The organism is Pseudomonas sp. AC252, from assembly GCF_979258105.1.
In genome coordinates this window covers 3,258,704-3,372,447 of the sequence record NZ_OZ409837.1, presented here as the reverse complement: position 1 = coordinate 3,372,447, position 113,744 = coordinate 3,258,704, and the positions used below count along the sequence as shown (strand labels likewise).

Sequence of the window (113,744 nt, the reverse complement as noted above, 5' to 3'; positions counted from 1 at the left end):
AGGTTGACCATTTCTTCGCGCAGCTCGACGCCGGTGACTTCGCCCTCGGCCTTCAGCGTGTTGCGCAGGTAGTCGTGAATGGCGAACGTCAGGTAGCCCTTGCCCGAACCGAAATCGGCGACCCGCACCGGTTTGTCCAGCGCCAGCGGCGACGAGGTCAGGGCATGGCTGAACACTTCGATGAACTTGTTGATCTGCTTCCACTTGCGCGACATCGCCGGGATCAGCTCGTGTTGCGCATTGGTCACGCCCAAGTCCTTGAGGAACGGGCGGCTCAGTTCGAGAAAGCGGTTTTTCTCGCGGTTGTGCTCGGCGGACGGCGCTTCGCGCAATTGCTGAGGTTTGCTCTTGAACAGCGAACTCTTGCCCTTTTTGCTGTATTCCAGCTGTGCTTCGTCGGTCAGCGCCAGTAAATGCGCATTTTTGAACGAGGTCGGTAGCAGAGCGGCAATCAGCGCCACGCCCTCGTCAAGCGGCAGGTTCTTGGTGATGTCGCGGGTCTTGTAGCGATAAACGAAGGACAGACACGGCTGCGCCTTGACCGTTACCGGTTTGATGATGACCCGCTGCAGATCTGCCTCTTCACCGACGTACTTGGCGAGCACCAGTTTGATGAAACCGTTGTCGCCGAGGCTGGTTTGCAGCAGCTCGATGAACTGGGCGTGGTGATCGGCGGCCGGTTTGGCGGACGGCGCGGAAGAAGCGGAAACGGACATGGACAAGCGGCCTCGGACGGGCGGAATCGGGAATGGCGGGTATTTTAGGGGGGATGGGGGTTGGGGACATCCTCTTATTTACCCAACGGCAAAATCCATGACACCGACCTTTGTGGCGAGGGGATTTATCCCCGATGGGGCGCGAAGCGGCCCGCTGTGTTCGGCCCGTCAAACCACGCGCGCAGGTGTTGCGACTGCTACGCAGCCGATCGGGGATAAATCCCCTCGCCACACAGGCCAAATATGCGCGACTGCTTCAGCCTAACACCACCAACCGATTCGGCAACTCGTTCCTCACCTGCGTCACCGGCACGTGCACCTTCAACAACTCGCCACACGCCTCCACACACGTGACAAACCCTTCAAGCGTGCGCCCCTTCCTGACCTGTTCGGTAAACGCCGCGACAATCGCGTCCCAATTGCTGTTGTCCAGCCGTTTGGAAATTCCCTCGTCCACCAGAATCTCCACATAGCGCTCAGCCTCGCAGACAAAAATCAGCACGCCGGTGCTGCCCACGGTGTGGTGCAGGTTCTGTTCGAGAAACTGCCGCCGCGCCAGGTTGGAGGCGCGCCAGTGGCGTACGCGGCGCGGGACCAGATGGGTGGTGATCTTCGGCAGGCGGAACAACAGGCACAGGACGATGAACATGCCCCATTGCACCAGCAGCAGGCTGCGCAGGGTCAGCCAGCCCGTGAGGTAGTGGACGATGCCCGGCAACACCAGCGCCAGCAGGCTGGCCCAGAGCAGCGGGATGTACGCGTAATCGTCGGCGCGGGCAGCGAGCACCGTGACCAGTTCGGCGTCGGTGTCGCGTTCGACCCGGGCGATGGCCTCGGCGACTTTGCGTTGTTCGTGTTCAGTCAGTAATGCCATGTCGAAAAGTGCCTGCTCATTATTCTTTTGATCTCACCAGCCGCCGGACGAACCGCCGCCGCCGAAACTGCCCCCGCCACCGCTGAAGCCGCCACCGCCACCGCCGCCGAATCCGCCGCCACCGCCGAAACCGCCCCCTCCTCCGGAGCCGCCCCGGCCGGCAGGCAGGATACCGAGCATCTGGCAGACAAACACCGTCAGGATGAACAACATCACCAGAAACATGAACAGCGCCGGATGCCGCGAGATGAAATCATCCGCCGGGTCGCCGCTGGATTCGTACGCGGTCGACGGCTCATCGAGCGGATTGCCACCAAGCACCACCAGCATCGCCGCAACGCCATCGCTGATGCCTTTGCTGAAGTTGCCGGCCTTGAACGCCGGGGTGATGACCTGATGAATGATCACCGACGACTGCGCATCGGTCAGGCGATCTTCCAGGCCATAGCCGACTTCGATGCGCAGTTTGCGCTCGTCACGGGCGACGATCAGCAAGGCGCCGTTGTTCTTGTCCTTCTGGCCGATGCCCCAGTGCCGACCGAGCTGAACGCCGAAATCCTCAATGGTGGTGCCCTGCAGATCCGGCAGCGTGACCACCACCAACTGCTCACCAGTGGCCTGCTCGTGCGCCTGCAATTGCTGGCTCAGTTGCGCGCGAATCGATGGCTCGAGCATCTGCGCCTGATCGACCACGCGCCCGCTCAGCGGCGGAAACGTCAGTTCGGCCCGGGCGCTGACGGCGAACAGCCACAGCATCAGCACCAGGCCCAGTTTCAACACACGCATGGGCGACCTCGAGTCAGAATTTCACTTGCGGGGCTTTTTCCGCGCCGGGCGTGGTGGCTTCGAAGGTCTCGCGCACCGGCAGATCGCTGTACATCACGCTGTGCCACAGGCGACCGGGGAAGGTGCGGATCTCGGTGTTGTACTTCTGCACCGCCAGAATGAAATCACGACGCGCCACGGCAATGCGGTTTTCCGTGCCTTCGAGTTGCGATTGCAGGGCGAGGAAGTTCTGATTGGCCTTCAGATCCGGATAGCGCTCGGAGACCACCATCAAACGGCTCAATGCGCCGGTCAGTTGATCCTGCGCCTGCTGGAACTGCTTGAGCTTCTCGGGGTTGTCGAGGGTGCTGGCATCGACCTGAATCGAGGTGGCCTTGGCTCGCGCCTCAATCACAGCAGTCAGGGTTTCCTGTTCGTGGGCCGCGTAGCCCTTCACCGTTTCCACCAGATTGGGAATCAGGTCGGCGCGGCGCTGGTACTGGTTCTGCACCTGGCCCCAGGCGGCTTTCGCCTGTTCATCAAGGGTCGGGATATTGTTGATACCGCACGCGGTCAACAGCGTGGCGCACACCAGCAACGTGGCGACTTGTAGCCGTGAACGGTAGGTTGGGCTGATATTCATTGCAGTGATGCTCCATGACACATTGGATTTAAAAACCGAGCGCTGGGCATTCCCGGCCAGCGGTTGGGGCATAATCGGCGCCGCCACTGGCATGCGACGGGTTAATCGGCTAAAAAGTGCCCTTCGCGTTCACGTTGCCGCTGTCGGCTGCGGTTTTCCGGCTCAGAATTTTGCGCCGGCACCCGAACAACAATAGTCGCTCCCTATATTTTGGCTGGCCGGTGTTGCATCACCGTTTGGGCCCTTGAGAAAAAATTCATGAAGAAGCTGTGTTTGCTGGGTCTGTTCGTCAGCCTGGCCAGTCATCAGGTACTGGCCGCCACGACCCCGGTACCTTTGGAAAACAAGGACGCTTTCATCAGCAACCTGATGAAACAAATGACCCTCGACGAGAAGATCGGCCAGTTGCGCCTGATCAGCATCGGCCCGGAAATGCCCCGCGAGCTGATCCGCAAGGAAATCGCCGCCGGCAACATCGGCGGCACGTTCAACTCGATCACCCGCCCGGAAAACCGTCCGATGCAGGACGCGGCCATGCGCAGTCGCCTGAAGATTCCGATGTTTTTCGCGTACGACGTGATCCATGGTCACCGTACGATTTTCCCGATTCCACTGGCCCTCGCATCGAGCTGGGACATGGATGCCATCGGCCAGTCCGGTCGCGTTGCGGCTAAAGAGGCCGCCGCCGACAGCCTCGACATCACCTTCGCGCCGATGGTCGACATCTCCCGTGACCCGCGCTGGGGCCGCAGCTCCGAAGGTTTTGGCGAAGACACCTACCTGACCTCGCGCATCGCCAAAGTCATGGTCAAGGCCTATCAGGGCGAGACCCCGAGCGCTGCCGACAGCATCATGGCCAGCGTCAAGCACTTCGCCCTGTACGGCGCGGTCGAGGGCGGTCGCGACTACAACACCGTCGACATGAGCCCGGTGAAGATGTACCAGGATTACCTGCCGCCGTACCGCGCCGCGATTGATGCCGGAGCCGGTGGTGTGATGGTGGCGTTGAACTCGATCAACGGTATCCCGGCCACGGCCAACACCTGGTTGATGAACGACCTGCTGCGCAAGGACTGGGGCTTCAAAGGCCTGGCAGTCAGCGATCACGGCGCGATTTTCGAACTGATCAAGCACGGCGTCGCCCGCGACGGTCGCGAAGCGGCGAAGCTGGCGATCAAGGCCGGCATCGACATGAGCATGAACGACACCCTCTACGGCAAAGAACTGCCGGGGTTGCTCAAGTCCGGCGAGATCGAACAGAAAGACATCGATAACGCCGTGCGCGAAGTCCTCGCGGCCAAGTACGACATGGGCCTGTTCAAGGACCCGTACCTGCGCATCGGCAAGGCCGAGGATGACCCGGCCGATACCTACGCCGAGAGTCGCCTGCACCGCGCCGAGGCCCGCGAAGTGGCACGTCGCAGTCTGGTGCTGCTGAAGAACCAGAACGAAACCCTGCCGCTGAAGAAAGATGCGAAAATCGCGCTGGTCGGTCCATTGGCAAAAGCGCCGATCGACATGATGGGCAGTTGGGCCGCCGCCGGACGTCCGGCGCAATCGGTCACTTTGTTCGATGGCATGCGTTCGGTGATCGGCGACAAGGCCAACCTGATCTATGCCCGTGGCGCCAACATCACGGGCGACAAGAAGGTCCTCGACTACCTGAACTTCCTCAACTTCGATGCCCCGGAAGTGGTCGATGACCCGCGCCCGGCGAACGTGCTGATCGACGAAGCGGTGAAAGCGGCGAAGGATGCTGACGTGATCGTCGCGGCTGTCGGCGAGTCCCGTGGCATGTCCCACGAATCCTCTAGCCGCACTGACCTGAACATCCCGGAAACCCAGCGCGAGCTGATTCGCGCCCTGAAAGCCACCGGCAAACCTCTGGTGCTGGTGTTGATGAACGGCCGTCCGCTGACGATTCTCGAAGAGAACCAGTCCGCCGATGCGATTCTGGAAACCTGGTTCAGCGGCACCGAGGGTGGCAACGCCATCGCCGACGTGCTGTTCGGCGACTACAACCCGTCGGGCAAACTGCCGGTGACCTTCCCGCGTTCCGTGGGCCAGATCCCGACCTACTACAACCACCTGAGCATTGGCCGGCCGTTCACGCCGGGCAAACCGGGCAACTACACCTCGCAGTATTTTGATGACACCACCGGCCCGCTGTTTCCGTTCGGTTATGGTCTGAGCTACACCACTTTTGCCCTGAGCGATATGGCGCTGTCATCGACCACCCTCAACGCCAGCGGCAAGCTCGACGCCAGCGTCATGGTCAAGAACACCGGCAAGCGTGACGGCGAAACCGTGGTGCAGTTGTACATCCAGGACGTCACCGGTTCGATGATCCGCCCGGTGAAAGAACTGAAGAACTTCCAGAAGATCATGCTCAAGGCCGGCGAACAGAAAGTCGTGCACTTCACCATCACCGAGGAAGACCTGAAGTTCTACAACGCCCAGCTCAAATACGCCGCCGAGCCTGGCAAGTTCAACGTACAGATCGGCCTGGATTCGCAGGCGGTGACGCAGCAGAGCTTTGAACTGCTGTAATTTTTTCAGGTAACACATGAACCTGTGGGAGGGGCTTGCTCCCGAAAGCGGTGTGTCAGGCATTCATCTGCTCAATGACACTCCGCCTTGGAGAGCAAGCCCCCTCCCACATCGGACTTTCGGTGTCTTTGAATCAACGGCTACCCGCGACGGTCGAGAATATTCACCACCAACCGATCCACCCAGCCCCACACCCGCTGCTTGACCCGCCGCCACAACGGTCGGCGCTGCCATTCCTCCAGACTCACCAGCTGACTCAAGCCGAAATCCTTCACAAAGCTCGCCTCCACCGCCGCCGTCAGCGCCGGGTCCAGCGCTTCCAGATTCGCCTCCAGATTGAAACGCAGATTCCAGTGATCGAAGTTGCACGAACCGATGCTCACCCATTCGTCGACCAGAACCATTTTCAGGTGCAGGAAGCACGGCTGGTATTCAAAGATCTGCACGCCAGCCTTGAGCAGGCGCGGATAGTAGCGATGCCCGGCGTAGCGCACTGACGGGTGATCGGTGCGCGGCCCGGTCAGCAGCAGCCGTACATCGACACCGCGTGCGGCGGCTTTGCGCAGCGAGCGGCGGATTTGCCAGGTTGGCAGAAAGTACGGCGTGGCCATCCAGATGCGCTGCTGGCCGCTGTTCAAGGCGCGGAACAGTGACTGCAGAATGTCGCGGTGCTGTCGGGCGTCGGCGTAAGCCACGCGGCCCATGCCCTCGCCCTTGTCCGGCACACGCGGCAGGCGCGGCAGACCGAAATGCGCGGCCGGGCGCCAGGCGCGGCGGTAACGGTTGGCGATCCACTGCCGATCGAAGAGCAATTGCCAATCGATCACCAATGGGCCGCTGATCTCGACCATGACTTCGTGCCACTCGCTGACATCATGACCGGGCGTCCAGAATTCATCGGTCACACCCGTGCCGCCTACCACTGCCAGGCATTGATCGACCAGCAGCAACTTGCGGTGATCACGATAGAAATTGCCGACCCAGCGCCGCCAGCTCAGGCGATTGTAGAAACGCAGCTCGACCCCGGCCTGCGTCAGGCGCTGGCGCAGATGCAGCGTGAACGCGAGGCTGCCGTAATCATCGAACAGGCAACGCACGCGCACGCCGCGCTCGGCCGCCGCGACCAGTGCCTGGACGATGGCTTCGGCGCAGGCACCGGCCTCGACCAGATACAGCTCCAGTTCGATTTGCTCTTTTGCCCCGGCAATGTGCTCGAGCATGCGCGGAAAGAACTGCGGGCCGTCGATCAACAGTTCGAAACGGTTGCCGTCACGCCAGGGGAACACCGCACCGCGCATGTCAGCGCGCCGTGAAAATCAGCACCGCACCCACCGGCACCGACAGACTGATCGCCGACAGATCGGCGAGTTTGCGCAGGCTTTCCAGACCCGGCGCCAGATCGAAATCCTCGGCATTGATCACCAGCGGCTCCAGCGTGACCACTTGAAAGCGCCGATCATCCAGACGCGTGGCGAGCAACTCGGCCGGGTATTCGTGCTGCTTGCCGTGCAGGCTGACGGTCAGCGGCAGGCGCAATTCCAGCTGCGCGCCGGGGGCCAGATCGTTGATCGGGCGCAAGTCGATCTGCGTAGTGATGGTCGCTGCGGGAAACTGCTCGATCTGGAACAGCTCCTTGCGCATGCGCTCATCGCGCAGCGGAATGCCGCTGTTGATCGATTCGAGCTCGACTTCGACTTCGGCACGACCGTTGGGATCGACCTTGCCGTGCAGCACCAGAAAGCGCTGCACTTCCGACACGCTGGAATTTTTGGTGCTGACGAACGACAGCCGCGACGACTCGCCGTCCAGATACCAATTGGCCTGGGCCGGCAGTGCCGCGGCGGTCAACAGCAGACTGGCGAAGGTTGTATAGAGGGAGCGGTTGAACATTGAACACTCGTGGGGGCGATAAACCTGCACGAACCATAACCGCCCGCCAAGTTATTGCAAACTGAAGATCACCACAGATGCATGCAATGATGAGACCCATATGGGAGCTGGCTTGCCAGCGATAGCGTCGTCACAGGCAAGATTTTCGCTGGCTGACCCACTGCAATCGCTGGCAAGCCAGCTCCCACATGATCTCCACTCACAACGGAATCGAGTGTAGTCAGGGATTCAGGCGACAGCCCTGGCGTTCGCTCAGCCACTTTGCGCTGTTGCTGCGGCCCATGCCGCTGACAGTGATGGTTTTGCTCGACGGGTCATCGGTAAAACCGCTGGTTGGCAGCCATTGCTTCACATAGCCACGGCAATACCCGGCGTCGTTGTTCATCACATAACGACACGAGCAATATTCCTTGGCGGTGTAGGCGCTGATGATGTCCGGGAAAGCCCTAAGATTTTCCCGTTCATACCAACCCCAGCCGAGCAGCACGATCAGCAGCAACAATAGAAAGCGCTTCATGGCCGCACCGCCTGCAAGACGCGTTTGAGCAATTCGTTGTGCTTATAGCTGCCATCACGATCATCGCCGTAACGCACGATCACCAGTTTCTCGCTGGGCATCACGTACAACGCCTGGCCCCAGTGGCCGAGGGCGGCGAAGGTGTCGGGTGGGGCGTCGGGCCATGGTGATGGTGCGCCATCGACTGGCCGATTGAGCCACCAATGGCCGCCGGGCACGGCTTCGTCCTGCTGCGCCTGGTAGCCGGCAAAAGGTTTCAGGTTGAACGCAAGCCAGTCCTCGGGCAGCAACTGCCGATCGTTCCAGCGCCCGCCGCGCGCCATCAGCAGGCCGACCCGCGCCAGATCCCGCGCAGTGAGATAGGCATAGGACGAGGCGACAAATGTACCGCTGGCATCGCTTTCCCACACGGCGTGGCGAATGCCCAACGGCTCGAACAATGCTGTCCACGGATAATCGGCATAACGCTCTGCACCGACCATGGTTTTCAGGGCGGCGGCGAGCAGATTGCTGTCACCGCTGGAATAGCGGAATGCCTGACCCGCTGCGGCGTAGGCGTCGTGGTCCGCAGTGAACGCGGCCATGTCGCGATGGCCGCGGGTGTAGAGCATCGCCACCACCGAAGATTTCAGCGGCGCGTATTCGTAGTCCTCTTGCCAATCGAGACCGGAGGCCCAGTTCAGCAGATGGCCGAGGGTGATCGCCGGGTGTTTGTCCAGCGCCGGGTAGAACTTCAGCGCCGGATCGTCGAGCTTGAACAGGCCTTCGCCGTAGGCCACGCCGAGGAGCGTGGCCAGCAGGCTTTGCTGATTGACCAGGTCAGGTGCGGAGTCTGTGCAGTGGTCGGAGCGGCGTAGCGTTCGTAGATGATCTGGCCGTCATGGATGATCAGCAAGGCGTCGGTGCGGATGCCTTCGCGGGTGGCGTCGTTGCGGGGCGCGAAGGCGTAGGCTTCCAGCGCATCGACGGCCGGGCCGGTGATCTGCGGGGCGGTCGGCCATTGCTCGCCGGGCCATTGTTCGGCGTGGGCGGTGAGGCTGATCAGCAGCAGGAACAGGGACAGGCCTTTGAACATGGTGGGGGCTCTGGGAATGAACCTGCTGAGCCTAGTCGGGGTTTATGACAAATTTTAGATGTTGGTCGTCCATGAAATTGCCATCGCTGGCAAGCCAGCTCCCACAGGGGTCCCAAGTGAACGCACATTTCATGAACACCTTTGAAACCTGTGGGAGCGGGCTTGCCCGCGATGAGGCCAGTCAGGCCAACGCGAGAGCCTTGGCCAAGCGCTTGGCCCGGGCCCCTGCCGCCAACTGCATCACGCCTTGATCACGCTGCCACATCGCCGCACACGCAGGATCACCCTGCAACAACGCCTGATCTACCTCGGTCTTGAGGGATTCAAACTGCGCAAACAACCCACCCAACAGCACATGACCGGCCGGATTGTTCGGCGCTTGCCGGCTGGCCTCGGCGCACCCGGCCAACAGCGCCAGCAAACGCAGTTGCAGGGCCTGCGGCCAATTGCTGTCCTGGCCGATGCCGTACAGCCACGCGGTCATGGCGCTGAGCACGTAGACATCCTCAAGACTGCGAAACGGTTTGACGTAGGCGTCCCAGCCGTCGCCGGCGAGCAGTTCGCACAGGGCGCCGTCGAGGTGCAGGCGGCCGTGGCTGATGTCCGGCATCAGCGGCAACGCCGGTAGTTTTTCCACCTTCACGCCGGGCTCGCCGGGATACACCACCGCCAGACTCAGGCGCGGTGTTTCGCCCGGCTCCTCACTACGTGCCGCCACCAGCAGCCAGTCGGCGGCGTCGCCGGCGTCGCCGGCGGTGACGAAATCCTTGCGTCCGCTCAAGCGCAAATCGCGCAGCCGCGTTTGCATGTCGGCCGGGCGCAGGCTGCGTTGTTCGGTCGCGCACAAGGCGCCAAGGCTCAGCGGCGCGCTCGGCCACAACATGCGCAGCGCCGCCTGATAACCGACCAGAAACGCCAGCCCCGGCGTCGCCATCCGCCGCCCACCGGCCACCGCCAATTCGAACGGCGTGACGTTGCCCAGCGTCTGCAACAGCGTCGCAAAGCCCTCGGCCAGATCGGCAACGGCGGGCAAGCGTTCACGGCGGTGCAGCAGATCTGTCCAAGGCATGGGCGCCTCCTTGTGGGCTGTCATATAAGCATCACCGAACGTTCATGGCGATGACACCGGGGCTACATAGCCTGACTTTGCACAACACGGCTGCATAAAGAAAGTCGATCGGCTGCAACCCACGACGGGTTAAAGGCCCGTACGGAGATTCACATGACGCAAATCGCCCGCATCAGCGACACCGGCAATGAACGCCGCCTGCAAGCCGAACGCCTGATCGGCGCACAAGCCTTGCAGCAAGCCCAGGCCCTGCGCTTCGCCGTCTTCAGTGGCGAATTCAACGCCAAACTGAAAGGCGCCGAACTGGGTCTGGACATGGATGATTATGATGTTCACTGCAGCCACATCGGCGTGCGTGATCTGAACACCGGGCGCTTGGTGGCGACCACGCGTCTGCTCGATCACACCGCCGCCAGCAGCCTCGGCAAGTTCTACAGTGAAGAAGAATTCAGCCTGCATGGCCTGGCGCATCTGCAAGGCCCGATCCTGGAAATCGGCCGCACCTGCGTCGATCCGGCGTACCGCAACGGCGGCACCATCGCCGTGCTCTGGGGCGAATTGGCCGAAGTGCTCAACCAGGGCGGCTACAGCTACCTGATGGGTTGCGCGAGCATCCCGATGCAGGACGGCGGCATTCAGGCCCACGCGATCATGCAACGTCTGCGCGAACGTTATCTGTGCACCGAACATCTGCGCGCCGAGCCGAAAAATCCGCTGCCGACGCTGGATATCCCGTCCAACGTCATCGCCGAAATGCCGCCGCTGCTCAAGGCCTACATGCGCCTCGGTGCGAAGATCTGCGGCGAGCCGTGCTGGGACGAAGACTTCCAGGTCGCCGACGTGTTCATCCTGCTCAAGCGCGACGAACTCTGCCCGCGCTACGCCAGGCACTTCAAGGCGGCGGTGTGATGAGCCGGTTGCGGGTGTACGCGCGAATCGCGCGAGTGCTGCTGGTGGTGACGCTGGGGCTGACCATGGCCAGCGTCTTCGGCGTGTTCGAACGCCTCGGTCTGGCTCATTCGATGGAGCGGCGTCAGCGCTGGTCGCGCTTCTTCATGGCGCGGCTGAGCAATGCCCTGCCGTTTCGCGTGAGCGTCCATGGCGAGCTGCCAAAACAGCCGATGCTGTGGGTCAGCAATCACGTCTCGTGGACCGACATTCCGCTGCTGGGCATGCTCACGCCGCTGTCGTTTCTGTCCAAGGCCGAGGTGCGCACCTGGCCGGTGGCCGGCTGGCTCGCGGCCAAGGCCGGCAGCCTGTTCATCCGCCGTGGGTCGGGCGACAGCCAGTTGATCCGCAAGCAGATGACCCGCCATCTGCAAACCGAACATGCACTGCTGATGTTCCCCGAAGGCACCACCACCGATGGCCGTTCGCTGCGCACTTTTCATGGCCGACTGCTGTCGGCGGCGATCGATTCGGAGGTGATGCTGCAACCGGTGGCGATCCGTTATCTGCGTGACGGCGAAATCGACACGCTCGCACCGTTCATTGGCGACGATGATTTGCTCTCGCACCTGATGCGCCTGTTCAGCCATGACTGCGGCGACGTCGAAGTGCATCTGCTCAAGCCGATTGAATGCCAGGGCCGCGAACGTGCGGCGCTGGCGTTCGAAGCGCAGCAGGCGGTGCAGAAGGTGTTATTTGGATCGATTCCGGAAACCCGACAATCGCCCATGCGCCCGGCAATCGCTGCCTGAAACACAAATGCCAAAATCACCTTGGCCCCCTGTGGGAGCGGGCTTGCCCGCAAAAGCGGTCGATCAATCAACATCAAAGTTGAATGTGCCGAAGCTATCGCTGGCAAGCCAGCTCCCACAGGAATTCAGGTTGTATGTGATTGCACTGCAAAATCCTGCAGTTGCGGGTAAAACAGGCTGAAATCTTCACTCAACGGTTCATACAAGCGTCGCAACTCCGCCATCGCCCCGGCCAATTCCTCGGGCCTGGTCAGGCGCCGCGAGATCCCGCGCAGCACCTGCTCCAGCACTTCAAATTCGCGATACGAGCCCAGCCAGTCGTTGGCGACCATGTGCGGGGCGATCTTTGCCAGCCGTTCCGGCAACTGTCCTTCGCGGGACAGCACCTGATAGACGTCTGCGGTGAACTGCTCCAGCGGTCGGTCGGCATACAGCGGCCAGTCTCGCGCCAGGCAGTGATCGAAAAACACATCGAGGACGATTCCGGCGTAACGCCGCCGCGTTTCGGTAAAGCGGCCCAAAGCGATGTCGACCAAGGGATGCCGATCAGTGAACACATCGATGCGCCGATGCAGCGCGATCGCCGCCTCCACTTCCGGGTCGAATTGGCCTTGCAGCCGACCTTTGACGAAGTCGCCATACAGGCTGCCGAGTAACTGACCGGGGCGCTGGCCGCCGAGATGCAAGTGCGCGAGATAGTTCATGGGCGCAGCTTAGCACCGCGACCGGTCATCCGACACGCCCATATCGTTATAACCCGATATAGCGATTTATTGGCTCGTCAGACCATTTTCATATTGGTATATCGCGATCCAACGATTTAAAGTTCGCTCCATCGCGATATATCGCCACTGCCACCACGAGCCCAAGCCATGAACCTCGACCTCGACGAAATAATAAAAGCCCTGGCGCACCCAGTACGGCGAGACATCCTCAACTGGCTGAAAGACCCGAAAGGCGAATTCCCCGAGCAGTTGCACAACCATGAATACGGTATTTGCGCCGGGCAGATCGATCAGCGTTGCGGCCTGTCGCAATCGACCGTGTCGGCGCACCTGGCGACCCTGCAACGCGCCGGGCTGATCAGCAGCCAGAAGGCCGGGCAGTGGCATTTTTTCAAACGTAACGAGGACGTCATCCAGGCGTTTCTCAGCACCCTCAGTAAAGAGCTCTGACCCTTAACGTCAGCCAGCCGACAAGGAAACCTGCATGCCCCTTTCGCTCCTCATTCTCGCCCTGAGCGCCTTCGCCATCGGCACCACCGAGTTCGTCATCATGGGCCTGCTGCCCGACGTGGCGGCGGACCTCGGTGTGTCGATTCCCGGCGCTGGCTGGCTGGTCACCGGTTACGCCCTGGGCGTGGCCATCGGTGCACCGTTCATGGCACTGGCTACCGCGAAGCTGCCGCGCAAGGCCGCGCTGGTGGCGTTGATGGGCATCTTTATTGTCGGCAACCTGCTCTGCGCCATCGCCAGCGACTACAACGTGCTGATGTTTGCCCGGGTCGTCACCGCACTGTGTCACGGTGCGTTCTTTGGCATCGGCTCGGTAGTAGCGGCCAATCTGGTCGCGCCAAACAAACGTGCCTCGGCGGTCGCGTTGATGTTCACCGGTCTGACCCTGGCCAACGTACTTGGCGTGCCACTGGGCACGGCGCTGGGTCAGGAAGCCGGCTGGCGTTCGACCTTCTGGGCAGTGACCGTCATCGGTGTGATCGCGCTGATCGGCCTGATCCGGTTCCTGCCGGCCAAGCGTGACGAAGAAAAACTCGACATGCGCGCCGAACTCGCCGCCCTCAAAGGCGCCGGCATCTGGCTGTCGCTGAGCATGACCGCGCTGTTCGCCGCCTCGGTGTTCACCCTGTTCACCTATGTCGCGCCGCTGCTTGGCGAAGTCACCGGCGTATCGCCGCGTGGCGTGACCTGGACGCTGATGCTCATCGGTCTGGGCCTGACGGTCGGCAACATCATCGGCGGCAAACTCGCCGACAAAGGCATGGCCGCCACGCTGATTGGCGTGTTCATCGCAATGGCCGTGGTTTCCACCGTGCTGAGCTGGACCAGCGTCGCGCTGATCCCGACCGAAATCACCCTGTTCCTTTGGGCCACCGCGTGTTTCGCCGCTGTGCCGGCGCTGCAGGTCAATGTGGTGACCTTCGGCAAGGCTGCGCCGAACCTGGTTTCGACCCTGAACATCGGCGCCTTCAACGTTGGCAACGCCCTCGGTGCCTGGGTCGGCGGCAGCGTCATTGCCCACGGCTACGGCCTGACCAGCGTGCCACTGGCTGCCGCCGCGCTGGCTGTACTGGCCCTGCTGGTGACCCTGCTTACCTTCCGCCAGAACGGCAATGCCGAGCTGGCGCCTGCTTCCAACTGATCAACTTCCTTCATTAAAGAGAGGCTTCTAGACATGGCGACTATTTTCGACCCGATCAAACTCGGCGACATCGAGCTGAACAACCGCATCATCATGGCCCCGCTGACCCGCTGCCGCGCCGACGAAGGCCGTGTGCCGAACGCGCTGATGGCCGAATACTACGTACAACGCGCCTCGGCCGGCCTGATCCTCAGCGAAGCCACGTCGGTAACGCCGATGGGCGTCGGCTACCCGGACACCCCGGGCATCTGGTCCAACGATCAAGTGCGTGGCTGGGCCAACGTGACCAAGGCGATTCACGGCGCTGGCGGCAAGATCTTCCTGCAACTGTGGCACGTTGGCCGCATCTCTCACCCTTCGTACCTGAACGGTGAAGCACCGGTCGCGCCAAGCGCCATCCAGCCAAAGGGCCACGTCAGCCTGGTGCGTCCACTGGCCGACTATCCAACCCCACGCGCCCTGGAAACCGCTGAAATCGCCGACATCGTCGACGCCTACCGCACTGGCGCCGAGAATGCCAAAGCCGCCGGTTTCGACGGTGTGGAAATCCATGGCGCTAACGGCTACCTGCTCGACCAGTTCCTGCAAAGCAGCACCAACCAGCGCACCGACCAATACGGCGGCTCGCTGGAAAACCGTGCGCGCCTGCTGCTGGAAGTGACCGACGCCGCGATCGAAGTCTGGGGCGCTGGTCGCGTTGGTGTGCACTTGGCACCGCGTGCCGATTCCCACGACATGGGCGATGACAACCTCGCCGAAACCTTCACCTACGTCGCCCGTGAACTGGGCAAGCGTGGCATCGCGTTCATCTGCTCGCGCGAAAAAGAAGGCGCGGACAGCCTCGGCCCGCAACTGAAAGAAGCGTTCGGTGGCCCATACATTGCCAACGAGAAGTTCACCAAGGAAAGCGCCAACGAGTGGCTGGCCAGCGGTAAGGCAGACGCGGTCGCGTTCGGCGTGCCGTTCATTGCCAACCCGGATCTGCCGGCACGTTTGCAGGCCGATGCGCCGTTGAACGAGCCACATCCGGAGACTTTCTACGGCAAGGGTCCGGTCGGCTATATCGACTATCCGACCTTGTAATCACGCTGTAGCGCAGAAACGAGAAAGCCCCGGACTTTTGAAAGTCCGGGGCTTTTTGCTGTTGGCGCAGGGTAAGAGCCAGCGAACAACGTTTCACAACAGCGACACAATTTCCCTACAAAATCCACGGCTGGCTACGTTTAAACTCCCCGCCGCAATAATCGGCCATGGCGGCTGATTGACATCCTGCCGGGCAATTGCGCATTTTGTTTCATTTGCGCAGGCTTGGGCTCAGGCGCAGCATGTCCAGCCCGGTGTCGACCCAGCGTTCAGCCTCGGCGTGCAGTTCGAAGCTGTCCGGGGCCAGCAGCCAGCCGTACAGCAGGCCGTCGATGTAGGCATGAATGCTGATCGCCGCGCGGGCAGTGTCGAGATCTTCCGGCAACTGGCCGCGATTCACCGCATTACGCAGGGTCAGGCCGATGCGCACGTTGCAATCGAGACTGGCCGTCCGGCGCTGCTGGCGCAGATCGCACATTTCATCGGTGAACTCGCACTTATGAAACAGAATTTCGTTGATGCGCCGGGTTTTCGGGTCCAGTGCAACTTGATGAAACAAATGAATCAGCAACTGGCGCATGCAGCCCAGCGGGTCCGGTTCGTCCTCGCTTTCGCTGGCCTTGGCCAGTTCATCCAGCGGTTCGTGCAGGCTGTCGAGCATGGCCTGGACCAGGTCGGCCTTGTTGCTGAAATGCCAGTAGATGGCGCCACGCGTCACGCCGGCGAGGGTCGCGATGTCCGCCAGGGTGGTGCGGGCAACCCCTTTCATAGAAGGCTTTCTCGGCCGCTTCCAGAATCTGGCTGCGGGTTTCCTGAGCTTCCTCTTTGGTACGACGGACCATGGCAGTAAAACCTCAAACAGGATGTTTCAGGGATGGCTGAATATCCGCTGAATAAAGAGGGGGCGATCTCTCGTGAATCGACTCCCCGGCCTACAATTTCAAACCTTGCGACGACTTTTGTATCAGGGTGGGTACGCGGCGCAGGTGTTTACAAACAACCATGAACGTAAGTATATTACTTAGCAAGCTACTTATCCACCCGGTGCCCGATTTTTACTCTTTCACACTTCTTGTGCGCTTCTTGCGCGCCTGACCCGAGGATCTTCATGCAATTCAAGCCAGCTGTTACCGCTCTGGTCACTGCCGTCGCCCTGGCATCGCTGCTCAGCGGATGTAAAAAGGAAGAAGCGGCCCCTGCCGCTCCGCCTCCTCAGGTCGGCGTCGTCACCCTGCAACCACAAGCCTTTACCCTCACTTCCGAGCTGCCGGGCCGCACCAGTGCGTTCCGCATCGCTGAAGTTCGCCCGCAGGTCAACGGCATCATCCTCAAGCGTCTGTTCAAGGAAGGCGCCGACGTCAAAGCCGGCCAGCAGCTGTATCAGATCGATCCGTCGGTCTACGAAGCGACCTTGAAAAGCGCCGAAGCCAACCTGCGTTCGACCAAGTCGATCTCCGACCGCTACAAGCAGCTGGTCGATGAGCAAGCGGTGAGCCGTCAGGAATACGACACCGCGCTGGCCAACCGCCTGCAATCGGAAGCGTCGCTGCAGACTGCGCAGATCAACGTGCGTTACACCAAGGTCTACGCGCCGATCTCTGGCCGTATCGGCCGCTCTTCGGTCACCGAAGGCGCACTGGTCAGCAATGGCCAGGCCGATGCAATGGCAGTGATTCAGCAGCTCGACCCGATCTACGTCGACGTGACCCAGTCGTCGGTGGAACTGCTGGAACTGCGCCGCGAACTGGAAAGCGGCCGTCTGCAGAAGGCTGGCGACAACGCCGCTGCGGTCAAGCTGACCCTGGAAGACGGCAGCCAGTACAAGCTCGACGGCAAGCTGGAATTCTCCGAAGTCTCGGTTGACCAGACCACCGGCTCGGTGACCCTGCGCGCGGTGTTCCCGAACCCCGATCACACCCTCTTGCCAGGCATGTTCGTTCACGCCCAGCTGCAAGCCGGCGTCAACAGCGCAGCGATCCTCGCGCCGCAGCAAGGCGTCACCCGCGACCTCAAAGGCACCCCGACCGCATTGGTCGTCGGCGCCGACAACAAGGTCGAGCTGCGTCAGCTCAAGGCCAGCCGCACCGTCGGCAGCCAGTGGCTGATCGAAGACGGCCTGAAAGCCGGCGATCGTCTGATCACCGAAGGGCTGCAGTACGTCAAACCGGGCGTCGAGGTCAAAGCGACCGAAGCGACTAACGTCGGCACCAAGAACCCGGCCCCCGCACAGGCAGCTGACAAAGCCGCCGGCGGCAAAGGGGAGTAACCCATGTCAAAATTCTTCATCGACCGTCCGATTTTCGCCTGGGTAATCGCCCTGGTGATCATGCTGGTCGGGGCACTTTCGATCCTGAAATTGCCGATCAACCAATACCCGAGCATTGCGCCACCGGCCATTGCGATCCAGGTGACCTACCCAGGCGCGTCCGCACAAACCGTGCAGGACACCGTGGTACAGGTCATCGAACAACAGCTCAACGGTATCGACAACCTGCGTTATGTGTCTTCGGAAAGTAACTCCGACGGCAGCATGACCATCACCGCAACCTTCGAGCAAGGCACCAACTCCGACACCGCGCAGGTCCAGGTCCAGAACAAGCTGAACCTGGCCACCCCGCTGCTGCCGCAGGAAGTGCAGCAACAGGGTATCCGCGTGACCAAGGCAGTGAAGAACTTCCTGCTGGTAATCGGCGTGGTGTCGCGTGACGGCAGCATGACCAAGGACGACCTGTCCAACTACATCGTGTCGAACATGCAGGACCCGATCTCGCGGACCGCCGGTGTCGGTGACTTCCAGGTCTTCGGTGCGCAGTACGCGATGCGCATCTGGCTCGACCCGGCCAAGTTGAACAACTTCAACCTGACCCCGGTCGACGTGAAAAACGCCATTGCTGCGCAGAACGTCCAGGTGTCGTCCGGTCAGCTCGGTGGCTTGCCTGCCGTGCAGGGCCAGCAACTGAACGCGACGATCATCGGCAAGACCCGTCTGCAGACCGCCGAGCAGTTCAAGGAAATTCTGCTCAAGGTCAACAAGGACGGCTCGCAGGTTCGCCTCAAAGACGTGGCTGAAGTCGGCCTCGGCGGTGAGAACTACGCGATCAGCGCCCAGTTCAACGGCAGCCCGGCGTCCGGTCTGGCGGTGAAACTGGCCAACGGCGCCAACGCCCTCGATACGGCCAAAGCGCTGCGCAACACCATCGACAGCCTCAAGCCGTTCTTCCCGCAAGGCATGGAAGTGGTGTTCCCGTATGACACCACCCCGGTGGTGACCGAGTCGATCAAAGGCGTGGTGCACACCCTGGTCGAAGCGATCGCGCTGGTGTTCCTGGTGATGTTCCTGTTCCTGCAGAACTTCCGCGCCACCGTCATCACCACGATGACCGTGCCGGTGGTACTGCTCGGTACATTCGGCATCCTCGCCGCCGCCGGTTTCAGCATCAACACCCTGACCATGTTCGGCATGGTGCTGGCCATCGGTCTGCTGGTGGACGACGCCATCGTCGTGGTGGAAAACGTCGAGCGGGTGATGAGCGAAGAAGGCTTGTCACCGAAAGAAGCGACGAAGAAATCCATGGGCCAGATCCAGGGTGCACTGGTCGGTATCGCCCTCGTGCTCTCCGCGGTACTGCTGCCGATGGCGTTCTTCAGCGGCTCCACCGGTGTGATCTACAAGCAGTTCTCGATCACCATCGTGTCGGCCATGGCCCTGTCGGTACTGGTTGCCCTGATCTTCACCCCGGCGCTGTGCGCAACCATGCTCAAGCCGATTCCGAAAGGCGAGCACGGCACCCCGAAGAAAGGTTTCTTCGGCTGGTTCAACCGCAACTTCGACCGTGGCGTACGCAGCTATGAGCGTGGCGTCGGCAACATGCTGACCCGCAAGGCGCCGTACCTGCTGGCGTATCTGCTGATCGTCGTGGGCATGATCTGGCTGTTCACCCGCATCCCGACCGCGTTCCTCCCGGAAGAAGACCAGGGCGTTCTGTTCGCTCAGGTGCAGACCCCGGCCGGTTCCAGTGCCCAGCGCACTCAGGTGGTGGTGGATGAAATGCGTGAGTACCTGCTGCGTCCGAACAAGGACGGCGGTGAGGCGGACGCGGTGGCTTCGGTGTTCACCGTGACCGGCTTCAACTTCGCCGGCCGTGGCCAGAGCTCGGGTATGGCGTTCATCATGCTCAAGCCGTGGGGCGAACGTAACGCCGACAACAGCGTGTTCAACCTCGCTGCGCGTGCCCAGCAACACTTCTTCAGCTTCCGCGACGCGATGGTGTTTGCCTTCGCCCCGCCAGCGGTTCTGGAATTGGGTAACGCCACCGGTTTCGACGTGTTCCTGCAGGACCGTGCCGGTATCGGCCACGAAAAACTGATGGAAGCGCGCAACCAGTTCCTCGGCATGGCGGCGCAAAGCAAGGTGCTGACCCAGGTGCGTCCGAACGGCCTGAACGATGAGCCGCAGTTCCAACTGGAAATCGACGACGAGAAGGCCAGTGCCCTCGGCATCACCATCAGCGACATCAACAACACCCTGTCGATCGCGCTGGGCAGTAGCTACGTCAACGACTTCATCGACCGTGGTCGGGTGAAGAAAGTCTACGTGCAGGGCCAGCCGGACTCGCGCATGAGCCCGGAAGACCTGAAGAAGTGGTACGTGCGTAACGCCGAAGGCACCATGGTTCCATTCTCGGCATTTGCCAAGGGCGAGTGGGTCTACGGTTCGCCGAAACTGGCGCGCTACAACGGTGTGGAAGCGGTCGAGGTCCTCGGGGCTCCGGCGCCGGGTTACTCCACCGGTGAGGCGATGGCTGAAGTCGAAGCGATTGCCAAGAAGCTGCCGTCCGGTGTCGGTATCTCCTGGACCGGTCTGTCCTACGAGGAACGTCTGTCCGGCTCGCAAGCGCCAGCGCTGTACGCCCTGTCGCTGCTGATGGTGTTCCTGTGTCTGGCGGCGCTGTATGAGAGCTGGTCGATTCCGATCGCTGTCATGCTCGTGGTACCGCTGGGGATCATCGGTGCACTGATGGCCACCAGCCTGCGCGGTCTGTCCAACGACGTGTACTTCCAGGTGGGCTTGTTGACGACCATCGGTCTGGCGGCTAAAAACGCCATTCTGATTGTCGAATTCGCCAAGGAACTGCATGAACAGGGACGCACCCTGCGTGAAGCGGCAATCGAAGCCTGCCGCATGCGTCTGCGCCCGATCATCATGACCTCGCTGGCCTTCGTCCTCGGTGTGGTACCGCTGGCGATCTCCACCGGCGCCGGTTCAGGCAGTCAACATGCGATCGGTACCGGCGTGATTGGCGGTATGCTCACGGCCACGATCCTGGCGATCTTCTGGGTCCCACTGTTCTTCGTTACTGTGTCGTCCATCGGTCAGCGCAAAAAGACCGACGCGGATGAGACTACTGAAACTCCTAAAGAGGCTGGCCAATGAGCAAGTCGCTACTCTCCATCGCAGTCGCTGCCTTCGTGCTGAGCGGTTGCTCGCTGATACCTGACTATCAGCAGCCTGAGGCTCCGGTCGCAGGCCAGTACCCGCAGGGGCCGGCGTATTCGCCGGCCCAGGCTCCGGCGCAAGCCGCTGCCGAACAGGGCTGGAAGCAGTTTTTCCATGACCCGGCCCTGCAACAGCTGATCCAGGTCGCCCTGGAAAACAACCGCGACCTGCGTGTCGCGGCGCTGAACATCGACGCTTACGCGGCGCAGTACCGCATCCAGCGCGCCGATCTGTTCCCGGCGGTGTCGGCCAACGCCGCCGGCAGCCGTCAGCGGGTTCCGGCCCGTGCCTCGCAGACTGGCGAGTCGGGGATCACCAGCTCCTACTCGGCGACCGTCGGCGTCAGCGCCTACGAACTCGATCTGTTCGGTCGGGTGCGCAGCCTGAGCGAGCAAGCGCTGCAACAGTACTTCGCTACCGAAGAAGCACGCCGCAGTACGCAGATCAGTCTGGTCGCCAACGTCGCCAATGCCTACCTGACCTGGCAGGCGGACAAGGAACTGCTCAAGCTGACGCAGGACACCCTGGGTGCCTTCGAAGAAAGCTACAAGCTGACCAGCCGCAGCAACGAAGTCGGCGTGGCTTCGGCGCTGGACCTGGCGCAGTCGCGCACTTCCGTGGAAAACGCCCGGGCACAACTGGCGCGTTATACCCGCCAGGTCGCGCAGGACGAAAACAGCCTGACCCTGCTGCTCGGCACCGGTATCCCGGCCAACCTGCAAGCGGCCAAACCGCTGTCCGATGACCTGCTCAGCGACGTGCCGGCCGGTCTGCCTTCGGATCTGCTGCAACGCCGCCCGGACATTCTGCAAGCCGAGTACAACCTGAAAGCGGCCAACGCCAACATCGGCGCGGCGCGTGCAGCGTTCTTCCCGAGCATCAGCCTGACCGCCAACGCGGGCAGCCTGAGCCCGGATCTGTCCGGCCTGTTCAAGGGTGGTTCGGGGACGTGGCTGTTCCAGCCGCAGATCAACCTGCCGATCTTCAACGCCGGCAGCCTGCGCGCCAGCCTCGACTACGCCAAGATCCAGAAGGACATTGGCGTGGCGAACTACGAGAAGTCGATCCAGACCGCCTTCCAGGAAGTCGCCGACGGCCTCGCCGCACGCCAGACCTATACCGAGCAGCTGCAGGCGCAACGTGACTTCGTTCAGGCCAACCAGGATTACTACCGCCTGGCCGAACGTCGCTATCGCATCGGCGTCGACAGCAACCTGACCTTCCTCGATGCCCAGCGTCAGCTGTTCAGCGCGCAACAAGCGCTGATCACCGACCGCCTCGCGCAGCTGAACAGCGCGGTCAACCTGTACAAGGCATTGGGCGGTGGCTGGAATGCGCAAACTGCGCAGAACGAACCGCTGAAAGAAGAAGCGCCGAAGATGAAGCTGTTCTGATCATCATCGAGTGAAACAAAAAGCCCACCGACTGGTGGGCTTTTTGTTGCCTGCCATAAAACTACGTTGTCTTGTCTGGCCTCATCGCTGGCAAGCCAGCTCCCACAATGTTCTGTGGTGTACCCAAATTTGTGAGCGATGCAAAAATCTGTGGGAGCTGGCTTGCCAGCGATGAGGCCCTCACATTCACCCAAAAACCGGCTGAATCTTGCGTTCGATAACCGCCCAAAACCCGCTTTCAGCAATTGAACCCGAACACACAGGCCCTTCACCATTCGAACCAGAAAACCAATAACAACAAGGTTCGACACCATGCTCCAGCGCCCTGCCCCGCCCGGCTGACCGCCACCGTTTCATCTCAGACCTGCATCACGTTGCCTGCGCCGCACCCGCCGCGGCAGCGCAGCCGTTCGCCCTAAAAAAACAAGAGAGACCCAAGTCCATGACAGTTTTCCCTGTGCCCTACGCATTGCCCGCTGTGATCGCCCTGACCATCGCCGGTCTGGCCCTGCCAGCCAGCGCCGAAGAAAGCGGTTTCGTCGAGGGCGCCAAGGTCAACCTGAACCTGCGCAACTTCTATATCAACCGCAACTTCACCAACCCGACCAAGACCCAAGGCAAAGCTGAAGAGTGGACGCAGAGTTTCATCCTCGACGCCAAATCCGGTTTCACCCAAGGCACGGTCGGCTTCGGCATGGACGTGCTCGGGCTGTATTCGGTCAAGCTCGATGGCGGTAAAGGCACGGGCGGCACGCAGCTGTTGCCGCTGGACCATGACGGTCGCCCGGCGGACAACTTTGGCCGCACCAACGTCGCCTTCAAGGCCAGGCTTTCGCAGACCGAAGTCAAGGTCGGTGAGTGGATGCCGGTGCTGCCGATTCTGCGTTCGGACGACGGTCGCTCGCTGCCGCAGACCTTCCGTGGCGGCCAGATCACCTCGAAGGAAATCGCCGGCCTGACCCTCTATGGCGGCCAGTTCCGCGCCAACAGCCCGCGCGACGACAGCAGCATGAGCGACATGTCGATGACCGGCAAAGCCGCGTTCACCTCAGATCGTTTCAACTTCCAGGGCGGCGAATATCTGTTCAACGACAAGCGCACGCAGATCGGCCTGTGGAACGCGCAGCTCAAGGACATCTACAGCCAGCAATACCTCAACGTGCTGCACAGCCAGCCGCTCGGCGACTGGACGCTGGGCGCCAACCTCGGCTTTTTCTACGGCAAGGAAGATGGCAGCGCTCGCGCCGGCGATCTGGACAACAAGACCTGGTACGGGATGTTTTCGGCCAAGTATGGCGGCAACACGTTCTACCTCGGCCTGCAGAAACTCACCGGCGACAGCGCCTGGATGCGCGTCAACGGCACCAGTGGCGGGACGCTGGCCAACGACAGCTACAACGCCAGTTATGACAACGCTCAGGAACGCTCCTGGCAGTTGCGCCACGACTACAACTTCGCCGCCATGGGCATCCCCGGCCTGACCCTGATGAACCGCTACATCAGCGGCGACAACGTGCACACCGGGACGATCACCGACGGCAAGGAATGGGGTCGCGAGTCGGAACTGGGTTACACGGTGCAGAGCGGCACGTTGAAGGATTTGAACGTCAGATGGCGCAACTCGACCATGCGCCGCGACTTCAGCAACAACGAGTTCGACGAGAACCGGTTGATCGTCAGCTATCCGATCAGCCTTCTCTAACCACACATGCCCCACTGTGGGAGCGAGCCTGCTCGTGAAAGCAGCTTCAGTCGACATCTCTCTCGAATATGAAATGGTCTTCGCGAGCAAGCTCGCTCCCACATTTGTTTTGTGATCGACACAACTCCAATGTGGGAGCGAGCTTGCTCGCGAAGGCGTAATTTCGGGCGCCATCAATCCCGGGATTCGACTCCTAGCTCATCCCACACCGATTCCGCCAGATGAAACGTCGCATTCGCCGCCGGGATGCCGCAGTAGATTGCGCTCTGCATGATCACTTCCTTGATCTCGCCACGGCTCACGCCGTTGTTGGCCGCTGCGCGCAGGTGCAGTTTCAGTTCGCCCTCGCGGTTCATACCGATCAGCATGGCGATGGTGATCAGGCTGCGGGTGTGCCGGGGCAGGCCCGGGCGGGTCCAGATGTCACCCCAGGCGTGGCGGGTGATCATCTCCTGGAATTCCGAGTTGAACTCGGTCAGCGTGGTCAGGCTGCGATCGACATGGGCATCGCCCAGCACCGCGCGGCGTACTTGCATGCCTTCGTCGTAACGTTGTTTCTCGTCCACAAAATCTTCCTCACTGAGCCTGCAGAAACGCCAGCACCCGATCACTGAAATCGGCGCCAGCCTGCACGTTGGACAAATGCGCCGCCTGGAACTCGGCGTACTCGGCACCGCGCACGTGGTCGCGAATGAAGTGCCCGCCGGACGGCGGCGTCACCGCATCTTCGCTGCCCGCAATCACCAGCAACGGCACGTTGATCGAAGCCAGTTGGTCACGGAAATCGGCATCGCGCACGGCCGCGCAGTTGGCCGCATAGCCTTGTGGATTGGTTGCGGCAAGCATGTCGGTAATTTTCTTCGCCGCGTCCGGGTGCGCCGCCGAAAAATCCGGGGTGAACCAGCGCGCAATCGAGGCATCACGTAGCGCGACCATCGCCGCCGGGCCATCGCGCAACACGGTTTCGATGCGCGGATTCCACACCGACGGATCACCGATCTTCGCTGCGGTGTTGCACACGATCAGTTTGTGCAGACGATGCCCGGCATTGATCCCCAGCCACTGACCGATCAGCCCGCCCATCGACAGTCCGCAGAAATGCGCGCGCTCGATATGCAGCGCATCGAGCAGACCGAGCACGTCGCGACCGAGTTGTTCGATGCTGTACGGCCCCTCGGTAACCAGCGATTGACCGTGGCCGCGCGTGTCGAAACGCAGCACGCGGAAATGCTCGGTGAATGCCGGCATCTGCGCGTCCCACATGTGCAGGTCGGTGCCCAGCGAGTTGGACAGCACCAGCACCGGCGCCTCCGCCCGGCCCTCAATTTGATAGTGCAGTTCGCCATCGGCGAGTTGAACGAAAGCCACAGCCCTCTCCTTCAGACAGTCAAAGCGTTGTGTTCGGCCACCGCGCGCTCGACCCAGACTTGCGCCTGGCCGAGGTAATGCGCGGGGTTCAGAAGATCATCGAGTTCTGCGCCACTGAGTTCGGCGGTGACTTGCGGCTCGTCAGCGAGCACCGCACGCAAATGGCGTTGCTCGGCCACGGCGCGTTTGCAGCATTGTTCGAGCAGATGATGCGCGGTGTCGCGGCCGACGCGTTGGGCGAGGACGATGCTCACCGCTTCGGCCAGCACCAGGCCTTGGGTCAATTCGAGGTTGAGGGCCATGCGCGCCGCGTCGACTTCCAGACCGTCGGCCAGCAAGCGCGCCTGTTGCAGCGAACCGGACACCAGGCAGCAGATCTCCGGCAGGGTTTCCCATTCGGCGTGCCACAAACCGAGGCTGCGTTCGTGCTCCTGCGGCATCGCGCTGAACAGCGTCGACACCAGCCCCGGCACCCGCGTGGCCGCGCCGATCAGCACCGCCGCGCCAACCGGGTTGCGTTTGTGCGGCATGGTCGACGACCCGCCCTTGCCCGGTGCCGCAGGCTCAAAAACCTCCGCTGCTTCGGTCTGCATCAACAGGCTGATGTCGCGGCCGAATTTGCCGAGGCTGCCGGCGATCAGGCCAAGCACCGCGCCGAACTCGACGATGCGATCACGCTGGGTATGCCACGGTTGCTCGGGCAGCGTCAGTTGCAGCTCTTCGGCCAATGCTTTGGCGATCGGCAACGCCTGTTCACCCAGCGCCGCGAGCGTGCCGGAAGCGCCACCGAATTGCAGCACCAGCAGACGCGGTTTCAGCTCTTGTAGACGCTGACGGCTGCGCGTGACGGCGCCGAGCCATCCAGCGATTTTCATACCGAGGGTCACCGGCGTGGCGTGTTGCAGCCAGGTGCGCCCGGCCAGTGGCGTGGTGGCGAAGCGTTGTGCCTGAGTGGCGAGCGAGTCGGCCAGTTGTGCCAATTGGTTTTCGATCAGCGCCAGCGCCTGGCGCAATTGCACGACCAGCCCGGAATCCATCACATCCTGACTGGTCGCACCCAGATGCACATAGCGCTCGGCTTCGGCATCGGTCGAGGCGATCTGCTTGCCCAAGGCCTTGACCAGTGGAATCGCCGAATTGCCGGCCGTGGCGATCGCCTCACCCAGCACCGCAAAGTCGTACAGGCCCGCCTCGCACGCTGCGGCAATCGGTGCCACCGCCGATGAAGGAATCAGCCCGACCCGCGCTTCGGCCCGGGCCAGCGCCGCTTCGAAATCGAGCATCGCCTGTACGCGGCCCTGATCGCAGAACACTTCGCGCATATCGCGGGCGGTGAAGTAGGCATCGAACAATTGATTGCCCGGTCGCTGAGTCATAAACAGTCCTTGCCGGCGCGGGCCTCGCAGCCCGCGCACATGGGTTTACAGATCGTGGTGCAGATACTTCGCCTGCTTGGGCAAACGCAGGCTGAACAGGAAGGCCACCGCCATCATCGCCGTGACGTACCAGTAGAAGGCGTTTTCCATGCCGCCGGCCTTGAGGCTCAGGGCAACAAACTCTGCCGAGCCACCGAAGATCGCATTCGCCACTGCGTAGGCCAGGCCGACACCCAGCGCGCGGACTTCAGGCGGGAACATCTCGGCTTTCACCAGACCACTGATCGAGGTGTAGAAACTGACGATCGCCAGCGCCAGAGTGATCAGTACAAAGGCGAGGAACGGACTGCTGATGCTTTTCAGGCTGAGCAGGATCGGCACGGTGAACAGCGTGCCGAGGGCGCCGAACCAGAGCATCGAGTTACGTCGGCCGATCTTGTCGGCGAGCATGCCGAACAACGGCTGCATGCACATATACAGGAACAGCGCGCCGGTCATGATGTAGCTGGCGGTCTTGGCGTGCATGCCGGCGGTGTTCACCAGGTATTTCTGCATGTAGGTGGTGAAGGTGTAGAAAATCAGCGAGCCGCCGGCGGTGTAGCCGAGCACAGTGATGAACGCCGCTTTGTGATCGCGGAACAGCGCGGTGATGCTGCCGGCGTCCTTGTGCGCGCGGGTTTCCTCGTTGGTGGTTTCCTTCAGCGAACGACGCAGGAACAGCGAAATCAGCGCCGCCACCGCACCGACCACAAACGGAATCCGCCAGCCGTAGGCACGCAAGTCTTCCTCAGTGAGGAACTGTTGCAACACGACGACCAGCGACACCGCCAGCAGTTGCCCGCCAATCAACGTGACGTACTGGAACGAGGCGAAGAAACCGCGCTGGCCCTTGAGCGCAACTTCGCTCATGTAAGTCGCGGTGGTGCCGTATTCACCGCCCACCGACAGACCTTGCAGCAAACGCGCGAACAGTAACAGCAGTGGCGCCCAGACGCCGATGTCCTTGTAGGTCGGCAAACAGGCAATCAACAGCGAGCCGAAGCACATCATCAGAATCGAGATGAGCATCGAGTTCTTGCGCCCGTGCTTGTCAGCGACGCGGCCGAAAATCCAGCCACCAATCGGACGCATCAGGAACCCGGCAGCGAACACGCCAGCGGTGTTGACCAGTTGCACCGTCGGGTTATCGGAGGGGAAGAACGCGGGGGCGAAATAGATCGCGCAGAAGGCGTAAACGTAGAAGTCGAACCATTCGACGAGGTTGCCGGACGAAGCGCCGACGATGGCGAAGATGCGCTTGCTGCGCTCTTCACCGGTGTAATGGGAGGTGGGCGTTGTCATTGTTTTTTCACTCGATAGGGACAGTCACAGTCTAGACATACTTTGCAACAGTCCCGTTCCACATCGGATCATCACCCACGTCTGGATCAGTCTTTGTGGCGGGGGATTTATCCCCGCTCGAGTGCGAAGCACTCGCAAATCAGATACACGCGGTTCATCTGAATACCGCGCCGACTGGTTTTTGGGGCTGCTTCGCAGCCCAGCGGGGATAAATCCCCTCACCACAGGGAATCTGTCCTGCAGGGGATTTGGGGTGTTCTCTCAATAATCGAAGAACACCGTCTCGGCATCGGTGCCCTGCAGAACTACATTCCACTGGTAAACACCGGATGCATCCGCCTTGGCCAGCAACGTCTGGCGACGCTCCGCCGGCACACACTCGAGCAACGGGTCAGCCACGTTCGCCGGGTCACCCTCGAAATAAATCCGCGTCAGCAAGTGCTTCACCAACCCTCGGGCAAACACCAGCACCACCAGATGCGGCGCCTGAGTCGAGCCTTTCAACCCTGGCACGGTGCCGGGTTTGATCGTGGTGAAACGGAAGCGCCCTTCGGCGTCCACTGGCACCCGGCCGAAGCCTTCAAAGTTCGGGTCGAGTGGTTTGTCCTGGTGATCTTCCGGGTGGTCGTACTTGCCGGCGGCGTTGGCCTGCCAGACTTCGAGCATGGCGTCGTTGACGACATCGCCATTGCCGTCCACCACCTGGCCGGTGATCGCCACGCGCTCGCCGAGGGTCAGTTCGTTGGCCAGGGTTTCGCGGTTCAGCCAGGTCAGGCCGATGTGGTAATACGGCCCGACGGTGTGGGACGTGGTCGCATAGAGCGTCATCTTATTTCTCCATCGGCGTGGCTTCACGGCCGCGCAGCACGATGTCCCAGCGGTAACCGAGGGCGTAGGACGGAATGGTTTTTTCCAGATCGAAACTGGCGATCAAGCGTTCCTTGGCCGAAGTGTCCGGCACGCAGTTGTAGATCGGGTCGTACGCCAGCAGCGGATCACCGGGGAAGTACATTTGCGTGACCAGACGCGTAAGGATGCTCGGCCCGAACAGGGAAAAATGGATATGCGCCGGGCGCCAGGCGTTGTGGTGGTTGCCCCACGGATAGGCGCCGGGCTTGATGGTCTGGAACTGGTACCAGCCATCGGCATCGGTGACGGTGCGGCCGGTGCCGGTAAAGTTCGGGTCCAGCGGCGCGTCGTGCAGGTCGCGGGTGTGGTTATAGCGGCCGGCGGCGTTGGCCTGCCAGATCTCCACCAGAATCCCCGGTACCGGCAGACCGTCCTCGTCGAGCACGCGGCCGTGAATGATGATGCGCTCGCCCAACGGCTCGCCGTCGTGCTGTGCGGTGAGGTCATTGTCCTTTTCGGCAACATGCTCGGCACCGATGGTCGGCCCGGTGATTTCCGAAAGTGAATGGGGCAGGTACACCAAAGGCTTGGACGGCGAGCGCAGGTTGGTGGATTGATACGTCGGGTGCAGATAGTCAGGCTGAGTGCCTGCCTGTGGGCGACGGTAACCAGGCTTGTCAGTCATTTCGCTTTCCTCAGTTCTTGTAAGTGCCGCAGCGCGTCAGACACGTTCGATGGCCAGGGCCAGACCCTGGCCAACACCGACGCACATGGTCGCCAGACCTTTCTTGCCGCCAGTCTTTTCCAGATGATGCAGGGCAGTCAGCACCAGCCGCGCACCGCTCATGCCCAATGGGTGACCGAGGGCAATCGCGCCGCCATTCGGGTTGACCTGCGGCGCGTCATCCGCCAGCCCCAGTTCGCGCAGCACCGCCAGACCCTGGCTGGCAAACGCTTCGTTGAGTTCGATCACGTCGAAATCGCTGACCGCCACGCCGAGGCGCTCGGTCAGTTTGCGCACCGCTGGCACCGGGCCGATGCCCATCACCCGTGGCGCGACACCGGCGCTGGCCATGCCGAGCACTTTTGCGCGGGCGGTCAGGCCGTGTTTTTTCACCGCTTCGGCTGACGCCAGAATCAGCGCAGCAGCACCATCGTTGACCCCGGAGGCATTGCCGGCAGTAACGGTTTTGTCCGCGCCGTTGACCGGTTTCAGTTTGGCCAGCGCTTCAATCGTAGTGTCGGCGCGCGGATGTTCGTCCTCGCAGACCACGGTTTCGCCCTTTTTGTGGGCGATGCGCACTTCGACGATTTCTTCAGCGAAGTATCCGGCGGCTTGAGCGGCGGCGGTACGTTGCTGACTGCGCAAGGCAAAGGCGTCCTGATCTGCGCGCGAGACTTTATAGTCGTCGGCGACGTTATCAGCGGTCTGCGGCATGGCATCGACGCCGTACTGCGCCTTCATCAGCGGGTTGATGAAACGCCAGCCGATGGTGGTGTCTTCCAGTTTCATGTTGCGCGAGAACGCCGCGTCGGCCTTGCCCATCACGAATGGCGCGCGGGACATCGACTCGACGCCGCCGGCGATCGCCAGCTCCATCTCGCCGCTGGCAATCGCACGGAATGCGGTGCCGATCGCGTCCATGCCCGAAGCGCAGAGGCGGTTGAGCGTAACGCCGGGCACGCTGTCCGGCAGGCCGGCGAGCAGCAATGCCATGCGCGCAACGTTGCGGTTGTCTTCGCCGGCCTGATTGGCGCAGCCGAGGAACACCTCATCGACGGCGTTCCAGTCCACCGATGGATTGCGCTCCATCAAGGCTTTGATCGGCACGGCGGCAAGGTCATCGGCGCGCACGGCGGACAGTGCGCCGCCGAAACGGCCAATGGGGGTGCGAATCGCATCGCAGATATACACGTCACGCATCATGCTTCTCCCGGCGCCTGACCGTGGGCGGCAGCGGTGCGCGCTTCCAGATCACGCAGCGCGGTCAGCTCGACTTCGGTCGGCTCAGCGGTGGTTGCAACGGCGTCGGCAAAACGGATCGCCCAACCGGTGGCGGCAACCACTTGCTCGCGGGTCACGCCCGGATGCAGCGCGGTGACCACAAATTCGTGGGTGCCCTCCTCCGGTTCCATGATGCACAGGTCGGTGATGATGCCCACCGGCCCGGCGCCCGGCAGGCCGAGACGTTTACGCGAGTCGCCACCCTCGCCATGACCGACCGAGGTGATGAAATCGAGTTTGTCGACAAACGAACGCGCCGACTGTTTAAGGATGATCAACACGCTTTTCGCCGAACCGGCGATCTCCGGCGCGCCACCGGCACCCGGCAGACGCACTTTTGGCGCGTGGTAGTCGCCGACCACGGTGGTGTTGATGTTGCCGAAACGGTCGACCTGCGCGGCGCCGAGAAAACCGACGTCGATGCGCCCGCCCTGCAGCCAGTAGCGAAAAATCTCACCGGTCGGCACCACGGTGTCGGCGGTCTCGGCCAACTCGCCGTCACCGATGGACAGCGGCAGTACGCTCGGCTTGGCGCCAATCGGGCCGGATTCGTAAATCAGCACTACGTCCGGCGATGATGTCAGGCGCGCAAGGTTGGCGGCTTTCGAGGGCAGGCCGATGCCGACGAAGCATACCGAGCCGTTCTTCAGGCGCCGGGCCGCCGCGACGGTCATCATTTCATTGGTGGTGTAAGTCATTACTTGGCCTCCGAAGCAGCGGCCAATTTGGCCTGGAATTCGCTGAAATCAGCGCAGCCATGGATGTATTCGTTGATCCACGCGGTAAACGTCTCACGGTCGCGAGCGATCGGGTCCCACGCCTGATAGAAACGATTGTCACGCTCGGTGTAACCGTGAGCGTAGGACGGATGCGCGCCACCCGGCACATGGCAGACCGCGCTCAAGGCCCAGGTCGGCAGTACGCAAGCGTTCATCGGTGCATTGAGGTCGTCGACGATTTCTTCCACGGTGACGATGCAGCGCTTGGCCGCCAGCGCCGCTTCTTTCTGCACGCCGAGAATGCCCCAGAGCAACACGTTGCCTTTGCGGTCGGCTTTCTGCGCGTGAATCACGGTGACGTCCGGGCGTACCGATGGCACTGCCGCTAACACTTCGCCGGTGAACGGACAGGTCACGGTTTTGATCAGCGGATTGACCTTCGGCAGGTCGGAGCCGGCGTAGGCACGCAGCACCGCGAACGGCAGGCCGGATGCGCCAGCGACGTAAGCGTTGGCAAGGTCGGCGTGGCTGTGTTCTTCAATTTCCAGCGCGTGCGGCCACTGCTTTTCGACCGCGTCACGCAAACGGTGCAGCGAGCCCACACCCGGGTTGCCGCCCCAGGAGAAAATCAGTTTGCGCGCACATCCGGCGCCGATCAGTTGGTCGTAGATCAGGTCAGGCGTCATCCGCACCAGCGTCAGATCTTTCTTGCCTTGACGAATGATTTCATGACCCGCTGCCGTAGGGATCAGGTGAGTGAAGCCTTCGAGGGCGACGGTATCGCCGTCGTTGACGAATTGCTTCACCGCGTCGTGCAGCGAAAGGATCTCAGCCATGGAGCAGGCTCCTGTTCTTGTAAGGAATCGCCAGTGATAAAAAGGCGCGAGGTTCAGCGCCGGAGTCACTGAAGATTAAGCTCGGGAAATTCGCCAAACAATCCGATAATCGACTGAGTGTTCGTTTATCGAACGGATTGTTGCTTCCCTAATGATCGTTCCCACGCTCCGCGTGGGAACGATCATGGGTCTGCCTCAGGTCGCATCCGCATGACTGACCATGCCCTTGATCAGCACCGCCGCCGTCGCCAACCCTGCCGGGATCACCAGCGCCGTCAGCACCTGCTCGAAATTCCAGCCCAGACCAAGCAAGGTTGCGCCCATCCAAGCGCCGAGGATCGCGCCAAAGCGGCCGATGCCGAGCATCCACGACACACCGGTCGCGCGACCTTGAGTCGGGTAGAAGCGTGCTGCCAATGACGGCATCGCCGATTGCGCGCCGTTAACGCACATGCCCGCCACCAGTACCAGCGTCGCCAGCAAGGTAATGTTGCCCAGGCTCTGCCCCACCGCGTAGGCAAACACCCCGGCCAGCAGGTAGAAAATGCCGATGACCTTGTGCGGATTGAAGCGATCCATCGCCCAGCCCACCCCGACCGCGCTCAACACGCCGCCAAACTGGAACAACGCACCGATGAACGCGGCCTGCTCCATGCTCGCGCCGCTGTCGCGCATCAGCGTCGGCAGCCAACTGGTCAGCAGGTACACAATCACCAGGCCCATGAAATAGGTCAGCCACAGCAGCAAGGTGCCGGTGCTGTAAGTGCCGGAGAAAATCACCGCGAAGACATTGCGCGCCTTCACGGTTTTCTGTTCCGGCACGCTGAAGCTCGCAGCCTGGGCGACGGTAACCGGGTCGATCGGCGCGAGGGTCTTGCGTACTTTGTCGGTGCCACGGTTGCGCACCACCAGGTAGCGCGCCGATTCCGGCAGCCAGAACAGCAGCACTACCGCGAGGATCAGTGGCAGGATCCCGCCGATCATCAGCAACGCGTGCCAGCCGAAGGCCGGGATCAGTTTTGCCGAGATGAAACCGCCGCCGGCCATGCCGAGGTTGAAGCCGCAGAACATGCTGGTCACCAGCAGCGACTTCTTGCGCTCCGGGGTGTATTCCGAGAGCAGCGTTGTGGCGTTGGGCATGCCCGCGCCGAGACCGAGGCCGGTTAGAAAGCGCAATACCAGCAGCTGTTCGACGTTGGTGCTGTACGCCGAGGCCAGGCTGAAGCCGCCGAACAGAATCACCGCACCGACGAGCACGACTTTTCGCCCGAAGCGGTCAGCCAGAGGGCCGGAGCCGAGTGCGCCGAAGACCATGCCGATCAGCGCAGCACTCATCACCGGGCCGAGGCTGGCACGGTCGATGCCCCAGTCCTGCGACAGCGCCGGGGCGATGAAGCCCATGGCGGCGGTGTCGAGGCCGTCGAGAAATACGATCAGGAAACACAGGATCACCACCCGCCACTGATAGCGCGAGATCGGTTGAGCGTTGATGAAGGTCTGCACATCGAGGCAGTTACCCACAGCGGACTGAGGCTGGTTCATTATTTTTATTCCACGCGAAAACGCAGTCGAACGGCGGCCGGCCAAAGCACGGCACGGTCACAAGAATAGAAGGTTGCAATCAGGCGTTGCGGTGAACCCGGCAACAACGGGTGGGATACAGACAGTGGGGGAGCGAGCGCATGGTGAGTTGCCTCTTGTCATTATTATGGGGTCGACAGTCCGGCGAGCTCATTCACATCAGCGCCGGATGACGCTGCCGCGACATTAATGATCCGAGGGTTTTAGCGTCAATTCGATAAACGCAACACTGTGCGTTTATCGAACAGCTTCCTCAGGCGAACAGCTGCGCGCTGAGGTCGCGACTGGCGCTGAGCAGGCCGGGCAAGAAGCGCTGCTCCAGCTCGGCGCGGCTGACCCGCCCGGCGTGGGTGCTGACATTCAGCGCTGCCACCACTTGCCCGGAGGCGTCGTACACCGGCACGGCGATCGAGCGCAGCCCCTGTTCCAGTTCCTGATCAACAATGCACCAGCCCTGCTGCCGCACCTGCTGCAAACATTCGAGCAAAGCGTCCGGGGTATGAATGGTGCGGCTGGTCTTGGCCACCAGTTCGGCGTGGTCGAGGTATTCGCCCAGGGAGGTGTCGTCCAGCGCGGCCAACAGAATCCGCCCCATCGACGTGCAATATGCCGGCAGCCGTCCACCGACCGAAAGGTCGACCGAGATCAATCGCTGAGTGGTCGCCGAACGCGCGATATAGAGAATGTCATCGCCCTCCAGCGTCGCCATGTTGCAGGCTTCGTGCAGCTGCTCGCTCATGCGGTCCAGATACGGTTGGGCGGATACGGCCAGCGGTGTCGAGGACAAATAGGCATGGCCGAGGGTCAGCACTTTCGGCAGCAGCGAATAGGTGCGGCCGTCAGTGGTGGCGTAGCCGAGCTTGATCAGCGTATGCAGGCAACGGCGCACGGCGGCTCGGGGGATTTCCGTGCGATGACTGATCTGCGCGATGGTCAGGTGGCGTTTGCGTTCCTGAAACGCCTGCACCACCGCCAGGCCTCGGGCCAGCGAGGTCATGAAATCCGGATCACCAGTCAGCGCCTGAATGCGCTTGGCCGGCGAGGCGACGATGGGCGGCGCCACCGACGTGAAGGAGTTGCGCATTTGATCGTTCATTTCTTGTCCTTGTCCGGCACGCATCGATGCCTAGTCAAACGGCTCGCCGCGCGATGCACAAGCACCGGGGCGCCAACATTGGGCGATTATCGAACTGCCGACCGATAATCGCAATCCAGACCCCTGCCCTCCTCTTCATCCTTGAGGCCGCTTTAGCGATTCTGCTCGCAACTTAGTTGTTCCAGTTAATGGCGCCAAAAACAGAACGCCTGTTCTATAACGCTGTCTTTACACTTAACTAGCGGCAAAAGTTGCCAGCAACAAAACCATCACACATTCAGAACCGTTTTTAACTTGGCAAAGATAGTCATTCCCGAATCGGCCGCTATAATGCACCCTAATCGCGGCGCTTTAATCAAAAGCCTGCGACTTGCTGAAACGAGGTCCTTCGTCTCAGCTCCGGCCAGCGCCCGGCGCCCATCACACATGCAACGCCAGCGCTCGCTGAAACAGGAAACTGATGCTGCGTCAGTTTTTATCTGGTGCCGTAGCCGCCTGTAACACGGAAGTCTTGATTGCCTCTTCAATGTCTCCGCGCCTGATCGGGCTGTGGATGACTGGCGGGGGCGCGCAATTGACTCGTTGCAGTGTGTTTCACCGGATATTCAATTCAACTCATACAGGTAGCACCGTGACAAAAGACGAACTGCGCGCGGAACTAGAGCGCCAGGAACAACGTTACAAGGAAGTTTACGGCGGGGAAGTCACCACCTACGCCGCTCAGCCGGAACCGGAACGCAAGGCATGGCGCAAGCGCCCAACCGTTCAGGATCAGGTGTTCAAGCAGGAAATCGAAAAGATCGAAAAGGAACTCAAAGCCGAAGAGCCATGAGCCACGGCGGTTGAGCATTCGATAGTCGGCGTCCACCTCGGCCACAGCGCGGTGGCAAGACGACACCTCGCGCGCCCGCTATCCGCGGGCAGCGGCTGCATCACTGTTTTGCGGCTTGTGAACGAGCGTCCCACAGGTTTCAGAGATATTTCAGACAAACGTTTGAGACTATGCGGCGTCGGAAAATTTGCCTTAAAAATCCAATTTCTTCATTAAAATCAATTAGTTGAAAAACCCTGCGCAGCGCTTGGTTTTCACGCCCTGCAACAAATTAGATCGCAGATGCCTGTGACCAATGAGCAGACGGGGCATCGATTTCCTGTCTTTTCTGGCATAATCGCGCCCCCTTACGACCGGGTCAGAAAACCTTCATGATCGATTTATTCAGCGGACTGGATGCTTGGGTGCTTGTGAGCCTCTTGCTCGCCCTGACGTTTGTCCTCGCCTTCGAGTTCATCAATGGATTTCATGACACCGCTAACGCGGTAGCCACTGTTATCTACACCAAAGCCATGCCGCCACACCTGGCGGTGTTCTTTTCCGGTGTGTTCAATTTTCTCGGCGTGCTGCTGGGCGGGGTTGGGGTGGCGTATGCCATCGTCCACTTGCTGCCGGTTGAGCTGCTGATCAATGTGAACACCGGCCATGGCCTGGCGATGGTGTTCTCGTTGCTCGCCGCAGCCATCGCCTGGAATTTGGGCACCTGGTACTTCGGTATCCCGGCTTCCAGCTCGCACACCCTGATCGGCTCGATCCTCGGTGTCGGCCTGGCCAACGCGCTGATCAACGACATCCCGTTGAGAGATGGCGTGAACTGGCAGAAAGCGATCGACATCGGCGCCTCGCTGGTGTTCTCGCCGATGGCCGGCTTCCTCATCGCCGCACTGGTGCTGATCGGCCTGAAATGGTGGCGCCCGCTGTCGAAGATGCACAAGACGCCGGAACAGCGCCGCAAGATCGACGACAAAAAGCACCCACCGTTCTGGAACCGTCTGGTCCTGGTGATCTCGGCCATGGCCGTGAGCTTCGTGCACGGTTCCAACGACGGTCAGAAAGGCATCGGCCTGATCATGCTGGTGCTGATCGGCATCGTCCCGGCGCAGTTCGTGCTCGACCTGAACAGCACCACCTACCAGATCGAACGCACCCGCGACGCGACCCTGCACCTGAGCCAGTTCTACCAGCGCAACGCCGATTCGCTGGGTGAGTTCCTGGCCCTGGGCAAGAGCGTGGAAGGCGACCTGCCGGAGAAATTCCGCTGCAACCCGCAGCAGACCGAACCGACCATCACCGCCCTGCTGCACACCCTCAAAGGTGTAGCGGACTACCATTCGCTGTCATCGGACAGCCGCATCGAAGTGCGTCGCTACCTGCTCTGCCTGGACGACACGGCGAAGAAAGTAGGCAAGCTGCCAGGCCTGGAAGCCCGTGAAAAGGCTGACCTCGACAAGCTGCGCAAAGACCTGACCACCACCACTGAATACGCCCCGTTCTGGGTGATTCTGGCGGTTGCCCTGGCATTGGGCCTGGGCACCATGGTCGGCTGGAAGCGTGTGGTGCTGACCATTGGCGAGAAGATCGGCAAGCAAGGCATGACTTATTCGCAGGGCATGTCGGCACAGATCACCACAGCCAGCCTGATCGGCATGGCCAACATTTTCAGCCTGCCGGTGTCGACCACTCACGTGCTGTCTTCGGGTGTGGCCGGGACCATGGTTGCCAACAAGAGCGGCCTGCAAGGTGGTACGGTGAAGACTATTCTGCTGGCCTGGGTACTGACCTTGCCAGCGACCGTGGCGCTGTCGGCCGGGTTGTTCTGGCTGGCTTCGAAGGCGTTGGGTAGTTGATCGTTAGCTGTTGATTGGAAAAGGCGTGATTCGTGAGGATCATGCCTTTTTTGTTATTGGGGGTAAGAAGTCTGCCGAAGGGGCAAGAGATCAAAAGCCAAAGCAAAAGCCAGATCAAGAGCCCCTCACCCTAGCCCTCTCCCGGAGGAAGAGGGGACTGACCGAGGTGTTTGAGCGAGTTACGTCGATGTGAAAGTCCGAGTTGAACTCAGGATTTGAAAAGCACACAAATCAGCTCCCTCTCCTCGGGGAGAGGGCTGGGGTGAGGGGCGAATCCAACACAGATCCAAAGCAGACCACACGCTTTTCACCACTCAAAACAATGAGCGCAAGCTCGAGTACCGCTTTTGATCTTGATTCACAGGCGACGTCGGAAGGCTGAGTGGAGGGATTGATCCGGGCGTGGGAGCGTAGCGACCGTACGACGCAGTCGTACACAGCGGAAGGAGGTGCAGCGAAGCAAACCGGAGCCGCTGCGCCCGGATCAGTCCCGCAGCGAAGGAACCCGAGCCTGCGAGGGCCGAACGTAGGAGCAAGCCTTTTGGGTTACCTTTTTGGCGTTTGAAAAAGGTGACCCGCCGTAAGGGCGGAACCGTAATCAGCAACACCCGAAGCAACGGATATTCACCCAAAACCCCAAGAATCTGGTCGGCCCAGAGGCCGCCAAGGCACAAAAAAGGGGCAACCGAAGTCGCCCCAAAATGCCTTGCGTGCCCATCAAATCCAGAAGAACTCACTTGCGCCGCTTATGCGCATCCTTCCAGATAAAAAATCCAAACCCTGCAAAAAACAGCACCATGAGCCCCACCGTGAGAACCCCGGCAAACACCACGTTATCGAAAAACATGACTGGCCTCCTGGCCCTGCTTTGCTGCGATGGATTCAAATTAACAAACACACAGGCGCACATATTGACTAGGATCAATATCCGCAACGTTGAGAAATAAAGGAGGGGAAATAACTGACCTGCATCAACCAATGCAGTGGGAGATCAACGCTTTTTCGGCTTGTTCTTCGACTTTTTCTTGGTTTTTCCCAACGGCATCGCCTGCTCGAAGGCGTTGCGCACTTCATTCAAGCGTTTCTCGTTGAGGTCATGCACACGCTTGGCGCGTTCAGTGCTGAGGTCGATCAGTTTGTCGTCTTGGCTCATGGCGTCCGGCACATCGCAAAAGAGATCAGAGCTGCCGTCACCGGCAGGATTGCGCCAATCATGCCGCGTGGCGCAGACGCTGACCAGTCACCGGTCAAATCTCGATATCGACCCACAAGCCCTGACGCGGCTGATCGTCTATCAACGGCACCACCGGTACGGTGTTGTCAGCGTTCAGCTCAGTGCCCGGCACGGCCAGATGCTCTTCAGGATCCTCATCCGCCTCGCGACGCCGACGATCACGCTCCTGTTGGCGACGCTGCTCTTCGCGCGCCAGCAGGCGATCCTCTTCCGGATCACGTTTCTGCAGATCGATCGTGCTTTCGTTGGAGCTTTCCTGCACCGGCACCACTGGCGGGATGTCCGGCCGCTGGCGGATCGGATCCTGCTGGGAAGTGATCGGCACGGCGCTCAAGGGGAGCATCGGTGGCAACATATAAAGGTCTCCTGTCTGCAGGCTATCGGCTGGGGTGCAGGCGCCTTGAGCCGCCTGTCGCAAACTTGTGACCCGGTAGACACTGACTGGTGCCCTGCCGCTTGAAAAAGCGACACATGACGCCTCGGCTTCAGCTTGCAGCTCGAAGCTAAAAGCTTGCCGCTGCTCCTATTCCTTTGGCCCTCAGGGTCGCATTCCGTTAAGATAGCCCGCTTTTTCAAGGTGGGAGTCAGGCAGCATGGCGCAGCAGTATCAACCGGGGCAACGCTGGATCAGTGACAGCGAAGCAGAGCTTGGTTTAGGCACCGTTCTGGCACAGGACGGCCGCTTGCTGACCGTGCTTTACCCGGCCACTGGCGAAACCCGCCAGTACGCGCTACGGAATGCGCCCCTGACCCGCGTGCGGTTCTCGCCCGGCGACTCCATCACCCATTTCGAAGGCTGGAAGATGACCGTGCAGCAGGTCGACGACGTCGACGGGCTGATGGTCTATCACGGCCTCAACGGGCAGAACGAAGTGGTCACCCTGCCGGAAACCCAGCTGTCTAACTTCATTCAGTTCCGTCTGGCCAGCGACCGCCTGTTCGCCGGGCAGATCGACCCGCTGTCGTGGTTCTCCCTGCGCTACAACACCCTTGAACACACCAGCCGCCAGTTGCAGTCCTCGCTCTGGGGCCTGGGCGGCGTGCGCGCGCAGCCGATCGCACACCAGTTGCACATCGCCCGCGAAGTCGCCGACCGTATCGCCCCACGGGTATTGCTGGCGGACGAAGTGGGGCTGGGTAAAACCATCGAAGCCGGTCTGGTCATCCATCGCCAACTGCTTTCGGGCCGCGCCAACCGCGTGCTGATTCTGGTTCCGGAAAACCTCCAGCATCAGTGGCTGGTGGAGATGCGCCGCCGCTTCAACCTGCAGGTCGCACTGTTCGACGAAGAACGCTTCATCGAAAGCGATGCCACCAACCCGTTCGAAGACACGCAACTGGCGCTGGTCGCGCTGGAGTGGCTGGTCGACGACGAGAAGGCACAGGACGCCTTGTTCGCTGCCGGTTGGGACCTGCTGGTGGTCGACGAAGCGCACCACCTGGTCTGGCATGAAGAAAAAGCCAGCGCGGAATATTCGCTGGTCGAGCAACTGGCCGAAGTCATCCCCGGCGTGCTGCTGCTCACCGCCACCCCGGAACAACTCGGTCAGGACAGCCACTTCGCCCGTCTGCGCCTGCTCGACCCGAACCGTTTCCACGACCTGGCCGCGTTCCGCGCCGAGAGCGATAACTATCGCCCGGTCGCCGAAGCGGTGCAGGAACTGCTCGACAAGGGCCGTCTCTCCGCCGAGGCGCACAAGACCATTCACGGTTTCCTCGGCAATGAAGGCGAAGCCCTGCTCACCGCCGTCAACGATGGCGATACTGAAGCCAGCGCCCGCCTCGTCCGTGAACTGCTTGATCGCCACGGCACCGGCCGCGTGCTGTTCCGCAACACCCGCGCCGCTGTGCAGGGTTTCCCGGAGCGAAAACTGCATCCATACCCGCTGCCGTGCCCGGACGAATACCTCGAACTGCCGCTGGGCGAACACGCCGAGCTGTACCCGGAAGTCAGCTTCCAGGCCCAGCCGGACGCCAGCGAAGAAGAGCGCTGGTGGAAATTCGACCCGCGCGTCGAGTGGCTGATCGATCAGCTGAAAATGCTCAAGCGCACCAAAGTGCTGGTGATTTGCGCCCACGCCGAAACCGCGATGGACCTGGAAGACGCGTTGCGCGTGCGTTCCGGCATCCCGGCCACGGTGTTCCACGAAGGCATGAACATCCTCGAGCGTGACCGCGCCGCCGCCTACTTCGCCGACGAAGAATTCGGCGCGCAGGTGCTGATCTGTTCGGAAATCGGCAGTGAAGGTCGCAACTTCCAGTTTGCTCACCACCTGGTGCTGTTCGATCTGCCGTCGCACCCGGACCTGCTCGAGCAGCGCATCGGTCGTCTCGACCGGATCGGCCAGAAACACATCATCGAACTGCACGTGCCGTACCTGGAAACCAGCCCGCAACAGCGCCTGTTCCAGTGGTACCACGAGGCGCTCAACGCCTTCCTCAACACCTGCCCGACCGGCAACGCCTTGCAGCATCAGTTCGGCCCGCGCCTGCTGCCGCTGCTTGAAGAAGCCGATGACGGCGAGTGGCAAGCGCTGATCGACGAAGCACGCGCCGAGCGTGAACGTCTCGAAGCCGAGCTGCACACTGGCCGCGACCGTCTGCTGGAACTCAACTCCGGTGGCGCTGGCGAAGGTGAAGCGCTGGTCGAGGCGATCCTCGAGCAGGACGACCAGTTCGCCCTGCCGATCTACATGGAAACCCTGTTCGACGCCTTCGGCATCGACAGCGAAGACCACTCGGAAAACGCCCTGATCCTCAAGCCGAGCGAGAAGATGCTCGACGCCAGCTTCCCGCTGGGCGACGACGAAGGCGTGACCATCACCTACGACCGCAACCAGGCGCTGTCGCGCGAAGACATGCAGTTCATCACCTGGGAGCACCCGATGGTGCAGGGCGGCATGGACCTGGTGCTGTCCGGTTCGATGGGCAACACCGCCGTCGCGCTGATCAAGAACAAGGCGCTGAAGCCGGGCACCGTGTTGCTGGAATTGCTGTACGTCAGCGAAGTGGTCGCACCACGCTCGCTGCAACTGGGTCGCTACCTGCCACCGGCGGCGCTGCGTTGCCTGCTCGATGCCAACGGCAACGACCTGTCGCCACGGGTGTCGTTCGAAACCCTCAACGATCAGCTGGAAAGCGTGCCACGGGCCAGCGCCAACAAGTTCATCCAGGCCCAGCGTGATCAATTGACGCCACGGATCAACGCCGGCGAAGAAAAGATCGCCCCGCGTCACGCCGAGCGTGTGGCTGAAGCGCGCCGTCTTCTGGCCGCCGACACTGACGAAGAACTGGCGCGCCTGACCGCGTTGCAAGCGGTCAACCCGACGGTGCGCGACAGCGAACTGGAGGCGTTGCGCACTCAGCGTGAGCAGGGTCTGGCGATGCTCGACAAAGCGGCGCTGCGCCTGGAAGCGATTCGGGTGCTGGTAGCGGGCTAATCGCCCCGCTCCACCGCTGAAAACCAAGAGGCTCGCAGTGATGCGGGCCTTTTTGTTTGTCTGATGTTTATCCGGTGATGCTGATGGCCCCTTCGCTGGCAAGCCAGCTCCCACAGGTTCCGGGTTGTTTTACAGATTATGTGTACGACTCGGTCACTGTGGGAGCTGGCTTGCCAGCGATTGCAATCATGCAGTCGCCGCAGAAATTTCTGGCTCAAACACCGCCACCAATCCCTCCTTCATCCGCTGCGCATCCCGGACAAAACACCGCGATGCCAGAAACAGAAAGACCATGGTCAAAAACAGCGCCACCGGGATCAGGTACATCGCGTCATGCAGGCCGACAGCCTTGAACGCTTCGGTCATCTGCTCAGCCCCCGCCGCCAGCATTGCCGTATGCGCGAAGTGATCCGACAGCCCACCCACCACCACCGGCCCCAACCCACCGCCGAGCAGATACAGACCGGCGAAGAACAACGCCATCGCCGTCGCCCGCAGGCGCGGTTCGACGACGTCCTGAATCGCCGTGTACACGCAGGTGTAGAAGTTGTACGCGAACAGCCAGCCGACACTGAACACCGCGACGAACACACCGATCTCGATGCGCCCGGCATGCAGCGCCCACGCTGTGCACAGGGTTGAAATGATCAGGCTGAATGCGGCAAACAACAGCCGCCCACTGGCGAAACGCTGATGAATCTTGTCGGCGATCCAGCCGCCGAGGGTCAGCCCGACCAGCCCGGTGACGCCAACGATCATGCCGGTGGCCACCGCCGCCTCCTGCAACGGCATGAGGAAATAACGCTGCAGCATCGGCACCAGAAACGAGTTGCAGGCATAGGTGGCGAAGTTGAAGCACAGCCCGGCCATCACCAGCCACAGGAAGGTCGGCACGGCGAGGACGCGACGGATAGGCCGGTCGACTTTCTCCTGCGAGACCTGCACGGTTTCTGCCGCGCCGCGTTTTGGCTCTTTGATGAAGAACATGAAAATCGCCAGGATCAACCCCGGCACGGCAGCGATGAAGAACGGCGCGCGCCAGCTGTCGAAGGCCTTGACCATCGCGCCGATGGTGAAGAACGCCAGCAGCAGCCCCAGCGGCAGGCCGAGCATGAAAATACCCATCGCCCGCGCGCGACGGTGTGCCGGAAACAGATCGCCGATCAGCGAGTTGGCCGCTGGTGCGTAACTGGCTTCGCCGATGCCGATGCCCATGCGCACGATCAAAAAGCTCCAGAAACTGCCGACCATACCGTTGACCGCAGTCAGCGCACTCCAGGTCGCCAGGCCCCAGCCCATCAGTTTGCTGCGTGAACCGGTGTCGGCCATGCGCCCCAGCGGCAGACCGGCAACGGCGTAAACGATGGTGAACGCGGTGCCGATGATGCCCAGCTGAAAGTCGCTGAGATGCCATTCCATGCGGATCGGTTCGATGATGATCGCCGGGATGGTGCGGTCGAAGAAATTGAACAGGTTGGCGAGGAACAGCAGGAACAGAATGCGCCAGGCATTCGCCGCTTGGGTCGAGTTCTGCATGGGTCCGTCTCTTTATTGTTATGAGGGCTTCACTGCCAGCGCGTCGAGCCCGGAACCTGCAATCTAGTCAGCCGCGCGGGGGCTGTCTGTCATCATTCGTCAGCCTGATATCGACCCATCGCACTGTAACGAAACGTAAGCCCTTGATAAGTCTGGAATCCCCCGCCATACGGGGCTTTCGCGGCAAAATCCGGCGACAAAAAAATAGTTTCGTGCCCCCCTTCCCAACGCCATGGCAAAGCCTAGAATGGCCGCCGGATCCGTCCGGATCTTCCGATCAATCCCTTTGATACCCCCGCCCATGTCCGAAGCCAGTCCGTGTCTGAATTGCGGTGCCTGCTGTTCCCATTTTCGTGTGTCTTTTTTCTGGGGTGAGTGCTCATCCGCTGGCGGGACGGTGCCCGATGAACTGGTTGCGCAGATCACTCCAAGCCGAGTGGCAATGATCGGCACCGACCGCAAACCGACGCGTTGCACGTCATTGGCGGGTGAGGTCGGCAGCGCTGTGGCGTGTACGATCTATGACAAGCGTTCGAGCACCTGCCGCGAGTTCGAGGCGTCGTGGGAGAACGGCGAGCACAACCCCGACTGCGACAAGGCCCGCGCCGCCCACGGCCTGCCACCCTTGCCGCCACACTGGAACGACCTGCCGCTGGAGCGCATTGCCTGAGCCTTAGCGCAAATCGCTATGAGGCTAATGGCAAAATCATTACCACCAATGTGCCACTACGCCGTGCAGGCTGAAAACCGCCTCTATACTCCTTTCATTCGCCTGCGTTGATTGACGCTCGGGCCAGATGAATCCGGAACGGGGCACGCTATGGAATGGCTTGGTTTGCAGTTTGTTGCCGAGCTGCCGCAGAGCGGGCAGGTTCTGCTCGATTGCAGCCACAATCCGCTGTTGGTGATGGTGGCCTATCTGGTTGCCTGCGCGGCAAGCTTCGCCACCCTGGACATGGCCGAACGCGTGGTGCATGCCGAAGATTCGGGGTCGCGACGACTGTGGCGCTGGATCGGCGCGACCTGCCTGGCTGGCGGCATCTGGGCCATGCATTTCATCAGCATGCTGGCTTTTCAGACGTCAATCGACATTCAGTACGATCTCGTCATCACCCTCTTCTCTTTGCTGATCGCCCTGCTCGCCTCGTGGCTGGCCATGCACACGCTGAGCGAGGTGCAGCCGAGCGCGTTGCATTGCCTGAAAACCGCGTTTGTCATCGGCCTGGGTATCGCCGGCATGCATTACGTCGGCATGGCGGCGATGAAGTCGAGCGCCACCGCCTACTATCAGCCAGGGCTGTTCGCGCTGTCGGTGGCGATCGCCATCGGCGCCAGTTTCACCGCGCTCTGGGTCGCCCGCTATCTGAGTGAAGGCAGCGGCGTCGCGCATCAGTTACTCAAGTACAGCGCGGCGCTGATCCTCGGCGCTGGCATCATCAGCATGCACTTCACCGGCATGGCTGCGCTGGACCTGGTTCTTCCCGAAGGCGCCCTGGCAGCGAGCGGCCGTGAAACCGGGCATCTGCAACTGGGCCTGACCGTAGCGCTGATCATTCTGTTGATTCTCGGCAGTGCGATCAGCGCCGCCCTCGCCGACAAGAAACTGCAGAACAAGGAAAACGACCTGCGCCGGGTCAACGCCTTGCTCAGCCAACTCGATCAGGCGCGCATGTCTCTGCAGCAAGCGGCCAATTACGACGCGCTGACCAACCTGATCAACCGTCGTGGTTTCAACCAGATGTTCGCCGAAAAACTCAGCCAGAAAACCAGCGAGGGCGGCATGCTCGCGGTGATGTTTCTCGACATCGACCACTTCAAGCGCATCAACGACAGCCTCGGCCATGACGCCGGTGACGCGCTGCTCAGAGTCATCGCCCAACACATCAAGAGCTCGGTGCGCAGTCATGAAGATGTGGTGGCGCGGTTCGGCGGCGACGAATTCTGCATCCTCATCAGCCTGCGCGACCGCGAAGAGGCGCGCGGCATGGCGCAGCGCATCATGCAGAAGATGAAAGAGCCGATCGAACTGGCTGGCCGGCGCATGGTGATGACCACCAGCATCGGCATCAGTCTGTTTCCGGAAGATGGCACCACCTGCGAGGAGCTGCTCAAACACGCCGATCTGGCGCTGTACCAATCCAAGGGCGCCGGGCGCAACGGCCTGCATTTCTTCAATTCCAGCTTCAAGAGCCGCGCCAGTTTCGAGCTGCAACTGGAAGAAGAACTGCGCAGCGCGCTCCGGGAAGACAACGCGCTGATGCTCTACTACCAGCCGATCTTCGAACTGAAAACCGGGCGCGTGACCAAGCTTGAAGCCCTGATTCGCTGGCAGCATCCGGTCCACGGTTTGCTCACACCGGATCGCTTTATCGGCATCGCCGAGAACAACGGTTTGATCGCCGAACTGGACAACTGGGTGCTGCGCCGCGCCTGCAAGGACCTCGGTGAGCTGTCGCGGCATGGTTGTGCAGAATTGAGAATCGCCTGGAACTGCTCGCCGCTGAATCTGGCTCGCGAGGAACTGGCCGAGGAAATCGAGCACGCGCTGCGCACCGCCGGTGTCGCGCCGGAACGCCTGGAACTGGAGGTCACTGAAAACGCCTTGATGGGCAACATCGCCAACACTCTGGTGCTGTTGCGGCAGATCCGCGCCCTCGGCGTGTCGTTGTCGATCGATGATTTCGGCACCGGCTATTCGTCGCTGGCCTACCTCAAGCGCCTGCCGCTGAACACCCTGAAGATCGACCGCTCGTTCATCCTCGACATCCCCACCGCCACGGCTGACATGGAAATTGTCCAGGCGATCATCGTCATGGCCCACACGCTGCACCTGCAGGTGGTCACCGAGGGCGTCGAGAGCCTGGAGCAATACGAGTTTCTCGAGCGTTCGGGCTGCGACTTCATTCAGGGTTATCTGCTCAGCCGCCCGGTGCCGCTGGATGAACTGTGCGCGGTGCTCGATGAAATCAACCAGCGCAAACCCGTCCTCGGGGTCAATCCGTTGAGTCTGGCGCGCGATACATTTGCACCAGCGTCGCTGGATCCTGGGCTAAAAAGCCTTGCGCCCCATGCAGGCGCATCAACTGTGCGGCCAATCCGCTGATTGGCGTTGCCGAGCCCTGCTCGCGGGAAAATTTCACCGCTGTGTCGAGGTCCTTGAGCAGCGTGCGCACGTGCCACTTGATCGGTTCGAAACGGCTCTCGGCCATTTGCGGAGCAAGGATCTGCAACGGCTTGGAATCGGCAAAACCACCGGCCAACGCCTCGGCGATCAGAATGGCATCGACCCCGGCCTGCTCGGCCAACGCCACCACTTCGGCAATTACCAGCGCATTGCAGGCGACGATCATCTGGTTGCAGGCCTTGGTCACTTGCCCGGCGCCAACGCCGCCCATGTGCGTGACGCGCTGACCGAGGCTGAGCAGCACCGGGCGCACGCGCTGAAGATCTGCCGCTGCACCACCGACCATGATCGCCAGGCTCCCGGCCTCGGCGCCGACTACGCCGCCGGACACCGGGGAGTCAAGCCAGCCCATGCCGGTTTTCTCGGCCAGCTCTGCGGCCATCTCGCGAGTCGCGGTCGGTTCAAGACTGGAGAAATCCACCAACAGCTGGCCGTTTTTCGCACCTTCGGCGATACCGCCAGTGCCAAACACCACTTCACGCACCACGGCGGTATCGGCCAGACACAGCATGACGATGTCGGCGTGTGCGCACAGGTCAGCCGGGCTCGATACCTGGCGGGCGCCGGCCGCAACCAGCGGTGCACACTTGTCCGGGTTACGGTTCCACACCGTCAGCGGGTAACCCGCCGCCAGCAGACGCCGGCACATGGGCAGGCCCATCAGGCCAATTCCGGCAAACCCCAACGAAGGTAGCGTTGACATCATTTCGCCTCTTTTCGATTAAAGATCACCGAATCATGGCCGATTCATCAACGATCAGGAAAGGATTCCGCCCGGCGATCAGACCAGCCAGCACTACGACGCCCGGGCCATATTCGCGCACACAAGACGCGAGATCTTATTCCGTGAGGTTCGCCGGCACTGTTCGGCGGGCCAACCCAGTCCAGGTAAATGGCGCACCATGACCTCCAAAAACAATCCCGCCAGTGCAACAGCCGATCTGACCCTGAGCCCCGCCGCGAACAGCGCGTCATTATCCAGACCGACGCCGCCCTCGCGCCCGCTGTCGACCCAGCAATACCTGTACTTCACCGAAACCAACACTGACCGCATCCTCGATAACCTCGACGGCCTGCGCGATTCGGTGTTCCCGCGCCCGGCGCATCAGGAAGGCGACAACGAGCAGCACAACGATCAGGAATTCCCCTCGGTGTGCCTGATCGGCCTTGGTCGCTGCGGCTCCAACATCGCCCTCGACGTGGCGGAGCTGGTGTACAACGCGCGCAAGTTCTACCTCAACGAATTCAACAACGAAGATCGCCCGACCGACCGGCGTCTGGCCGACAAGGGCTACAGCCCGGCGCAGTGGATCAAGAACAATCTGCGCATCGGTACCAGCAAATCGACCAAACCGGTGTTTCTGGTCGAACCGCTGGTGATGCTTGGCGACCTCGACAAGGACATCGCCGGGCGCATCCGTTTCTCGCGCAAGGGCGAGAAAAGCGGCTTCCTGCGCGACTACAGCAAAATGAAGATCATGGACTTGTCCGAAGTCCATGCCGGTGGCGCCGGTAACGCGCCGATCCTCGGCCAGTACCTGGCGAAGATCATCCTCAACAAGGACACCCAGCGCTTCTCCAGCCCCGACTGGAAAATGATCCACTCGTACCTGATCGACAGCTGCGGCATCAAAGCCAACCAGTCGCGCCTGTACTTTTCGATTTTCAGTGCCGGCGGCGGTACCGGTTCGGGCATGGCCTCGGAATTCGGTCTGGCCCAGCAGCACTCGTACATGAACAAGACGTTCGACACCAAGCCGATGGATGAGCATGACGGCAAGAGCGGTCACTCGTTCGTCTTTGAGCCGATCTTCACCAGCGGCATCTGCGTGCTGCCGAACATTTCCGATCACCGCAGCGAAATGTCCGAGGCGCTGCACATCAACGCCGGGCGCTTGCTGTGCAAATATCTGTCGGAGGAATGGGATTTCTCCTACAACTTCGCTAACGAAGACAGCAGCGAAGCCAGCGTGATGGGGCGTATCCGCCCGTGGAACGCGATGATGCTGATCTCCAACGACATCATGCGTTACGCCGAAGAAAGCGATGACGGCAACATCCAGAACATTGATGTCAATGCCATGGAGAAGCACGCCAACCAGTACATCTCGCAGCAGATCTTCAACATTCTGACGGCGCAGGCAGTCACCACTGACTACGACCAGAACTACTTCCGCCGCGCCGGCATCGACATCGGCGAAACCATTCGCCTGGATGCCAACGACCTGTTCATGAGTCTGGCCGGCCCGGTGGCGATTGCCTACGCCGAATCGGTGGTGCCGGAAACCCCACCGCCAAGCAGCGACAAGTTCAAGGTCTTCGATAAAGAGCCGCAACGCCTGAACATCGACGACCTGTTCTTCCGTTCGATCGACCTGCCGCACTTCAACAAGGTCACCCAGGCCATCGAAGGCATCAGCCTGCTGCCGATCGAATCCAAGCGTTATCGCGCTTCGCTTGAGCAGTACAAGAATTCCGGTTACGACGCCGCCGCGCTGCACGACCTGCACTTCTTCAAGAATTGCTCGTCGGTGGTGTCGATCGTCTCGCTGCCGAAAGACTACAAACTGTCCTACATGGACCTGAACCGGTTGAAGACCCACCTCAACAGCCTGTTCCCCAACACCACGCTCAAGCGTTATGCGCTGGTGATCGGCGCTTCGGCCAACCTGTCGCTGACCACGCTGATCGCCAAGAGCCCGTGCCTGTCGGACGACTTCCTCACGCTGATCGTGGCGTTCATCAAGCGCTGCTTCGCGAAGAATCCGTACCGTTTCGACGAGACGCTGGACAACTCGATTCTCGACTTCATCATTCAGGAAGACTTCGACGAGGAGCGGATCGACGACCTGCTCAACGAATTCGAAAACCCGGCGAAGATCCTCGATACCAACTGGTACGCGATCAAACCGATGTACGAGAAGAAATATCGCGAGCTGATCAACGACAAGGACAAGTTTGTCTCGATCAATGACATTCGCCTGTCGCGCGATTGCGTGAAGAAGTCGATCAAATACCTGCGCGAGATCTACCGCCACCGGATCGGCAAGACCAAGGTGATTTCGCTGAACAACCATACCGGGAAGACTTACTCGGTCTGATCCGCTACCGAGTCGCCCCAATCGCTGGCAAGCCAGCTCCCACAGATTTTGTGGTGCTCACAATATTTGTGTACACCCGGACACTGTGGGAGCTGGCTTGCCAGCGATGGGGTCTTCAAATTCACTAAAGATTTCAGCCTTTCCAACATCCAGAAACAATTAAGCGACCCTCAGGCCGCTCCATAAACTGTTCCCGTTACGTTTACGTCACCGTGAGGCGTGGCATTTCTCCACGACAAGGTGCCATCACGCTACTCCGCTACACACTTGCGGCGCGGCAATCGAGGCACCAAAAGGGTGCGGGCAATTAAGCGGCCGCCCTTTCCTGGATCAGAATCCACGGCGAAACCACCACTGCCCACAGCTGAGGATCACGCTCGAAAATATCCAGCGCCCGCGTTTCAGACAGCTTGGCGACCTTGTCGTCGGCCAGCCAGGCCGCGACTTTCTCGCCTTCGTCCAATGCCACGGCCTCGGCGGCGGCAATCAAATCGAGCGCTGGGTCGACCCACAATAGGGCACCCTTGGCGAAGAACGGCTCAAGCTCTTTCCAGGTAATAGATGCCGTCTCACCAAGCAGCTTGGCATAGAGGGTGCTAGGTTCTTGATTCATGGGAGCTGTCCGGAAAAGAAATCGACGCGAATGATAACGTCGGTGGTCCGGCAGAAAAACCCGGTTGCAAATCGCTGCACGGAACGAAAAGAGCAGGAACGCCAGGGAATGCTGCATTTTGGGATATATGCCCCCGATTGCCTCGCCGCAATTCTGTCTCTTTAATTCATAAATGCGACACCTCCAAGTTTTGCCCCGTGGCGCCCGCTTCCCAGTTGATCAAGCGGCGCTCTACACTGTACCGGTACAGTTGCCGGGGCATTTTCCGGAGGGTATCGCAAAGATATCTGACCCGGTTCTGCTGCTACGGCGCCAGAACTCTAAAAAATACAACAGTAAGAGTGGAGCACTATGACTAAGGCTACTAAGCAGATTTCCAAACTGTTTGCCGCTATGGTTCTGGCCGGGGTTGCCAGCCATTCGTTCGCAGCTGACACCATCAAAATCGGTATCGCCGGTCCTAAAACCGGTCCAGTAGCCCAGTACGGCGACATGCAGTTCAGTGGCGCGAAAATGGCCATCGAGCAGATCAACGCCAAGGGCGGCGTCGACGGCAAGAAACTCGAAGCCGTTGAATACGACGATGCCTGCGATCCGAAACAAGCGGTAGCGGTAGCGAACAAGGTCGTCAACGACGGCGTCAAGTTCGTGGTCGGTCACCTGTGCTCCAGCTCCACCCAGCCAGCTTCGGACATCTACGAAGACGAAGGCGTGATCATGATCACCCCGGCTGCCACCAGCCCGGACATCACCGCCCGTGGCTACAAAATGATTTTCCGCACCATCGGTCTCGACAGCGCCCAAGGTCCTGCCGCCGGCAACTACATCGCCGATCACGTGAAACCGAAAGTGGTTGGCGTGCTGCACGACAAACAGCAGTACGGTGAAGGCATCGCCACCGCCGTGAAATCGACCCTCGAGAAGAAAGGCACCAAGGTTGCTGTCTTCGAAGGCGTCAACGCTGGCGACAAAGACTTCTCGGCGATCATCGCCAAGCTCAAGCAAGCCGGTGTCGATTTCGTCTACTACGGCGGCTACCACCCGGAGCTGGGCCTGATCCTGCGTCAGGCTCAGGAAAAAGGCCTGAAAGCCAAGTTCATGGGTCCGGAAGGCGTGGGTAACGACTCGATCACTCAGATCGCCAAGGACGCGTCCGAAGGTCTGCTGGTGACCCTGCCGAAATCCTTCGACCAGGATCCGGCCAACGTGGCGCTGGCAGATGCGTTCAAAACCAAGAAGGAAGATCCGAGCGGTCCGTTCGTATTCCCGTCCTACTCCGCGGTTGAAGTGATTGCCGCCGGTATCACCGCTGCCAAGTCCGAAGATGCGACCAAAGTGGCTGAAGCCATCCACGCCGGTTCGTTCAAGACCCCGACCGGCGACCTGAGCTTCGACGCCAAGGGCGACCTGAAGGACTTCAAATTTGTCGTGTACGAGTGGCACAACGGCAAACCTAAAACCGAAGTTTCGCCTCAGTAAGGCCTTGCCCGACTGACTGCCAATAAAGCCCACGGCGTGCCGTGGGCTTTGTTTTGCGAATGTAAGGGCCGCGCTGGCGTGATCCGCCAGTCGGCCCCCCTGAAAATCTCAAAACCGTCATCAGCGGTTCGCTGGCAAAACTCGGATTCGAAGTGGATAGAGATCCACGGGGCCGGGCGGGAAAATGACTCCACCAGTGAAATGCGTACAGGTTTTTAGGAGCGCTGTAATGCCTGACCTCTATCACTTCTTCCAACAGCTGGTTAACGGCCTCAACGTTGGCAGCATGTATGCCCTGATCGCCATCGGCTACACGATGGTTTACGGCATCATTGGAATGATCAACTTCGCCCACGGCGAGGTGTACATGATCGGTTCCTACGTGGCGTTCATCGCCATCGCCGGGCTGACCATGATGGGACTCGACAGTGTCCCGCTGTTGATGACCGCGGCGTTCATCGCCAGCATCGTCGTCACCAGTTCCTACGGTTACAGCATCGAACGGATCGCCTACCGCCCCCTGCGCGGCAGCAACCGTCTGATCCCGCTGATTTCTGCCATCGGTATGTCGATCTTCCTGCAGAACACCGTTCTGCTGGCGCAAGACTCCAAGGACAAAGCGATCCCCAACCTGATCCCGGGCAACTTCGCCTTCGGTCCGGGTGGCGCACAAGAAGTGCTGATTTCCTACATGCAGATCGTGGTGTTCGTGGTGACCGTGATCGCCATGCTCGGCCTGACCCTGTTCATCTCTCGTTCCCGCCTGGGTCGCGCCTGCCGCGCCTGTGCCGAGGACATCAAGATGGCCAACCTGCTCGGCATCAACACCAACAACATCATCGCCCTGACGTTCGTCATTGGTGCTGCGCTGGCGGCGGTCGCTGCCGTGTTGCTGAGCATGCAATACGGCGTGATCAACCCGAACGCCGGTTTCCTCGTCGGCCTCAAGGCCTTCACCGCCGCGGTACTGGGTGGCATCGGCAGCATCCCGGGAGCCATGCTCGGCGGCCTGGTGCTGGGTGTAGCGGAAGCGTTCGGTGCCGATATCTTCGGCGACCAGTACAAGGACGTCGTTGCGTTCGGCCTGCTGGTTCTGGTGCTGTTGTTCCGTCCGACCGGCATTCTGGGCCGTCCGGAGGTTGAGAAAGTATGACTAGGAATCTTAAACAGGCACTCTTCAGTGCCTTGCTGGTGTGGGCGGTGGCCTACCCGGTACTCGGTCTGAAACTGACCATCGTCGGCATCAATCTGGAAGTGCACAACACCAGCCCGGCCATCCTCGCGACCATCGCGATCTGCTCGGTGCTGATGTTCCTGCGCGTGCTGTTCAACCAGCAGATCAGCAAAGCCTGGCGCTCCTCGCCGGGCATGCCGCTGATCCCGGCCAAGGCCAGCAACTTCCTGACCCTGCCGACCACCCAGCGCTATTTCATCATTGCGCTGATTCTGATCGCCCTGGTCTGGCCGTTCTTCGGCTCCCGTGGTGCGGTGGATATCGCGACGCTGATCCTGATCTACGTAATGCTCGGCCTGGGCCTGAACATCGTCGTCGGTCTGGCCGGTCTGCTTGACCTCGGTTACGTCGGCTTCTACGCCGTCGGTGCCTACAGCTACGCGCTGCTGTCGCATTACTACGGCCTGAGCTTCTGGATCTGCCTGCCGATTGCCGGCCTGATGGCGGCGACGTTCGGCTTCCTGCTGGGCTTCCCGGTATTGCGTCTGCGTGGCGACTATCTGGCGATCGTGACCTTGGGTTTCGGCGAAATCATCCGGCTGTTCCTGCGTAACCTGACCGATATCACCGGTGGCCCGAACGGCATCAGCAACATCGAAAAACCGACGTTCTTCGGCCTGACCTTCGAGCGTAAAGCGGCTGAAGGCTTGCAGACGTTCCACGAGTATTTCGGCCTGCAATACAACTCGATCAACAAGGTGATCTTCCTTTACCTGGTTGCGTTATTGCTCGCATTGGCCGCGCTGTTCGTGATCAACCGTCTGCTGCGCATGCCGATCGGCCGTGCGTGGGAAGCGCTGCGTGAAGACGAAATCGCTTGCCGTGCGTTGGGCCTGAACCCGACTGTGATCAAGCTCTCCGCGTTCACCCTCGGCGCTGCGTTCGCCGGTTTCGCCGGCAGCTTCTTCGCCGCCCGTCAGGGGCTGGTGACGCCCGAGTCGTTCACCTTCATCGAGTCGGCGATCATTCTTGCCATCGTCGTGTTGGGTGGCATGGGTTCGCAACTGGGTGTGATTCTGGCGGCAATCGTGATGATCCTGTTGCCGGAAATGATGCGTGACTTCAGCGAATACCGCATGTTGATGTTCGGTGCGCTGATGGTGCTGATGATGATCTGGCGTCCACAAGGTCTGCTGCCGATGCAACGCCCACACATGGAGTTGCGCAAATGAGCCGCGAGATCCTTAAAGTCGACAATCTGAGCATGCGCTTCGGCGGCTTGCTCGCGGTCAACGGCGTGGCGCTGACCGTCAAGGAAAAGCAGGTGGTTGCACTGATCGGCCCGAACGGCGCCGGCAAGACCACCGTGTTCAACTGCCTGACCGGTTTCTATCAGCCTACCGGCGGCAGCATCCTCCTCGACGGCGAGCCGATCCAGGGCCTGCCGGGCCACAAGATCGCCCTCAAAGGCGTGGTGCGGACTTTCCAGAACGTGCGTTTGTTCAAGGACATGACCGCGGTCGAGAACCTCTTGATCGCCCAGCACCGTCACTTGAACACCAACTTCCTGTCCGGCCTGTTCAAGACCCCGGCGTTCCGCAAAAGCGAGCGCGAGGCGATGGAATTTGCCGAGTACTGGCTGGAAAAGGTCAACCTCAAAGAGTTCGCCAACCGCACCGCCGGCACCCTCGCCTACGGCCAGCAACGGCGTCTGGAAATCGCCCGCTGCATGATGACCCGCCCGCGGATCCTCATGCTCGACGAACCGGCCGCCGGCCTGAACCCGAAGGAAACCGAAGACCTCAAGGCGCTGATCGGTGTGTTGCGCGAAGAGCACAACGTCACCGTGCTGCTGATCGAGCACGACATGAAACTGGTCATGAGCATTTCCGACCACATCGTCGTGATCAACCAGGGCACACCGCTGGCCGACGGCACACCGGAACAGATCCGCGACAATCCTGAAGTGATCAAAGCCTACCTGGGGGAAGCGTAAATGCTGCAGTTCGAAAACGTTTCCACCTTCTACGGCAAGATCCAGGCGCTGCACAGCGTCAACGTCGAAGTCCGTCAGGGCGAGATCGTCACGCTGATCGGCGCCAACGGTGCCGGCAAATCCACGCTGCTGATGACGCTGTGCGGTTCGCCGCAGGCGCACAGCGGCAGCATTCGCTACATGGGTGAGGAACTGGTCGGCCAGGACTCGTCGCAGATCATGCGCAAGAGCATTGCCGTGGTCCCGGAAGGTCGTCGTGTGTTTGCCCGTCTGACCGTGGAAGAGAACCTGTCGATGGGCGGTTTCTTCACCGACAAGGGCGACTATCAGGAACAGATGGATAAGGTTCTCGGACTTTTCCCACGCCTGAAAGAGCGCTTCAACCAGCGCGGCGGCACCATGTCCGGCGGTGAACAGCAAATGCTCGCCATCGGCCGCGCGCTGATGAGCAAGCCCAAGCTGCTGCTGCTCGACGAGCCATCGCTGGGTCTGGCGCCGATCATCATCCAGCAAATCTTCGACATCATCGAACAGCTGCGCAAGGACGGTGTGACGGTGTTCCTGGTCGAGCAGAACGCCAACCAGGCACTGAAAATCGCCGACCGCGCCTACGTTCTGGAGAACGGCCGCGTGGTCATGCAAGGCACCGGTGAAGCGCTGCTGACCGACCCGAAAGTACGCGAGGCGTATCTCGGCGGTTGAGTGGTATCGCTGGACAAAAAACGGCCTTCGGGCCGTTTTTTTATTTCCTGAGTATCACCAAGCTAACCCTGTGGGAGCGAGCCTGCTCGCGAAAGCGGTGTGACATTCAACATTATGGGTGCCTGACACATCGCCTTCGCGAGCAGGCTCGCTCCCACAGAGATACAGCTGAATCCGACATTTTTTATAAATTTCTCGCTCCGCGTGTAACGCATCCGCCCACCCGTTCTCTAGAGGGACAAGCAAGCGCAAACCGCTTGCAGAAACCCTGATAAAAAACTGGAGAAACATCATGACTGCGACTACCCGTACCCTGTCCGCCACCGCCCTGGTTCTGGCCCTCGGTTCCGCTCTGAGCATCGCCACTGTCTCCACCGCCCAGGCCGCCGATGCCAACATGGAAAAATGCTTCGGCGTGGCCATGAAGGGCAAGAACGATTGCGCCGCAGGTGCCGGGACTACCTGCGCCGGCACGGCGAAAATGGACTATCAGGCCAACGCCTGGAAGCTCGTTCCGAAAGGCACCTGCGCCACCACCGAAAGCAAAACCTCGCCGACCGGTTTCGGTCAGCTCGAAGCCTTCAAAGCCAAGTCCTGATCCACGGCCTGCCTGAGTGACGCCCATGTTCAGTCATCACGAACCGTCCCTGCCGCGCACTCAGGCAGCTCGCACCGAGCTCCCTGCCCGCGCCGGGCTGGGGCTCAAGACCGGGCACTTCCTCGAAGTGCTCGGCTCCGTACCGGACCTCGGTTTCTTCGAGGTCCACGCCGAAAACTACATGGTGGCCGGCGGCCCGTTTCATCATTTCCTCGGTCTGATTCGCGAGCAGTACCCGCTGTCATTGCACGGCGTGGGCCTGTCGATCGGTGGCGAAGGCCCGCTGGACAGCCAGCACCTCAAACGCCTCGCCGAGCTGATCGAGCGCTATCAACCACAAGCCTTTTCCGAACATCTGGCGTGGTCGAGCCACGGCCCGGTGTTCCTCAATGATCTGCTGCCACTGGCCTATGACACGCCGACGCTCAATCGCGTCTGTGCGCACATCGACCAAGTGCAGAACACGCTCAAACGTCCGATGCTGCTGGAAAACCCGGCGACCTATCTGGCGTTTGAGCATTCGAGGATCGACGAGCCCGTGTTCATCGCCGAAGTGATCCGCCGCAGCGGCTGCGGCTTGTTGCTCGACGTCAACAACGTCTACGTGTCGTGCATCAATCATCAGCGTGATCCGCTCGCCTACCTCGACGCACTGCCATTGCACGCGGTCGGCGAGATTCATCTGGCCGGCTTCGCTGAAGATTGTGACAACCTCGGCGATCGTTTGCTGATCGACGATCACGGCGCGCCGATTGATCAGGCCGTCTGGAATCTGTACCGCCGGGTGCTGCAACGGACTGGCCCGATAGCGACGCTGATTGAACGTGATAATCACGTGCCGGCCTTTGACGTATTGCTCGCCGAAGCGCAGCAAGCCGAAAAGCTGTTGCGCCGCGCGGAGCGTGCGGCATGAGTACGCAAGCGGACTTCGCCGCCGCCCTGCTCAATGTGCAACTGCCGTATCCCAAGGGCCTGTGCAGCCGCAATGGCGCTGATCCGTCGCGACGTTTCGCGGTGTACCGCAACAACGTGCAGAGTTCGCTGATCAATGCGCTGGCCGATAGCTACCCGGTGGTGCAGCAGTTGGTCGGTGAGGAATTCTTCCGCGCCATGGCGGCGATTTTCGTACGCGGTCAGCCGCCGCAAAGTCCGTTGATGAGCCGCTACGGCGAAGACTTCGCCGATTTCATCGGGCAATTCGAACCCATCGCCGGGGTGCCCTATGTGGCCGATGTTGCGCGACTCGAGCACTTGCGCACCCTCGCCTACCACGCCGCCGATGCGCAGCCGATCCGGCCGGAGCAAGTCAGCGCCGCGCTGACCGATCCGCAGTCGCTGAGTGCGCTGTGTTTCGAATTGCATCCGTCGCTGCACTTGCTCGATTCAGCCTACGCAGTGGTGGCAATCTGGGCCGCGCATCAGCAGGAGCAAGGTCTGGCGGGAATCGGCCTGAACCAGGGTCAGCACGCTCTGGTGCTGCGCAATGGTCTCGACGTTGAGGTGTTTGCGCTTGAGCCGGGTGCGAGCGTGTTCCTTCATCATCTGCTACAGAGCTCGCCACTGCTCGCGGCGGCAGGGAACAGCCCGCCGTTCGATCTCGCCCAAACCCTCGCCTTACTGATTGCGCATAACGCGATCACCCAGCTCAATTACAAGGAGTTGCCATGAACGCTTTGATCCTGCGCGTCATCGCGCTGTTCGAAAAAATCCCGCACAGCCTGATTGCCTTCATCGCGCGTTTTTCCATTGCTGCGGTGTTCTGGAAATCCGGGCAAACCAAGGTCGAAGGACTGGCCATCGATTTGATTGACGGCAATTTTGAACTGGGCTGGCCGCGATTGGCGGACTCGACGATTCCGCTGTTTCAAAGCGAGTACCACCTGCCGCTGCTGTCGCCGGAAATTGCCGCGCATCTGGCTGCGTTTGCCGAGCATGTGTTTCCGCTGCTGATCCTGCTCGGCCTGGCGACGCGGTTTTCGGCGCTGGCACTGCTCGGCATGACCCTGACTATCCAACTGTTCGTCTACCCGGATGCCTACCCGACCCATGGCACCTGGGCGGCGGTGTTGCTGTACCTGATGGCGACCGGGCCGGGCAAGTTGTCGATCGATCACCTGTTTGCCCGCCGTTTCGCAAAATAAGATCCCCCTGTGGGAGCGAGCCTGCTCGCGAAAGCGGTGTGTCATTCAACATCGGTATCGACTGATACTGACGCATTCGCGAGCAGGCTCGCTCCCACAGGGAAATCACATCAGCGCTGGAGTCGATCCAGCGCCTCGCCACTGCGCTTGAACCAGCCCATCAAATAATCCGCCAACACCTGCGTGCGTTTCGGCAATCCCCCCTGATACGGGTGTACCAGATACATCGGCATCCGTCGTGTCTGGTAATCGCGCAGCAGCCAGCGCAAGCGGCCGTCAGCCAATTCGGTTTGCAGCAGATACGACGGCAAACGGGCGATGCCGGCACCGGACAGCGCTGCTTTCTTCAACAGGCTGTAGTGATTGCTGGCAAACGGACCCGAAACCCGCACCCGCAACAACTCGTGCTGCTGGTGATACAGCCATTCTTCGCGGCCGCTGTAATGGCTGTTGAGCAGACAACGATGCTCGGCCAAGGCATGCGGCGTCGCCGGCACGCCGAAGCGCTCGAGGTAGGCCGGGCTGGCGCAGGTCATTTCGTGCCACGCCAACAGCGGCTTGGCCACCAGCCGATCGTCATTGGCCACTTCGGCTCGAATCGCCAGATCAAAGCCATCGCGGGCCAGATCGCGATAGCTGTTGTTCAGCTCCAACTCGATCTGCACCTCCGGATATTGCCCGGAAAACTCCAGCAACAAGCCATCGAAGAAGGTCTCGCCGAGCGAAACCGGAACCGTCATGCGTACGGGGCCGGCCATGTCGTCCTTCAAACGTGCCAAAGCCTGCCGCGCGCGTTCGACTTGAGCCACCAGCGCCTGCGCCTGCGGCAGCAGCGCCGCCCCCGCCGCCGTCAGGCTCAAGCGCCGGGTGGTGCGTTGTAGCAAGACCACACTGAATTGCGCTTCGAGCTGGCTGATGCGCTTGGACAACTGGCCCTTGCTGCAGCCCAACTGTTGCGCGGCCACGGTAAAACTGCCGGCCTCGATCAGCACGGCAAACGCAGCAAGGTCATCCATTTCGCTCATTGATTGTTTCCATTTGAAAACCAAAGGTTGCCTATTAGTGCGCTTATCCGCGGAAAAAACCACCCTACACTGAAACCTCATTCACTCACTTGGGGTACAGCTCGATGAAGATTCTGTTGATAGGCGCCGGCGGCACCATCGGTTCGGCGGTGGACAAAGAATTGTCGCAACGCCACGAGGTCATTCGTATCGGCCGCAACAGCGGTGACTTGCAAGTGGATATCAGCGACAGCGCGTCGATCCGCAAGCTGTTCGAACAGACCGGCAAGTTCGATGCCTTAATCTGCGCGGCGGGCAACGTGACGTTTGCAGCGCTGGACGAGATGACTGGGGACAGCTTCGCCCTCGGTCTGAAAGACAAGCTGATGGGCCAGGTCAATCTGCTGCTGATCGGCCGCGAGTTCGCCAATGACGGCGCCTCATTCACCTTTACCACCGGCGTACTCAGCCACGACCCGATTCGCAGCGGCGCCTCGGCAGCGCTGGTCAACGGCGCCCTCGACAGCTTCGTCCGCGCCGCCGCCATCGAACTGCCGCGTGGCCTGCGGGTGAACTCGGTGAGCCCGACCGTGCTGACCGAAGCCCTGGGCAAATACGCGCCCTACTTCCGTGGCTTCAAGTCGGTTCCTGCAGCGGAAGTGGCATTGGCCTACGCGAAAAGTGTCGAAGGCCTGCAAACCGGTCAGACATTTCACGTGGGTTAAGGCCCTTGTGATGAACGGTCAGGCTGCGTAACGTGGCAGCACTTGTCTGGAGAGCCAAAGATGCGTGTTGCCCGTTCGATCGTCCTCGTTGCCCTGCTGCCGTTGTTTGCCGCCTGCCAGTTGTTCGACGGCCAGCGTGAAAGTGTTTCCCATGCAGGACAGACGCGAATGCAGGGGCAACTGACTGCTGCCGACGGCAAACTGGTGTTCCAGCCGTGCCAGGATCAGCGGCAACTGGTGGTCAACGACATGGGCGGGACCAGCGTCCTGCAAGAGGCCGCCACCCTGGCCGACGAGCAGGGCAAGCTGTTTGCCGATGTGCGCGGCAAGGTCTCCGGCGATCGTCTCGACCTCGGCCAGTTGTATCGTGTAGAACGCTCGGGCACGGCCTGCGATGACCCGAATTTCAAACTGCTGATCCTGCGCGCCGCCGGCCATGCCCCGGAGTGGAACGTCAAGGTCAGCGGCAAAGGCATGGTCATCGAGCGCGACGGCCAGCCGCCGCTGGCCGTGCCGTATGTGGAAGAACAACTGGGCGACGGCCGCTTCAATCTCAGCAGCGAAGCCAACAACCAGCGCATTGAATTGTGGGTCGCGCCACAGCGCTGCGTCGACAGCAGCACCGGCAGCGTGCAGCACATGAGCGCCGAGTTGCGCATCGACGGTCAGGTGCAGCGCGGCTGCGGCTATTTCGGCGGCGCACGCAACGACTGATCGTTTTTCCCCCACGGATCCGCTCGCGGCGGCTTATAATCGCCGCCTTCAAACGCCTTGGCGCAGTTGTGCGCCCCGCGAATCCGGATCCCCGCCATGTTACGAATCACTGAACTCAAGCTGCCAATCGACCATCCCCAAGAAGACCTGCGCGCCGCCATCGTGCAGCGTCTGGGCATCGCCAGCGATGATCTGCTCGATTTCACCTTGTTCAAGCGCAGCTATGACGCGCGCAAAAAGTCCTCCGAACTGTGCTTCATCTACACCATCGACCTCAACGTACGCGACGAGGCCCGGGTGTTGGGCAAGTTCGCCGACGACCGTAACGTCAATGTGGCACCGGATGTCAGCTATAAATTCGTCGGTCAGGCCCCGAGCGATCTCGGCCAGCGGCCGATCGTCGTCGGTTTCGGCCCGTGCGGCATCTTCGCCGGTCTGCTGCTGGCGCAAATGGGCTTCAAACCGATCATTCTCGAGCGCGGCACCGAAGTCCGTCAGCGCACCAAGGACACCTGGGGCCTTTGGCGCAAAAGCGTGCTCAACCCCGAGTCCAACGTGCAGTTCGGCGAGGGTGGCGCGGGTACGTTCTCCGACGGCAAGCTGTACAGCCAGATCAAGGACCCGAAATTCCTCGGCCGCAAAGTCCTGCACGAGTTCGTCAAGGCCGGCGCGCCGGAAGAAATCCTCTACGTCAGCAAGCCGCACATCGGTACGTTCCGCCTGACCGGTATGGTCGAAAACATGCGCGAGCAGATCCGCGAACTGGGCGGTGAAGTGCGCTTCGAGGAGCGCGTCAGCGACGTGCTGATCGAAAACGGCCAACTGGTCGGCGTGCAGCTGGCCAGCGGCGAAACCCTGCATTCCAGACACGTGGTCCTGGCCCTCGGCCACAGCGCCCGCGACACCTTCCGCATGCTCCACAGCCGTGGCGTGTTCATGGAAGCCAAGCCGTTCTCGGTGGGTTTCCGCATCGAGCACCCTCAATCGCTGATCGACCGCGCGCGTCTGGGCAAATACGCCGGCCACCCGAAACTTGGCGCTGCCGATTACAAACTGGTGCACCACGCCAAGAACGGCCGTTCGGTGTACAGCTTCTGCATGTGCCCGGGCGGCACTGTGGTCGCGGCGACGTCGGAACCGAATCGCGTTGTCACCAATGGCATGAGCCAGTACTCGCGTAACGAGCGTAATGCCAACTCCGGCATCGTCGTCGGCATCACCCCGGAAGTCGACTATCCGGGCGGCCCGCTCGCCGGTATCGAGTTGCAGGAGCGCCTGGAATCCCACGCGTTCATCCTTGGCGGCAGCGACTACAAGGCCCCGGCGCAACTGGTTGGCGACTTCATCAACGGCAAGCCGTCGACCGAGCTGGGCGAAGTCGAGCCTTCGTACAAGCCGGGCGTCGCGCTGGGCGATCTGGCGCTGGCGCTGCCGGACTTTGCCATTGAGGCGATCCGTGAAGCCTTGCCGGCGTTCGAGAAGCAGATTCGCGGTTATTCGCTGCACGACGCGGTGCTGACGGGAATCGAGACGCGCACTTCGTCGCCGCTGCGCATCACGCGCAACGAGTCGCTGCAGAGCATGAACGTCAAAGGCCTGTTCCCGGCCGGTGAAGGCGCGGGCTACGCCGGCGGAATTCTCTCGGCGGGTGTCGACGGGATTCGCATTGCCGAGGCGGTGGCGCGGGATATCCTCGGTCTCACTGACTAATCAGCATTAGCTGACACAACACACCCCCTGTGGGAGCGGGCTTGCTCGCGAAAGCGTCGTTTCAGTCGATTCGTTTATCGCCTGACACACCGCCTTCGCGAGCAAGCCCGCTCCCACATTTGATTGGGGTGTGTCAGATATTCGCGCGCAGCACCGAGGTCGGCAGCGCCTCCCCGCGCTCGGCACTCGCCGCCACTGCTGCAATCAACTCACCCAGTTCGTAACCCTGCGCTTTCAACCATTCCTGGTCGTAATAAGTGTCGGCATAACGCTCGCCGCCATCGCACAGGATCGCCACGATCGATCCCGACTGCCCCGCCGCTTTCATCTGCTGCGCCGCCATCAGCGCACCGATCAGATTGGTCCCGCTCGACCCGCCGACATGCCGCCCCAAACGCTGCGCCAGATAATGCATGGCCGCCAGCGACAAGGCGTCCGGCACCTTGACCATCGCATCGATCACCTTGGGCAGGAACGACGCTTCCACCCGCGGCCGGCCAATGCCCTCGATGCGCGAACCGCAGTCCAGGCGCAGGCTGGCATCTCCGGTCTGGTAAAAATCGAAGAACACCGAACGCTCGGCATCGGCACACAACACGCGGGTGCAGTGCTGGCGATAGCGCACGTAGCGACCGAGGGTCGCGGTGGTGCCGCCGGTGCCGGGGCTGGAAATCAGCCACGTCGGTTCAGGGTGTTTTTCGTAGCGCATCTGCTGGAAGATCGACTCGGCGATGTTGTTGTTCGCTCGCCAGTCGGTGGCGCGTTCAGCGTAAGTGAACTGATCGATGAAGTGACCGCCATGCTCGCGGGCCAGGCGCTCGGATTCGGCGTAGATCTGCGTCGGATCCTGCACCAGATGGCTCTGCCCGCCGTAAAAGGCAATCTGGGCAATCTTCTCTTTCGAGGTGGTCGCCGGCATCACCGCGATAAACGGCAAACCGAGCATGCGCGCGAAATACGCTTCGGAGATCGCCGTCGAGCCGCTGGACGCTTCGATCACCGGCGCGCCGGGTTTCAGCCAGCCGTTGCACAGCGCGTAAAGGAACAGCGAGCGGGCCAGGCGGTGCTTGAGGCTGCCGGTCGGGTGGCTGGATTCGTCCTTGAAATACAACTCGATGCCAGCAAAACCGGGCAGCGGCAAAGGGATCAGGTGGGTGTCGGCGCTGCGCTGGAAGTCCGCCTCGATGATGCGGATGGCTTCGCGGGCCCACTGTCGGTTGTCGCTCATGGTTTCGGTTCTCGTTGAATCAGCCAGAAGATCGGTCTTCTGAAAAGGTCTGCCCCAAGCTTAGGAAAAATCCCGCAGGCGGCAAAGGTACAGCTGAGTCTCAATGTGTCAGGCAACTGCTAGGCTCAGTGCTGCCCGAGCCAGACAGCCTGTAACGACATATAACAAAAAAGAATATAACTTTTGTTTTAACAACTAACGGTACGGGTTAGGGTGTTTCACCTTTTTCTTGATTCGATGGAGAGCGACCTTGCCTCTGCGTAGCACTTTCACGCGTTTCTTTCAGTTGGAAGCCGCCAGCGGTCTGCTATTGATCGCCGCAGCCATTCTCGCGCTGATCATCAACAACTCACCGCTGTCGTGGCTGTATACCGGCCTGCTCGACACCCCTGTGGTGGCGCAGATCGGTGCGTTGAAAATCGCCAAACCCCTGCTGCTGTGGATCAATGACGGCCTGATGGCGATGTTCTTTCTGCTGATCGGTCTGGAAGTGAAACGCGAAGTGCTCGACGGTCAACTGTCCAAGCCCTCGCAGATCGTCCTGCCCGGCGCAGCAGCGATCGGCGGCATGCTGGTGCCGGCGCTGATCTACTGGTTCCTCAACCGCGACAACCCCGCCGCCCTGAGTGGCTGGGCCATTCCGACCGCCACCGACATTGCCTTCGCCCTCGGCGTATTGGCCCTGCTCGGCAAACGCGTGCCGGTGTCGCTGAAACTGTTCCTGATGACCCTGGCGATCATCGATGACCTCGGCGCCATCGTCATCATCGCAATCTTCTATTCCGGCGAACTCTCGACCCTGTCCCTTGGCCTGGCGGCTGCGTGCATTGCCGCGCTGGTGGCGATGAACCGGCTCGGCGTGGTCAAACTCGGCCCTTACATGATCATCGGCCTGATCCTCTGGGTCTGCGTGCTCAAGAGCGGTGTCCACGCGACACTGGCCGGCGTGACCCTGGCTTTCTGCATTCCCCTGCGCACGAAAAACGCCGAGTCGTCGCCGCTGCTGACCCTCGAACACGCGCTGCACCCCTGGGTCGCCTACGGCATCCTGCCGCTGTTCGCCTTCGCCAACGCCGGCCTGTCGCTGAGCGGCGTCACCGTCGAAAGCTTCACCCACGACGTACCGATGGGCATCGCCATCGGCCTGCTGCTGGGCAAGACCGTCGGCGTGTTCGGCCTGACCTGGCTGGCGGTCAAGATCGGCATCGCCGCCCTGCCCCAAGGCGCCAACTGGGGCCAGGTCCTCGGCGTGGCAATTCTCTGCGGCATCGGCTTCACCATGAGCCTGTTCGTCGGCTCGCTGGCCTTCGAACCCGGCGTGAGTGATTACGCCGGCATGGATCGCATGGGCATCCTCACCGGCTCGATCCTCGCGGCGGTGATTGGTTATGCGGTGACGGCGGCGGCGAGTCGCAAGAATTCACAACTGCAATAATCCTTGTGGCGAGGGAGCTTGACCCCTCGCCGCAAATTTATCGCCTCACAGTTACGCAGCGAACAATCCCCACGTCATTAGCGACCCGTCCTACAGCCACGCTTTCCCCGCTTCGATAACGTCGTGCAGCCCCTTTTTCGAGGGGCTCTCGATGGTGAACTAAGGCAAGATCAGTGGCGCGGAACAAGGGCATTCCCCGGGTGCAAAACCCGCCGCAGGGCGACGGACATCACGTTAGCTGGCGGTATATGACGGCGGCAGAACTGGCCGAGCGCGAAGCCGGGCAAAACGCTTACGACGCGATGCTGGCGCGGCAGGAGGCGTTCGAGCGCAGCCGGGAAGTGGCTGCGAAAAAACCTGAAGCCGTGCGTGCCGGCTGTGTATTCGCCAAGTCCTGCAAATTGCCGGACGCAATCATCGATTACGCCAACCCTTCCGGCATGGTGCCGACCGACAGCCTGAAGGATTACGGCGAGCTGATCCTGCTCGGCGCTCGCGAAGCCGACCCAAACGGCGGCATTCCTCTCAATAAAATCAGCGCCAACGCCATCCCGGTCGGGTTCGGCAGTATGGCCCTGGCAGGCTCGGCTTTTGAAGCGCTGCCGGCGCTCGTATCGAGCGCAGCTGCTGCGCCTTTGGTGGGCCTGGTTGCGCTTTTGATGCCATCCAGCCTGGGCGACAGCGCGCTCTACACCGATGAGCAACTAAGCACACTCAAACAAGCCCGAACCCGCGTGCGCCTGCGCGTCGAGCAACAGGCCGATGGCAGCCTCAAGGGTTACGGTTTCTACACCGGTAAGAACCGCGATTGGGAAATGGTCGATGTCGTGCAGTTCACTGCACGCGGCGACCGGTTCGTTGCGGATCTGGGTGAAGGCGTCGAACTGCTCTGGACCCCGGCGGTGGATGGCTCGGACATTCTCGGCATTCCAGCGCTGGAGGCTGCCCCGCAGGCACCGCATATCTGGGTCTATCCACCGACGAAAGCGGCGGACGGGATACTGGTGAATCCGGTTTATCCGCCGGAGTACAAAGACTTTATTTTGGTGTTTCCGGCCGGATCTAGTATTAAACCGGTCTACATCGTCATCAGTACTCGCGCTGGGGATCACGAATATCATCCGCCGCCTGACATACTGCCGGCTTTTCCCGATGCCAGAATCGTCGGCCGTAAAACAGTAGTCCAAGGCGGTGGTTCAAAACGCAAAAGATGGAAAACCGCCAAAGGGCATATTCTTGAATGGGACTCCATGCACGGAACGATTGAAAAATATGATCCTCGGGGAAACCACATCGGGGAATTCGATCCAGCGACTGGTGAGCCCACGTCTACAAAAAAGAATAAAAACTCGAAGAAAGGAAAAAACGGAGCGTTGAGCCTTGAGATTTTTGATAGAAGCTTTTGATAAGCAGACTGATTACCAAGTATCGGTAACCGAAATACCCAAAGAGCATGCAGAGCACATTAAGTCGATTATGGGTTGGACGACCAAGCAGCAAGGGTGGGAAGGCTACGATTTGAATCAGAAACAAGTTCAAGCCTTTGAAAAACTGATGCAGATATCAATCGCAGATTCACGCTATTACTTTCAACTGACATGTAACGGCCCCGATTAGCCGTAAGCGAGCAATGTGAAGAACAACATCAAAGTATCTGCGAGGAAGAAATGGGTCTGGTATTGAGGCTGGAGTGGTACGACACAGCAACCCTAGAAATTCAGGGCGAGGAATCGTCAAAAGATCTGGGGGACGATGAATCAGTTTTGAATGCTCTGAGTATTCCGGTGGAAGGCAACATCAATAATGGCGGCTTCAACGTCATCGAAAAGTGGGTAACTAGCATTCAGCCGTACTTTCAACATCACATCACACTCCATACCTGCGACTACCAGATTTCGTTCGATTACAGTTAAATAACCGGGATGAGTTCTTCATGCGCTTTCTTTCGATTACCGGATTCTTTACTGACGAAGTCCAAGATGACTCCTTGCAATTCGAGCTGGATATCACAGGCAGCGAGATAAATGAAAAAGTGGCTCAGCTCATTGAATCCAAGCCCTTGGATGAGGTGGAACCCGGCGAGCTGTTGTTGACTCAGGATCAGGTAACCGCATTGGAAAACCTGCTCAACGTCAGTTTTCCAAAGGGCCTCGAATACTTCATGGGCACCTGCGCCACCTACTGAATGAACAATTCACAAGCAAAGAAAACCCCGACCAGTCACCTGATCGGGGTTTTCTTTTACCCAGCTTCCCGCTTAGTGCGAAACGCGGCTGGTTCCGCCAACGGTGGAGATCCGTACCCGCTCGCCAACGCGGAATACTTCATTCTCCTGAACCTGCTGCACATAGGCGCGCATGCTGCCGTCGTCTTCGCGGACGGTGATTTCCACACCTTGGGTGCGGGTCAGGCCTTCTTCGGTGGCCGAGCCAAGCAGGCCGCCGGCCACTGCGCCGATGACCGCAGCCACAATGCTGCCCTTGCCGCCGCCGATGGCGCTACCGCCGACGCCGCCGACCACTGCGCCTGCTGCGCCGCCGATCGGGGTCTTGGTGCCTTCGATTTTTACCGGTCGCAGGGATTCGATGGTGCCCATGCGAATCGTCTGCACACGACGCGCTTCGTCACGGGAGTAGGAGTCGCCAGTGAGGCTCGATTGGCAGCCGGTCAGCAACATCGCCATCGTCGAAAAGGAAGCAACCAGCAGAACAGACTTACGCATAGCATCAACTCCAAAAGAACATGTGTTCATTAAACCCCGTGGCCTGGCGCCTGTCACGACACCATCCGGATAAAATTGGCTTCCATTCAGGCCTGGTACAGATGCCCGCGAGCGTCCACTCAAGGTAGCGTCAAATCAGCGATCCTGCGCCATCCGCGTTTATCTCGCTCGGTAGACTGCTCAGGGTGCCAGTCGTTCCAGAATCCACTCGGTGCCCTGGAGGCGGTAGTTCAGGCGATCGTGCAGGCGGCTCGGACGGCCCTGCCAGAACTCGATGCGCTCGGGCAACAAGCGGTAACCACCCCAATGTTCCGGGCAGTGCGGCTGGCTGTCACTGAAGCGCTGCTCCGTGGCCTTGAGCAAATCTTCCAGCTCGCTACGGCCGTTGATGACCCGGCTCTGCGGCGAGGCCCAGGCGCCGAGGCGACTGCCCAGCGGCCGCACTTGATAATAAGCATCGGACTCCTGCGGCGTAACCTTCACCACCCGCCCTTCGATGCGCACCTGGCGCTCCAGTGTTGGCCAGAAGAAAGTCATGGCGGCAAACGGATTGGCCGCCAGATGCTGGCCCTTGGCGCTGTCGTAGTTGGTGAAGAAGGTGAAGCCCTGCTCGTCCAGGCCCTTGAGCAACAGAATGCGGCAATGCGGACGACCGTCGGCATCGACCGTGGCCAAGGTCATGGCGTTGGCTTCGACCGGCGCCTGCTCGGTTTTCACCGCATCGGCGAACCACTGGTGAAACAGCGCAAACGGCTCGGCCGGGGCTTGCGCCTCGGTCAAACCGTCACGGGTGTAGTCGCGACGCATATCGGCCAGAGCCTGGGTCATGGCGGATTCCTTTTCGTTAGCGGATCACTTCTTGGCGGCGTCGGCTGCGGCGACTTTCTTGTCGGTCGCGGCGGCTTTGGCTGGCGCAGTCTTTTTCGCCGGAGTCTTGGCCGGCGCCTTTTTCGCTGGAGCCTTGGCGGCAGCTTTTTTGGCTGGCGCTTTTTTCGCCGCCGGGGCGGCAGCTTTCTTGGCGGCAGGCGCTGGGGTGGCGGGTTTGGCCACTGGCTTGACGTCTTGCGCAGCAACCATCGTCACCGGCTTCGGCGCTGGCATGTTGTATTTGCTCAGCAGCGCAACCATGGTGTTTTGCGGCGTTACCAGCAGTTCGACACGACGGTTCAAGGCGCGGCCTTCAACGCTGTCGTTGGCCGCACGCGGCGCTTCGGAACCCATGCCGCGCAGCATCAGACGGTCGCGCTGCAAGCCGCTGAGGCGGAAGATCGCTGCAACCGATTGTGCACGTTCCTGGCTCAGCTTGATGTTGGCCGGCGCCGCACCGCTGGTATCGCTGTGACCGAGCACCAGCACCGCGGTTTTCGGGTCGGCTTCAAGGATTTTCGCCACGCGAGTGAACGGGCCAAGGGTGACCGGCAGCAGCATCGCCGGGCGGTCCGGGTTGAACGAGCCTTCAACCGGTGCCGTTACCACCAGCACATTGTCGCGGCGTTCGAGTTGCAGGTTGCTGTCCTTCACCGCTTCACGCAGACGCGGCTCGTAGTCGTCGAGCCAGGCTTGAGTGACCTTCGGATCCGGCATAGGCACGGCTTTGGCGGTTGGCTGGTCCTTGCCGCCGAACGGCCACCACCATTTGCCGTTGGACTGCGCCTCGGCTTTGGCCACTTCGACCGGTTTGGCTTCAGGTTTGACCTCGGCCTTCAGATCAGCCTTGACCGCTTCATCGCTGGAACCGAACGGCCAGTACCACGGGTTGCTGCTCTCAGCCTTGGCCACTGGCGCAGTCGCCGCTGGTTTCAAAGGAGCCGGAGCCGGTGCCGGATCTTTGGCCGCGACTTTGTCGGAAGAACCGAACGGCCACCAACTGCCGCCGTCTGCATCGTTTTTCGGGTTCTGTGCGCAACCGGTGATCGCTACACACAGGGCCAGGGCGAGGGTCTTTTTAGATGACATTGAAAATCCACAAAATGAAGTAATGAAAAATCAGAGCACTTTCGCCCGGATAAACAGCCGTTTTGAAACGAAAATCCCTTCGAGGTTCCGACCCTGGAACCTTTGTTGAAGCTTTACAGACAAGTGGCAAGCACCCGCGCCAGCTTTTGCGCGCGCGGATCCATCAAAACGTAAGGCCCCAGGGTATTTGTCACGAAACCGAAAGCCACATCGTGCTCAGGATCAGCAAAACCGATCGAGCCGCCCGCTCCCGGATGGCCGAACGCGCGCGGGCCGAGGCCGTAGGTGGCGTTGGGCACGTCCGGTTGATCGAGCATGCAGCCGAGGCCGAAGCGAGTGCGGGTGAGCAAAGTCTTGTCGTCGCCGAGGCTGTGCTCGCGGGTCAGCTCTTCGAGCATCTCGCTCTCGAGCAGGCTGCCATCGAGCAGGCCGGCATAGAACCCGGCGAGACTGCGCGCGTTGCCGTGGCCGTTGGCCGCCGGTTGCTGCATGCGTCGCCATTCCGGCTTGTTGGTGCTGGTCAGCACGGACGGCGGATTGGTGAAAGCGCGGGTGGTCATGGCCGTCGGTTCGCGCATGGTCACTTGCAGCAGGCGCTGAGCCGCAGCGTCGCCGGCGTTGCCCTTGCCACGGGCGATGTGCGCCACGCGATGAAACTCTTCGTCGGCCAGGCCCACATGGAAATCCAGGCCCAACGGCTTAGCGACCCGAGCGACGATCGACTCGCCCGGCCCACGACCGTCGGCGCGGCGCAGCAATTCGCCGACCAGCCAGCCGTAGGTGATCGCGGCATAACCGTGACCGGTGCCGGGCGTCCACCATGGGGCTTCGGCCGCAAGGGCGTCGACCATGGTTTGCCAGTCGTACAGGGCTTCAGAGGCGAGCAGTTCGCGCAGGGCCGGCAGGCCGGCCTGATGGCAGAGCAATTGGCGCAGGGTGACGAATTCTTTGCCGGCGGCGGCGAACTCCGGCCAGTAGCGGGCAACCGGGGCGTCGAGTTGCAACTTGCCTTCGGCCACCAGTTGCAGCGCGGTAACGGCGGTAAAGGTCTTGGTGCATGAGAACAGGTTGGCGATGGTGTCGCTGTGCCAGGCTTCGGCGCCGTCCTTGTCGGCAGTACCGGACCAGAGGTCGAGAACGGTTTCTCCACCGACCTTGATGCACAGGGCTGCGCCGCGTTCCTGGGGATCGTCGAACAGTGCGGCGAAAGCCTCGCGCACCGCTTCGAATTGAAGCTCGTAATGTCCCTGAATCTGCACCCGCAACTCCCCCGCGAAAACGCTCTACAAAGTGGCCCGCATTGTTCCAGCCCTTGAGGGATTTGGGAACAGGCGCGGGCCAGACGGTTGATCGGCAATTTATGGTGATCCCTTCGCGAGCAGGCTCGCTCCTACACTGGATCTCAACAGCAGCGGAGATCCCCTGTGGGAGCGAGCCTGCTCGCGAAGAACGATAACGCGATCTGAAACCTAGTGACCATTCCCCGAATGCCCACCCGCCTGTGCAGCCCCCGGCGCTTTGCCAGCCTCGGCCTTGCGCCCGCCTTCAACTTCCGCCGCCGGGGTTTTCTGCGCCTCCTTGCCCAGTTGCTCGAGCGCCTGCAGATTGCTTTTGCGCACTGCCTCGACAAAACCCTGATAAGGCAGATCGGTCACCCCGACCAGACCGAAATGGCCGTTCTCGCCGTCGAGCAAACGCCCGGTCACCGGTTGGTCGAGATACTGGAACCAGTGCACGCCGACAATCGACGGTTCGCTCAGCGCCTGTTTGAGGAAGTTGGCATAGGCCGGGCCGCGATCTTCTTCCTTGGCGAGTTGCGTCACGCCGCCCCAGAACGGGCCCCGGTCAGCTGAGCCGAAGTTGAATTCGGTGATCAGCAGCGGTTTGTCCAGCGCTGCCAGCGCGGCGAAGTCGTAGCCGTCCTGCGGCTTGAGCGTGTACATGTTGAAGCTCAACACATCGCAATACTGCGCGCAGGACGCCACGGCCTCAGGCGTGCTGATAGCGAAGCGGCCGCCAAGCAGCATCTGGTTCGGCGCGTGCCATTTCAGCGAATCGGAAATGGTCTTGAAATAGGTATCGGCGAAGACCTTCTGGAAGTATTTGAAATCCGCTTCGATCTCCGGATGCTCCGGGTTTGGCAGCGGCGGCACGAAGCCAGGGTCTTCCATCAATTCCCATGCCGGCAACTCGATGCCCCAGGCCTTGGACAGCCCGGCCTGATTGCGGTACTTGTCGCGCAATTGCTTGAGAAAGGCGCGCTTGGCCGGCACGTCGGTGGTCATTTTCAACGTGCCGTAGGCCAACGCGTAACGAGCCTTCGGATCGTCGCCAGGGCCGGCCCAGGCCAGTTCGTTGTCGGCGTAATAACCGATCAGCCAAGGATCATCACGGTGATCGCGGGCTGCAATGGCCACGGCACGCTCGGTGGCCATGGCGAAACGCGGATCGAACGGATCCGGCATGCCGCCCCACCAATCGCTGCCCGTACTGATACTGGCGTAATCGCCGACGATCGACAGCGGCAAGGTGTACGGCACGCGCTCAGCATCCGCCAGCGACGGCGCGCTCCAGTTGCCCACCGTGTTGAAGCCCCAGGCTTGCAGCCGATCGAGGGTATGCCGGGTCCAGCGTTCTTCATCCATTGTGTCTTTGCACGGAGTGGTTTGCGCGCTGGAGGCTTGCACCGCGTCAGTCTGCGCCGCTTCGGCAATACCCGATTTCGGCTCGACAGGCACCGCTGCAGTCTCAGCAGCCTGCACCGAACCGGCCTCAGCCGCGCCCGCCTTCGCCGCCTCGGCAATCCCGGCCTTATTGTCACTGTCCGGTTTGCACGGTTCGCCGTACAGGCGTTGCAGATTGGCGCCATAGAAGTCGTACCAGCGGCCGTTGCCGTAGCCACGGCCCTGATCGGCACCGTTGCCGCCACGGTTGTCGCCCTCGCCGAAATGGGCGGCCAGGGGGTCGTCGTTCTTCGGCAACGATTCGAACATGTACTCACGACCAGCGACGTAGGTCTGGTTGACTTGCGGGCTGACGGTGTTGACGCCCAGCGAATAGAACGGGTGGCCTTCAGGGGTCACCAGATACCAGCGGCCGTCACGTTTTTCCGTGCGAAAGAAACCGCTGGCCTTGAACGCCGGGCCTTTATTCCAGCCGCCAAATTTGTCCAGCGAGGACTTTTCGCGCTCGGCCAGCCAACTGTTCAGTTGTTGCTGCTCTTTGCTGGCGGCGTTTTTCAGTTGCTCGTCGCTGCTGACTTTTTCCGGCCATTTGCTGCGGGTCGATTGTCCGTAAACGTCGACCAGATTGCCGTACACCGCCTTCGTCACCGATTCGCCGTCCTGCACGCCGAACCGCTCAAGCAACAGGCTCTGCGCAACGTTCGGCTGATCCATCGACAGGCTCACCGAAACCACTTGGCTGCGGTCGATCTCGCCGGTGCTGCTGGCCAGCAGAATGCGTTGGCCATCGACAGTCATCGGCATCGGCGGCCCGGCTTTCATGCCCTGGCTCAGCGGCGTCGAAGCCACCAGCGGCACCAGCAAGGTCTGCGCGGGGCCGGCCGGCAGATCGACGCGGCTGACCAGGGTGCGGCCATCGTTGCTCTGGATCTGCACATAGACCGTCACCGCCCAGTTCATCGCACTTTGCAGACGCAAACTCATCATGCCGGACTGCGACCAGTCCCAGGCGCCAGTCTGGGGGTCAGGCGCAAGGTCGGCCGGGCGACCGGGTTGAACGTCACCCGGCGCAGCACTTCGCCTTCCGCGGTCTGTTCGGCATTGGCCTGCGGCAAGTCGGCGTTTTCCGTGACGACCTTGACCACGTCGGCCGGGCGTACGAAGTTGAACAGCGTCTGCTGACCGGCGGGCGCGGCCAGCAGCGGCGCGGCAAAGATCAAGGCGAAAACAGCGGGCAACGAACGGCGGATCATAAGAACGGAGTTCTCCCTAACGACCAGTCAAGGCCAGTGGAACAGCGGTGGCAGAGAGATAGACAACGCGGTGGGCCAATCGGCCCACCCGAGTCTCAGGATATTTCACGACGGAAAGGCGGCAACGCATTGAGGATCGCCTTGCCGTAGCGCTGAGTGACCAGACGCCGGTCGAGCAAAGTGATGGTGCCGCGGTCTTCTTCGGTACGCAGCAGACGGCCGCAGGCCTGAACCAGTTTCAGCGAGGCATCGGGCACAGAGATTTCCATGAACGGATTGCCGCCGCGCGCCTCGATCCACTCCGACAACGCGGCCTCAACCGGATCATCGGGCACCGAGAACGGAATCTTGGCGATCACCACGTGCTCGCAGTAGGCACCCGGCAAATCGACCCCCTCGGCGAAACTGGCCAGCCCGAACAGCACGCTGGAATCACCGCCATCGACCCGCGCCTTGTGCTTGTTCAGGGTTTCCTGTTTCGACAGATTGCCTTGAATGAACACTTGCTTGCGCCAATCGCGGTCGAGGCCGTCGAATACGTCCTGCATCTGCTTGCGCGAGGAGAACAGCACCAGCGTGCCGCGCGACCCTTCGACCAGATCGGGCAGCTCGCGAATGATCGCCGCCGTGTGGGCGGCGGCATCGCGCGGGTCGGCCTTCAGGTCTGGCACGCGCAGCACGCCGGCATCGGCATGGTGGAACGGGCTCGGCACCACCGCCGTGACAGCCTTTTTCGGCAGACCGGCGCGCATGCGGAAACGGTCGAAAGTGCCCAGCGCCGTCAGCGTCGCCGAGGTCACCAGGCAACCGTACGCGACGTTCCACAAACTGCGACGCAAGGTTTCCGCCGCCAGAATCGGGCTGGCGTTGACCTCGATGTCGAACAGCGAACCGCTTTCGGCCAGGGTCAGCCAGCGCGCCATCGGCGGGCTGTCTTCCGGGTCTTCGGCGGTGAACGCGGTCCACAATTCCCAGTTGCCGGAAGCGCGGGACAACAGGCTGCCGAACAACGGATACCACTCTTCGGCCTGATTGCTGGCGATGCCGATATTGACCTCGCCATCCATGCCTTCCTTGAGCAGGTCGGTCAGGCGCTGGAACAGGTCGTTAAGGCGCGAATAGCCTTTTTTCAGCTCGATGCCCATCTCGCGCATGTCCTCGGGAATCACCCCGCCGACAAAGCGATGACGCGGGCGCTCGCGGCCTTCGACGTCTTCGCCGGGTTTGAAATCGGCGATCTGCTCGCAGGCGGTGAACATGAACTGCTGCTGGGTCTTGATCTCCCGCGCCAGCTCCGGCACCTGCTCAATCAGCTTGCCGAGATCGCCCGGCAGCGGATGCTGCGCGAGCAGTTTGGTGAGGTTCTTGGCGGTGGTCTCCAGCCAGTCGGCGGTGGAGCGCAAGCGCGTGTAATGAGCGAAGTGGCCGATGGCCTTGTCCGGCAAATGGTGACCTTCGTCGAACACGTAAATGGTGTCGCGCGGGTCCGGCAGCACGGCGCCGCCGCCCAGTGCCAGGTCAGCCAGGACCATGTCGTGGTTGGTGACGATTACATCGACCTTGCCCATGCCTTCGCGGGCCTTGTAGAAGGCGCACTGGCCGAAGTTCGGGCAATGACGATTAGTGCACTGGCTGTGATCGGTGGTCAGGCGCGCCCAGTCGGCGTCTTCCAGCGCGTTCGGCCAGCTGTCGCGGTCGCCGTCCCATTTATTGCCGGCGAGCTTTTCGATCATGCTGGTGAACAGCTTCTGACTGGCCTCGTCGACTTCGATCTTGAAGCCTTCTTCCTCGAACAGTTGCGCGGTGGCGGTTTGCGCGTGGCCTTCCTGCAACAGCATGTCGAGCTTGGACAGGCACATGTAGCGGCCACGGCCCTTGGCCAGGGCGAAACTGAAATTCAGCCCGCTGTTGCGCATCAGGTCAGGCAAGTCCTTGTAGACGATCTGCTCTTGCAGGGCGACGGTCGCGGTGGCAATTACCAGACGCTTGCCGGCCAGTTTCGCCGTAGGGATCGCCGCCAGGCTGTACGCCACCGTCTTGCCGGTACCGGTGCCGGCTTCCACCGCGACAATCGCGGGGTCGCCACTGCGCCGGCCTTCATCGTCGGTATCGATATCCCCGAGGACCTTGGCGATTTCGGCGATCATCAGGCGCTGGCCGTAACGCGGCTTGAGGCTCTTGGCCTCTAGAAAACGCGAGTAGGCGCCCTGGATCGTGGTTTTGAGTTCAGTGCTGATCATTGAGTGTCGGGCGCAAAAACGCTGGATAAATTTTCAGTGGTTTGATTCGGCGGCTATCATACCTGCCTAATCGATCCTGCGCAGAACGGAGTGCCCGAATGACACCTTTTAGCCTCGTTTACCCCCTGCATGTCCTTGCCGCTCTGGTGTGGGTCGGCGGCATGTTTTTCGCCTGGATGGTCTTGCGCCCTGCGGCTGTGAAGGCGCTGGACGGCCCCGCTCGCCTGACCCTGTGGGTGGAAGTGTTTCAAGGTTTTTTCCGTTGGGTCTGGGTCGCGGTGATCCTGTTGCCGATCAGCGGCGTGGGCATGTTGCATCTGCAGCAGGTCGGCTTCGAGACCGCGCCGAAGTATGTGCAGGTGATGATCGGTTTGTATGTGGTGATGACGGCGCTGTTCATCCGCATTCAGGGGTTGATGCTACCGGAGTTACGCACGGCGGTTGAGGCGAAGGATTGGCCGGCGGGTGCGGCAGTGCTGGGGCGGATTCGTCGGGTGGTGGGGCTTAATCTGCTGGTCGGCTTGGTGCTGGTGGCGGTAGCGGCGGCGAGACCGATGCTCTGAATCGCACTATTTTTCTGCTGTGAACACAGTTGTGGCGAGGGGATTTATCCCCGCTGGGCTGCGTAGCAGTCCCGCTTTTGATTTTTAGAGCGGGGCCGCTTCGCGACCCAGCGGGGATAAATCCCCTCGCCACATAATTTCACTCACCAAAGATCTTCACTCACCAAAGCATTTTATTGATCAGAGAGTGGGTCGCAGTTTTAGAGCCGTTGCACAGTAACCGAACCCGCCGCCCCCACCGGCCCCGGCTGGCCATCAGCGCCGGCCTTGCCGCTCTTGCCGCCATCTGCGCGATACACCAGGCAGCCCTTGGATTTGCCGCCCTTCCCTGCTTTGCCACCGACACCCGCCGGGCCGCCGGCACCGCCAGCCACGTTGACTTTGATCAGCTCGACCGGAAAATCCCGTGGTACGGCGAGGCGCACCAGCGCACCCGGCGCGCCTGGCTGGCCATCGCTGCCGTCACTGCCATCGGCACCGTGGCCGGCCGAGCCATAGGTGCAGCCCGGATCTTCGCCGTTGCCGCCGTCGAGGCCGACGAAACCCGGCGCGCCCCTGCCGCCACGGGCATCGACCGTCAGTTGCGGCGCGCTCAGGGCCTGGAATTGCAGATTCAGATTGCGCCCGGCCCGGGCCGCTTTTTCATAAGTGCCGGGGGCGCCGCGTGCGGTGATCTGGCTGCCCTCGCTCAATTCAGCGCGCTTGACCTTCACTTCCAGCGCTTGTTCAGCCGGAACGATGGCGATGCGCGCTTCGTGGCCGAGGCGTAGTTCATCGATGTTCAACTCAGTCACGTTGGACGGGATCAGCAAGGTGCCGTAATCGGCGACTTCCAGCTTCTCCAGTTGCAGCGTGCTGGTGGTGTTGGGCAAGCGCATCAGTGAATTGCTTTGCACATTGACCACCTGGGCGCAGGCCAGTGGACTGATGAATGCAGCGAGCAGGCAAAGTTTACGCATGGGAAGAAGCCTCCGGAGCGGCCGGGGCCGGGATGGTTTGCAGGTGGAAAACGCCGAACAACAGGATGCGACCACGATCACGCCAAGGGTGCGGACGGCCCTTGAGGCTGCGGTTGCACAGCAGCACTTCGAGTAAATGAGTCAGCAACAACAGAGCACCGGCCAGATTGACCAGCAGATGCAGCGGATGAACAAACGGCACCAGTTGATTGGCCAGTACCACGCAGCAGAACAGCAGGGTCAGCAAACGCCCCAGCCCCCAGAACACCTTCATACGCTCCCCCGTGTTGCGAATTATTCTTTGCACGCACAGTACCGGCTTCTGCGGGGGATAAGCCAGAGGGAAAAATGAAATTTGTGCAAACGCCGAGGAAATGGCTGCCGGGCCGACAATTTCGACCCGGCAGCTCTAGCCTGCGCACCACAGAGGTTTCCTACCGATTGATGTGCAGCTCGACCCGGCGATTTTCCGCGCGGCCTTCATCGCTCGCGTTGTCGGCCACCGGTTCACTCTCCCCCGACCTTCGCTGGTGAGTTTGTTCGGCGCCAGGCCCTGGCTCAGCAGGTACGCCGCAACACTGCTCGCACGGCGTTCCGACAATGCCTGGTTATAGGCGTCGGAGCCTTTGCTGTCGGTGTGCCCGATGACTTTGATGCTGACCACATCGGCATTGCGCAGCTTGTCCATCAAGGTATCGAGCTGGGCTTTTGCCGCTGGAGTCAGATCAGACTTGTCGAAATCGAACAGCACATTGCCGGCGTCACTCAAGGTGATCACTTCGGTTTGCGGCGCCGGTTCGACCGGTTTCACTGCGACTGGATACTGCGGCCGCGGACAACCGCGATGATCGACTTCGGTATTTTCCGGCGTGTCCGGGCAACGGTCGCGGCGGTCAAACACGCCGTCGCTGTCCTCGTCGCCATCCTGGGCGTAACAGATCAGCCCGCCGGTGACGATACCCAATGCCGCGCCGCCACCGGCCCAGCCGGCGCTTTCAATGGCGCCAAGACCGCCGCCGACCAGGCCGCCAAGCAGGCTGCAGATCGGCCACGTACGTTGATTGAGAGGGGCGGTGCCATCGCTGTGAGTGGCACAACCGGTGAGCAAGCTGCCAAGCAGCAGCACCGGCATGACGGACCTTGAGAAAACACGCATTTGTGAACGCTCCTGTGTACCGGCCCATACCGGTTACACAGGAGTAAAGACCCGCATCCGCGACTGCACAAGCCGCGGATGCGAGAGGGGCTAGCGGACGATTTTGATTTCGGTGCGACGGTTCTGTGCACGACCATCGGCCGACTTGTTGTCAGCGACAGGCTGGCTTTCACCAAGGCCCGACACCGAAACGAAGCTGGCACGCGGCACGCCCTGCTGGATCAGGTATTCCACCACCGAGTGCGCACGCCGATCCGACAGTTTCTTGTTGTAGGCATCGCTGCCGACACTGTCGGTGTGACCGGTCACGGTCAGTTGCGCGGTAGAGGACTCCTGTTTCAGGCGATCGGCGACCTTGTCCAGCACTTGCTTGTCAGGGCCGGTCAGCGTGGCTTTGTCGAACTCGAAATGCACATCACGAATGACGATGGTTTCTTCCTTGACCACTACCGCTTCTTCGACCACTGGCGCAGGCGTCGGCGGCGGGCAACCGTCAGCATCGACCTGCACGCCTTTTGGCGTGCCTGGGCACTTGTCACGACTGTCCGGCACACCATCGCCGTCTTCATCGCCATCGCCGTGCACCCAGCAATAGGCCGCTGCCGTGCCGCCGACCAGCAGCGCACCGTAGCCGGCCCACGAAGCGCTTTCAGTCGCGCCGAGACCGGCACCGACCACACCACCGACCGCCGCACAGGTCGGCCAGTCGGTTTTCTGCAAACCTGCACAACCAGTCAACACACTGGTTAGCAGAACCAAGGGTAATGCTGTCCGAACTATGCTCATCTAGTTTTCTCCTGAGGGATCGGCTTGAAACCGATTCAGGGAGTAAAGACCGGAGTTTTAATCTCCGCCAGCAATAGGCCACCGCTGTTTGCGACCGTGTTCACAGGGGTTTGCCTCTTTTGGCGAAAACCGCCGCCACCGGGCGCTTTGCCGACGCGGTCTGGCAGGCTAGTCTTGGCGGTCTGACTGAGGAGCTTCGATGAACGCCGCCATTTCTTCGCGCACGCCACAACAAGCGTTGGCCGCTTTGCTGGATCGCTACGCCCCGGCCCGTCTGCTGCTGATCGGCGCCAGCGAATTTCCCGCGTTGAGCGCTTTCAAGGACGCGCACCCCGACACCGTGGTCGCCCATGCCGCACCCGGCGCACTGCCGGCTGAGCTGGCCGCGCAACGCTTCGATCTGGCGCTGGTAGTCGATTGCCTGGAACATTTGCCCAAGCGCGATGGCCTGAATCTGTTGGGCGGCATCCGCAATCTCAACGCCAGCCGCATCGCAGTGCTGGCGGATCTGGCGGCCAGTGGCTGGCAGGAAACCGACTTCTACTCATTGGCCCTGCAGGCCAGCGAGCGCTTCCAGCGCGACGCGCAGGTGCTGACCCTGTTCACCTACGATCTGCTTGACTACAAACAAGTCCCCGACTGGCTCAATTCACGCTTTTGGGCCAATCCGGAAAACTTCGGGAAATACTGGTGGTAATGCAATGAGTACAGCCATTTGCCCTTGCGGCAGCGGCAATCTGCTGGACGCCTGCTGCGGCCCATATCATGACGGCCACCCGGCACCGTGTGCCGAAGCCTTGATGCGCTCGCGCTACAGCGCTTATGTGCTGGGGCTGATCGACTATCTGGTGGCGACTACCCTGCCCGCCCAGCAAGCGGGATTGAACAGGCAATCGATCAGCGACTGGAGTGCCCAAAGCACCTGGCTTGGCCTTGAGGTCGAGAGCTCGGAAGTGTTCGGCGGCCAGCCGGAACACGCGTTTGTGACTTTCACCGCGCGCTGGCACGACAGCCAGGGCGAGCACAGCCATCGCGAGCGCTCTTCATTCGTGCAGAACGCCGGGCGCTGGTATTTCATCGATCCCACGGTGCAGATGAAGCTGGGACGCAATGACGGATGCCCTTGCGGCAGCGGGCAGAAGTTCAAGAAGTGTTGTGCGGGTTATTTCGGCGCTTGAGCTGAAGATCAAAAAATCGCAGCCTTCGGCAGTTCCTACACAGGATTTGCGTTCACTCTGTAGGAGCCGCCGGAGGCTGCGATCTTTTTAGGTCTAGACTGGCACCAAAGGGAGTAACACCATGCTTGGTCGCCGGCGCACATTACATTGTCTGCTGTTGATGCTGATCGTAAACCTCGGCGGCTGTGCCTCGTGGTTCAGCGATGACAGCGTCGAGCCTGCCGTGCATCTGGTGAAAGTCGAAGTGGTGCGGGCCAAGCTGCTCGAACAGAAGTTCATCCTGCACTTTCGCGTTGACAATCCCAACGACAGCGACCTGACCGTGCGCGGCCTCGAATATCGGATTCACCTGGCCGACATCCTGCTCACTGAAGGCGAGCATGAGCACTGGTTTACCGTCGGGCCCAAGCGCAGCGCTTACCTCAAAGTGCCGATCCGCACCAATCTGTGGCCGAAGGTCAAACAGGTGGTGAAGTTGCTGAAAAATCCTGGTCAGCAGATTCCGTATCGATTGCAGGGGGAAATGGAAACAGGTTTATTCATCGCCCACTACGTGCACCTTGAGCGCAATGGCGTGATAATCCCCGCCGATCTAACTCCGGAGTGACCTCGATGACCCAGCAACCCCATGTCCATGGCCCTGACTGCAACCACGATCATGACCACCATCACGATCACGACCATGGCCATGTCCACGGCCCGAACTGCGGCCACGCCCACCAGGAACCGGTGCGCAACGCCTTGAAAGACGTCGGCCGCAACGACCCTTGCCCATGCGGCAACGGCAAGAAATTCAAGAAGTGCCACGGCGCTTGATGTCACTGGCGAAGGTCTTCTTCGCCTGACACACCGCTTTCGCGAGCAGGCTCGCTCCCACAGTTGATCTGCACTGAACACATTTTTGTGAACCTGCGCAGCCCCTGTGGGAGCTGGCTTGCCAGCGATGGGGCGGCACATCATGCATAGATGTCGCCTGATTCACCGCAATCGCTGGCAAGCCAGCTCCCACAGTTCTACCAGGCGGCTGTAAGAATCAGGGCAACACTGACCACCGTCGCATACTCCCCATGCAGATTCCCCAGCGACATCCCGTGCACCTCTTCCGCTGTTCGCGGTGTGCCGAAATAATCGGCCTTGTCGAAGGTAAAGCACGCATCCTCCGCCACCCACGTGTCGAACCCCAGATTGCCTGCGGTGCGCGCCGTTGATTCAACCGAGTTATTGGTCGCGACACCGACGATGATCAATTGCCCGATCCCAGCCTCACGCAACTGAGCTTCCAACCCATTGGCGCAAAACGCATCCGGCACCTGTTTCTGAATCAGCCATTCACCCTCCTGCGGCGCAAAGCGCGGTTGAAACTCCACTCCGTCCTGCTCCGGCCAGAACACCGAATCAGGTGAACGCGACAAGTGCTGCACGTGAATCACCGGGCGCCCGCTCCGGCGCCAATGCGCCAGCAACGCAAGCATTCGCTCTTCGGCCTGAGGATTATTCCGCCGCCCCAGACGCGGATGCAGGATGCCTTTCTGCTGGTCAATGATGATCAGCGCAGTGTTGCTTTGAAGCTGCATAACGATCTTTCTCCTGACAGGTCTCGGGACTCATTCCGTAGTTCAACATCAGCGCTTTCCCACAAGCAACCGCCACAGCCCTGACCGATCAGCCGACAACTGCACAAATAACCGCTCGCCCCGCTTGCGCGGCCCTCGCGCCGTCACTAACGTAGCGGCTTTATTGCGCCCCCAGCCTTATACCCCGCAGGAGCTTCGCCATGGCCTCGCCAGCCCTTACACATTTTCTTCCCCGGTTCGGCGTTGCCGCAGCAGTGGCCGGTGTCCTCGGCCTGTCCGGTTGCCAGACCTGGAACGCCCAGGACAGCCTGCCGCCGACCTCCGGCGTGCAGCCGCTCAAGGGCTTGGCGCAGAACGTGTCGGTGCGGCGCAATGCGATGGGCATGCCGTTGATCGAAAGCAACAGCTTCCATGACGCGCTGTTCAGCCTCGGCTATGTCCACGCCAGCGACCGCATCAACCAGATGGTCACCCTGCGCCTGTTGGCTCAGGGCCGGTTGGCGGAAATGTCCGGCGCGTCGATGCTCGATGCCGATCGCTACATGCGCGCGGTCAATCTGAAGAAAAGCGCCGGCGAGCTGTACAAGGCCTCGTCGCCACGGCTCAAGCGCTTCTTCGAGGTCTATGCACGGGGCGTCAACGCCTACCTGTTCCGCTACGCCGACAAGTTGCCGGGCGATCTCGCCGCCAGCGGTTACAAGCCCGAATACTGGAAACCGGAAGATTCGGCGTTGATTTTCGCCCTGCTGAATTTCAGCCAGTCAGCCAACCTGCCGGAGGAAATCCAGTCGCTGGTGCTCGCGCAAACCGTGACCACTGACAAACTCGCCTGGCTGAGCCCGTCAGCACCCGATGAAAACCTGCCAGTGGCTGAAGCCGATAAGCTGCAAGGCTTCAAGCTCAACGGGCAGATTCCGGGGCTGACGGAATTGAGCAACGCCAGCCAGCAACTGTCGGCGCTGAACCTGCTCGCCACGCCGACTGCGAACAATTGGGCGATCGCCCCGCAACGCAGCCGCAGCGGCAAGAGCCTGCTGGCCAGCGATGCGCACGGGCCGCTGGCCGCACCGTCGCTGTGGAGTTTCGTGCAGATCCGCGCGCCGAAATATCAGGCGGCCGGCGTCACGGTTGCCGGTCTGCCGATGGTGCTCGGCGGCTTCAACGGCAAAGTGGCGTGGAGCATGACCAGCGTGCTCGGCGATAACCAGGATCTGTTCCTCGAGAAAATCCGCCGTCAGGGCAGCAGCCTCACTTATGAAGTCAACGGCAAATGGCAGCCGCTGGGTGTGCGCAACGAAACCTACTTCGTCAAAGGCGAGCGACCGATTCGCGAAGCCGTTTACGAAACCCGCCACGGCGCGCTGCTCAACAGTGCCCAGGCAGCGGCGCAAGGCAGCGGTTTCGGCCTCGCCCTGCAGACGCCAAGCTTCACCGACGACAAAACCCTGGATGCCTTTTTCGATCTGACCCGCGCGCAGAACGTCGAGCGCGCCTCGGACGCCAGCCGCGAAATCCGCGCCATCACCCTCAATCTGGTATTCGCCGACGCAAGCAATATTGGCTGGCAAGTCACCGGGCGCTTCCCCAACCGTCGCGAAGGCGAAGGCCTGCTGCCCTCGCCGGGCTGGGACGGTCGCTACGACTGGGACGGTTATGCCGACCCGATGCTGCACCCCTACGATCAGGACCCGGCACAAGGCTGGCTCGGCACCGCCAACCAGCGGGTCATCCCCGACGGCTACGGCATGCAGTTGTCCAAATCCTGGGCGGCACCGGAGCGTGGCGAACGCCTGGCGGAAATGGCTGGCGGCGGCAAGCACGACAGCCGCAGTGTGATCGCCATGCAGTACGACCAGACCACCACTTTCGCCACCAAGCTGAAAAAAGTCTTCGAAGCACCGGGGATGAAGCAACCGCTGAAACAGGCGATCGACGCCCTGCCGGAAGCCGAGCGGAGCAAGGCTCACGAAGCCTTCACACGCTTGATGGCGTTCGACGGCAAGCTCAGCCCGACCTCGGCGGATGCGGCAATCTACGAGCTGTTTTTGCAGGAAAGCATGAAGCAGACCTTCCTCGACGAACTGGGGCCTGAGTCGAGCCCGGCGTGGAAGGCCTTTGTCGCCAATGGCGACCTGTCCTACGCGGCGCAGGCCGATCATCTCTTGGGACGTGAGGACAGTCCGTTCTGGGATGACCTGCGCACGCCGCAGAAGGAAGACAAAGCGGTGATTCTCGCCCGTAGCCTCGCTGCGGCGATTACGGCTGGCGACAGTCAGTTGGGCGGCGATCACCGCGCCTGGCAGTGGGGCAAACTGCACAGCTATGCGTGGAAAAACAGCAACGGTCAGACGGTGCGCGGACCACTGGCAGCCGGTGGCGATCACACCACGCTGAACAGCTCGGCGTTTGCCTGGGGCCAGGACTTCGTCACCACGCGCGCGCCGTCGATGCGCTTTATCGTCGACTTCGGCCAGAGCGAACCGCTGATGGCGCAGAACGGTACGGGGCAGTCGGGCAATCCACTGAGTCCTAACTACCTGAACGGGATCGATGCGTGGCTGAAAGGTCAGTACATCGGCTTGCCGATGCAGCCGCAGAACTTTGATCGGGTGTATGGCAAGGCCCGCTTGACCCTCACCCCCGGCAAGTAAACGCAGTTTCCCTGTGGGAGCGAGCCTGCTCGCGAAGACGGCGGCACAGTCAGAATTGATGTGTCTGGTAAACCGCTTTCGCGAGCAGGCTCGCTCCCACATTGGCTTTGCATCCCCCTTAAAGCCGATCGAACTTCCAGCTTCACGCCCGCCTCATAGTTAACAAGCCCCCCATTCCGGTCACGACATGGATCTTGTTATTGCCCGACCTGAAGGTCTCTACTGCCCCGCCGGGGATTTCTATATCGATCCGTGGCGGCCGGTCGAGCGTTCGGTGATCACCCATGCCCATGGCGATCACGCGCGCACCGGTAATCAGCACTACCTGTCGAGCAGCGCCAGCGCCGGGATTCTGCGCGCGCGTCTGGGTCAGGACATCCAATTGCAAACCCTCGACTACGGCCAACGCCTGACCCACCACGGAGTGACCTTGAGTTTTCACCCGGCCGGGCATGTCCTCGGTTCGGCACAGGTGCGGCTGGAATACGGTGGCGAGGTCTGGGTTGCATCGGGGGATTACAAGGTCGAGCCGGACGGCACCTGCACCCCATTCGAACCGGTGCGCTGCCACACCTTCATCACGGAATCGACCTTCGGCCTGCCGATCTATCGCTGGCAGCCGCAGGCGCAGATCTTCGCCGAGATCAATCAGTGGTGGGCGGCCAACATCGCCGCCGGCAAGGCCAGCGTGCTGTTCTGCTATTCCTTCGGCAAGGCCCAGCGGATTCTCCATGGCATCGACGAAACCCTCGGGCCGATTCTCAGCCACGGGGCGGTCGAGCCGTTGAACCGGGTCTATCGCGATGCCGGCGTGTATCTGCCACCGACGATTTACGCCGGCGACGTGAAGAAAAGCGATCCGATCATGCGTCAGGCGCTGGTCATTGCCCCGCCATCGGCGGGCGGCAGCACCTGGATGCGCCGTTTCGGCGATTTCAGCGATGCCTTTGCCAGCGGCTGGATGCGCCTGCGCGGGACCCGGCGGCGGCGCGGCGTCGATCGCGGTTTCGTCCTTTCCGACCACGCCGATTGGCCCGGTCTGCTCTGGGCGATCAACCAGACCGGCGCGGAACGGGTGATGGTCACCCACGGCTCGATCGGTGTGCTCGTGCGCCATTTGCGCGAACAGGGCCTCGATGCACAAGGCTTCACCACCGAATACGGCGATGACGAAGACGACAACCTCGCCACCGAACCCACCGTTGCCGAGACCTCCCCATGAAAGCCTTCGCCGAGTTGTACGCCGAACTCGACGCCACCACGTCGAGCAACGCCAAACTGGCGGCGATGCAGGCGTACTTCGCGCAGGCCGCGCCAGAAGATGCGGCATGGGCGGTGTATTTCCTCTCCGGTGGCCGGCCGCGACAACTGGTACCGGTGCGCATCCTCCGAGAGTTGGCGGTCGAAGTTTCGGGACTGGAGCCGTGGCTGTTCGAAGAAAGCTACCAAGCCGTCGGCGATCTGGCTGAGACCATTTCTTTGGTGCTGCCGGAAAATTCGCACAGCTCCGAGGCCGGTCTTGCCGAATGGATCGAAGACAAGCTGCTGCCACTGCGCGGTGAAACCCCGGAATATCTGGCGCGGCAATTGCCAATGTTGTGGGCGCAACTGGATCGACCGAGCCTGATGCTGTGCATCAAGCTGATCACCGGCAGTTTCCGCGTCGGCGTGTCGAAGTTGCTGGTGACCCGCGCTCTGGCGTCGATGGCCGGCCTCGACAGCAAGCGCGTGGCCCAGCGTCTGGTCGGTTACACCGATCTGTCGAACCGTCCCAACGCCGCCAGTTACCTGAAACTTATCGCCGCGGAATCCCCCGACGAACACGCCCAGCGCGGCGGTCAGCCCTACCCGTTTTTTCTCGCCCATGCCTTGGCGCAACCGGTCGAGGAATTCGATGCCCTGCTCGGCCCGGCCAGCGACTGGCAGGTGGAGTGGAAGTGGGACGGCATCCGTGCGCAAGTGGTCAAGCGCGACGGCAAACTGTGGGTGTGGTCGCGCGGCGAGGAACTGGTGACCGAGCGCTTCCCTGAATTCGATGTGCTGGTGCACGGCTTGCCCGACGGCACGGTGATCGACGGCGAAATCGTCGTGTGGAAGAGCACCCATCCAACCACCGAAGATGCCTTCGATCCGCAATCCGATGAGCCGCCGGCCGTGCAACCGTTCGCCCTGCTGCAACAACGCATCGGTCGCAAGACGCTCGACAAGAAGATTCTCGAAGAAGTGCCGGTGGTGGTGCTCGCCTACGACCTGCTGGAATGGCAGGGCGAAGACTGGCGCAACCAGCCGCAGGTCAAGCGCCGGGCGCAACTCGAGGAAGTGATCGCGCGCTGCAACAGCCCGGTGCTGCTGCCCTCGCCGGTATTGACCGGCGAAGACTGGCTCGACCTTGGCCGCCAGCGCGAAGCGTCACGCAAACTCGGCGTTGAAGGCATGATGCTCAAGGCCCGCGATTCGCTGTATGGCGTCGGCCGCACCAAGGACATGGGCGTGTGGTGGAAGTGGAAGGTCGATCCCTTCAGCGTCGACGCGGTACTGATTTATGCCCAGCGTGGACACGGCCGCCGCGCCAGTCTGCACAGCGATTACACCTTCGCCGTGTGGGACGGCCCGCCGGAATCCAGCCAGCGCTCGCTGGTGCCGTTCGCCAAGGCGTATTCGGGGCTGACCGATGAAGAGATGCGCCAGGTCGACAGCATCGTGCGCAAAACCACGGTGGAAAAATTCGGCCCGGTGAGCAGTGTGAAGCCGAGTCTGGTCTTCGAACTCGGCTTCGAAGGTATCGCCCTGTCGCGCCGGCACAAGAGCGGCATCGCCGTGCGTTTCCCGCGCATGCTGCGCTGGCGCAAGGACAAGACCGTCGAAGAAGCGGACAGTCTCGCTACCCTGCAAGACTTGCTCGCCTGATTCATTCTCGACACATCGCAGAACCCTGTGGCGAGGGGATTTATCCCCGCTGGGCGGCGCAGCGGCCCCCAGCAATTTCCCCCTGAAATCGTGCACTCAGGTTTTTGCGCCTGCTGCGCAGCCGATCGGGATAAAGCCCCTCGCCACAGTTTCAACTGCTCCGAGCTACGCGTTTGATCCAAAACAGTGCATGCAAACAGCAATGCCCGTTTCCGTGCATTCAACTACCCTTGCCTCTCTGCACTCGACCTTTTAAAACACCTGTTCGGCACTCTGGTTCGGAAATTGCTACTTTCTACAGGTCGTAAGCGTTGCAGTAACAATAATTCTGCGCCACAAGCGCTCATATTGGTTCTTAGGGATTGAATAATGAAAAAAGCATTGCTGACCCTTTCTGCACTGGCGTTGTGCATTTCCGCCGGCTCCGCGCTGGCCAAGGAATACAAAGAGCTGCGCTTTGGCGTTGACCCTTCGTACGCACCGTTCGAGTCGAAAGCGGCCGACGGCAGCCTGGTCGGGTTCGATATCGACCTGGGCAACGCGATCTGCGCCGAACTGAAGGTCAAGTGCAAGTGGGTCGAAAGCGATTTCGACGGCATGATTCCGGGCCTCAAGGCCAACAAGTTCGACGGTGTGATCTCGTCGATGACCGTGACCCCGGCCCGCGAGAAAGTCATCGACTTCTCCAGCGAACTGTTTTCCGGCCCGACCGCTTACGTGTTCAAGAAAGGCTCCGGCATCACCGCCGATGTCGCTTCGCTCAAGGGCAAAACCGTTGGCTATGAGCAAGGCACCATTCAGGAAGCCTACGCCAAAGCCGTACTGGACAAGGCCGGCGTGAAAACCCAGGCCTATCAGAACCAGGATCAGGTGTATTCCGACCTGACTTCCGGTCGTCTCGACGCCGGTATCCAGGACATGCTGCAAGCCGAATTGGGTTTTCTGAAGTCGCCAAAAGGCGCCGAGTATGAAATCAGCCAGCCGGTCGACAGCGAGTTGCTGCCAGCCAAAACGGCTGTCGGTATCAAGAAAGGTAACACTGAGCTGAAAGCACTTTTGGATAAAGGTATCAAAGCGTTACACGACGACGGCAAATACGCCGAGATTCAAAAGAAACACTTTGGCGATCTGAATCTGTACAGCGGCAAATAATGCCCCGGCGCCCATCCTCGATGGGCGCCTTTTCCATCCGTTCAGGTTGCTGATTTATGTTTGAAACCCTTCTGCAAAATCTGGGGCTGGCCTCCTTCAGTCTGCAGGGCTTCGGCCCGTTGCTGCTGCAAGGCACCTGGATGACCATCAAATTATCGGCAATGTCGCTGCTGGTCGCCGTGTTGCTCGGCCTGCTCGGCGCCAGTGCCAAACTGTCGAAAGTCAAACTGCTGCGCCTGCCCGCACAGCTCTACACCACGCTGATTCGCGGCGTGCCGGATCTGGTGCTGATGCTCTTGATCTTCTACAGCCTGCAAACCTGGTTGACGTCGCTGACCGACTACATGGAATGGGAATACATCGAAATCGACCCGTTCAGTGCCGGCGTGCTCACGCTGGGCTTCATTTATGGCGCGTATTTCACCGAGACCTTCCGTGGCGCCATCCTCGCGGTGCCGCGCGGCCAAGTCGAAGCCGCCACCGCGTATGGCCTCAAACGTGGCCAGCGTTTTCGCTTCGTGGTGTTTCCGCAAATGATGCGTTTTGCCTTGCCAGGCATCGGCAACAACTGGATGGTCATGCTCAAGGCCACCGCGCTGGTGTCGATCATCGGTCTGGCTGATCTGGTCAAGGCAGCGCAGGACGCCGGTAAAAGCACCTATCAACTGTTCTACTTTCTGCTTCTCGCCGCTTTGATCTATCTGCTGATCACCAGTGCTTCGAATTTCATCCTGCGCTGGCTCGAACGCCGCTACGCCGCCGGTGCCCGGGAGGCCGTACGATGATCGAACTTCTCCAGGAATATTGGCGCGCCTTCCTTTATACCGACGGCCAGAACATCACCGGGCTGGCGATGACGATGTGGCTGCTGACCGCCTCGATCTGCATCGGCTTCATCGTCTCGATTCCGTTGTCGATTGCCCGCGTCTCGCCGCACTTCTACATTCGCTGGCCGGTGCAGTTCTACACCTACCTGTTCCGTGGCACGCCGCTGTATATCCAGTTGCTGATCTGCTACACGGGCATCTACAGCCTCGCCGCCGTGCGCGAACAGCCGATCCTCGACAGTTTCTTTCGCGACGCGATGAACTGCACGATCCTCGCTTTCGCGCTCAATACCTGCGCGTACACCACGGAGATTTTCGCCGGGGCGATTCGCAGCATGAACCACGGCGAAGTCGAAGCGGCCAAGGCTTATGGCCTGACCGGCTGGAAGTTGTACGCCTACGTGATCATGCCGTCGGCACTGCGCCGCTCGTTGCCTTACTACAGCAACGAAGTGATCCTGATGCTGCACTCGACCACCGTGGCGTTCACCGCGACCATTCCCGATATCCTGAAAGTCGCGCGGGATGCCAACTCGGCGACCTTCCTGACCTTCCAGTCATTCGGCATCGCCGCGCTGATCTATCTGACCATTACGTTTGCGCTGGTCGGCCTGTTCCGCCTCGCCGAACGCCGCTGGCTGGCCTTCCTCGGGCCGACTCACTAGCACCGGTTTGAAAATAAAGAGATAACAATGCGCCACCAGATCCATGACTTGCTGGCCCCGCTGCCGGGGACCGCACGGCAGATTCACAGCTTCCACTTCGGCCCACAGCAGGCCAAGGGCAAGGTTTACATTCAGGCGTCGCTGCACGCCGACGAACTGCCGGGCATGCTGGTCGCCTGGCACCTGAAACAGCGTCTGGCCGAGCTGGAAGCTGCCGGCCGCCTGCGCAGCGAAATCGTACTGGTGCCGGTGGCCAACCCGGTCGGCCTCGAACAAGTGCTGATGGACGTGCCGCTGGGCCGTTACGACCTGGAGAGTGGGCAGAACTTCAATCGCTGGTTCGTCGACCTCAGCGAAGAAATCGGCAACGCCATCGAAGGCCAACTTAACGACGATGCGCAGCACAACCTCGAACTGATCCGCGCCAACCTGCGCAACGCCCTCGACCGTCAGACGCCGACCACCCAACTGCAATCCCAGCGCCTGACCCTGCAACGCCTGGCCTGCGATGCCGACATGGTGCTCGACTTGCACTGCGACTTCGAATCCGTGGTGCACCTGTACACCACGCCCGAGGCGTGGCCGCAGGTCGAGCCGCTGGCGCGCTATATCGAAGCCCAGGCCAGCCTGCTCGCTACCGATTCCGGCGGGCAGTCGTTCGACGAATGCTTCACCCTGCTCTGGTGGCAATTGCGCGAGCGCTTCGGCGAGCACTTCGAGATTCCGCTGGGCAGTTTCTCGGTGACCGTCGAGCTGCGCGGCCAGGGCGATGTCAATCACCCGCTGGCCAGTCGCGATTGTCAGGCGCTGATCGACTATCTGATCCAGTTCGATGCCATCGTCGGCGAGACCAAGCCGCAACCGCCGCTGCCCTACCCGGCCACGCCGCTGGCCGGTGTCGAACCGGTGACCACGCCCGTCGGCGGCCTGTTGGTGTACTGCGCCACGCCCGGCCAATACCTGCAGGCCGGGCAACAAATCGCCGAGATCATCGACCCGGTCCACGACAAGGTCACCCCCATTCATTGCACCGCCGCCGGCCTGCTGTATGCGCGCTCGCTGCGGCGCATGGCCACTGCCGGCATGGTCATCGCCCACGTCGCGGGCGCCGAAGCCTATCGCAGCGGCTACCTACTTTCGCCTTGAGGATGCTCGTCCATGTACAAACTGACCGTTGAAGGCCTGCATAAAAGCTATGGCGATCATCAGGTGCTCAAAGGCGTTTCGCTCAAGGCCAAGACCGGCGACGTGATCAGCCTGATCGGTGCCAGTGGCTCGGGCAAAAGCACCTTTTTGCGCTGCATCAATTTTCTCGAACAGCCCAATGATGGCGCCATGAGCCTTGATGGCCAATCGATCCGCATGGTCACCGACCGCCACGGCATGCACGTCGCCGACGCCGATGAACTGCAACGCCTGCGCACGCGGCTGGCGATGGTGTTCCAGCATTTCAACCTGTGGAGCCACATGACCGTGCTGGAAAACATCACCATGGCCCCGCGCCGGGTGCTGGGCTGCAGCAAACAGGAGGCCGACGATCGCGCCCGGCGTTATCTGGACAAGGTCGGTTTGCCGGCGCGGGTTGCCGATCAATATCCGGCGTTTCTCTCCGGCGGCCAGCAACAGCGCGTGGCGATCGCCCGGGCACTGGCGATGGAGCCGGAGGTGATGCTGTTCGACGAACCGACTTCGGCGCTCGATCCGGAACTCGTTGGCGAAGTGCTGAAAGTGATTCAGGGTCTGGCCGAAGAAGGCCGGACGATGATCATGGTCACTCACGAAATGAGTTTTGCGCGCAAGGTGTCGAATCAGGTGCTGTTTCTGCATCAGGGTCTGGTGGAGGAAGAAGGCGCGCCGGAAGAAGTGCTGGGCAACCCGAAAAGCGAACGGCTGAAGCAGTTCCTGAGCGGCAATCTTAAATAAGTTGGCACCCAACCCTGTGTGGGAGCGAGCCTGCTCGCGAAAGCGGTTTATCAGTCAACATCAATGTTGAATGTGACATCGCATTCGCGAGCAGGCTCGCTCCCACAGGGGAATCCACCGACCGACAAAGTTAAACTTGTCCCCCGCTTCGCTGTCTCTGAAACAACACCTCCAGAGCGCACGCAGCCGGCATGGCGAAATCCCCCGACTTTGCAAAAACCTGGTTCAGCGCTCGCGACTGGAAGCCGTTTGCCTTTCAGAAACAGGTGTGGGCGGCGGTGAAAAGCGGCGAATCCGGATTGCTCCACGCCAGCACCGGCGCCGGCAAAACCTACGCGGTGTGGTTTGCTGCTCTCAACCGCTTCGCCCGCCTGCATCCGCCCGTGGCTACACCGCGCAAACGCAAACCGCCGGCCGAACCGCTGACAGTGCTGTGGATTACGCCGATGCGCGCCCTCGCCGCCGACACTGCCCGCGCACTGCAAAGCCCGGTCGATGATTTGCAGATTCCATGGACCATCGGCCTGCGCACCGGCGACACCAGCAGTAGCGAACGCGCCCGTCAGGGTCGGCGCTTGCCGACAACGCTGATCACCACCCCGGAAAGCCTGACCCTGCTACTGGCCCGCGCCGATGCGCGCACGGCGCTGTCGAGCCTGCGCATGATCGTCGTCGATGAATGGCACGAGTTGCTCGGCAACAAACGCGGCGTGCAACTGCAACTGGCCCTCGCCCGGCTGCGTCATTGGCAGCCGGAACTGATCGTTTGGGGCGTGTCCGCCACCCTCGGTAATCAATCCCACGCAGAGCAAGTGCTGATCCCACAGGGCGGCGGCGTCAGCGTTCAGGGGCAAAGCGAAAAAACGCTGAAGGTCGACACCCTGCTCCCACCGGCGATCGAACGTTTTCCATGGGCCGGGCACATCGGTCTGAAGATGCTGCCGCAAGTGGTGGCCGAACTTGACGCCTGTGCCAGCAGCCTGGTGTTCACCAACACTCGTGCGCAATCGGAAATCTGGTATCAGGCACTGCTGGAAGCGCGGCCGGACTGGGCCGGGCTGATTGCGTTGCACCACAGCTCACTGTCACGCGATACCCGCGACTGGGTAGAGCAGGCGTTGAAGAATGGCCAATTGAAAGCGGTGGTGTGTACCTCGAGCCTGGACTTGGGCGTGGATTTCTTGCCGGTCGAGCGCGTGCTGCAGATCGGCTCGGCGAAAGGCGTCGCGCGCTTGATGCAACGTGCCGGGCGTTCCGGCCACGCGCCGGGGCGCACCTCGCGGGTAACGCTGGTGCCGACCCACAGCCTGGAACTGATCGAGGCGATCGCCGCACGCGACGCCGTCGAGCAACGGCGCATCGAGCCGCGCCTGTCACCGCACAAGCCGCTGGATGTGCTGGTCCAGCATTTGGTCAGCATGGCCCTCGGTGGTGGCTTTATTCCTGAAGACTTGTACGAAGAAGTCCGCGGTGCCTGGGCTTATCGTGACCTGACAGCGGCGGACTGGGCTTGGGCGCTGGCGTTCGTACGCCATGGCGGGATGTCTCTTACAGCTTATCCGGATTACCGCCGGGTCGAACCGGACGAACACGGCGTCTGGCGTGTGCCGGATGCGCGTCTGGCGCGGCGCCATCGCATGAGCATCGGCACCATTGTCAGCGACGCGAGCATCAATCTGAAATTCTGGAGCAAGGGTGGCGGTGGCAAACAGCTGGGCAGCGTTGAGGAAGGCTTTATCGCGCGACTGAAACCTGGCGACGGTTTCCTTTTCGCCGGCCGCTTGCTCGAGCTGGTGCGGGTGGAAAACATGACCGCCTACGTCAAACGCAGCACCGCAAAAAAAGCCGCTGTGCCACGTTGGAATGGCGGACGCATGCCGTTATCCAACGAATTGGCCGAAGCGGTGGTGGCGCGCTTCAGCGCCGCTGCTCAGGGGCAATTCAACGGCCCGGAAATGCACGCGTTGCGGCCGCTGCTAGAGACGCAGATACGCTGGTCCGGCTTGCCCACCAGCGAGAATCTGCTCGCCGAAGTGCTGAAATCCCGCGAAGGCTGGCATCTTTTCCTTTATCCGTTCGCCGGGCGTCAGGTGCATCTGGGACTGGCGAGCTTACTGGCATGGCGCGTCAGTCAGCGCCAACCGGTGACCTTCTCGATTGCCGTGAATGACTACGGCCTGGAGCTGCTCAGCGCCACGCCGGTGGATTGGGCCGCGCATCTCGACGCGCACCTGTTCAACGCCGATGACCTGTTGCTGGATGTGCTGGCCAGCCTCAATGCCGGTGAACTGGCGTTGCGCCGCTTCCGCGAAATTGCGCGCATCGCCGGGCTGGTGTTCGCCGGGTATCCGGGCGCACCGAAGAGTACCCGCCAGGTGCAGGCGTCGAGTGGCTTGTTTTTCCAGGTATTCAAACAATACGACGCCGACAACCTGCTGCTGGCCCAGGCCGGGGAAGAGGTCCTTCGCGAAGAACTGGATATTCGTCGTCTGGAACAGACATTGGAGCGCATCAATCAAATGAAACTGGACGTGCATCAGGTTAAACGTCCTACACCACTAGGCTTTCCGCTGCTGGTGGAGCGGATGCGCGAGAGCATGAGTTCGGAAAAACTGGCTGACAGGATCAGAAGAATGGTCGGTGACCTGGAAAAAACCGCTGACCACGGTAAATCATCGTGAGCGCGTACCCGGTACGTTTGGCCGGTGAGGAGTTGTGGCTGCTGCCGGAGAAAGCGCTGTACTGGCCAGCGCAGGAGGCGCTGCTGATAGCCGACGTGCATTTCGGCAAAGCGGCGGCCTATCGCAGCCTCGGCCAGCCAGTGCCACATGGCACGACCGCGAGCAACATCGAGGCGATCGACGCGTTGCTGGCGCGGTTGCCGTGTCGCCAGTTGATCTTCCTCGGCGATTTCCTGCATGGGCCTGGCTCACATGTCCCAACCACACTCAATGCGCTGGCAGAGTGGCGAGCACGGCACGCGGATCTGCCGATGACGCTGATTCGCGGCAACCACGACAAACGTGCAGGCGACCCGCCGGTCTCGCTGAATATCCGCGTGGTGCCCGAGCCGCTATTGCTCGGGCCATTCGCCCTGCAGCATGAGCCCGATCCGCATCCCGAGCGGCACGTGCTCGCGGGCCACGTGCATCCGGTTTATCGATTGCACGGAAGAGGTCGGCAGAGCTTGCGCCTGGCCTGCTTCAGGTTGGGTGAGCGCATCAGCCTGATGCCGGCCTTCGGTGCGTTTACCGGCGGCTATGAGGTCGAGCGCGACGACAGTTGCAAGGTCTTCGTGATCGGCGACAACGAAATATGGCCCGTCAGCTAGATCGCAAATCGATCAGACTGACGGGCCATATTCATGTCAATGGATCAGGCGACAGGCGCCGGAGGCGGTTCGTCCGGCAGCGTAGGCTCGCCTGGTTCGGTCGGTTGTTCGTTGGGAGTATCGGGATCGGGCTGGCCGGGCACGCCGGACAGGCTCAAAGACGGATTCGCCAATAGCGACCAGGCCAGAACGCCTATCTGATTGGGCTCAAGCCTTGCCAGTTCAGCGCTGATTCGCGGGTCGATCTTCATAGGGCACTCCTCAGTGAAGGCCCGATTCTGTGTGTAACAAAAACGGGCAGTACACCCCATAGAGTGTCTGCCCGCCAAAGAATTCCCGACATCCGTCGGATGGTCGATCAGGTACGCGGCAAGGTTACGCCACGCTGGCCCTGATATTTGCCGCCACGATCCTTGTAGGAAACTTCACACTCTTCATCGGATTCGAGGAAGAGCATCTGCGCCACACCTTCGTTGGCGTAGATTTTCGCCGGCAGGTTGGTGGTGTTGGAGAACTCCAGCGTCACGTGGCCTTCCCACTCAGGCTCGAGCGGAGTGACGTTGACGATGATGCCGCAGCGCGCGTAGGTGCTTTTACCCAGGCAGATGGTCAGCACATTGCGCGGAATGCGGAAGTATTCGACGGTGCTGGCCAGTGCGAAGGAGTTCGGCGGAATGATGCAGACGTCGCTGTGGATGTCGACGAAGCTGCCGGCGTCGAAGTTCTTCGGGTCGACGATGGCCGAGTTGATGTTGGTGAACACCTTGAAGTGGTTGGTGCAACGCACGTCGTAGCCGTAGCTCGACACGCCGTAGGAAATCACCCGGCTGTCGTCGCTGCCGCGCATCTGGCGCTCGACGAACGGTTCGATCATGCCGTGTTCCTGCGCCATGCGGCGAATCCACTTGTCCGATTTGATGCTCATGGCGGGTTTGTCCTGAATAGCGAGGTGGAAAAATTCTGTCCGGCATCTTACCGGGCGCGTCGTCTCGTTCAAAGTGCGCAACGCAATTCTCGGCGAACACCCCGTATTTACGCGATGTGGCGACGAACCGTCGCACCGCCGATCCCTAAAACACAGAATCCTTTGCAAGAAACATTGGCACGTTCCGGAAAAAGGGTTAAGGTGGCGTCACTGTGTTGCTTGTGTCACTGAGAATCTCTACACGATATGTTGAATTTCGATCCAACCATCTACAAGAATTTTTCCTGCTCTTTGCACTCAGTCTCGGCCAGGGTTCTTCCTGAGTCGCAGTTATCTTTGTTCAAGGAGTTACACCATGTCTAATCGCCAAACCGGTACCGTTAAGTGGTTCAACGATGAAAAAGGCTTCGGCTTCATCACTCCACAATCCGGTGACGACCTGTTCGTTCACTTCAAAGCTATCCAATCCGACGGCTTCAAAAGCCTGAAAGAAGGCCAACAGGTTTCTTTCATCGCTACCCGCGGTCAGAAAGGCATGCAAGCTGAAGAAGTACAAGTTATCTAACTTGTAGCTTCTTTAGAAAAGAGCCCCGCCCTTAAAAGCGGGGCTTTTTTGTGGGCGCCTGTTTTTTCAGGCAAAAAAATCGCAGCCCGAAAGGCTGCGATTTTTTGTTTGTGCCTTTACCAGGCCACACCAAACCCAGCGGTATAACGGGTCTTGTTCAGATCCGCATCGTTGGTGCCGCTGATGATGTCGCGCTCGGCCTTGAGGTTGAGCGATGCCCAGTCGGTGACCTTGTAGCGCAGGCCCAGCTCGGCATCCAGCGCGTAATCAGCAACCCCCGAAAGCGGCTTGCCGACTTCGCCATTGGTGAAGAACTCGACCTTCTTGCCGATCAGGTAGCGGTTGTAGTCCCACTTCATCGCGACGGAATAGAAGTTGTCCTTGCTGCCATCGCGATATTCGTAGTCGGTGCGGTTGAGCAACGAACCCAGCGAGAACGCGCCGAGCTCGTCATCCCAGAACTGGTAACCCGGACCGGTACCAACGACACGCTGGCGCGCCAGCTCTTCAATGTGATCACGCTTGTAGTTCAGACGGCCCTGCCAGAACCACTGATCGGTGAGGAAGCGGTCGAGGGAATATTCGGCGCGCCAGTTGTTGGTGGTGGTTTCCGCATCCTGCACTTCGCGGTTGTACTCGCCCTCGGCGGTATGCCGCCAGCGACCATGCCGCGCCGACGTCTTGAACGCAACGTCGTAATCGTCGGTGTCCTTTTCGGCGCGCTGGTAATCCAGGGCGAGATCGACGTTGCCCTTCCACACCAGGTCGGTGACGATCGGCTTGGGTTTGAGAATCTGCTGGATGCTCGCCAGTTCGACAGTCTTAGGCGCCTCGCCATTAGCCAGGGTGACCTTGCCATCGTCGGCTGCCGTGAGCGACTTCGACACTTCGCCGGCATAGGCGTCCTGCTTCACTAGCAGGTGCTGATCGCTGTCGAGGGTCTTGACCTCTTTCCAGTCAATCGCCACCGCACCGGCGTATTTGGTCTGGATCAACAGCTTGCCGCCGTCGAATACCGTGATGGTGCCGCTCAGCTTGTCGCCGTTTTTCAACCAGACGGTGTCGGCAAGCAGGGGCGTGGACGCGCTGAAAACAGCAAGGCACAACAGGGTTCTGGGAAACATAAGCAGATCGGGGGCTCAGAGTTGGCGAAAAAGGTCGGCATTATCCGTAGGATTTTGCCCATGACAAGGACTGACCGGACTATTTCAATTGAGTTCATTTCTCAACTGGACCGCGAGCGATTACCCTTGTCGCCATCGTCACGCCAATGCTCAGGAGCCGTGTACGTGAAAGACCCGCTCGACAGCGTTGAAAACGATGCGCAAATCCGACGCACGGCGCTCTACTCGACACTCGCCCAAGTGCCCGAAGGCAAAGTCGTCAGTTATGGACAGTTGGCCGAACTCGCCGGGCTGGGCCGTGCCGCGCGCTGGGTCGGGCGGACTTTGAGTCAGTTGCCCGGCGACACCAAGCTGCCCTGGCACCGCGTACTCGGCGCCGGCGGACGCATCAGTCTGCCGGTCGGCAGCCCCTCCGGTGATGAACAACGTGCGCGATTGCGCATGGAAGGCATCACCGTCCAGAACAATCGTGTGGATATTCGGCGCCATGGCTGGCGTCCGGTAGAGCACAGCGGTTAGAGTGCGCGCTTTGTTTTCGCAATTTTGAGGCAGACTTCAGCCCATGCCCCGTAAAACCTGGCGCGCCGCGCTCGCCGCCTATGCCAGTCCTTCGACGCTCGTGCTGTTGTTGCTCGGTTTTGCCGCCGGCCTGCCGTACATGCTGGTGTTCTCGACGCTCTCCGTATGGCTGCGTGAAGCGGGCGTGGCCCGTGAAACCATCGGCTATGCCAGCCTGATCGGCCTGGCGTATGCGTTCAAATGGGTCTGGTCGCCCCTGCTCGACCAATGGCGCCTGCCCTTGCTGGGCAAGCTCGGCCGCCGCCGTTCCTGGCTGGTGCTCTCCCAGGCACTGGTGATTCTCGGCCTGATCGGCATGGGTTTCTGTGATCCGCAGAAGCATTTGTCCTGGCTGATCGCCATTGCCGTCGTCGTCGCTTTTGCCTCTGCTACGCAAGATATCGCGGTCGATGCCTATCGCCTGGAAATCGCCGATGACAGCCGCCAGGCCGCCCTCGCCGCCAGTTATATGTCCGGTTACCGCGTCGCCGCCCTGCTCGCCACCGCCGGCGCGCTGTTCTTTGCCGAAGGTTTCGGCTCCACCGGCTTCAACTATAAGCACGCAGCATGGACCGGCACCTATGTGCTGTTCGGCGCATTGATGGTCCCCGCATTGCTGACTACGCTGTTCATGCGTGAGCCGCCCGTGCCACTGCGCACGCAGTTGCAGGCCGGGCGCTATACGTTCATGCATCAATTGATGTCGGTGTTCGTGCTGATCATATTGCTGGTCTCCGTACCGGCGATGTTTACTCAGTTGTACAACACCGATTTTGCCGGCGTGCTGTTCGGCGACATGAGCCCGCTCGATCTGCTGCTCGAAGACCGCGCCTTTCTGCGCGCCATCCTCTATACGTTGCTGACGGGAATGTGCCTGTCGGCAATGGGCCGGCGCGGACTGGCACCGGTGCTGACGCCGGTCAATGACTTCATCCTGCGCTATCGCTGGCAGGCGCTGTTGCTGCTGGGCCTGATCGCCACCTATCGGATGTCGGACACAGTCATGGGCGTGATGGCCAACGTGTTCTACATCGACCAGGGTTTCACCAAGGATCAGATCGCCAGTGTCAGCAAGATCTTCGGCCTGATCATGACCCTCGTCGGCGCCGGCATGGGCGGGCTGTTGATCGTGCGTTTCGGCATTCTGCCGATCCTGTTTATCGGTGGCGTGGCTTCGGCGGCGACCAACCTGCTGTTCGTCATGCTCGCGGACATGGGCCCGAACCTGCAAATGCTGGTGGTGACCATTTCCCTGGATAACTTCAGCTCGGGCCTGGCGACCTCGGCGTTCGTCGCCTACCTGTCGAGCCTGACCAACCTGAAATTCTCGGCGACGCAATATGCCCTGCTCAGCTCGATCATGCTGTTGCTGCCGCGCTTGATGGGCGGCTATTCCGGCGTGCTGGTCGAGAAGTTCGGCTATCACAGCTTCTTCCTCATCACCGCGCTGCTCGGCGTGCCGACGCTGCTACTGATCGCGCTGCACTGGTTCCAGGAACGCCGCCGCGAAGGCCCGACACCAACGCCCGAGCCTGCACCGACGCCGGTCACCGAAGAATCGTAGGAGGCTTCGCCAATGGCGGGAAGAATCCCGCCGCTGGCGCCTTCCGCCGGCCACACTTCTGTACGTCAGCAAAACTCGCCGGTACACTGCTGCGTCATTTCCAGTCATAGCAACCGACAACGGCCAACCATGCGCACCAGTCAATTTTTGCTCGCCACACAGAAAGAAACGCCTTCCGACGCGGTCGTGATCAGCCACCAGCTGATGCTGCGCGCCGGCATGATCCGCAAGCTTGCCTCGGGCCTCTACACCTGGCTGCCGATGGGCCTGCGAGTCATGCGCAAGGTCGAAGCCATCGTTCGCGAAGAGATGAACGCTGCCGGTTCTCTGGAAGTGTTGATGCCGAGCACCCAACCGGCCGAGCTGTGGCAGGAATCGGGGCGCTGGGACGAATACGGCCCTGAGCTGCTGCGCATCAAAGACCGCCACGGTCGTGATTTCTGCGCGGGCCCGACCCACGAAGAAGTGATCACCGATCTGATGCGCAACGAGTTGAGCAGCTACAAACAGCTGCCAATCAACCTGTACCAGATCCAGACCAAATTCCGCGACGAAATCCGCCCGCGCTTCGGTTTGATGCGCGGCCGCGAATTCATCATGAAGGACTCCTACTCCTTCCATGCTGATCAGGCGTCGCTGCAGATCACTTATGACCGCATGCATGAAGCCTACTGCAACATCTTCACGCGTCTGGGCCTGAAATTCCGCCCGGTGGAAGCTGACAACGGTTCGATCGGTGGTGCCGGCTCCCACGAATTCCACGTGCTGGCCGAGTCCGGCGAAGACGATATCGTCTTCAGCAACGGTTCCGACTATGCGGCTAACATCGAAAAAGCCGAAGCGGTGCCACGGGAAACCTCACGCCCTGCGCCAACCGAAGAACTGCGTCTGGTCGACACGCCGGACACCAAGACCATCGCGGCGCTGGTGGAAAAATTCAATCTGCCGATTGAAAAGACCATCAAGACCCTGATCGTCCACGCCGAAGAAGAAGGCAAGCTGATCGCGCTGGTGATTCGTGGCGACCACGAACTGAACGAAATCAAGGCTGCCAACCAGCCCGGCGTGGCCAGCCCGCTGGTCATGGCGTCCGATGCCGAACTGCGTGACGCGATTGGCGCCGGCGCCGGCTCGCTCGGCCCGCTGAACCTGCCACTGCCGATCATCATCGACCGCTCGGTGGCGATGATGAGCGACTTCGGCATCGGCGCGAACATCGATGACAAGCACTACTTCGGCGTGAACTGGGAGCGTGATCTGCCGGTTCCGACCGTTGCCGACCTGCGCAACGTCGTCGCCGGCGACCCAAGCCCGGACGGCAAAGGCACACTGGAAATCAAGCGCGGCATCGAAGTCGGCCACATCTTCCAGCTGGGCAACAAGTACAGCAAGGCGATGAAGTGCGAAGTGCTGGGCGAGAACGGCAAGCCGGTGACTCTGGAAATGGGTTGCTACGGCATTGGCGTATCGCGCGTGGTGGCTGCTGCCATCGAGCAGAACAACGACGCCAACGGCATCATCTGGAGCGACACCCTGGCGCCATTCCAGATCGCGCTGGTACCGCTGCGCTATGAAACCGAGCAGGTGCGCGAAGCCACCGACAAGCTGTATGCCGAATTGACGGCGGCCGGCTTCGAAGTGCTGCTGGACGATCGCGACAAGAAAACCAGCCCGGGCATCAAGTTCGCGGACATGGAGCTGATCGGCATTCCACACCGGATCGTGGTCAGCGACCGCGGCCTCGCCGAAGGCAACCTGGAATACAAGAGTCGTTCCGAAGCAGAGGCGCAAGCGCTGCCGGTGGCCGATGTTGTGTCCTTCCTTCAGGCCCGTATCCGCCGCTGAAACCAGATAGAGACGTCATGTTCAAGCGAAACACCTTAGGCCTCGGTGGCGCCGCCCTGTGCGGCGCCCTGCTGGTCAGCGGCTGCGCCAATCACATGTCGCAACGCAGCGAGCACGAAGAGCGGGTCGAGCGAAAGTTGCTCAACCACAGCCTGCAGATCGATGTAGGCGAGCCGAAAGTGCTCGAGCTGCCGCAACGACGCGTGAAGATCAACGAGCAGAAGACTTTCGAAGTCACCGAGTTCGAGGTCACCCGCCGTTACGACCGCTACACGCCTTATCAACCCTGGCGCGAAGTCTATGAGATTCCGCTGGGCGCGGTGGCCGTGGTCGGTGGTGTCGGTGCCAACGTGGTCAACGTGTTCGCACTCGGCAATCTGCCGGACAGCGTCACCCGGGATTGGCTGAGCTACGGTTTCGCCGGGCTCAACCCGTTCATGAACGTGCAGTCCAACGGTCGCGCGCAACAGAACCTCGCCGGCATCGATGAAGTCCAGCGCGACAAGCGCACGGAGTATTCGAGCCTGCCATGGAGCGAGCGGCCGGTGCAGGTCAAGGCCGGCAAGCAAACATTCGACATGACCACCGACCGCAACGGCGTGTTGCGCTTGAACCTGCTCGACAGTCCGTTTGCCGAACATGACCTCAACCATATCGGCCGCTTGCAGATCAGTGTCGAAGACGCCAAGGACGATGTGCATACCGACTCGACGCTGATGCTCAGCGGCCACCTGCGCGGCAAGTTGATTGAGGCGCACGGGCTGATTTACGACGACCTGGAAGATGACGAAGTGAGCCAGTGGGTCCACCGGGTCAAACGCCTGTCGGAGCTGGGCCTGGAAGAAGAAGCCAGCGAACTGGAACAGAGCCTGATCGAACTGACCCGCAATGATCCTGAATTGCAGGCTGAGTTTCTCAAGGCGTTGACCAAGGATGCCGGACGTTTAGTGGCTGATCCGGGACCGAATTAAAGCTTAGAAACTTCGCGAGCAGGCTCGCTCCCACAAGGGATTTGTGAACGTCGCAGATCCAATGTGGGAGCGCGCCTGCTCGCGAAGACGCCCTGCCAGGCGCCGCGAATCTACCGCTCAAACAACTCCATCTGCTCAAACCCGCCCCGCAGATCCTCCAGCCTCACTCCTACCCCTAACAACCGCACCGGTTTGCCGCCGCGATTGAACGCCTGCGTCAGCAGCAACTGATAACTACCCAAATCGCGCCCTGCCCCGGCCTGTTCCAGTGTGGTCTGGGTAAAATCATGAAATTTGACTTTGACGAACGGCTTGCCCGGTCGATAACTGCTGTCGATCCGCGACATGCGGGTTTGCAAGGTATCGAGCAGCTCGGGCAATTTGTCGAGGCAGGCGCGCAAATCCGGAAGATCAACATCGTAGGTGTTTTCCACACTGATCGACTGACGCCGACTGTCGTTGTGCACCAGACGGTCATCGATTCCACGGGCCAGATTCCATAAGCGCTCGCCGAAACTGCCAAATTCGCGCACCAACGCCAGCCTGCCCCACTCGCGCAGGTGCTGACAGTCAACGATGCCAAGCTTGCCGAGCTTGTCGGCGGTAACCTTGCCGACGCCGTGCAGCTTGCTTACCGGCAGACCACTGACGAACTCCTCGACCTGATCCGGGGTGATCACGAATAAACCGTTGGGTTTTTTCCAGTCGCTGGCGATCTTCGCCAGAAACTTGTTTGGCGCAACGCCTGCGGAAACGGTGATGTGCAGTTGATTGGAGACGCGGCGGCGAATGTCCTGGGCGATGCGCGTGGCGCTGCCGCCGAAATGCGCGCTGTCGGAGACGTCAAGGTAGGCCTCGTCCAGGGAAAGCGGCTCGATCAGGTCGGTGTAGTCGGCAAAGATCGTATGAATTTCCTTCGACGCTTCGCGATAAGCCTCCATGCGCGGCTTGACGATGGTCAGGTCCGGGCACAGCTTCAACGCATGCCCGGAGGCCATCGCCGAGCGAACACCATAGGCGCGCGCTTCATAGTTGCAGGTGGCGATCACCCCGCGTCGATCCGCCGAACCACCCACCGCTAACGGCTTGCCGGCCAAACGAGGATCATCGCGCATCTCGATGGCGGCGTAGAAACAGTCACAGTCAATGTGGATGATTTTTCGCTGGGTCATGTCGGAAAAAGACAACGTGGCAAGCCGGAGCGGCAGTATCTCACTCACACCTGTATATAGCACCAGTGGTTGAATGTTCTTTTCCGACCGTAGGAGATTTCCGCTGAATTTATTTTTTCAATCACAGATCAACACGCAATAGAGCTGAAAGCCTTGCGCCACCTGCCCTGTGCGCCGGCCAAGCGCCGCTAACATACGCTAAGCACTTGAACCTCAACAGATTTATCCAGATCGACGGTTGACAGACGCGCGAACCTCTGTAGAATGCCGCCACACAGACGCGGGATGGAGCAGTCTGGTAGCTCGTCGGGCTCATAACCCGAAGGTCGTCGGTTCAAATCCGGCTCCCGCAACCAAACATCAGAAAAGGCTACTCGAAAGAGTGGCCTTTTTTGTGCGCGTCTGTTTTGCAAATGAGCGCCCCGCTCAATCGCAAGCAAAACGGCAATTCGTTGCATTTCCGAAACTTACACATTACCTGCGACCGTTTGCCGCGATTTCGCAGTTATTTGACCCATTCCAGGATTAGCGGTTGACACCTCGCCGTTCGCCTGTAGAATGCCGCCACACAGACGCGGGATGGAGCAGTCTGGTAGCTCGTCGGGCTCATAACCCGAAGGTCGTCGGTTCAAATCCGGCTCCCGCAACCAAACATCAAAAAAGGCTACTCGAAAGAGTGGCCTTTTTTGTATCTGTTGAAAAAGTCCTTTCGCAACAATGATCTGTCACTGTGCAGTGAACCGCTGGGGATCATCGGAAACGCTGAGTTGCGACTATGCTTGAGTCGCAGACAGGGTTTCTGCAATCCAGGAACTGCCCTCGCCGATGCCCGACGAGAGGCGTAGTATTTTGTGATTATTTTTTTCTACAGGGATTGGTAACTTGGCTGGATACCTCCATCCTGTCGCGCACAATCCAAGAGGTGATTGATGCGCGCCAACTCGTCTGATCCACAAGACACCGTTACAGCAGAACAACCGATCAAACCCGAGCGTTTGCGCTGGCTGGATCGGTTAAGCAAATACCGTCAGCCGATCGGTCTGGCCGTCACGTTGCTGCTGTTTGCCATTGCCCTGATTGCCTGCCGCCATCTGCTCGCCGAGCTTGATCTCGATGCGCTGCATGACTCGATTCTCGATGTACCGAAACCGGCCCTGCTCGGTGCCATTGGCGCGACGGTGGTCGGTTTCATCATCCTGCTCGGCTATGAATGGTCGGCCAGCCGCTACGCCGGTGTAAAACTGCCGCCGCGCATGCTCGCGCTCGGCGGCTTCACCGCTTTTGCGATCGGCAATGCGATCGGCCTGTCGCTGCTCTCCGGTGGCTCGGTTCGCTATCGTTTATATGCGCGATTGGGCGTCGGTGCGTCGGAAGTCGCGCACATGACCTTGTTCGCCAGCCTCTCGCTGGGCTGCGCCTTGCCGCCGCTGGCCGCGCTGGCGACCTTGAGTAACCTGCCGGCCGCCTCGCAGGCCTTGGGATTGTCCGAAGTCTTGCTCGGTTCTGTCGCCGCTGCCGTATTGATCGTCGGTGCTGTGCTGGCAATCGGCATCTATCGCCGTCGTCTGCCGGAACAGCCCTACCCCGACAATCTGCTGGTCCGCGCCGGTCGGCGCACATTGCGCCTGCCGGGTCGGCGCCTGACCTTGCTGCAACTGGTGATCACCGCTCTCGATGTCGCGGCTGCCGCCACCGTTCTGTATTTGTTGCTGCCGGAAGCGCCGCCGTTTGCGCCGTTCCTGCTGGTGTATCTGCTGGCGCTGGCCGCCGGTGTACTCAGCCATGTACCGGGCGGCGTTGGCGTGTTCGAAGCGATTCTGCTCGCGGCGTTTGCCGACAAGCTTGGCGCCGCGCCGCTGGCCGCTGCCCTACTGCTGTATCGCCTGATCTACGTGGTGCTGCCGCTGCTGGTCGCTTGCGTATTGCTGCTGATCAACGAAGGCCAGCGCCTGTTTCAGACCCAGACCATGCGCGCCGCGTCCGGTCTGGCCGCGCCGATTCTGGCGGTGCTGGTGTTCCTGTCGGGCGTGGTGTTGCTGTTTTCCGGCGCGACCCCGGAGATCGACACGCGCCTGGAGCACATCGGTTTTCTGATCCCGCATCGCCTGGTCGACGCCTCGCACTTCGGCGCCAGCCTGATTGGCGTGCTGTGCCTGTTGCTCGCCCAAGGCCTGCGCCGGCGTCTGTCGGCGGCGTGGATGCTGACCACCATTCTGCTGCTGGTCGGCGCCCTGCTCTCGCTGCTTAAAGGCTTCGACTGGGAAGAAGCCACGCTGATGACGCTTACGGCCGCGCTGCTTGGCGTGTTTCGTCGCTCGTTCTATCGCCCGAGCCGTTTGACCGAACTGCCGTTTTCGCCGCTGTATCTGGTCGCCAGTCTCTGCGTGCTGGGGGCTTCGGCCTGGTTGCTGCTGTTCGCCTATCAGGACGTGCCCTACAGCCATCAACTGTGGTGGCAGTTCACCCTCGATGCTGACGCGCCGCGCGGCCTGCGCTCACTGCTCGGTGCGGCGGTATTGCTGGTGATCATCTCGCTGACCTGGCTGCTGCGCACCGCGCGCCCGGTGATTCATTTGCCGACGCCGGACGAACTCGACCGCGCGGCAAAAATCCTCATGGCCTCGTCGCAACCCGACGGCGGCCTCGCGCTGACCGGGGACAAGGCGTTGCTGTTTCATCCCAACGATGAGGCGTTCCTGATGTACGCCCGCCGTGGCCGCAGTCTGGTGGCGCTGTACGACCCGATCGGGCCGAGCCAGCAGCGCGCGGAAATGATCTGGCAGTTCCGCGACCTCTGCGACATCCATCACACGCGCCCCGTGTTCTATCAAGTGCGCGCGGAGAACCTGCCGTATTACATGGACATCGGCCTGACTGCGATCAAGCTCGGCGAAGAGGCCCGGGTCGATCTGCAGCGCTTTGATCTCGAAGCCAAGGGCAAGGAGATGAAGGACCTGCGCTACACCTGGAACCGCGGCACCCGCGATGGTCTGTCGCTGGAAATCCATGAGCCGGGGCAGGCGCCGATGGATGAGCTGAAAGTGATTTCCGATGCCTGGCTGACCGGCAAGAACGTGCGCGAGAAAGGCTTCTCCCTGGGCCGCTTCAGCGACGATTACCTGAAGCATTTCCGCATTGCGGTGATTCGCTTCGAAGGCCGCCCGGTGGCGTTCGCCAATCTGCTCGAGACCTACAGCCACGATCTGGCCAGTCTCGACCTGATGCGCGCGCACCCGGAAGCGCCGAAGCTGACCATGGAATTCATGATGGTCGGCCTGATTCAACACTATAAGAGTCACGGATACGCGCGCTTCAGCCTGGGCATGGTGCCGTTGTCGGGGTTGCAACCCCGGCGTGGCGCACCGCTGACCCAGCGTTTGGGCTCGATGGTTTTCCGCCGTGGTGAGCAGCTGTACAACTTCCAAGGCTTGCGCCGTTTCAAAGACAAGTTCCAGCCTGACTGGGAACCTCGTTATATGGCCGTGCCCGCCGGACTCGATCCGCTCGTGGCGCTGGCCGACACTGCTGCCCTGATCGCGGGCGGCTTGACTGGATTGGTGAAACGCTGATGATTCAACGCTCCCTGAAGTACATCCTGGCCGCCCTGCTGGTGCTGGCCGTGATTGCCGGCGGCGGTTACTGGTACCTCAAACGCCCGGCACCGGAACCGACCGTCGAACAACTCAAACCCGCCGATGGCGCGGCCATGACCCGAGTGATCCCGGGCAGCAAGCCGAAGGCTCAGGTGCTGGTCGCCGTCACCGACGAACAGAAGCTCTCCGAGAAACAACTGACCACCCTTAGCCGCAGCGCGTCGGCGCAGATCGTTCAGGTGATTCTGCCCAAGGACTGCCTGCTGCAAAGCCGCGCCCTGCAATCTGGCCTGCGCGAACTGAATGGCCCGGCCACCCTGGTCAGCGGTATCGGCCCAGGCGCTGTGCTGGCATGGCGCTGGCTGGCGGAACAGAAAGACGACAAGGCCCAGGCCGTCTCCGTCGATCTGGCCCTGGAAAAACCCGGCTGCACCCACCTGTTGCCGAAATCCGCCGCCCACGGCCACTGGCTGGTGGCGTGGAACGACAACCCGGACGATGCCAGCGCAGGCTTCGTGCGCGATCAGCCGAACGCCGAAACCAGCATCAGCGACTACGACATCAACCTGCCGCAAGTGCTGAACAACGAACTGCGCAAAATCCTCGTAGGCGGCGACAAGGCCAACGGCGGCCTGGCGATCCCGGTAGTTGAAGTGCCGGCCGGTCAGGCCAACGACACGGTGACGCTGTTCCTCTCCGGCGACGGCGGCTGGCGCGACCTCGACCGCGACGTGGCCGGGGAAATGGCCAAGATCGGCTACCCGGTGGTCGGCATTGACACCCTGCGCTACTACTGGCAGCACAAGAGCCCGGAGCAAAGCGCACTCGACCTCACCGAACTGATGCAGCACTACCGGCAGAAATGGGGCACCAAGCGCTTCATCCTCACCGGCTATTCGTTCGGCGCTGACGTACTCCCGGCGATCTACAACCGCCTGCCAGAGAACGAACAGCAGCGCGTCGACGCGATCATCCTGCTCGCCTTCGCCCGCACCGGCAGCTTCGAAATCGAAGTCGAAGGCTGGCTCGGCAACGCCGGCAAAGAAGCCGCCACCGGCCCGGAAATGGCCAAACTGCCGGCGGCCAAGGTTGTGTGCATCTATGGTGAAGAAGAGACGGATGAGAGTGGCTGCACGGACAAGACTGCTGTTGGTGAAGCGGTGAAACTGCCTGGCGGCCACCACTTCGACGAGAACTACCCGGCGCTGGCCAAGCGCTTGGTGGACTTGATCGAGAAGCGCCAGAGCAAGGACTCGGTCGCCGAAGAGTGATCTGAGCCACGCCCACAAAAAGCCCCCGCCATCTCGCGATGACGGGGGCTTTTTACATTTTTCAAGAACAGCATCAATTCCTGTGGGAGCGAGCTTGCTCGCGAAAGCGGCAGGTCAGTTAACACATTCGCCGACTGACACTACGCCTTCGCGAGCAAGCTCGCTCCCACAGGGGAATTGCGCTGGATTCAACAGTTTTGTGCCAAGGCTCGCAAATCTCTTGACTCTTCAGGAAGCCAAAAACGCCAAGTGTCCACATTCCATAAAACGTGGACACCTGCTTAATTGGCATTATCGAATCGTCAACTCCACACTCATTCATCTACCGAACAAATACCCACGTAACCGCCAGCAACGTTTAGTTTCGTTTACGTCTGGTCTCGCAATATCAGATGACGCCCACAGACCTTGTAGGCAAACTCCGAATCTCGTATTCGGGCGCTTTGCCGCTCTATTGCGCTGTTTTTCGACGGGATACTCTCCGGACGTCGCTGACCCATTCAGCGATCGGGTGTGGTAACCCGGAGAAACCATCGCAACAGCCCGCTCCTCGAGTTATGGCGGCTGTGCGTGGGACGCTTTCGAGCGTGCCGGTTTCCTTGGTTCCCGGTTTACCACCCTGCGTACAGTTGCCTCCCTTTCGCGTGGTAACGAAAGTCGCGGCGCTTCGAACTAAGGAGTAACACGATGACCGAACCTGATCTGCACGGACTCGCAAGCGTTAAAACCATCGGCTTCACCCCTTTCCTCTACAACTCGGATCAAGCGTTCTTCAACGTCCGCTCCGGCATTCCGATCATCGATGCCTTGTCGCAATCCTCCGACCTGCTGTCCCTCGCCAAATCCTTCGCCGAGGATGCTGCCTTCATCAGAGACACCGACCGCCATGCCTGGGCTGCGCATTACCTGACGGTGATGGGCAAAGCGTTGATTGATGATGTGATTCAGGCGTTGATGCCACGACCTGCTCGCACAAAGACCGAATCCGAAGAAGAATTGCCTGAAAGCCACTAACACCACAGAACCCTTGTGGGAGCGAGCTTGCTCGCGAATGCGGTGGGTCAGCCGAAGAATGCTTCTCCTGTCACTCAACCTTCGCGAGCAAGCTCGCTCCCACAGGGGGATTTGCGTGGGTTTGAAGTTTATGTGCAGGCACAAAAAAGCCCCCGCCAGCCACAAGGCCGATGGGGGCTTTTTCAGTTGAGGCGAGGCTTACATCTCCACCTGCGTCCCCAACTCAATCACCCGGTTCAGCGGCAGATTGAAGAACCGCAAGTTCCCATTGGCATTCTTCAACATGAACGCGAACAGCGCTTCACGCCAACGCGCCATGCCCTCAAGTTTCGAGGCAATCACCGTTTCACGGCTGAGGAAGTAGGTCGTGCGCATCGGGCTGAAGTCCAGATCATCCAGATGACACAGCTTCAGCGCTTGCGGCACGTCCGGCTCGTCGGTGAAGCCGAAGTGCAGGATCACCCGGAAGAAGCCTTCACCATGGGCTTCGACTTCGAAGCGCCGCGATGGCGGTACGCGCGGGATGTCTTCGTAAACCACCGTCAGCAGCACCACTTGCTCATGCAGCACCTGATTGTGCAAAAGGTTGTGCAACAGCGCATGCGGCACGGCGTCGGAACGAGCGGTGAGGAACACGGCGGTGCCCTGTACACGATGCGGGGGCTGCACGCGGATGCTGCTGATGAAGATCGGCAGCGGCAGCGCGCCTTCGTCGAGGCGTTCGACCAGCAGTTGTTTGCCGCGCTTCCAGGTGGTCATCAGCACGAACAGGGCGATACCGGCGATCACCGGGAACGCGCCGCCTTGAACGATCTTCGGCACGTTGGCGGCGAAGTACAGGCCATCCACCAGCAGGAAGCCAAGCAGCACCGGCACCGCAAGGATCGGTGGCCACTTCCACAGCAACAGCATGACCGCCGACACCAGAATGGTGGTCATCAGCATGGTCCCGGTCACTGCGACGCCGTAGGCCGAGGCCAGTGCGCCTGAGGATTCGAAGCCGATCACCAGCAGCACTACGCCGACCATCAGCGCCCAGTTCACCGCGCCGATGTAGATCTGGCCCTGCTCGTCGCTGGAAGTGTGCTGGATGTACATGCGCGGTATGTAACCGAGCTGGATCGCCTGACGGGTCAGGGAGAACGCACCGGAAATCACCGCTTGCGAAGCGATCACTGTGGCCAGGGTCGACAGGCCGACCAGCGGAATCAGCGCCCAGCTCGGTGCCAGCAGGTAGAACGGGTTACGCGCCGCGTCCGGGTTGTCCAGCAGCAATGCGCCCTGGCCGAAGTAGTTGAGCACCAGCGCCGGCAGCACCAGCAGGAACCAGGCGCGGGCGATCGGCTTGCGACCGAAGTGGCCCATGTCGGCGTACAGCGCTTCGGCGCCGGTCAGCGCCAGCACTACCGCGCCAAGGATCGCTACGCCCATGCCCGGGTGCACGACGAAAAAATTCACCGCCCACATCGGGTTCAGCGCGTGCAGCACTTCCGGGGTGTGGCTGATGCCGTACACACCGAGCGCGCCGAGGACGAGGAACCAGGTGACCATGATCGGCCCGAACAGAATGCCGATCCGCGCGGTACCGTGGCGCTGGATCAGAAACAGCGCGACCAGCACTACCAGCGACAGCGGCACCACCCAGTGATCGATGCCGTCAAACGCCAGGCCCAGGCCTTCGATCGCCGACAGCACCGAAATGGCCGGGGTGATCATGCTGTCGCCGTAGAACAGCGCCGCGCCGATCAGCCCGCACACCACCAACAGCGTGCGCAGACGCTTGCGCCCCGCCGCTGCCCGCCGTGCCAGCGCGGTGAGGGCCATGATGCCGCCTTCGCCCTGGTTGTCGGCGCGCAGGACGAACATCATGTATTTGATCGAGACCACCCAGATCAGCGACCAGAAGATCAACGACAGAATGCCCAGCACGCCGTCGTGATTGACCGGCACACCATAACCGCCGGAAAACACTTCCTTGAGGGTGTACAACGGGCTCGTGCCGATGTCGCCATAAACCACCCCGACCGCCGCGACCAGCATGCTCAGCGGTCTGCTCGCCGAACCCTCGGCGCCCGCCGCATGACTACTTGCCTGACCCATCCAACACTCCTGATCTCGATACCGGCTTCTTTGAAGGAAGCACTATGCTTTGAGTTGCAGCATGCGCTGTTTTACCTGTTGTTACAGACCAATGATTGACTGCACGAAATCGGTAAAGCTCAACGGCGCGAAGCATAGCGCAGCACTCGTCGTATTTCCCCGTATAAAGCTGGTCAAGTACGCTGCCCGCCGCTAGAATTGCGCACTTTTTGATCAGAGGCGCATCTTAAGCGCCCATCCGTCAGCTGCCGCGCGTGGCCAGCGACGTCACAAAACACCGAGGTTAGACATGTCCACCACTCCTGCGCCGGCCAATCCAAAGGTTGGCTTCGTATCTCTGGGTTGCCCGAAAGCACTGGTCGACTCCGAGCGCATCCTGACCCAGCTGCGTATGGAAGGCTATGACGTGGTGTCCACCTATCAGGACGCCGACGTGGTGGTGGTCAACACCTGCGGCTTCATCGATTCGGCCAAGGCTGAGTCGCTGGAAGTGATCGGCGAAGCGATCAAGGAAAACGGCAAGGTCATCGTCACCGGTTGCATGGGCGTGGAAGAAGGCAACATCCGCGACGTACACCCAAGCGTGCTCGCCGTGACCGGCCCGCAGCAGTACGAGCAAGTGGTCAACGCCGTGCACGAAGTGGTGCCGCCGCGTCAGGATCACAACCCGCTGATCGACCTGGTGCCGCCACAAGGTATCAAGCTGACCCCGCGCCACTACGCGTACCTGAAGATTTCCGAAGGCTGCAACCACAGCTGCTCGTTCTGCATCATCCCGTCGATGCGCGGCAAACTGGTCA

Annotated in this window: 99 protein-coding genes, 2 tRNA genes and 4 pseudogenes (2 of these 105 running past the window's edge); 59 read left to right on the top strand and 46 right to left on the bottom strand. The window is 60.9% G+C overall.

From position 1 onward, the window contains the following. The 4 genes from ACZZZ4_RS15330 to ACZZZ4_RS15315 form a co-directional block, all read right to left on the bottom strand. Window positions 1-716, bottom strand: the 5' portion of a protein-coding gene (locus ACZZZ4_RS15330) for a class I SAM-dependent methyltransferase (protein ID WP_415763425.1). Its footprint begins 511 nt before the window's first position; the window shows 716 of its 1,227 coding nt (coding positions 1-716); it begins with the start codon at window positions 714-716; its stop codon lies off the left edge, out of view. 256 nt (window positions 717-972) lie between these two features. After that, a complete protein-coding gene (locus ACZZZ4_RS15325; RefSeq protein WP_463548149.1) occupies window positions 973-1,590 on the bottom strand; it encodes a TPM domain-containing protein in 618 nt (205 codons plus the stop codon). 33 nt (window positions 1,591-1,623) lie between these two features. Continuing rightward, on the bottom strand, window positions 1,624-2,376 hold the full coding sequence (locus ACZZZ4_RS15320) for a TPM domain-containing protein (RefSeq protein WP_463548148.1): 753 nt from the start codon (window positions 2,374-2,376) through the stop codon (window positions 1,624-1,626). Window positions 2,377-2,389: 13 nt separating this feature from the next. After that, a complete protein-coding gene (locus tag ACZZZ4_RS15315; protein WP_463548147.1) occupies window positions 2,390-2,998 on the bottom strand; it encodes a LemA family protein in 609 nt (202 codons plus the stop codon). Between the two features lie 258 nt (window positions 2,999-3,256). Here ACZZZ4_RS15315 and bglX point away from each other — a divergent pair, with 258 nt between their 5' ends. Continuing rightward, window positions 3,257-5,548, top strand: a complete 2,292-nt coding sequence (bglX, locus tag ACZZZ4_RS15310; protein ID WP_463548146.1) for a beta-glucosidase BglX — start codon at window positions 3,257-3,259, stop codon at window positions 5,546-5,548. 140 nt (window positions 5,549-5,688) lie between these two features. Here bglX and ACZZZ4_RS15305 read toward each other — a convergent pair whose 3' ends face one another. The 5 genes and pseudogenes from ACZZZ4_RS15305 to ACZZZ4_RS15285 form a co-directional block, all read right to left on the bottom strand. Beyond that, entirely contained in the window at window positions 5,689-6,846 is a 1,158-nt protein-coding gene (locus ACZZZ4_RS15305) for a phospholipase D-like domain-containing protein (RefSeq protein ID WP_039762686.1), read from the bottom strand. 1 nt (window position 6,847) lies between these two features. Then, window positions 6,848-7,438 (bottom strand): YceI family protein, encoded by a 591-nt coding sequence (locus ACZZZ4_RS15300; RefSeq protein WP_463548145.1) that lies wholly within the window; start codon window positions 7,436-7,438, stop codon window positions 6,848-6,850. A 220-nt stretch (window positions 7,439-7,658) separates the two neighbouring features. Next, entirely contained in the window at window positions 7,659-7,955 is a 297-nt protein-coding gene (locus ACZZZ4_RS15295) for an amidase (RefSeq protein WP_463548144.1), read from the bottom strand. Further along, window positions 7,952-9,030, bottom strand: a pseudogene (locus ACZZZ4_RS15290) (serine hydrolase domain-containing protein). The gene ACZZZ4_RS15295 and the pseudogene ACZZZ4_RS15290 overlap by 4 nt, the downstream one beginning before the upstream one ends. Before the next feature lie 181 nt (window positions 9,031-9,211). Continuing rightward, window positions 9,212-10,099, bottom strand: a complete 888-nt coding sequence (locus ACZZZ4_RS15285; RefSeq protein ID WP_463548143.1) for an acyl-CoA dehydrogenase middle domain-containing protein — start codon at window positions 10,097-10,099, stop codon at window positions 9,212-9,214. Window positions 10,100-10,252: 153 nt separating this feature from the next. On the opposite strand from ACZZZ4_RS15285, the gene olsB reads away from it, so the two are divergent. Then, window positions 10,253-11,008 (top strand): L-ornithine N(alpha)-acyltransferase, encoded by a 756-nt coding sequence (olsB, locus tag ACZZZ4_RS15280; RefSeq protein ID WP_039762677.1) that lies wholly within the window; start codon window positions 10,253-10,255, stop codon window positions 11,006-11,008. Further along, window positions 11,008-11,799 carry a lysophospholipid acyltransferase family protein gene (locus tag ACZZZ4_RS15275; RefSeq protein ID WP_039762676.1) on the top strand — a complete coding sequence of 264 codons (792 nt, stop codon included), beginning with the start codon at window positions 11,008-11,010 and terminating at the stop codon, window positions 11,797-11,799. The genes olsB and ACZZZ4_RS15275 overlap by 1 nt, the downstream gene beginning before the upstream one ends. 125 nt (window positions 11,800-11,924) lie before the next feature. Here the strand turns inward: ACZZZ4_RS15275 and ACZZZ4_RS15270 are convergent, their stop codons facing one another. Beyond that, a complete protein-coding gene (locus ACZZZ4_RS15270) occupies window positions 11,925-12,503 on the bottom strand; it encodes an acyl carrier protein phosphodiesterase (RefSeq protein WP_463548142.1) in 579 nt (192 codons plus the stop codon). A gap of 168 nt (window positions 12,504-12,671) precedes the next feature. Between ACZZZ4_RS15270 and ACZZZ4_RS15265 the strand changes: the two genes are divergently transcribed. Genes ACZZZ4_RS15265 through ACZZZ4_RS15255 form a run of 3 tightly spaced genes read left to right on the top strand, consistent with a single transcriptional unit; the run spans window position 12,672 to window position 15,258 of the window. Beyond that, complete coding sequence (locus ACZZZ4_RS15265) at window positions 12,672-12,974, top strand: ArsR/SmtB family transcription factor (RefSeq protein ID WP_016771327.1); 303 nt, start codon at window positions 12,672-12,674, stop codon at window positions 12,972-12,974. Between the two features lie 34 nt (window positions 12,975-13,008). Next, complete coding sequence (locus ACZZZ4_RS15260; RefSeq protein ID WP_463548141.1) at window positions 13,009-14,175, top strand: MFS transporter; 1,167 nt, start codon at window positions 13,009-13,011, stop codon at window positions 14,173-14,175. Between the two features lie 33 nt (window positions 14,176-14,208). Continuing rightward, complete coding sequence (locus tag ACZZZ4_RS15255) at window positions 14,209-15,258, top strand: alkene reductase (protein ID WP_016771329.1); 1,050 nt, start codon at window positions 14,209-14,211, stop codon at window positions 15,256-15,258. A gap of 211 nt (window positions 15,259-15,469) precedes the next feature. On the opposite strand, the pseudogene emhR reads toward ACZZZ4_RS15255, so the two are convergent. Beyond that, a pseudogene (gene emhR, locus ACZZZ4_RS15250) lies at window positions 15,470-16,100 on the bottom strand (efflux system transcriptional repressor EmhR). Window positions 16,101-16,366: 266 nt separating this feature from the next. Here emhR and emhA point away from each other — a divergent pair. The 4 genes from emhA (at window position 16,367) to ACZZZ4_RS15230 (ending at window position 23,851) form a co-directional block, all read left to right on the top strand. Next, window positions 16,367-17,524 carry an efflux RND transporter periplasmic adaptor subunit EmhA gene (gene emhA / locus ACZZZ4_RS15245; RefSeq protein ID WP_039762673.1) on the top strand — a complete coding sequence of 386 codons (1,158 nt, stop codon included), beginning with the start codon at window positions 16,367-16,369 and terminating at the stop codon, window positions 17,522-17,524. Between the two features lie 3 nt (window positions 17,525-17,527). Next, window positions 17,528-20,692: an efflux RND transporter permease subunit EmhB gene (emhB, locus tag ACZZZ4_RS15240; RefSeq protein WP_039762672.1), complete on the top strand. Its 3,165-nt coding sequence runs from the start codon at window positions 17,528-17,530 to the stop codon at window positions 20,690-20,692. Continuing rightward, window positions 20,689-22,149, top strand: a complete 1,461-nt coding sequence (emhC, locus tag ACZZZ4_RS15235; RefSeq protein WP_434767969.1) for an efflux RND transporter outer membrane subunit EmhC — start codon at window positions 20,689-20,691, stop codon at window positions 22,147-22,149. Before emhB ends, emhC begins: the two co-directional genes overlap by 4 nt. A 442-nt stretch (window positions 22,150-22,591) precedes the next feature. Beyond that, a complete protein-coding gene (locus tag ACZZZ4_RS15230; protein ID WP_463548140.1) occupies window positions 22,592-23,851 on the top strand; it encodes an OprD family porin in 1,260 nt (419 codons plus the stop codon). Window positions 23,852-24,024: 173 nt separating this feature from the next. On the opposite strand, the gene pcaC is transcribed toward ACZZZ4_RS15230, so the two are convergent. The 11 genes from pcaC to pcaR all read right to left on the bottom strand — a co-directional run bounded on the left by pcaC (window position 24,025) and on the right by pcaR (window position 35,022). Further along, on the bottom strand, window positions 24,025-24,417 hold the full coding sequence (gene pcaC, locus ACZZZ4_RS15225; RefSeq protein ID WP_024011942.1) for a 4-carboxymuconolactone decarboxylase: 393 nt from the start codon (window positions 24,415-24,417) through the stop codon (window positions 24,025-24,027). 10 nt (window positions 24,418-24,427) lie between these two features. Next, window positions 24,428-25,219, bottom strand: a complete 792-nt coding sequence (gene pcaD / locus ACZZZ4_RS15220; RefSeq protein WP_415763434.1) for a 3-oxoadipate enol-lactonase — start codon at window positions 25,217-25,219, stop codon at window positions 24,428-24,430. 11 nt (window positions 25,220-25,230) lie between these two features. Then, window positions 25,231-26,595, bottom strand: coding sequence for a 3-carboxy-cis,cis-muconate cycloisomerase (locus ACZZZ4_RS15215; RefSeq protein ID WP_463548139.1), 1,365 nt, complete (start codon window positions 26,593-26,595; stop codon window positions 25,231-25,233). Between the two features lie 45 nt (window positions 26,596-26,640). Then, complete coding sequence (locus ACZZZ4_RS15210; RefSeq protein ID WP_434767963.1) at window positions 26,641-27,936, bottom strand: MFS family transporter; 1,296 nt, start codon at window positions 27,934-27,936, stop codon at window positions 26,641-26,643. A 261-nt stretch (window positions 27,937-28,197) separates the two neighbouring features. Further along, window positions 28,198-28,764: a protocatechuate 3,4-dioxygenase subunit alpha gene (pcaG, locus tag ACZZZ4_RS15205; protein ID WP_129998852.1), complete on the bottom strand. Its 567-nt coding sequence runs from the start codon at window positions 28,762-28,764 to the stop codon at window positions 28,198-28,200. 1 nt (window position 28,765) lies between these two features. Next, window positions 28,766-29,470 (bottom strand): protocatechuate 3,4-dioxygenase subunit beta, encoded by a 705-nt coding sequence (gene pcaH / locus ACZZZ4_RS15200; RefSeq protein WP_463548138.1) that lies wholly within the window; start codon window positions 29,468-29,470, stop codon window positions 28,766-28,768. A gap of 36 nt (window positions 29,471-29,506) precedes the next feature. Next, a complete protein-coding gene (gene pcaF, locus ACZZZ4_RS15195; RefSeq protein WP_463548137.1) occupies window positions 29,507-30,712 on the bottom strand; it encodes a 3-oxoadipyl-CoA thiolase in 1,206 nt (401 codons plus the stop codon). Then, window positions 30,709-31,488, bottom strand: a complete 780-nt coding sequence (locus ACZZZ4_RS15190) for a CoA-transferase subunit beta (protein ID WP_463548136.1) — start codon at window positions 31,486-31,488, stop codon at window positions 30,709-30,711. Before ACZZZ4_RS15190 ends, pcaF begins: the two co-directional genes overlap by 4 nt. Next, the gene (locus ACZZZ4_RS15185; protein WP_024011937.1) at window positions 31,488-32,345 is read right to left on the bottom strand and encodes a CoA transferase subunit A; all 858 of its coding nucleotides are present in this window, start codon (window positions 32,343-32,345) and stop codon (window positions 31,488-31,490) included. Before ACZZZ4_RS15185 ends, ACZZZ4_RS15190 begins: the two co-directional genes overlap by 1 nt. A gap of 195 nt (window positions 32,346-32,540) precedes the next feature. Then, window positions 32,541-33,887 (bottom strand): 4-hydroxybenzoate transporter PcaK, encoded by a 1,347-nt coding sequence (pcaK, locus tag ACZZZ4_RS15180; RefSeq protein ID WP_039762657.1) that lies wholly within the window; start codon window positions 33,885-33,887, stop codon window positions 32,541-32,543. Window positions 33,888-34,179: 292 nt separating this feature from the next. Next, window positions 34,180-35,022, bottom strand: a complete 843-nt coding sequence (gene pcaR, locus ACZZZ4_RS15175) for a pca regulon transcriptional regulator PcaR (protein WP_016771343.1) — start codon at window positions 35,020-35,022, stop codon at window positions 34,180-34,182. A 631-nt stretch (window positions 35,023-35,653) separates the two neighbouring features. Between pcaR and ACZZZ4_RS15170 the strand changes: the two genes are divergently transcribed. Together ACZZZ4_RS15170 and ACZZZ4_RS15165 are read left to right on the top strand one after the other, a co-directional pair. Beyond that, window positions 35,654-35,854, top strand: a complete 201-nt coding sequence (locus ACZZZ4_RS15170) for a hypothetical protein (RefSeq protein WP_008080067.1) — start codon at window positions 35,654-35,656, stop codon at window positions 35,852-35,854. Between the two features lie 371 nt (window positions 35,855-36,225). After that, window positions 36,226-37,701, top strand: a complete 1,476-nt coding sequence (locus tag ACZZZ4_RS15165; protein WP_016771345.1) for an inorganic phosphate transporter — start codon at window positions 36,226-36,228, stop codon at window positions 37,699-37,701. Window positions 37,702-38,434: 733 nt separating this feature from the next. Here ACZZZ4_RS15165 and ccoM read toward each other — a convergent pair. The 3 genes from ccoM to ACZZZ4_RS15150 form a co-directional block, all read right to left on the bottom strand. Beyond that, a complete protein-coding gene (gene ccoM / locus ACZZZ4_RS15160) occupies window positions 38,435-38,548 on the bottom strand; it encodes a cytochrome c oxidase subunit CcoM (RefSeq protein WP_016771346.1) in 114 nt (37 codons plus the stop codon). A gap of 144 nt (window positions 38,549-38,692) precedes the next feature. After that, a complete protein-coding gene (locus ACZZZ4_RS15155) occupies window positions 38,693-38,854 on the bottom strand; it encodes a hypothetical protein (RefSeq protein ID WP_165368411.1) in 162 nt (53 codons plus the stop codon). Window positions 38,855-38,948: 94 nt separating this feature from the next. Beyond that, window positions 38,949-39,290 (bottom strand): hypothetical protein, encoded by a 342-nt coding sequence (locus ACZZZ4_RS15150; protein ID WP_024011931.1) that lies wholly within the window; start codon window positions 39,288-39,290, stop codon window positions 38,949-38,951. A gap of 238 nt (window positions 39,291-39,528) precedes the next feature. On the opposite strand from ACZZZ4_RS15150, the gene rapA reads away from it, so the two are divergent. After that, a complete protein-coding gene (gene rapA / locus ACZZZ4_RS15145) occupies window positions 39,529-42,375 on the top strand; it encodes an RNA polymerase-associated protein RapA (protein WP_463548135.1) in 2,847 nt (948 codons plus the stop codon). A gap of 186 nt (window positions 42,376-42,561) precedes the next feature. Here the strand turns inward: rapA and ACZZZ4_RS15140 are convergent, their stop codons facing one another. Further along, window positions 42,562-43,911: a spinster family MFS transporter gene (locus ACZZZ4_RS15140; RefSeq protein WP_463548134.1), complete on the bottom strand. Its 1,350-nt coding sequence runs from the start codon at window positions 43,909-43,911 to the stop codon at window positions 42,562-42,564. A 301-nt stretch (window positions 43,912-44,212) separates the two neighbouring features. On the opposite strand from ACZZZ4_RS15140, the gene ACZZZ4_RS15135 reads away from it, so the two are divergent. Then, window positions 44,213-44,581: a YkgJ family cysteine cluster protein gene (locus ACZZZ4_RS15135; RefSeq protein ID WP_016771350.1), complete on the top strand. Its 369-nt coding sequence runs from the start codon at window positions 44,213-44,215 to the stop codon at window positions 44,579-44,581. Between the two features lie 150 nt (window positions 44,582-44,731). Next, entirely contained in the window at window positions 44,732-47,014 is a 2,283-nt protein-coding gene (locus tag ACZZZ4_RS15130; RefSeq protein WP_463548133.1) for a putative bifunctional diguanylate cyclase/phosphodiesterase, read from the top strand. Here the strand turns inward: ACZZZ4_RS15130 and ACZZZ4_RS15125 are convergent. Then, entirely contained in the window at window positions 46,905-47,801 is an 897-nt protein-coding gene (locus tag ACZZZ4_RS15125; RefSeq protein ID WP_463548132.1) for an NAD(P)-dependent oxidoreductase, read from the bottom strand. The genes ACZZZ4_RS15130 and ACZZZ4_RS15125 overlap by 110 nt on opposite strands. A gap of 196 nt (window positions 47,802-47,997) precedes the next feature. Here ACZZZ4_RS15125 and ACZZZ4_RS15120 point away from each other — a divergent pair, with 196 nt between their 5' ends. Further along, a complete protein-coding gene (locus tag ACZZZ4_RS15120) occupies window positions 47,998-50,196 on the top strand; it encodes a hypothetical protein (RefSeq protein ID WP_076566290.1) in 2,199 nt (732 codons plus the stop codon). A gap of 307 nt (window positions 50,197-50,503) precedes the next feature. Here the strand turns inward: ACZZZ4_RS15120 and ACZZZ4_RS15115 are convergent, their stop codons facing one another. Then, complete coding sequence (locus ACZZZ4_RS15115; protein ID WP_463548131.1) at window positions 50,504-50,809, bottom strand: DUF2288 domain-containing protein; 306 nt, start codon at window positions 50,807-50,809, stop codon at window positions 50,504-50,506. 351 nt (window positions 50,810-51,160) lie between these two features. Here ACZZZ4_RS15115 and ACZZZ4_RS15110 point away from each other — a divergent pair, with 351 nt between their 5' ends. From ACZZZ4_RS15110 to ACZZZ4_RS15070, 9 genes are all read left to right on the top strand, one after another. Next, window positions 51,161-52,288: a branched-chain amino acid ABC transporter substrate-binding protein gene (locus ACZZZ4_RS15110; protein WP_463548130.1), complete on the top strand. Its 1,128-nt coding sequence runs from the start codon at window positions 51,161-51,163 to the stop codon at window positions 52,286-52,288. A gap of 229 nt (window positions 52,289-52,517) precedes the next feature. After that, window positions 52,518-53,441: a high-affinity branched-chain amino acid ABC transporter permease LivH gene (livH, locus tag ACZZZ4_RS15105; protein WP_129998843.1), complete on the top strand. Its 924-nt coding sequence runs from the start codon at window positions 52,518-52,520 to the stop codon at window positions 53,439-53,441. Further along, entirely contained in the window at window positions 53,438-54,694 is a 1,257-nt protein-coding gene (locus ACZZZ4_RS15100) for a high-affinity branched-chain amino acid ABC transporter permease LivM (protein WP_463548129.1), read from the top strand. Before livH ends, ACZZZ4_RS15100 begins: the two co-directional genes overlap by 4 nt. Then, window positions 54,691-55,458, top strand: a complete 768-nt coding sequence (livG, locus tag ACZZZ4_RS15095) for a high-affinity branched-chain amino acid ABC transporter ATP-binding protein LivG (RefSeq protein ID WP_101158400.1) — start codon at window positions 54,691-54,693, stop codon at window positions 55,456-55,458. The genes ACZZZ4_RS15100 and livG overlap by 4 nt, the downstream gene beginning before the upstream one ends. Then, a complete protein-coding gene (locus ACZZZ4_RS15090; RefSeq protein WP_003222380.1) occupies window positions 55,459-56,160 on the top strand; it encodes an ABC transporter ATP-binding protein in 702 nt (233 codons plus the stop codon). A 292-nt stretch (window positions 56,161-56,452) separates the two neighbouring features. Continuing rightward, entirely contained in the window at window positions 56,453-56,758 is a 306-nt protein-coding gene (locus ACZZZ4_RS15085) for a BufA1 family periplasmic bufferin-type metallophore (RefSeq protein WP_016771358.1), read from the top strand. 25 nt (window positions 56,759-56,783) lie between these two features. Beyond that, on the top strand, window positions 56,784-57,671 hold the full coding sequence (gene bufB, locus ACZZZ4_RS15080) for an MNIO family bufferin maturase (protein ID WP_463548128.1): 888 nt from the start codon (window positions 56,784-56,786) through the stop codon (window positions 57,669-57,671). Continuing rightward, a complete protein-coding gene (locus ACZZZ4_RS15075) occupies window positions 57,668-58,426 on the top strand; it encodes an HvfC/BufC N-terminal domain-containing protein (RefSeq protein WP_463548127.1) in 759 nt (252 codons plus the stop codon). Before bufB ends, ACZZZ4_RS15075 begins: the two co-directional genes overlap by 4 nt. Continuing rightward, window positions 58,423-58,899, top strand: coding sequence for a DoxX family protein (locus tag ACZZZ4_RS15070; protein WP_129998841.1), 477 nt, complete (start codon window positions 58,423-58,425; stop codon window positions 58,897-58,899). Before ACZZZ4_RS15075 ends, ACZZZ4_RS15070 begins: the two co-directional genes overlap by 4 nt. A 110-nt stretch (window positions 58,900-59,009) precedes the next feature. Here ACZZZ4_RS15070 and ACZZZ4_RS15065 read toward each other — a convergent pair whose 3' ends face one another. Then, window positions 59,010-59,924, bottom strand: coding sequence for a LysR family transcriptional regulator (locus ACZZZ4_RS15065; RefSeq protein ID WP_463548126.1), 915 nt, complete (start codon window positions 59,922-59,924; stop codon window positions 59,010-59,012). A gap of 104 nt (window positions 59,925-60,028) precedes the next feature. Here ACZZZ4_RS15065 and ACZZZ4_RS15060 point away from each other — a divergent pair, with 104 nt between their 5' ends. The 3 genes from ACZZZ4_RS15060 (at window position 60,029) to ACZZZ4_RS15050 (ending at window position 63,052) form a co-directional block, all read left to right on the top strand. Then, a complete protein-coding gene (locus ACZZZ4_RS15060) occupies window positions 60,029-60,628 on the top strand; it encodes a short chain dehydrogenase (RefSeq protein WP_039762641.1) in 600 nt (199 codons plus the stop codon). A gap of 60 nt (window positions 60,629-60,688) precedes the next feature. Then, window positions 60,689-61,342, top strand: coding sequence for a COG3650 family protein (locus ACZZZ4_RS15055; protein ID WP_463548125.1), 654 nt, complete (start codon window positions 60,689-60,691; stop codon window positions 61,340-61,342). A gap of 96 nt (window positions 61,343-61,438) precedes the next feature. Beyond that, complete coding sequence (locus ACZZZ4_RS15050; protein WP_463548124.1) at window positions 61,439-63,052, top strand: NAD(P)/FAD-dependent oxidoreductase; 1,614 nt, start codon at window positions 61,439-61,441, stop codon at window positions 63,050-63,052. 133 nt (window positions 63,053-63,185) lie between these two features. On the opposite strand, the gene ACZZZ4_RS15045 is transcribed toward ACZZZ4_RS15050, so the two are convergent. After that, on the bottom strand, window positions 63,186-64,280 hold the full coding sequence (locus ACZZZ4_RS15045; RefSeq protein WP_073475880.1) for a PLP-dependent cysteine synthase family protein: 1,095 nt from the start codon (window positions 64,278-64,280) through the stop codon (window positions 63,186-63,188). Between the two features lie 250 nt (window positions 64,281-64,530). Here ACZZZ4_RS15045 and nhaA point away from each other — a divergent pair, with 250 nt between their 5' ends. The 5 genes from nhaA to ACZZZ4_RS15020 all read left to right on the top strand — a co-directional run bounded on the left by nhaA (window position 64,531) and on the right by ACZZZ4_RS15020 (window position 67,900). After that, window positions 64,531-65,715, top strand: a complete 1,185-nt coding sequence (gene nhaA, locus ACZZZ4_RS15040; protein ID WP_463548123.1) for a Na+/H+ antiporter NhaA — start codon at window positions 64,531-64,533, stop codon at window positions 65,713-65,715. 173 nt (window positions 65,716-65,888) lie between these two features. Continuing rightward, window positions 65,889-67,121 (top strand): S-type pyocin domain-containing protein, encoded by a 1,233-nt coding sequence (locus tag ACZZZ4_RS15035; RefSeq protein ID WP_463548122.1) that lies wholly within the window; start codon window positions 65,889-65,891, stop codon window positions 67,119-67,121. Further along, entirely contained in the window at window positions 67,096-67,332 is a 237-nt protein-coding gene (locus ACZZZ4_RS15030; RefSeq protein ID WP_039762632.1) for a DUF7683 domain-containing protein, read from the top strand. The genes ACZZZ4_RS15035 and ACZZZ4_RS15030 overlap by 26 nt, the downstream gene beginning before the upstream one ends. A 50-nt stretch (window positions 67,333-67,382) precedes the next feature. Then, a complete protein-coding gene (locus tag ACZZZ4_RS15025; protein ID WP_463548121.1) occupies window positions 67,383-67,628 on the top strand; it encodes a colicin E3-like toxin immunity protein in 246 nt (81 codons plus the stop codon). A gap of 20 nt (window positions 67,629-67,648) precedes the next feature. Continuing rightward, window positions 67,649-67,900, top strand: a complete 252-nt coding sequence (locus tag ACZZZ4_RS15020) for a pyocin S6 family toxin immunity protein (RefSeq protein ID WP_463548120.1) — start codon at window positions 67,649-67,651, stop codon at window positions 67,898-67,900. A 72-nt stretch (window positions 67,901-67,972) separates the two neighbouring features. On the opposite strand, the gene ACZZZ4_RS15015 is transcribed toward ACZZZ4_RS15020, so the two are convergent. From ACZZZ4_RS15015 to dinG, 6 genes and pseudogenes are all read right to left on the bottom strand, one after another. Next, window positions 67,973-68,437, bottom strand: coding sequence for an outer membrane lipoprotein (locus ACZZZ4_RS15015; RefSeq protein ID WP_016771369.1), 465 nt, complete (start codon window positions 68,435-68,437; stop codon window positions 67,973-67,975). A 180-nt stretch (window positions 68,438-68,617) separates the two neighbouring features. After that, the gene (pdxH, locus tag ACZZZ4_RS15010; protein WP_463548119.1) at window positions 68,618-69,265 is read right to left on the bottom strand and encodes a pyridoxamine 5'-phosphate oxidase; all 648 of its coding nucleotides are present in this window, start codon (window positions 69,263-69,265) and stop codon (window positions 68,618-68,620) included. Between the two features lie 24 nt (window positions 69,266-69,289). Beyond that, window positions 69,290-70,393 (bottom strand): OmpA family protein, encoded by a 1,104-nt coding sequence (locus tag ACZZZ4_RS15005; protein ID WP_039762626.1) that lies wholly within the window; start codon window positions 70,391-70,393, stop codon window positions 69,290-69,292. A gap of 113 nt (window positions 70,394-70,506) precedes the next feature. Further along, entirely contained in the window at window positions 70,507-71,652 is a 1,146-nt protein-coding gene (locus ACZZZ4_RS15000; protein WP_463548118.1) for a serine hydrolase domain-containing protein, read from the bottom strand. Window positions 71,653-71,862: 210 nt separating this feature from the next. Continuing rightward, window positions 71,863-74,330 (bottom strand): annotated as a pseudogene (locus ACZZZ4_RS14995) (beta-galactosidase). Between the two features lie 95 nt (window positions 74,331-74,425). Next, window positions 74,426-76,570, bottom strand: coding sequence for an ATP-dependent DNA helicase DinG (gene dinG / locus ACZZZ4_RS14990; protein ID WP_024011911.1), 2,145 nt, complete (start codon window positions 76,568-76,570; stop codon window positions 74,426-74,428). A 98-nt stretch (window positions 76,571-76,668) separates the two neighbouring features. On the opposite strand from dinG, the gene ACZZZ4_RS14985 reads away from it, so the two are divergent. Beyond that, the gene (locus tag ACZZZ4_RS14985; protein ID WP_129998833.1) at window positions 76,669-77,133 is read left to right on the top strand and encodes a CopD family protein; all 465 of its coding nucleotides are present in this window, start codon (window positions 76,669-76,671) and stop codon (window positions 77,131-77,133) included. 200 nt (window positions 77,134-77,333) lie between these two features. Here the strand turns inward: ACZZZ4_RS14985 and ACZZZ4_RS14980 are convergent, their stop codons facing one another. From ACZZZ4_RS14980 to ACZZZ4_RS14965, 4 genes and pseudogenes are all read right to left on the bottom strand, one after another. Continuing rightward, window positions 77,334-78,092 (bottom strand): collagen-like triple helix repeat-containing protein, encoded by a 759-nt coding sequence (locus tag ACZZZ4_RS14980; protein ID WP_039762622.1) that lies wholly within the window; start codon window positions 78,090-78,092, stop codon window positions 77,334-77,336. Then, entirely contained in the window at window positions 78,085-78,366 is a 282-nt protein-coding gene (locus tag ACZZZ4_RS14975; RefSeq protein WP_463548117.1) for a DUF1145 domain-containing protein, read from the bottom strand. The genes ACZZZ4_RS14980 and ACZZZ4_RS14975 overlap by 8 nt, the downstream gene beginning before the upstream one ends. Window positions 78,367-78,526: 160 nt before the next feature. Beyond that, window positions 78,527-79,248, bottom strand: a pseudogene (locus ACZZZ4_RS14970) (OmpA family protein). Window positions 79,249-79,338: 90 nt separating this feature from the next. Next, complete coding sequence (locus tag ACZZZ4_RS14965) at window positions 79,339-80,034, bottom strand: PA1041 family peptidoglycan-binding anchor lipoprotein (protein ID WP_024011908.1); 696 nt, start codon at window positions 80,032-80,034, stop codon at window positions 79,339-79,341. A gap of 199 nt (window positions 80,035-80,233) precedes the next feature. On the opposite strand from ACZZZ4_RS14965, the gene ACZZZ4_RS14960 reads away from it, so the two are divergent. The 4 genes from ACZZZ4_RS14960 (at window position 80,234) to ACZZZ4_RS14945 (ending at window position 82,028) form a co-directional block, all read left to right on the top strand. Continuing rightward, window positions 80,234-80,731, top strand: a complete 498-nt coding sequence (locus tag ACZZZ4_RS14960) for a DUF6231 family protein (protein ID WP_071174595.1) — start codon at window positions 80,234-80,236, stop codon at window positions 80,729-80,731. Window positions 80,732-80,735: 4 nt separating this feature from the next. Continuing rightward, a complete protein-coding gene (locus ACZZZ4_RS14955) occupies window positions 80,736-81,212 on the top strand; it encodes a YchJ family protein (RefSeq protein ID WP_116658542.1) in 477 nt (158 codons plus the stop codon). Window positions 81,213-81,333: 121 nt separating this feature from the next. Next, complete coding sequence (locus ACZZZ4_RS14950; protein ID WP_129998828.1) at window positions 81,334-81,819, top strand: LEA/WHy family protein; 486 nt, start codon at window positions 81,334-81,336, stop codon at window positions 81,817-81,819. Between the two features lie 5 nt (window positions 81,820-81,824). Next, the gene (locus tag ACZZZ4_RS14945; RefSeq protein WP_003198420.1) at window positions 81,825-82,028 is read left to right on the top strand and encodes an SEC-C metal-binding domain-containing protein; all 204 of its coding nucleotides are present in this window, start codon (window positions 81,825-81,827) and stop codon (window positions 82,026-82,028) included. Window positions 82,029-82,225: 197 nt separating this feature from the next. Here ACZZZ4_RS14945 and ACZZZ4_RS14940 read toward each other — a convergent pair whose 3' ends face one another. After that, a complete protein-coding gene (locus tag ACZZZ4_RS14940) occupies window positions 82,226-82,786 on the bottom strand; it encodes a cysteine hydrolase family protein (RefSeq protein WP_463548116.1) in 561 nt (186 codons plus the stop codon). A 200-nt stretch (window positions 82,787-82,986) separates the two neighbouring features. On the opposite strand from ACZZZ4_RS14940, the gene ACZZZ4_RS14935 reads away from it, so the two are divergent. The 10 genes from ACZZZ4_RS14935 (at window position 82,987) to pdeM (ending at window position 96,242) form a co-directional block, all read left to right on the top strand. Beyond that, entirely contained in the window at window positions 82,987-85,437 is a 2,451-nt protein-coding gene (locus ACZZZ4_RS14935) for a penicillin acylase family protein (protein WP_463548115.1), read from the top strand. Window positions 85,438-85,624: 187 nt separating this feature from the next. Beyond that, the gene (locus ACZZZ4_RS14930) at window positions 85,625-86,659 is read left to right on the top strand and encodes a ligase-associated DNA damage response exonuclease (RefSeq protein ID WP_463548114.1); all 1,035 of its coding nucleotides are present in this window, start codon (window positions 85,625-85,627) and stop codon (window positions 86,657-86,659) included. Continuing rightward, the gene (locus tag ACZZZ4_RS14925) at window positions 86,656-88,344 is read left to right on the top strand and encodes an ATP-dependent DNA ligase (protein ID WP_463548113.1); all 1,689 of its coding nucleotides are present in this window, start codon (window positions 86,656-86,658) and stop codon (window positions 88,342-88,344) included. Before ACZZZ4_RS14930 ends, ACZZZ4_RS14925 begins: the two co-directional genes overlap by 4 nt. Window positions 88,345-88,713: 369 nt before the next feature. Continuing rightward, window positions 88,714-89,496: a transporter substrate-binding domain-containing protein gene (locus ACZZZ4_RS14920; protein ID WP_039762609.1), complete on the top strand. Its 783-nt coding sequence runs from the start codon at window positions 88,714-88,716 to the stop codon at window positions 89,494-89,496. 56 nt (window positions 89,497-89,552) lie between these two features. Continuing rightward, window positions 89,553-90,281 carry an ABC transporter permease gene (locus ACZZZ4_RS14915; protein ID WP_463548112.1) on the top strand — a complete coding sequence of 243 codons (729 nt, stop codon included), beginning with the start codon at window positions 89,553-89,555 and terminating at the stop codon, window positions 90,279-90,281. Continuing rightward, window positions 90,278-90,988: an ABC transporter permease gene (locus ACZZZ4_RS14910; protein WP_125925231.1), complete on the top strand. Its 711-nt coding sequence runs from the start codon at window positions 90,278-90,280 to the stop codon at window positions 90,986-90,988. Before ACZZZ4_RS14915 ends, ACZZZ4_RS14910 begins: the two co-directional genes overlap by 4 nt. 27 nt (window positions 90,989-91,015) lie before the next feature. Further along, entirely contained in the window at window positions 91,016-92,134 is a 1,119-nt protein-coding gene (locus ACZZZ4_RS14905) for a succinylglutamate desuccinylase/aspartoacylase family protein (RefSeq protein ID WP_463548111.1), read from the top strand. Between the two features lie 12 nt (window positions 92,135-92,146). Beyond that, on the top strand, window positions 92,147-92,911 hold the full coding sequence (locus tag ACZZZ4_RS14900; protein WP_039762605.1) for an ABC transporter ATP-binding protein: 765 nt from the start codon (window positions 92,147-92,149) through the stop codon (window positions 92,909-92,911). A gap of 191 nt (window positions 92,912-93,102) precedes the next feature. Next, complete coding sequence (locus tag ACZZZ4_RS14895) at window positions 93,103-95,592, top strand: ligase-associated DNA damage response DEXH box helicase (RefSeq protein ID WP_463548110.1); 2,490 nt, start codon at window positions 93,103-93,105, stop codon at window positions 95,590-95,592. Continuing rightward, window positions 95,586-96,242 (top strand): ligase-associated DNA damage response endonuclease PdeM, encoded by a 657-nt coding sequence (gene pdeM / locus ACZZZ4_RS14890; RefSeq protein WP_463549280.1) that lies wholly within the window; start codon window positions 95,586-95,588, stop codon window positions 96,240-96,242. Before ACZZZ4_RS14895 ends, pdeM begins: the two co-directional genes overlap by 7 nt. Before the next feature lie 44 nt (window positions 96,243-96,286). On the opposite strand, the gene ACZZZ4_RS14885 is transcribed toward pdeM, so the two are convergent. Further along, entirely contained in the window at window positions 96,287-96,493 is a 207-nt protein-coding gene (locus ACZZZ4_RS14885; protein WP_039762600.1) for a hypothetical protein, read from the bottom strand. 107 nt (window positions 96,494-96,600) lie between these two features. Next, window positions 96,601-97,167 (bottom strand): dCTP deaminase, encoded by a 567-nt coding sequence (gene dcd / locus ACZZZ4_RS14880; protein ID WP_007940589.1) that lies wholly within the window; start codon window positions 97,165-97,167, stop codon window positions 96,601-96,603. A gap of 355 nt (window positions 97,168-97,522) precedes the next feature. On the opposite strand from dcd, the gene ACZZZ4_RS14875 reads away from it, so the two are divergent. Further along, window positions 97,523-97,732: a cold-shock protein gene (locus ACZZZ4_RS14875; protein ID WP_002554837.1), complete on the top strand. Its 210-nt coding sequence runs from the start codon at window positions 97,523-97,525 to the stop codon at window positions 97,730-97,732. A 116-nt stretch (window positions 97,733-97,848) separates the two neighbouring features. Here the strand turns inward: ACZZZ4_RS14875 and ACZZZ4_RS14870 are convergent, their stop codons facing one another. Next, complete coding sequence (locus tag ACZZZ4_RS14870; RefSeq protein ID WP_129998819.1) at window positions 97,849-98,856, bottom strand: DUF481 domain-containing protein; 1,008 nt, start codon at window positions 98,854-98,856, stop codon at window positions 97,849-97,851. 165 nt (window positions 98,857-99,021) lie between these two features. Between ACZZZ4_RS14870 and ACZZZ4_RS14865 the strand changes: the two genes are divergently transcribed. From ACZZZ4_RS14865 to ACZZZ4_RS14850, 4 genes are all read left to right on the top strand, one after another. Next, complete coding sequence (locus ACZZZ4_RS14865; RefSeq protein ID WP_016771391.1) at window positions 99,022-99,375, top strand: MGMT family protein; 354 nt, start codon at window positions 99,022-99,024, stop codon at window positions 99,373-99,375. A 43-nt stretch (window positions 99,376-99,418) separates the two neighbouring features. Beyond that, window positions 99,419-100,978, top strand: coding sequence for an AmpG family muropeptide MFS transporter (locus tag ACZZZ4_RS14860; protein WP_310406819.1), 1,560 nt, complete (start codon window positions 99,419-99,421; stop codon window positions 100,976-100,978). Window positions 100,979-101,107: 129 nt separating this feature from the next. Beyond that, the gene (locus ACZZZ4_RS14855; protein WP_310406817.1) at window positions 101,108-102,823 is read left to right on the top strand and encodes a proline--tRNA ligase; all 1,716 of its coding nucleotides are present in this window, start codon (window positions 101,108-101,110) and stop codon (window positions 102,821-102,823) included. 17 nt (window positions 102,824-102,840) lie between these two features. Beyond that, on the top strand, window positions 102,841-103,794 hold the full coding sequence (locus ACZZZ4_RS14850; RefSeq protein ID WP_039762595.1) for a hypothetical protein: 954 nt from the start codon (window positions 102,841-102,843) through the stop codon (window positions 103,792-103,794). A 110-nt stretch (window positions 103,795-103,904) separates the two neighbouring features. Here ACZZZ4_RS14850 and dinB read toward each other — a convergent pair whose 3' ends face one another. Continuing rightward, a complete protein-coding gene (gene dinB, locus ACZZZ4_RS14845) occupies window positions 103,905-104,966 on the bottom strand; it encodes a DNA polymerase IV (RefSeq protein WP_463548109.1) in 1,062 nt (353 codons plus the stop codon). 279 nt (window positions 104,967-105,245) lie between these two features. Between dinB and ACZZZ4_RS14840 the strand changes: the two genes are divergently transcribed. From ACZZZ4_RS14840 to ACZZZ4_RS14820, 5 genes are all read left to right on the top strand, one after another. Next, window positions 105,246-105,322 (top strand) — tRNA-Met (locus ACZZZ4_RS14840). A gap of 217 nt (window positions 105,323-105,539) precedes the next feature. Continuing rightward, window positions 105,540-105,616, top strand: a tRNA-Met gene (locus tag ACZZZ4_RS14835). Between the two features lie 279 nt (window positions 105,617-105,895). Further along, window positions 105,896-108,535 (top strand): bifunctional lysylphosphatidylglycerol flippase/synthetase MprF, encoded by a 2,640-nt coding sequence (gene mprF, locus ACZZZ4_RS14830; RefSeq protein ID WP_129998815.1) that lies wholly within the window; start codon window positions 105,896-105,898, stop codon window positions 108,533-108,535. Continuing rightward, window positions 108,535-109,830, top strand: coding sequence for a virulence factor family protein (locus ACZZZ4_RS14825; protein ID WP_460124593.1), 1,296 nt, complete (start codon window positions 108,535-108,537; stop codon window positions 109,828-109,830). The genes mprF and ACZZZ4_RS14825 overlap by 1 nt, the downstream gene beginning before the upstream one ends. Window positions 109,831-110,517: 687 nt before the next feature. Then, window positions 110,518-110,844 (top strand): DUF3077 domain-containing protein, encoded by a 327-nt coding sequence (locus ACZZZ4_RS14820; protein ID WP_463548108.1) that lies wholly within the window; start codon window positions 110,518-110,520, stop codon window positions 110,842-110,844. 198 nt (window positions 110,845-111,042) lie between these two features. Here ACZZZ4_RS14820 and ACZZZ4_RS14815 read toward each other — a convergent pair whose 3' ends face one another. After that, a complete protein-coding gene (locus ACZZZ4_RS14815; protein ID WP_372339860.1) occupies window positions 111,043-112,884 on the bottom strand; it encodes a potassium transporter Kup in 1,842 nt (613 codons plus the stop codon). A 349-nt stretch (window positions 112,885-113,233) separates the two neighbouring features. Here ACZZZ4_RS14815 and rimO point away from each other — a divergent pair, with 349 nt between their 5' ends. Then, on the top strand, window positions 113,234-113,744 hold the 5' portion of the coding sequence (gene rimO / locus ACZZZ4_RS14810) for a 30S ribosomal protein S12 methylthiotransferase RimO (RefSeq protein ID WP_463548107.1). 827 nt of this gene lie beyond the right edge of the window; only the first 511 of its 1,338 coding nucleotides appear in the window; it begins with the start codon at window positions 113,234-113,236; the stop codon falls past the right edge of the window.

What these genes read in the sequence shown, in the direction of transcription:
- pcaG (WP_129998852.1), bottom strand. Translation starts at nt 28,764, where the DNA reads ATGACGCTCTATGCGACCACGTCCCACACCGTCGGGCCGTATTACCAC.
- ACZZZ4_RS15150 (WP_024011931.1), bottom strand. Translation starts at nt 39,290, where the DNA reads ATGTTGCCACCGATGCTCCCCTTGAGCGCCGTGCCGATCACTTCCCAG.
- ACZZZ4_RS14985 (WP_129998833.1), top strand. Translation starts at nt 76,669, where the DNA reads ATGACACCTTTTAGCCTCGTTTACCCCCTGCATGTCCTTGCCGCTCTG.
- ACZZZ4_RS15060 (WP_039762641.1), top strand. Translation starts at nt 60,029, where the DNA reads ATGAAGATTCTGTTGATAGGCGCCGGCGGCACCATCGGTTCGGCGGTG.
- dinB (WP_463548109.1), bottom strand. Translation starts at nt 104,966, where the DNA reads ATGACCCAGCGAAAAATCATCCACATTGACTGTGACTGTTTCTACGCC.
- ACZZZ4_RS15315 (WP_463548147.1), bottom strand. Translation starts at nt 2,998, where the DNA reads ATGAATATCAGCCCAACCTACCGTTCACGGCTACAAGTCGCCACGTTG.
- pcaR (WP_016771343.1), bottom strand. Translation starts at nt 35,022, where the DNA reads ATGAACGATCAAATGCGCAACTCCTTCACGTCGGTGGCGCCGCCCATC.
- ACZZZ4_RS15165 (WP_016771345.1), top strand. Translation starts at nt 36,226, where the DNA reads ATGATCGATTTATTCAGCGGACTGGATGCTTGGGTGCTTGTGAGCCTC.
- dinG (WP_024011911.1), bottom strand. Translation starts at nt 76,570, where the DNA reads ATGATCAGCACTGAACTCAAAACCACGATCCAGGGCGCCTACTCGCGT.
- ACZZZ4_RS14875 (WP_002554837.1), top strand. Translation starts at nt 97,523, where the DNA reads ATGTCTAATCGCCAAACCGGTACCGTTAAGTGGTTCAACGATGAAAAA.
- ACZZZ4_RS15125 (WP_463548132.1), bottom strand. Translation starts at nt 47,801, where the DNA reads ATGATGTCAACGCTACCTTCGTTGGGGTTTGCCGGAATTGGCCTGATG.
- ACZZZ4_RS15185 (WP_024011937.1), bottom strand. Translation starts at nt 32,345, where the DNA reads ATGGCTGAGATCCTTTCGCTGCACGACGCGGTGAAGCAATTCGTCAAC.
- ACZZZ4_RS14975 (WP_463548117.1), bottom strand. Translation starts at nt 78,366, where the DNA reads ATGAAGGTGTTCTGGGGGCTGGGGCGTTTGCTGACCCTGCTGTTCTGC.
- ACZZZ4_RS15275 (WP_039762676.1), top strand. Translation starts at nt 11,008, where the DNA reads ATGAGCCGGTTGCGGGTGTACGCGCGAATCGCGCGAGTGCTGCTGGTG.
- ACZZZ4_RS15050 (WP_463548124.1), top strand. Translation starts at nt 61,439, where the DNA reads ATGTTACGAATCACTGAACTCAAGCTGCCAATCGACCATCCCCAAGAA.
- ACZZZ4_RS14930 (WP_463548114.1), top strand. Translation starts at nt 85,625, where the DNA reads ATGGATCTTGTTATTGCCCGACCTGAAGGTCTCTACTGCCCCGCCGGG.
- dcd (WP_007940589.1), bottom strand. Translation starts at nt 97,167, where the DNA reads ATGAGCATCAAATCGGACAAGTGGATTCGCCGCATGGCGCAGGAACAC.
- ACZZZ4_RS15305 (WP_039762686.1), bottom strand. Translation starts at nt 6,846, where the DNA reads ATGCGCGGTGCGGTGTTCCCCTGGCGTGACGGCAACCGTTTCGAACTG.
- ACZZZ4_RS15045 (WP_073475880.1), bottom strand. Translation starts at nt 64,280, where the DNA reads ATGAGCGACAACCGACAGTGGGCCCGCGAAGCCATCCGCATCATCGAG.
- ACZZZ4_RS15070 (WP_129998841.1), top strand. Translation starts at nt 58,423, where the DNA reads ATGAACGCTTTGATCCTGCGCGTCATCGCGCTGTTCGAAAAAATCCCG.
- ACZZZ4_RS14925 (WP_463548113.1), top strand. Translation starts at nt 86,656, where the DNA reads ATGAAAGCCTTCGCCGAGTTGTACGCCGAACTCGACGCCACCACGTCG.
- ACZZZ4_RS15215 (WP_463548139.1), bottom strand. Translation starts at nt 26,595, where the DNA reads ATGACTCAGCGACCGGGCAATCAATTGTTCGATGCCTACTTCACCGCC.
- ACZZZ4_RS14940 (WP_463548116.1), bottom strand. Translation starts at nt 82,786, where the DNA reads ATGCAGCTTCAAAGCAACACTGCGCTGATCATCATTGACCAGCAGAAA.
- ACZZZ4_RS15020 (WP_463548120.1), top strand. Translation starts at nt 67,649, where the DNA reads ATGCGCTTTCTTTCGATTACCGGATTCTTTACTGACGAAGTCCAAGAT.
- ACZZZ4_RS14960 (WP_071174595.1), top strand. Translation starts at nt 80,234, where the DNA reads ATGAACGCCGCCATTTCTTCGCGCACGCCACAACAAGCGTTGGCCGCT.
- ACZZZ4_RS14815 (WP_372339860.1), bottom strand. Translation starts at nt 112,884, where the DNA reads ATGCTGGTCGCGGCGGTCGGGGTGGTTTATGGCGACATCGGCACGAGC.
- ACZZZ4_RS14920 (WP_039762609.1), top strand. Translation starts at nt 88,714, where the DNA reads ATGAAAAAAGCATTGCTGACCCTTTCTGCACTGGCGTTGTGCATTTCC.
- ACZZZ4_RS14950 (WP_129998828.1), top strand. Translation starts at nt 81,334, where the DNA reads ATGCTTGGTCGCCGGCGCACATTACATTGTCTGCTGTTGATGCTGATC.
- ACZZZ4_RS15015 (WP_016771369.1), bottom strand. Translation starts at nt 68,437, where the DNA reads ATGCGTAAGTCTGTTCTGCTGGTTGCTTCCTTTTCGACGATGGCGATG.
- ACZZZ4_RS15300 (WP_463548145.1), bottom strand. Translation starts at nt 7,438, where the DNA reads ATGTTCAACCGCTCCCTCTATACAACCTTCGCCAGTCTGCTGTTGACC.
- ACZZZ4_RS15135 (WP_016771350.1), top strand. Translation starts at nt 44,213, where the DNA reads ATGTCCGAAGCCAGTCCGTGTCTGAATTGCGGTGCCTGCTGTTCCCAT.
- ACZZZ4_RS14980 (WP_039762622.1), bottom strand. Translation starts at nt 78,092, where the DNA reads ATGCGTAAACTTTGCCTGCTCGCTGCATTCATCAGTCCACTGGCCTGC.
- ACZZZ4_RS14900 (WP_039762605.1), top strand. Translation starts at nt 92,147, where the DNA reads ATGTACAAACTGACCGTTGAAGGCCTGCATAAAAGCTATGGCGATCAT.
- ACZZZ4_RS15110 (WP_463548130.1), top strand. Translation starts at nt 51,161, where the DNA reads ATGACTAAGGCTACTAAGCAGATTTCCAAACTGTTTGCCGCTATGGTT.
- bufB (WP_463548128.1), top strand. Translation starts at nt 56,784, where the DNA reads ATGTTCAGTCATCACGAACCGTCCCTGCCGCGCACTCAGGCAGCTCGC.
- ACZZZ4_RS14855 (WP_310406817.1), top strand. Translation starts at nt 101,108, where the DNA reads ATGCGCACCAGTCAATTTTTGCTCGCCACACAGAAAGAAACGCCTTCC.
- ACZZZ4_RS15260 (WP_463548141.1), top strand. Translation starts at nt 13,009, where the DNA reads ATGCCCCTTTCGCTCCTCATTCTCGCCCTGAGCGCCTTCGCCATCGGC.
- ACZZZ4_RS15005 (WP_039762626.1), bottom strand. Translation starts at nt 70,393, where the DNA reads ATGTCATCTAAAAAGACCCTCGCCCTGGCCCTGTGTGTAGCGATCACC.
- ACZZZ4_RS15055 (WP_463548125.1), top strand. Translation starts at nt 60,689, where the DNA reads ATGCGTGTTGCCCGTTCGATCGTCCTCGTTGCCCTGCTGCCGTTGTTT.
- ACZZZ4_RS14850 (WP_039762595.1), top strand. Translation starts at nt 102,841, where the DNA reads ATGTTCAAGCGAAACACCTTAGGCCTCGGTGGCGCCGCCCTGTGCGGC.
- ACZZZ4_RS15270 (WP_463548142.1), bottom strand. Translation starts at nt 12,503, where the DNA reads ATGAACTATCTCGCGCACTTGCATCTCGGCGGCCAGCGCCCCGGTCAG.
- ACZZZ4_RS15140 (WP_463548134.1), bottom strand. Translation starts at nt 43,911, where the DNA reads ATGCAGAACTCGACCCAAGCGGCGAATGCCTGGCGCATTCTGTTCCTG.
- emhC (WP_434767969.1), top strand. Translation starts at nt 20,689, where the DNA reads ATGAGCAAGTCGCTACTCTCCATCGCAGTCGCTGCCTTCGTGCTGAGC.
- livH (WP_129998843.1), top strand. Translation starts at nt 52,518, where the DNA reads ATGCCTGACCTCTATCACTTCTTCCAACAGCTGGTTAACGGCCTCAAC.
- ACZZZ4_RS14905 (WP_463548111.1), top strand. Translation starts at nt 91,016, where the DNA reads ATGCGCCACCAGATCCATGACTTGCTGGCCCCGCTGCCGGGGACCGCA.
- rapA (WP_463548135.1), top strand. Translation starts at nt 39,529, where the DNA reads ATGGCGCAGCAGTATCAACCGGGGCAACGCTGGATCAGTGACAGCGAA.
- pdxH (WP_463548119.1), bottom strand. Translation starts at nt 69,265, where the DNA reads ATGACCCAGGCTCTGGCCGATATGCGTCGCGACTACACCCGTGACGGT.
- ACZZZ4_RS15325 (WP_463548149.1), bottom strand. Translation starts at nt 1,590, where the DNA reads ATGGCATTACTGACTGAACACGAACAACGCAAAGTCGCCGAGGCCATC.
- ACZZZ4_RS15025 (WP_463548121.1), top strand. Translation starts at nt 67,383, where the DNA reads ATGGGTCTGGTATTGAGGCTGGAGTGGTACGACACAGCAACCCTAGAA.
- ACZZZ4_RS15285 (WP_463548143.1), bottom strand. Translation starts at nt 10,099, where the DNA reads ATGCCTTGGACAGATCTGCTGCACCGCCGTGAACGCTTGCCCGCCGTT.
- ACZZZ4_RS15130 (WP_463548133.1), top strand. Translation starts at nt 44,732, where the DNA reads ATGGAATGGCTTGGTTTGCAGTTTGTTGCCGAGCTGCCGCAGAGCGGG.
- ACZZZ4_RS15295 (WP_463548144.1), bottom strand. Translation starts at nt 7,955, where the DNA reads ATGAAGCGCTTTCTATTGTTGCTGCTGATCGTGCTGCTCGGCTGGGGT.
- ACZZZ4_RS14895 (WP_463548110.1), top strand. Translation starts at nt 93,103, where the DNA reads ATGGCGAAATCCCCCGACTTTGCAAAAACCTGGTTCAGCGCTCGCGAC.
- pcaK (WP_039762657.1), bottom strand. Translation starts at nt 33,887, where the DNA reads ATGAACCAGCCTCAGTCCGCTGTGGGTAACTGCCTCGATGTGCAGACC.
- ACZZZ4_RS15265 (WP_016771327.1), top strand. Translation starts at nt 12,672, where the DNA reads ATGAACCTCGACCTCGACGAAATAATAAAAGCCCTGGCGCACCCAGTA.
- ACZZZ4_RS14945 (WP_003198420.1), top strand. Translation starts at nt 81,825, where the DNA reads ATGACCCAGCAACCCCATGTCCATGGCCCTGACTGCAACCACGATCAT.
- ACZZZ4_RS15075 (WP_463548127.1), top strand. Translation starts at nt 57,668, where the DNA reads ATGAGTACGCAAGCGGACTTCGCCGCCGCCCTGCTCAATGTGCAACTG.
- ACZZZ4_RS14860 (WP_310406819.1), top strand. Translation starts at nt 99,419, where the DNA reads ATGCCCCGTAAAACCTGGCGCGCCGCGCTCGCCGCCTATGCCAGTCCT.
- pcaH (WP_463548138.1), bottom strand. Translation starts at nt 29,470, where the DNA reads ATGACTGACAAGCCTGGTTACCGTCGCCCACAGGCAGGCACTCAGCCT.
- ACZZZ4_RS15210 (WP_434767963.1), bottom strand. Translation starts at nt 27,936, where the DNA reads ATGACAACGCCCACCTCCCATTACACCGGTGAAGAGCGCAGCAAGCGC.
- ccoM (WP_016771346.1), bottom strand. Translation starts at nt 38,548, where the DNA reads ATGTTTTTCGATAACGTGGTGTTTGCCGGGGTTCTCACGGTGGGGCTC.
- ACZZZ4_RS14915 (WP_463548112.1), top strand. Translation starts at nt 89,553, where the DNA reads ATGTTTGAAACCCTTCTGCAAAATCTGGGGCTGGCCTCCTTCAGTCTG.
- ACZZZ4_RS15090 (WP_003222380.1), top strand. Translation starts at nt 55,459, where the DNA reads ATGCTGCAGTTCGAAAACGTTTCCACCTTCTACGGCAAGATCCAGGCG.
- ACZZZ4_RS15120 (WP_076566290.1), top strand. Translation starts at nt 47,998, where the DNA reads ATGACCTCCAAAAACAATCCCGCCAGTGCAACAGCCGATCTGACCCTG.
- pcaF (WP_463548137.1), bottom strand. Translation starts at nt 30,712, where the DNA reads ATGATGCGTGACGTGTATATCTGCGATGCGATTCGCACCCCCATTGGC.
- olsB (WP_039762677.1), top strand. Translation starts at nt 10,253, where the DNA reads ATGACGCAAATCGCCCGCATCAGCGACACCGGCAATGAACGCCGCCTG.
- ACZZZ4_RS14935 (WP_463548115.1), top strand. Translation starts at nt 82,987, where the DNA reads ATGGCCTCGCCAGCCCTTACACATTTTCTTCCCCGGTTCGGCGTTGCC.
- mprF (WP_129998815.1), top strand. Translation starts at nt 105,896, where the DNA reads ATGCGCGCCAACTCGTCTGATCCACAAGACACCGTTACAGCAGAACAA.
- emhA (WP_039762673.1), top strand. Translation starts at nt 16,367, where the DNA reads ATGCAATTCAAGCCAGCTGTTACCGCTCTGGTCACTGCCGTCGCCCTG.
- ACZZZ4_RS15115 (WP_463548131.1), bottom strand. Translation starts at nt 50,809, where the DNA reads ATGAATCAAGAACCTAGCACCCTCTATGCCAAGCTGCTTGGTGAGACG.
- ACZZZ4_RS14965 (WP_024011908.1), bottom strand. Translation starts at nt 80,034, where the DNA reads ATGAGCATAGTTCGGACAGCATTACCCTTGGTTCTGCTAACCAGTGTG.
- ACZZZ4_RS15320 (WP_463548148.1), bottom strand. Translation starts at nt 2,376, where the DNA reads ATGCGTGTGTTGAAACTGGGCCTGGTGCTGATGCTGTGGCTGTTCGCC.
- ACZZZ4_RS15255 (WP_016771329.1), top strand. Translation starts at nt 14,209, where the DNA reads ATGGCGACTATTTTCGACCCGATCAAACTCGGCGACATCGAGCTGAAC.
- ACZZZ4_RS15230 (WP_463548140.1), top strand. Translation starts at nt 22,592, where the DNA reads ATGACAGTTTTCCCTGTGCCCTACGCATTGCCCGCTGTGATCGCCCTG.
- ACZZZ4_RS15100 (WP_463548129.1), top strand. Translation starts at nt 53,438, where the DNA reads ATGACTAGGAATCTTAAACAGGCACTCTTCAGTGCCTTGCTGGTGTGG.
- ACZZZ4_RS14885 (WP_039762600.1), bottom strand. Translation starts at nt 96,493, where the DNA reads ATGAAGATCGACCCGCGAATCAGCGCTGAACTGGCAAGGCTTGAGCCC.
- bglX (WP_463548146.1), top strand. Translation starts at nt 3,257, where the DNA reads ATGAAGAAGCTGTGTTTGCTGGGTCTGTTCGTCAGCCTGGCCAGTCAT.
- livG (WP_101158400.1), top strand. Translation starts at nt 54,691, where the DNA reads ATGAGCCGCGAGATCCTTAAAGTCGACAATCTGAGCATGCGCTTCGGC.
- ACZZZ4_RS14910 (WP_125925231.1), top strand. Translation starts at nt 90,278, where the DNA reads ATGATCGAACTTCTCCAGGAATATTGGCGCGCCTTCCTTTATACCGAC.
- ACZZZ4_RS14955 (WP_116658542.1), top strand. Translation starts at nt 80,736, where the DNA reads ATGAGTACAGCCATTTGCCCTTGCGGCAGCGGCAATCTGCTGGACGCC.
- ACZZZ4_RS15085 (WP_016771358.1), top strand. Translation starts at nt 56,453, where the DNA reads ATGACTGCGACTACCCGTACCCTGTCCGCCACCGCCCTGGTTCTGGCC.
- emhB (WP_039762672.1), top strand. Translation starts at nt 17,528, where the DNA reads ATGTCAAAATTCTTCATCGACCGTCCGATTTTCGCCTGGGTAATCGCC.
- ACZZZ4_RS14820 (WP_463548108.1), top strand. Translation starts at nt 110,518, where the DNA reads ATGACCGAACCTGATCTGCACGGACTCGCAAGCGTTAAAACCATCGGC.
- ACZZZ4_RS14825 (WP_460124593.1), top strand. Translation starts at nt 108,535, where the DNA reads ATGATTCAACGCTCCCTGAAGTACATCCTGGCCGCCCTGCTGGTGCTG.
- ACZZZ4_RS15190 (WP_463548136.1), bottom strand. Translation starts at nt 31,488, where the DNA reads ATGACTTACACCACCAATGAAATGATGACCGTCGCGGCGGCCCGGCGC.
- ACZZZ4_RS14870 (WP_129998819.1), bottom strand. Translation starts at nt 98,856, where the DNA reads ATGTTTCCCAGAACCCTGTTGTGCCTTGCTGTTTTCAGCGCGTCCACG.
- ACZZZ4_RS15065 (WP_463548126.1), bottom strand. Translation starts at nt 59,924, where the DNA reads ATGAGCGAAATGGATGACCTTGCTGCGTTTGCCGTGCTGATCGAGGCC.
- ACZZZ4_RS15155 (WP_165368411.1), bottom strand. Translation starts at nt 38,854, where the DNA reads ATGAGCCAAGACGACAAACTGATCGACCTCAGCACTGAACGCGCCAAG.